Raw genomic sequence first — 113,092 nt, 5'->3', positions numbered from 1 at the left:
TGTCGATACGCTCAAACGCTTGGTCGAATGGCACATAGAACAAGGCTCTTCCGGCCTCGTTCCCGTCGGCACAACCGGCGAAAGCCCGACACTGAGCCATGCCGAGCATGAAAAAGTCATCGAGATCGTGGTGGAAACCGCCGCCGGTCGCGTGCCGGTCATTGCGGGTGCCGGGTCGAACAACACCGCCGAGGGCATTCGCCTGATCCAACATGCGGCCAAAGTGGGCGCAGACGCGGCGCTGGTCGTAACGCCCTATTATAACAAGCCGACGCAAAAAGGCCTCATCGCGCATTTCACCGCGATGCATGACGCCGCCGAATTGCCGATCGTGATCTACAACATTCCGGGCCGTTCGGTGATCGACATGACCACGGAAACGATGGCGCAGCTCTCGAAACTGCCGCGCATTGTCGGCGTGAAAGATGCCACCGGCGATCTGTCTCGCGTGCCGAAAACCCGCATGGCGTGCGGACCGGAGTTCTGCCAACTCTCCGGTGAGGATGCCACCGCTCTGGGCTTCAACGCCCATGGGGGTGTCGGCTGCATTTCCGTAACCGCCAACGTCGCACCGAAACTCTGCGCCGAGATGCAGGCCGCCTGCGCGCTTGGCGATTACGCGAAAGCCCTGAAAATCACCGACAAACTGATGCCGCTGCATCTGGCGATCTTCATGGAGCCGGGAGTGTGCGGTGCGAAATATGCGATGTCCTTGCTGGGGCTGTGCTCCGACGACGTGCGTCTGCCGCTGACGCCACTCTCTGACGACACCAAGGCCGCGATCAAATCGGCAATGGAGCATGCCGGGCTGCTCTAAAGTTCGCGCAGATCGACTTCGAGAAAGGGCTCCATTCGGAGCCCTTTTTTTATCGTGAATGCCGACTTTCCAACTGGTTGCGCCGCACATGGCGCAGCACTTCCATCAAAAGAGCGGTCATCATCCCGATGTTCAAAAGCCCGTTCGTGGCGGCAAACCCGCCCAGCAAACGCCAATTCTCCGGCAACAACAGATCGCCAAAACCCAGCGTCGTGAAGGCCACGAGGGAAAAATACAAAGCCTCTTCGAAGTGCGCGAACAGGCCCAAAAGACGAAACCCAATCGCCCAGATCCAGACCCCTGCCGTGATCATCCACAACACCGCAATCACCGCGCCAAACAAAACCACCGCCAGTTTCGGTCGATGCGGCTCACGGATCAGCCAGCCATGCGCGCGCTGAAGCGCCAGCTCCATAACCAGAAACCCCAAGGCCGCCACGAAAACGGACAGGAGGATCAGGACCGTGCCGACGAAAATCTGGATAAACATAGGCGCCTCGAAGAGATTTCCGGATGTTTTGCCAGAATTCCAGACACGGGGCCAGTGGACAGATCGTCCACAAACACCTATCTGAGCACTCATCATGGCCAAGAAAAAACAAACGCCCGAAGAAAAGAACTACAAGGTCATCGCCGAAAACCGGCGGGCCCGCTACGACTATGCCATCGAGGATGACATTGAATGCGGGATCGTGCTCACCGGCTCCGAGGTCAAATCCCTGCGCACCGGCCAATCGAACATCGCCGAAAGCTACGCTTCGGTCGACAATGGCGAGCTGTGGCTGACCAACTCCTATATCGCGCCCTACGAGCAGGCGATGTTCCCGCATGAGGAACGCCGCAAGCGCAAGCTTTTGGTGTCACGCCGCGAGCTGTCGAAACTGTGGCAGGCGACGGGGCGCGAGGGCATGACGCTTGTGCCTCTGGTGATGTATTTCAACCATAAGGGTCGGGTCAAAATCAAACTCGGCATCGCCAAAGGTAAGAAGACCGTCGACAAGCGCCAGACAGAAGCCAAGCGCGATTGGGGCCGTCAGAAACAGCGCCTGCTGCGCCACGGCGGCTGAATTCTCACGTCTCGGTTACTTTATTGCGCCGCAAGCCGCATGTGCGGCGGGCGATGCTTGCACGCGCGGTGAGAGAGCGCTAAGGCAGAACCCGAAAGCTCAGCAAAGGTCTGATCATGCCCAATAGCGATCCCAAAACGCTCGTCTCGACCGACTGGCTCGCCGAGCACCTGAAAGCGCCGGAGCTTCGCCTCATCGACGCCAGTTGGTACATGCCGGCGGAGGAGCGCGATTGTCTCGACGAGTATGAGCGCGAACATATTCCCGGCGCGCGGTTTGTCGACATCGACGAGGTCGCCGACCTGCGCTCCGATCTGCCGCATATGTTGCCGCCCGTTGAAAAGTTCATGTCCCGCATGCGCGCGCTTGGCATTGGCGACGGACATCAGGTGGTGGTCTATGACAGCTCCGGCATGTTCTCCGCGCCCCGTGTGTGGTGGATGTTCAAATATTTCGGTCAGGACAATGTCGCCGTTCTTGATGGCGGCCTGCCGAAATGGAAGGCCGAAGGCCACCCGGTCACGGATCAGCCGCCGACCATTCGCGACCGCCATATGATCACGGAAATTCGCCCCGAACTGGTGCGGGACGTGACGCAGGTCGCGGCCTCTGCAAAACTGGGCGACTATGTGATCATCGACGCGCGCTCGCGCGAGCGTTTTCGGGGTGACGCCCCCGAACCGCGTCCGGGGCTGGCCTCTGGTCACATCCCGAATTCCCACAACGTGCCCTTTGGCGAGGTCTTGAACCCCGATGGCACGATGAAATCCACCGACGAGCTGCGCGCCGTTTTCGAGGCCGCTGGCGTTGATTTGAGCAAACCGGCAATCACCAGCTGTGGGTCAGGGGTGAGTGCTGCAATCTTGGGCCTCGCGCTCACCCGTCTTGGCGTGCCTTTCGCGCTTTATGACGGATCCTGGGCGGAATGGGGCATGTATGGCGACCTGAAAGTCGCGACTGGAGACGCGTAATGCTGAGCAATCTGAAACCCCAACCGGCGGATAAAATCCTCGAACTCATGGCGCTGTATCAAAACGATCCGCGCGACACGAAGATCGACCTGGGCGTCGGCATCTATAAGAATGCGGACGGCGAGACCCCGGTGATGCGTGCAATCAAAGCGGCCGAAAAGCAGCTTTGGGAAGTCGAGACCACCAAAAAATACACCGCGCTTTCCGGCGATCCGGCCTTTGGTGCGGCGATGAAGACTCTGGTTCTGAGCTCTTCTGTGGATCACGCGCGCGTTGGCGCGATTGCGACGCCTGGCGGCACGGGCGCCGTGCGTCAGGCGCTTGAGCTGGCGAAACTGGTCGATCCCGAGACCACGATCTGGACCTCGAACCCGACCTGGCCGAACCACGTCTCGATCATCAAGTTCATGAAGCTGAACCACGCGGAATACGCCTATTTCGACGAGGCCTCCTGCACCGTCGATTTCGACGCGATGATGGACAGCCTCAAGGCGGTGAAAGCAGGCGATGTGGTTTTGCTGCATGGCTGCTGTCACAACCCGACCGGCGCAAACCTGACGCTGGAGCAATACGGTCTCGTGGCCGATCTGATCGCCGAGAAGGGCGCCACCGCTCTGGTGGACATCGCCTATCAGGGCTTTGGTGACGGGCTTGAAGAAGACGCGGCGGCGACCCGTCTTTTGGCTGCGAAACTGCCGGAACTTCTGATCGCCTCAAGCTGCTCGAAAAACTTCGGCATTTACCGTGAGCGCACCGGCTGCCTCATGGCGATCTCCGAGACAGCCGAGCAAACCCCGGTCACGCAAGGCACGCTCAACTTCCTCAACCGTCAGAACTACTCTTTCCCGCCGGATCATGGCGCACGTTTGGTGACGATGATCCTCACCGATGAGGCCCTCAAGGCCGACTGGATGGCGGAATTGGAAGAAGTGCGCCTCGGCATGCTGGGCCTGCGCCAACAGCTCTCCGACGAGCTGAAGCGCCTGACAAATTCGGATCGCTTTGACTTCATCGCCCGTCACCGCGGCATGTTCTCCCGCATCGGTGCGACGTCGGAAGAGGTGCTGAAAATCCGCGAAGACTTCGGCATCTACATGGTCGGCGACTCGCGCATGAACATTGCCGGCCTCAACGCAGAGACCGTGCCGCTTCTGGCCGAGGCCGTGGCAAAGACCTGCAAGTAAGCTCTTGCGAAAACAACGGATCAAAAGCGCGCTTCGGCGCGCTTTTTTCGTGTTAGCCTGCGGTCGCTACGGCGTGACACAAACGCGCGTCACGAAAAGATGAGTTTTAAATGCGGTCTGGTCACATATGTCTATGGCCAGACAAACCTCCGAAGGAACCGCTATGAAAACTGAGACTGTAGATGGGCTGAGCTTTGAAACATGGACTGTGGATGAAGTCGCCAAAGCCTTTGACGCTAATGAGATCGCTCTGATCGACGTGCGCACGCCGCAGGAATACGCCTTTGAGCATATCCCCGGCGCGCTCCTCTTGCCGATGTCCTTCTTCTCCGCCGAGAAACTGCCATCTCAGACAGGCAAACGCATCGTGTTCCATTGTGGCTCTGGCATGCGCTCCGCCAAAGTGGCCGCCGCCTGTGCCGCAGCCGGCATGAACCCTGTGGCCCATATGGAAGGCGGCTTTGGCGCCTGGAAAGCCGCGGGCAAGGCCTACACCGGCACCGACATGGCAACCGGCGCCCCCAAAGCCGTGCCCGCCTCCTAAGCGAAGGTGAAAGGGCGCCTCAGCGCGCCCTTTTCAACTCGGGAAAGCCTTGGCCATCTCCCGATCAAACTCGGCCCAGCTCACCGTCGCCTTGTTCCCGGCATAGCCATGATAATGCGACTTGCCCGACGAGGTTGGCAGACCGGCCCAGATTTTGGCGAGATTGTTCATGAATTGATGCCGGGTGATCTGCCCCGCGCGCAGTTCGTAAATCCCCGCATCCGCCAGCAAGATATTCGCCAGTTGGTCCTGCACCGCCGGAGTAAAGATCACCTCCGGCCCCAGATCCAACTCCATCACCAGACGCCCCAGCGTCGAGGGAATGAATTGGTAATAGCCGATGGCATGGGGCTGGCCCGGCGTATCCTTGATCCATTCGAAAATCTCGCCCAGCGACATCTGCGACGGCTTCTTGCCCGGCTTACGCTTTGCCCCATGCTGCACGGCATCATAGCCATCGCGCGGACTTTCGGCGCGCCCGATCATGGCGCGGATCAAGGCAATGTCAGCAGGCGCGCGCGACAGGGTTCGGATTTTGGCGCGGGCTTCTGGGCGTGGCGGCAGGGGTTCGAAGAAACTTCCTTCCGCGCGCCCGGCAAAGAGGCTTGGGCCAATGGCCGTGGCTCCCTTTAGCGAGGCGTTCACCAAAGGCTGCGGAGCCACTGCGATCAGTGGCTGACGTTCCAAATCCCAACCCTGCCCGCTGGGCCGCAATAGCGATAGTGGCTCCGCCGCCAAAGCAAAAGGCCAGAGCATAAAAATAAGAAAAAGACCGCAGTTCTTGCGCAACATCGAGACCTCGAGGGTTCTAAAACTCGACATCAGGCTTAGGGCGTCATGATTGAGAAATGGTTTCCACGATAGAAAAAGCCCGGGCGATTGCGCGCCCGGGCTCATGATTTTCAGACTGAGGAAGGGATCAGCCTTTGTAGAATTCCGGGTAGGCTTCCATGCCCAGCTCGGCTTTGTCGAGGCCCATCATCTCTTCTTCTTCGGAGACGCGGATACCCATGACGGCCTTCAGGATGAACCAAACGATACCGGAGGAGATGACGGTTGCGAGACCGATCACGACGATACCGTAGAGCTGAGCACCGATGGTGGCGTCGGAGTTGGTGAACACAACCGCGATGGTGCCCCAGATGCCGCAGACAAGGTGGACCGGGATCGCACCGACGACGTCATCGATTTTCAGCTTGTCGAGGAACGGCACAGCGAAGACCACGAGCACGCCACCGACCATACCGATCAGAGTTGCAGCGCCCAGACCCGGTGCGAGCGGCTCAGCGGTGATGGACACAAGACCTGCGAGGGAGCCGTTGAGCACCATGGTCAGGTCGACTTTGCCGTAAACCAGCTGGGTCACGATCAGAGCAGCGACGGCACCACCAGCAGCAGCAGCGTTGGTGTTGGAGAAGATGCGGGACACGTCAGCCACGTCACCCACGGAGCCCATAGCAAGCTGGGAACCGCCGTTGAAGCCGAACCAACCGAGCCACAGGATGAACGTACCCAGCGTAGCGAGCGTCAGGTTGGACCCCGGGAACGCGGTCACTTTGCCGTCTTTGTATTTGCCAAGACGCGGGCCGAGGATCAGCGCACCGGTCAGAGCAGCCCAGCCACCCACGGAGTGCACGATCGTGGAACCAGCGAAGTCGGAGAAGCCAGCTTCACCAACGAAGCCACCACCCCAGGTCCAGGAGGCCGTGATCGGGTAGATGATGGAGGTCAGGATGATCGTGAAGACCAGGAACGGCCACAGTTTGATACGCTCAGCCAGAGCACCGGACACGATGGACGCGGTGGCGGCACAGAACATCAGCTGGAAGAAGAAGTCGGAACCGGTGGAGGCGTAGGAATAGTCGTCAGCCGTTTCAGCGGTGATGCCAACAGCTTCAAGCACGCCCGGGCCGAACACGCCGGAGAGGACGCCGTCCATGGACCAGGTGCCGAGCGGGTACATCAGGTTGTAGCCGATCAGGTAGTAGAAGATGGACGCGAGGCCGAAGAGAGCCACGTTTTTGGTCAGCTGCATCGCCACGTTCTTGGAACGCACGAGGCCGGCTTCGAGCATGGCAAAACCAGCGGCCATGAAGAACACGAGGAAGCCGCCGATAAGGAAGAGCAGCGTGTTGAGGATGAAGACGGAATCGGTCGGCACGGCTGCCGCCACAACTTCTTCTGCATCCTGCGCAAAGGCCATAAGCGGCATCGCGGTCGCGAGCGCAGTGGCCGGAATGAGCTTGGTGAGTTTCATAGGTTTCAGTCCCTTTCGTCTCGGGTAAGCGCGATTAGATCGCGTCGTCGTTGGTCTCGCCGGTACGGACGCGCGTTGCGCCTTCCACGTCGAGGACAAAAATCTTGCCGTCGCCGATCTTGTCGGTTTTGGCGGTGGTTGCGATGGTTTCGACAACTTGCTCAGCCATGGCATCAGCCACGACGATCTCAAGTTTCACCTTCGGCACGAAGTTCACGGCGTATTCCGCACCGCGGTAGATCTCGGTGTGACCGGACTGAGAGCCAAAGCCCTTGATCTCCGTCACCATCATGCCCCGAACGCCGATCCCGGTCAGCGCTTCGCGGACTTCTTCAAGCTTGAACGGCTTGATTGCAGCAATAATGAGTTTCACGTTTTTCCCCTTCCGTTTGAGCGGGTGGTGCCACTGCTGGTGCGACCACGGCTCAGCAAAACGACGTTAGGCGTTTTTTCACAAGCGATGGGGTTGCTTGACGTGAGTCATTTTCGAGCACGTTCGCCTAAAAATTATACATTTTGTGCAGCGAGACTAAAAAATGTGCAGAAAATAAAGACGTGAACGCGACTCGTTTCCCCTCAACATTCACCCCCCAACTGATTAGAGTCCTGTGCAATCAAAACCTGGCAGATATCGAGCAAAAGCATGACAGGACCCAACGGCGGAAAGCGCAAACTCGTCGCAGAGCGCCGCTATCCCAACGGCGCGAAAGCGGCGAAGAAGCCGAAAAGAAAGGCAAAATCGCCCCTGACCCGCAAAAAAGCCGCCCCGCGCAAAGCGAAGCGGGCGTCGACTCGCAAACGCTCTTCGAATCCGATCGTGCGTTTGGTGAGCGGGGTGTTCCGTTGGATCGGGCGGCTAATTTGGCTAACGTTCTCTCGTGGCGCGCTGGCATTTGCTGTCGTTTTGGGCATTGCCGTTTTTTATATCTATTCCACCCTGCCGCCCTATTCCGAGCTTCTCGATGGGCGCGCGCGCGGCTCGGTCACGCTTTTGGATCGCAACAGCTCCGTGTTTGCCTGGCGCGGAGAACAGTTCGGCGGCCAGATCACGGCAGACACCGTGTCGCCACATCTCAAGAACGCCATCGTTGCGACAGAGGACAAACGGTTCTACCGCCACTTTGGCGTCTCGCCGCGCGGTGTCGCCTCTGCGGTGAGGATCAACCTCTCCGAGGGTCGCGGCCCGCTGTCGGGCCATGGCGGCTCTACACTGACGCAGCAGACCGCAAAGCTTTTGTGTCTTGGCGTGCCCTACGACCCGGCGAAGTGGAAGAGCCAGACGGAATACGAGGCCGATTGCCGCGAAGGCTCGATCGCGCGGAAAGCCAAAGAGGCTATCTACGCGATGGCCATGGAGGCGCGCTATTCCAAGGATGAGATTCTATCGATCTACATGAACCGCGCATACCTCGGCTCGGGTGCCAACGGGTTCGAAGCCGCCGCCCAGCGCTATTTCGGTAAATCCGCCGCCGAGGTGACCATCGCCGAATCCGCCATGCTCGCCGGTCTTTTGACCGCGCCGACCCGCTATGCGCCGACGAACAACCTGCAACGCTCGCAAGAGCGCGCGGGCATCGTTTTGCTCTTGATGAACCAACAGGGCTACATCACCGACGAGGAACGCGCTTACGCGAAATCGCACCCCGCCGAGCTGTCCGAAACCGCCGAGAAACGCGCAGGCGGCTATTTTGCCGATTGGGTGATGGGCGCTGGCCCGGATTTCCTGACCCGCGACACCACCGAAGATGTGGTGATCGAAACCACTTTTGATCAGCGCATCCAAAGTGCGGCCGAAGAGGCCCTGACCTGGATTTTCGAGAATAAGGTGCGTGAGGGCTCCGAGGCGCAGGCCGCCATCGTGGTGATGTCTGCCGACGGCGCCGTGCGCGCGATGGTCGGCGGACGCAAGCTCAAGGTCTCGGGCGCCTTCAACCGCGCGACACAGGCGAAACGCCAGCCTGGCTCTTCGTTCAAACCCTTCGTCTATGCGACCGCATTGGACATGGGCTGGTCCTATGACGATCCCATTATGGACGAGCCGATCACGCTCAACATTCCCGGCTCCGGCCCATGGTCGCCGCAGAACTATGACCGCAAATTCCATGGCCTCGTGACCGTCACCGACGCTTTGAAACACAGCTACAACATCCCGGCGGTCGAGCTGGCGATGGATGCCGGGCTTGAGAACGTGCGCACCGTGGCCTCGATGTTCGGCATCGAGAGCGATTTGGCACAAGGCCCTGCGCTGGCGCTTGGTGTGTCGGAAACCACGCTGTTGGAAATGACCGGCGCCTATGCCGGCATCCTCAATGGCGGCTCGTCGGTGACGCCCTACGGCTTGCGCTCCCTGCGTCTCAAAGGCGACAACACGCCGTTGATGGGGCAAGAAGGTGGACTTGGCGAACGTGTCATCACCCCCGACAGCGCGCAGCAGCTCATTTATATGATGTATAACGCCGTCCAAGGCGGCACTGGCGGTCGGGCGCAAATCCCCGGCGTCGAGGTGGCGGGCAAGACCGGCACAACGCAGGCAGCGCGTGACGCGTGGTTCATGGGCTTTACCGCCGATTACGTCGCAGGTGTCTGGATGGGCTATGACGACAACTCGCCCCTGAGCGGTGTGACGGGCGGCGGCCTTCCGGCCGAGATCTGGCAACGGACCATGGCGCAGGTGCAAGAGGGCATCGAGCCGAAACCTCTGCCGATGATCCGCCCCTCCAGCCCGCCGACCGTGCAGCGCGTGCAGCCCTCGGGCAACGGTCAGCGCGGCAACGACAAGGCCGACAATGTGTTGCTTGACCTCTTGGGCGCGATTTTCGGAAACGGAAATTAAGATAAGCCAATAAAAAACGCGCCTCTCTGGGCGCGTTTTTTTCGTCTACGGTCTGCGAATAGGATTAGCGCAGCGACGCCGTCAGCGCGTCGATGTTACCACCAGCCCGATCAAGCATCGCACCAATCTCGGCACGTTCGGATTTCAACAAAGAAATCCCCTCGATCTGCAAATCGATGAACTTGCCCGCACGATCATGCACGATGAAAGAGATCGCGAAAGGCGGTTCGCCGCGCAGGATCGCGGTGCAGCGCACGTCATAGACCGAGTTGATCTGCTGTGTGCTGTTCACCTGCACCTTGCCGCCGATGAATTCGCGGAAGCGCGAACCATATTTGCGGGCAACATAGGTCTGAAACGCTTTGGTAAAGGCGCTGAGCTGGGCGGAAGAGGCGGAACGCGCAGGCGGCCCAAGCACAGAGCGCGCGATGTTCGGCATATCGGCGTAGCGCACCAAAACACGTTCGAAATCGACATACATCGCCGCTTCGGATTTGCCCGAATTGATGATGGCGTTGATGTCATTCACCGCCTTTCCGATCAGCGCCTCAGCCTGAGACACAGAAAAGGCCATAGCGGCCTGCGGCGAGATCAGCGAAACGCCCAGAGCGGCGAGAACCGACCGGCGCGAGAAAGTAAAATCACTCATAGAAGTCCTCGTAAATGTCATAAGGGGCCGCACTCTGATCCGCGGCCTCGCCCCCGCCGGAAATGATCGGCGTTCCCAATGCAAACCGGCGGTTGTCGAGATAGGTCAAACGCATCTGAGCGTAGCCATCGGCACTGTCGTAAATCACAGATTCATAGAGATCTGAGTAACGATAGCGTGTGTCCGCCACATCGGCGACTTTCAACCCGGTCCTGTAGCTCTTCTCCGGATTCCCCAAGAGGTTGCCGACGGGATCGAGCGCGATATCGACCAACAGCCCGATGGAATCGCGTTCTGTAGAGGGGCCATAGATCGGCAGGACGACATAGGCCCCTTCGCCCACACCCCAGGTGTAAAGCGTTTCACCAAAATCAGAGTCGCGCTCTTCAAGGCCCATCTCGGTCGCCGGATCGAACAGCCCGCCAATCCCGACCGTGGCGTTTACCGCGAAGCGTGCCGTGTTGTGCAACGCATCGCCAAAGCGCAGTTGGAGCACGTCATTCACAACGGTGCCCGGAATGCCCAACGTGTCCGAGACATTGGAGAAGCCTTTGCGCAAGGGATCGGGCACCACCGTGCCGTAGGCCGTCGACACCGGCTTGATCACCGCCTTATCCAGCGCGACGTTGGAGTCATGCCAGCCGCGGTTCACCTCTTCGTAGGGATCGGCAATCCCGTCCGGTCCCGGCGTAGCGCAACCGGCCATAACAGCGAGCCCCAAAACAGCGGCGAGGGAGGGCAGAACGCCTCTTTTGAGAGAAGAAAACATGGCAGCAGACCTTCGGGCTAGGCAACAAGGCAAATCTGGCAGGAACAGGTGACAGTCGTCACCCCCGCGGGCTATACCGCCAGATAGTATTCCTGAAACGGAAGCCCAATATTAACATACACTCTGATATTTATCCTGTGACATTGTTTCAACAGATCGCCTCTGGTCAACATCAGGCGCGACAGGCGCACATGCCATATCAGACGGGACCGAGTTAAGACATCGCCATGACACAGGAAGACATCCGCCTCGGACAGAGAGAGCTTTCCAGCGCGCGACGTGACTCGCGCGGCCTGTTTTGGGCGTCGGGTGTCTTTTCCATTTGTATCAATATCTTGATGCTCACCGGACCGCTGTTCATGCTTCAGGTTTACGACCGCGTTCTGGGGTCTGGTTCCGAGGCGACATTGATCGCGCTCTTCTCCATCGTCGCGTTTCTCTACCTGATGATGGGCCTTTTGGACGGCACGCGCGCGCACATCCTGTCGCGCATCGCCGCACGGTTTCAAAGCCGCCTCGAAGACCGCGTATTTCACGCCACCATGGCGCAGGCGGCGCATAATCCACGCGAAAGCCGCAAAATTCGCGGCATGGACAACCTCACAGCGATTCGCCGCTTTTTCGGATCGCCGGCGTTGGCGGCGCTTTTCGACCTGCCGTTCACTCCGCTCTTTCTATTCGGCATCGGCCTGTTCCACCCCTACCTCGGGCTTTTGGCCACCGCCGGCGGCGTCCTCCTGGTCGGGATCGCGCTATTGCACCGCTCTGCCGCGAAGCCGATGCAGGAGGCCGTGATCCGCGCCGAAAGCGAGGCCGCCCTGACCGCGGGCCGCATGACCGCTGCAGCGGAGGCATTGGCCGCTTTGGGCATGAAGGAGGCCGCCTATCGCCGCTGGCTGAGATCGCGCGAGACCGCCTTGGAGAAATCCGTGGCGAGCGAGGACACCACCCATGGCTTCACCGCCGCCTCCCGCGCGCTTCGGTTGTTTTTGCAATCCGCGATGCTGGCGCTTGGCGCCTGGTTGGTGCTGGAGCGTCAGATCAGCCCAGGCGCCATGATCGCAAGCTCCATCCTGCTTGGACGCGCGCTTCAGCCCGTCGATCTTTTGATCGGCCAATGGAACCTGTTGCAGCATGCCCAACGTGGCTGGGGCGATCTGGCCGAATTGCTGGGCAAAAACCCCGCCGATGTCATCCGCACCGAATTGCCGCGCCCCACGGCCGCGTTGACGGCGCAACAGGTCTCTGTTGTGCCCCCGGGTCAGCAACAGGCCTCTTTGCGGATGATTAGTTTCGATCTGGCGCCGGGCGAAGCCCTGGGCGTGATTGGGCCGTCTGGCGCGGGCAAATCCACGCTGGCACGTACTCTGACCGGGGTTTGGGCGCCGTCCAGTGGCGCGATCCGGCTGGATGGTGCGAAACTGGAGCATTACGCCAGCGAAGCCCTTGGCAGCTACATCGGCTACCTGCCGCAACAGGTGCAGCTTTTCGACGGCACCATTGCCGAAAACATTGCCAAATTGGCGCTCAGCCCCGATGCGGAGGCGGTGATTACCGCCGCGAAAAAGGCCGATGCGCATGATCTGATCCTGTCGCTGCCCGACGGCTATGACACGCCTGTCGCCTCCGCGGGCGGGCTGTTGTCCGGTGGGCAATTGCAGCGGATCGGCTTGGCGCGGGCGTTTTACGGCAATCCGGTGATCGTCATTCTCGATGAACCAAACTCTAATTTGGACAACGCGGGTTCCATCGCCCTGAACGCCGCAATCCGGCGTCACAAGGCCGAAGGCGGCGCGGTGTTGATCATGGCGCATCGCCCCTCTGCGATTCAGGAATGCGAAAAGCTCATGGTGCTGGACGGCGGGCTGCGTCGCGCCTTTGGGCCCCGCGATCAGGTGTTGAGCGAGATGGTCAAGAACTCCAAAGACATCCTGCGCAAAGACGCGGGTCAGGGGGGCGTCCAATGACCACACAAACCCAGAAAAAGACCCAAGAGAACACATGGTCCGCCCGCCGCGCGATCTGGTTCGGGTTCGCCTGTATGGCAATTCTGATCGGCGGCTTTGGCGGCTGGGCTATTTTCGCAAGCATTGACGGCGCCGTTGTGGCCGCCGGCCAACTTCAGGTCGAACAGAACCGTCAGGCCGTCGCCCATCGCGACGGTGGCGAAGTGGCCGCTGTGCATGTCAGCGAGGGCGCGGTGGTTGAAAAAGGCGCCTTGTTGATCGAATTGTCGTCCGAGGACTACCTCAACGAAATCTCGCTTCAGGAAACCCAGCTTTTCGAACTTCTGGCCCGCGCCGCCCGACTTGAGGCCGAACGCGACGGAGCGGCGGCGATTAACTTCCCGCAAGAGTTGATCGAACGTATGGAGGAGGACCCTCAGGTCGCGCGCTCGGTGGCCGGCCAAAAAGACCTATTCCAAGCCCGTCAGGACACGGCCAAGGCCGAGATCGAACAACTCAACAAGCAACGCAGCCAGATCGAGGTCCAGATCGAGGGCCTCGCGGCGCAAAAATCCGCGCTCTCCGAGCAATTGTCGCTGATCGAAGAGGACCTTGCGGCGCAAACCGAATTGCTCGAACGCGGCCTGACCCAGCAAAGCCGCGTCATCGGCATCCGCCGCGACGCCGTGCAATATGCGGCCGAAATCGGACGGCTGGAGACGGCCGAGGCTCAAGCGCAGGTGCAGATCACAGAGATCGAGCTGAACATCCTCAAGGCCAGCAGCGATCGACGCGAATCCGCCATCACAGAACTGCGAGACATTCAGGCCAGCGTCAGTCGCCTGCGCGAACAGATTTCCGGACTTCGGGCGCGTCTGGCCCGGCTCGACATTCAAGCACCGGTCGCGGGTGTCGTCTATGGCCTCTCGGTGTTTGGCCCCGGTGCGGTGATCCCGCCCGCACAGCCCGCGCTTTACATCGTGCCCCAAGACCGCCCGCTCATCATCATGGCGCGGGTCAGCCCAACCCATGTCGATCAGGTCTACCCCGGCCAACCCGTGCGCCTGCGGTTCACGACCTTTGACCGGCGCACCACGCCCGAACTCGAAGGTCAGGTGATGCGTGTCTCCGCCGATGCCTTTGTCGACGAGGCGACCGGCGCGAGCTATTATCGCGCCGACATCCACCTCCCCGAAGCACAACGCGCGCGTCTGCCCGAGGGGACCGTTCTCATTCCCGGCATGCCGGTCGAAGCCTATATGTCCACAGGTGAACGCTCGCCCTTGGCCTATCTCACAAAACCCCTTACCGATTATTTCACCCGCGCCTTCCGCGAGAAATAACGCCCTACGACAAAGGACCCTCCTCATGGATCTCTCCGCAAAACTCTCTGACCTTGGCCTCACCCTGCCCGCAGCGCCCGCGCCCGCCGCCAACTACGTGCCCTATGTGATCAGTGGCAATCAGCTCTTTATCTCCGGGCAAATCTCCAACGGTCCGGACGGACTGATCTGTGGGAAACTGGGCGCTGACATGGCAACGGAAGACGGCGCGAAGGCGGCACAAAGCTGTGCGCTGGCGCTTTTGGCCCAAGCCAACGCCGCCGTGGGCGGCGATTTCTCCAAGGTGAAGCGTCTGGTGAAACTCGTGGGCTTCGTCAATTCGACGGCAGAGTTCACCGAGCAACCAAAAGTCGTCAACGGCGCCTCGGACCTGATGGTCGAAGTGATGGGCGACATGGGCCGTCATGCCCGCTCCGCTGTCTCTGCGGCCAGCCTGCCGCTGGGCGTTGCGGTCGAGATCGAAGCGATTTTCGAGCTCGTCTGATGCCCACTCTGCCAGAGGCCTTTTTGAAGGCCCCGATTGCGCATCGCGCCTTGCACGATGACAATATTGCCCGTGCAGAAAACAATATCGCCGCCATAGATGCGGCGATCTCGCGGGGCTTTGGTATCGAGATCGACCTGCAACTGTCCTCGGACGGGGTGGCGATGGTGTTTCACGACTATGCGCTGAACCGTCTGACTGAAGGCCACGGCGCCTTTGCGCTCCAAAGCTCCGAGGCGCTTTCCACCCTGCGGTTCAAAACCGGCGAGGTCGGCGTTCCGACACTGAAACAGGTGCTGGATCACGTTGCTGGCCGCGTGCCTCTCTTGATCGAAGTGAAGGATCAGGACGGAGCGATGGGGCCCAGTGTCGGCGCCCTGGAGGTGGCTGCCGCCAAAGCGCTTGGGGGCTACGATGGCCCTGTCGCGCTTATGTCCTTCAACCCGCATTCGGTCGCAGTTCTGGCGGAACTTTGCCCCGAGATCCCGCGCGGCATCACCACGGCGAACTGGGAAGATGAGGGGGCGAAACTCATCCCCGCCGACCGCCGCGAAACTTTGGGACTCATCGAAGATTATGAGCGCGTGGGGGCGTCTTTCATCAGCCATCAATGGTCGAACCTCAACGCGCCTCGGGTCAGTGAGTTGAAAGACGCAGGTGCTCATATTCTGTGCTGGACGATCCGAAACCCGGAAGACGAAGCAGAAGCACGCAAGATTGCGGAGAATATCACGTTTGAAGGCTACCTGCCGACTTGACGCGAAGGCCCTGCGTGCCAGTTTCTAGGCAGAGGACGCGCGCAGGACCTTTATGACCGACCAGATCGAGATCAGCCTGATGAACAGCCTCGGTGCGATTGCGCCGGAGGACTGGGATGCTTGTGCAGCTCCCGGAGTTGGACGGTCCGACGATCCCTTTGTCACGCATCGGTTCCTGATGGCTTTGGAAAACTCCGGCTCTGTCGGTTCCGGCACGGGCTGGCAGCCCAGCTATCTCGTGGCGCGCGCGGGTGATCAGGTGATCGCCGTCGCGCCGATGTATGCCAAGGGCCATAGCCAGGGCGAATATGTCTTCGACCACGGCTGGGCCGATGCCTATGAGCGCGCGGGCGGGCGGTATTACCCGAAACTCCAGATCGCGGTGCCGTTTACGCCCGTGACAGGCCGCAGGCTTTTGACACGTCCGGGGTTCGAAGACATCGGCAAGGCCGCATTGGTTCAAGGTGCGGTTGAGGTGGCGGATCAGAACACGCTGTCGTCGCTGCACCTGACATTTTGCACCGAAGACGAAGTGGCTGCTGGCGAGGCCATGGGGCTTTTGCACCGCACCGGGCAACAGTTTCACTGGGACAACGCAGGTTATGCCACGTTCGACGATTTCCTCGCCGTCCTGTCGTCACGCAAGCGCAAGAACATCCGTAAGGAACGCGCACAGGCGCAGAGCTTTGGCGGCGAGATCGTTCAGCTTACCGGCGATGACATTCGCCCTGAACACTGGGACGCCTTCTGGACCTTTTATCAGGACACCGGCAGTCGCAAATGGGGCTCGCCGTACCTGACGCGGGCGTTCTTCGATGAGCTGCAGGAGACCATGCGCGACGACGTCTTGCTGGTGCTGGCACAGATCGACGGGGTGCCGATTGCGGGCGCGTTGAATTTCATCGGGCGGGATCGATTGTTCGGGCGCTATTGGGGCTGCACCGAATATCACCCCAGCCTGCATTTCGAAATTTGCTATTATCAGGCCATCGACTACGCCATCGCCCACGGCCTCAAACGGGTTGAGGCGGGCGCGCAGGGCGAGCACAAGCTCGCACGCGGCTATATGCCCAACACGACGCATTCGCTGCATTGGATGCGCGATCCGGGCTTTGCCCGCGCCGTGGCCGAATATCTCGAAGCCGAGCGCGCCGCCGTAGCCGAAGAGGTCGAGGTACTCACCTCCTACGGCCCGTTCAAATCCACTCCTGAGGAGGACGATCATGACTGAGACCTTGCAAGGCGCCGCCCGCACCAACGCACTCGCCCCCTTGCTCTCACGCGGCTGGACCGAGACAGACGACGGCACGGCCATCGAGAAACGCTATGAGTTCCGGAACTTTAACGAGGCCTTCGGATTTATGACACGGGTTGCACTTTGGGCCGAGAAACGCGATCACCACCCGGATTGGCGCAATGTTTACCGCACGGTTGAAGTGACGCTTTCGACCCATGATGCCGGTGGACTGACCCAGAAAGACATAACCTTGGCAGAAAAAATGGACGAGGCAGCCGCACATGTTTGAAGACCTTCTGAATTACCAAATCTACAACGGCCAGACCGTCGGGGACTACCTGTCCCTCGAATTTCTGGCGGGCATCGCCGGATCGTTCCTTGGCGCGCTGGTGTTGTTAATCGTCGGGATGATGATTTCCGGCTGGATCGGTCGACGCATTCGCGCCATCGGAGCGAGATACGAACGCCTCGATGATACGCTGTTCAACTTCCTCGCCAATATCGCCCGCTACGCGATTCTGGCCTTTACGGTCCTGATCATCCTCAACACCTTCGGCATTCAGACCACCTCCATCGTGGCCGTCATCGGTGCCGCCGGTCTTGCCATCGGTCTGGCCTTGCAAGGCACGCTGTCCAATGTCGCGGCCGGTGTGATGATCATCCTCTTCCGCCCCTTCAAGAACGGCGATTTCGTCGAAGTCTCCGGCAAAATGGGCACTGTGAAAGACATTTCCCTGAACTTCACCGAGCTGGCCGACCTGTCCAACGTACAGGTCATCGTGCCGAACTCGCAGGTCTGGGGCAATATCATCACCAACTTCTCGACCAATCAGACGCGCCGCGCCGAATGGACCTTTGGCGTGGGCTATGGTGCGAACCTGAAAACCGCTGAAGAGGTGATCCGCAAAACGATCCTGTCGGACCCGCGCGCTCTCATGGAGCCGGAGCCCTTCATTCAGGTCAACAATCTCGGCGATTTCTCCGTCGATTTCCTCGTCCGGGTCTGGGTCAAATCCGGTGATTTCTTCCAGTTTCAGGCCGACATGAAACGTCAGGTCAAAGAGGCGCTCGATGAGGCCGGGGTGGATATTCCCTTCCCGACGCGGACCTTGGTCAACGCCGCCGAATAAAGCAAAACGCCCGGGATGCTCTCCCGGGCGTTCTTTTTAGATCTTCTCGACCAGAGATTCCCCTGCGGAAATCGTGCATTCGCCCGGGCTCTCCTCGACCTCCAGCACTTTGACCACCCCGTCTTCGGCATAAAGCGCAAAGCGTTTCGAACGGTTGATCAGCCCGGCAGGCGGCGCCGTAAAATCGAGACCCAATGCTTTGATGAACCCTGCATCCGCGTCACCCATCATGGTGATCCCGGCCTCATTGGCACCGGTGTCTTTCCCCCAGGCGCCCATCACGAACGGATCGTTGACGGAGACACAAATCACCTCATCGACCCCCTTCTCTTTGAATTGCGGCATGGTACGAATAAAGCTCGGCACATGCGCGGTGCTGCAAACCCCGGTATAGGCGCCCGGAAGGCCAAAGAGCACAACCTTCCGGCCCTTGAATTTCGCGGCAAGATCAACCGTCGCCGGTCCCTCTGCCGTCATTTCAAGCACCGTGCCGCCCGGCAGGTTGTCTCCTGTTGCAATCGTCATCTTTGTGATCCTCTGTGCGTTGTCATTTTATCTCGCGACGATATAGGGTCAGAGCGTTTCGCGACCAGAGGAAAGAGCATGAGCCACTTCATCGTCATCGGGGCCGGGCAGGCCGGGCAGAGCATCGTCACCACCCTGCGCGGGCAAGGATTCGAGGGCGAGATCACCTTGATCGGCGAAGAGCCTGTGCCGCCCTATCAGCGCCCGCCTCTGTCCAAGGCTTACCTTCTGGGCGAGATGGAGCTGGATCGGATGTTCCTGCGCCCCGAGAGCTATTACGCGGATGAAAACATCACCCTGCGCATGAGCACCAAGGTGACCGGCATCGACCCGGTGGAGAAGACCATCTCCATTAGTGACGAGGTTCTGTCCTATGACAAGCTGGCGCTCACCACGGGCTCTGCGCCGCGCCTCTTGCCGACGGCCATCGGCGGCGAACTTGGCGGGGTCTACACCATGCGCACGCTGGCCGACGCTGACGCGATCGAACCGGAGTTCCGTGAAGGCGCCTCTGTGCTGATCGTCGGCGGCGGGTACATCGGGCTTGAGGCCGCCGCGGTCGCCGCCAAGAAGGGGCTCAAGGTCACGCTCGTGGAAATGGCCGACCGGATTTTGCAACGCGTCGCCTCTGTCGAGACCTCCGACTATTTCCGCGCGCTGCACCGTGCCCATGGCGTCGATCTGCGCGAGGGCGTGGGGCTTGTGAAACTGACAGGCGACACGCGCGTTGAAGCCGCTGAGCTGACCGACGGCACCACACTCAATGTGGATTTCGTCATCGTCGGCGTCGGCATCACCCCCGGCACGGAGCTGGCCGAACTCGCGGGGCTGACGCTCGAGAACGGCATCAAGACCGACCTCTATGGCGCCACTTCGAACTCCGATATTTTCGCGGCGGGTGACTGTGCCTCCTTCCCGCATGACGGCACGCAGATGCGGCTCGAATCCGTCGGCAATGCGATTGATCAAGGCGCAGTCGTGGCGAAAAACATGCTCGGCCAAGCCGTCACCTATATGCCGAAGCCGTGGTTCTGGTCCGATCAATATGACGTCAAACTGCAAATCGCCGGGCTCTTCAATGGCCACGACCGGGTCGTGATCCGCGAGGGCGAAGGCACGCATTCCCATTGGTATTACAAGGACGACCAGTTGATCGCCATCGACGCCATGAACGATCCACGTGGCTACATGGTCGCCAAACGGCTCATTGAGAGCGGTAAAAGCGCCGATCCGGCCAAGGTGGCCGATCCCGCCACCGACCTCAAAGAACTGATGCGCGGCTGATGCGGATCATTGCTGGAGAATTTCGCGGGCTGGCGCTGGCCTCTGTCGGAAAAGGCGATGCAGGCGCGCATCTGCGCCCGACCACGGACCGCGTGCGCGAGAGCCTGTTTTCCGTTTTGACTGCTGGTAAATACGGCGATGCGGTCGAAGACGCGCGGGTGCTCGACCTCTTTGCTGGCACCGGCGCACTCGGCCTTGAGGCCCTTTCGCGCGGGGCGGAATGCGTCACCTTTGTCGATGACGGACGCAAGGCGCAAAGCCTGATCACCGAGAATATCGGGAAATGCCGCGCCGAAGCCCGCTGCGACCTAATGCGCATGGATGCGACACGATTGCCTGCAAATCCGTCCGAACCCTATGATCTGATCTTCCTCGACCCGCCCTATGCCAAGGGGTTGGGGGAGATTGCGATTGCCGCCGCGATTGCCGGGAACTGGCTCACAAAACGTGCGCTTGTGGTCTGGGAAGACAGCGCGGAGATCACGCCGCCTGACGCTCTCACGCTGTTGGACACGCGCAAATATGGCGACACCAAAATCAACTTTCTGGAGCCGAAATGACACCGAAAGCCGTAATTTTCGATTGTGACGGGGTGATCGTCGATAGCGAGCCGCCGCTGTTGGAGTTCCTGCAAAAGGACTTCGCGCGCTTTGGCCTCGACATTTCGCTGCATGAGTTGGAGACGAAATATGTCGGCGGCACCATGGCGCTTGTGGGCGAGCGTGCGCGGGCCGCAGGCGCCGCCCTGCCCGACGATTGGCAGATCGAGGTCTACCCCCGCGTTTTCGAGATGCTGCGTTCAGGCGTGCCACTGATCCCAGGCGTTGAGGCCGCCTTCGATGCGCTGGACGCGGCGGACATTCCCTACGCGGTTGGCTCCAACGGACCGATGGAGAAAATGGACGTGACACTCGGCGCACACCCCGCAGTCTTTGCCCGTCTCAAAGGCCGAATCCATTCCGCGCATACCTATGGCACGGCGAAACCTGAGCCGGGACTTTTCCTGATTGCCGCCGAACAGCTTGGCATCGCACCCGAAGACTGCGTGGTGATTGACGACAGCCCCTCTGGCTGCATCGCCGCGCGCCGGGCCGGAATGCGCTGCTTTGGTTTTGATCCGCATGGCGACGGCGCACGGCTGATCAAAGAGGGCGCCGAGCACCTCTCCGACATGCATGAGCTGCCCGCCCGCCTCGGGCTTTAAGTCTTAATCTAAATCAAATAATCAAACAAAAAGGCCGCCCAAAGGCGGCCTTTTCTCAAATGATCACAGAAATTATTCCGTGGTGATCGTATAAGCTGCGCCCTGCGCATCGACCCAAGGCGCCGCATCCTGCGCATGCTCCATCGCCGCTTTCACATCGGCTACAAGCTTTTCACCATCGAAGCCTTTCTCGTCCATCTCGGCGATCCAGTCGGCTACGACCTCGTCGCCCAAGGCGGTGATCTTTGTGGTCTCCTCCTCGCTCAACACGTTGACCGCATTGTCGCTCGCCGCAATGACTTTCACGCCATCGTCGTCGCCCATGTCATAGGCGATGCCGGACCAACGCGAGGCCATAAGACCGGAGTTGCGGTCGATCACCTCTTTCAGATCATCGGGCAGGCTGTCGTATTTCGCCTTGTTCATCGCCCAAAGGAAATAAAGGTTATAAAACGACCGATCCCCCGCCACGTCGGTTTCCGCGTCGGTCAACTCGTCGAGTTTCAACGACGGCGACATGGCGAAAGTGATGATGCCACCATCCAGAACGCCTTTGGACAGCGCCTCGGGGAAGGCAGGGACCGGCAAGCCAACGGGCGTCGCACCCATTTTCTCGAGCAAAAGCGTCGAGGTGCGGGTCGGCGCACGGAGTTTCAGACCTTCGAAGTCTTCGACCTGACGGATCGGTTCGCCTTTCTTGTGAACCAACCCCTCACCATGAGTGTGGGCCGCCAGAATGTGGATGTCGGCGAAATCGTCCATAAGGTGCTCTTGGGTAAATTCCCACGCCGCCATCGACGAGAGTTCCGCCGATTTCAGTGAGACAAACGGCAGCTCGATGGCTTCGGTTTCCGGAAAACGACCCGGCTGATAGCCCGGGATGATCCAGCCGCCGTCGATGGCGCCGTCACGGATCAGGTCATATTGATCCGGCGCTTTGCCGCCGAGCTGCATCAGCGGGTAAATCTCGACCTTGATGCGCCCACCGCTGTCTTTCTCGACTTTGCGGGCCCAAGGCTCCATGAAATAGGTGGCGGAGCCGGCTTTCGGGGATACGAAATGCTGGAACCGGAGAGTTACCTCCTGCGCAGCCGCGGACAGGGTTCCGGTCGCGGTGAGCAGAGCGGCGAGAGCGGCGGATTTCAAGAGGTGGTTCATCGGCAGGCCTCCTTCAGGCTGTGAGCGCGACCGCGTATTCAGGATCGCTCAAACTTGGCAATTTGCTAGTCCGCTTACGGGTATCTCGCAACAGCCTGAACCTATCTTTTCTCTGACCAATCAGTCAGTCCTTTGTTTCATAAAGAAAAAGCGGAGAACTTTTCAGTCTCCGCCTTAGCGTTTGTCTCAATATGTCGGGAAATAGATGTTCCCCGGAGAGAGGGTGAAGATCTCGCACCCGGTCGCAGTCACCCCGATCGAGTGTTCGAACTGGGCGGACAGCTTCTTGTCCTTGGTGATCGCGGTCCAGTCGTCGCCGAGCACTTTCGTCTCGGGGCGGCCCAGATTGATCATAGGCTCAATGGTAAAGAACATACCCTCTTCAAGCACCGGGGCGGTCTCGCCCGCGCGGCGATGCGGCACGTAGTGAAGGACATTTGGCGGCGCGTGGAACACCCGGCCCAGACCATGGCCACAGAAATCACGCACCACCGACATGCGGTTCTTATGCGCATGTTCTTGGATCGCGCGCGCGATGTCATCGAAGGTGTTGCCGGGCTTCACCTGTTCGATGCCATACATCAGGCAGTCATGGGTCACTTGCACGAGGCGTTCGGCGAATTTCTTCGGCTGACCGACGAAATACATCCGGCTGGTGTCGCCGAACCAACCGTCCTTGATCACCGTCACGTCGATGTTGATGATATCGCCTTCCAGCAACGTATCATCTTTATGCCCCGGAATTTTCGCGCCGGGGATGCCGTGACAGACCACATGGTTGGTCGAAATGCAGGAGGCGTGTTTGTAGCCTTTGTAACCGATGGTCGCCGAGGTGGTGCCCAGTTCCGTCACTCGGCGTTCGATGAAAGCATCGATTTCTGCGGTCGTCGCCCCCGGCACGACCAGAGGGCCGACCTCATCGAGGATTTGCGATGCGACCTGACCGGCGGCATGCATGCCGGCAAAATCGGCGTCCTCGTAAATCCGAATTCCGTCTTTGGTGATGCGGCCGCGATGCGTCTCGTCCAAGGGTCCACTCCGTTATCTTTCGACCCGATATAAGGGCTTTGCGCAGAAAGGGCCAGTGCCGGAGGATTACATCTGATGCAAAGCCCGGGGCACAAAAACGACCTGCTGCGGTGTGATTTCGACTGGGAAGACCATGATCTCGACCCCCGCCGCCCGCGCCGCCGCCTCTGCCGCCGCATAGGTCGGGTCGATGTCGGCGGCGGGATGAAAGCGGTCGCAATCATCGCGCGAGACGAGATAGAGCATCACGGCCCGGTCGCCCTTAGCCACTTGATCGGCCAGAACGGAGAGGTGTTTTGCGCCCCGCGCGGTTTTGGCGTCCGGGAATTCGGCCAATCCGGTTTCGCGTGAAAGCGTCACGGATTTCACCTCAACCCAGATGTTTTGGTCCCCCTGCCTCACCAGAAAATCCGCGCGCGAGTTTTCACCATATTTGACCTCGGCCCGCACATCGCCCGTCAGCCCCGACACTTGACCGACCTCAAGTGCCTCCTTCACCACACGATTGGCAACGCCAGTGTCGACCACCACCCGCGCGGCCTCCAGCTCGACAATCCGCAGCCCGAATTTGAGCTTTTTCTTCGGATCGTCATTGGGTTCGACCCAGACGCGCGTGCCCGGATCGGACAGCCCCATCATAGACCCGGGGTTCGGACAATGCGCCGTCACCTCGCGCCCGTCTTCGAGACGAATGTCTGCGAGAAAGCGTTTATAGCGGCGCAAAAGCGTGGCGGGGATCAGATCAGTTTGAAAGCGCATGGGGAGAGGCCTATACCCAATGTAACAGCCGCTCAAGGAGGGCGAGACATGACCGATCACAATCCCACCGCCGCCATTCTCATCATCGGGGACGAGATCCTCTCGGGTCGGACCCGCGATGCGAATATGTATCACCTCGCCGGTGAATTGACCCGCGTCGGCATTGATCTCAAAGAGGCGCGCGTGGTCTCCGATGACAGCGAAGCGATTGTCGAGGCAGTTCAAACTCTGTCTTCGAAATACACCCATGTCTTCACCTCCGGCGGCATTGGGCCGACCCATGACGACATCACCGCCGATTGCATTGCCGCCGCTTTTGGGCGCTCCATTGATGTGCGCGAGGATGCCCGCGCGCTTTTGGCCGCGCATTACGAGGGGCGCGGCGTCGAGTTCAACGAGGCCCGCATGCGCATGGCCCGCATTCCCGAAGGCGCCACCCTGATCGAAAATCCAGTCTCTATTGCTCCGGGGTTCTCTGTAGAGAATGTCCATGTCATGGCAGGCGTGCCGAGCGTCTTTATCGCCATGGTCGCGGGACTTTTGCCCACGCTCACCGGCGGCAAGCCTTTGTTGTCGCAGACCTATCGCATCGACCGGCCCGAAAGCGCCGTGGCCGAGCCTCTGGGCACATTGGCCGCGAAATACCCCGCCCTTTCCATGGGGTCCTACCCCTTCAGCCGCGATGGGGCCTTTGGCACCAATATTGTAATCCGCGGGCAGGACGGCGCGATGGTCGATGCCGCAATTTTGGAGCTGGCCACAATTTTCCCCGCCAATGAACAGGCCTGACCTGTTTCAAGCCTTCGAGGCGACTTGGCCGCCTTTGACGCGCGAAAGCCTTGGGCCGTTCACCTACCGTGATGGGGCGAACGGAGGCAGCCGCGTGTCGGCAGCAACGCTCGATGGTGACCTGACAGACAGCGCGCTGGACGAGATTGAGGCTCGTTTTGCCAAGGACGGGCGTAACGCCCTGTTCCAAATTCGCAGCGACGAAGAGTCCTTTGATGCGGCACTCGATGCGCGCGGCTACCGGATGTTTGATCCTGTGGCCTGCCTCGTGGCACCCTTGGACCGGTTTGCCCCCGCTCACGCCAAAGATGGGTATGTCTCTTGGCCACCAACCGCCATCCAGCGGGAGATTTGGGCCGAGGGTGGCATCGGACCTTCGCGGATCGCGATCATGCTGCGCGCGCCTGAGCCGAAATGCACGCTGCTTGGACGCCTCGAAGACACGCCCGCCGGCACCGGATTTGTCGCCATGCATAATGGCATCGCCGCGCTTCACGCCTTGGAAATTGCCCTGCCCGCGCGACGCCGAGGTCTTGCCCGCGCGATGATGGCGCTGGCTGCTGATTGGGCGCGCGCGAACGGGGCCCACAGCCTCGCACTTCAGGTCACGCGGGCGAATAGGGCAGCACTTGCGCTCTATTCTTCGCTTGGAATGGAAGAGGTGGGCCAGTACCACTACAGAACCAAAGTTTTGACCGGACACGCATGAGACTGACCCCGCGCCTCGCTTTTTGCCTGACCTCTGCCTTTTATGGGCTTGTATCGGCTTGTGCCGCCGCGGCGCTCGACCTGCCCGGGGCGGCCTCTGAAACCGCACGACAAAGCGAACTGACCTCCGCCGAGCCCTTTCCGACCGGCCCCTATCAGGGCGCTGACACGCCTAGGATCATGGCCGAAGGCGATGTCGAACGGGTCGCTTACCGTGTAACAGGTACGTCGCTGACGAGTCGCCAATTGATCACGCCGCTGCGCAGTCAGTTGGAGTCGGAAGGGTTTCAAACCCTCTTTTCTTGCGCCGACACAGTTTGTGGCGGCTTTGATTTCCGCTATCAGCTCGATGTCCTGCCAGAACCCGCGATGCATGTGGACCTGAGCGACTATGAATATCTGGTCGCCGAACATGCCGACGGGCGCGTCGTTGCTCTTTTGACCAGCCATGCGCCGGGCGCAGGCTTTGTTCAGATCAGCACGGTAACGCCCTCTGACGCGCCGCCCCTTGAACTGACGACGCCCAGCCAAACGAATTTGACCCAATCTCTTCGCCCCTCACCCGCGACCGGCGACTTGGTGACCCGTCTCGAGGCCCGCGGGCGCGTTGTCTTGGATGATCTGGCCTTTGATACAGGCTCTGCGACGCTCGGAACCGGGCCGTTCACCTCTCTGCAAAACCTTGCGGCCTACCTGACATCCCATCCCGACGTGCGGATCATTCTGGTCGGTCACACGGATAATACCGGCGCGCTTGAGAGCAACACCAACCTGTCGCGCCAGCGCGCGCAGGCTGTGCGACAGCGGCTGATCAACACCTATGGTGTGCCCTCTGGCCAGATCAGCGCCGACGGCATCGGCTATCTTGCACCGCGCGTCTCGAACGCCACGCCTGAGGGGCGCGAGCAAAACAGAAGGGTCGAAGCGGTGATCGCCTCGACCCAATAGTGTCGACAGAAATTTAGGTCGCGCTCACCAGTTGTCCGGGCCTTTTTCGGCAAAAGAATGGACAAGGAAATCGATGAAAGCGCGCACTTTCGGCTGGGTAAAACGACCCGGCGGATAGACGGCATAGATGCCTTGTGTCTCAGTCGGCAAATCCGGGATCGCCTCTTCAATCAGCCCTTGCTCCATCGCATCAGCGTAGAGGAACGACGGCAGATACGCGATACCGAGACCGGAGATACAAGCGTTCAACAAAGACTGGCCGTCGTTGACCGTCAACCACCCGGCGGTGCGCACCTGACGCTTTTCACCCGACGGCGCGGTGAGCTTCCACACGGCGCCGTTCGACTGGTTGGAATAGTGCAGCAGCTTGTGCTCATTCAGATCGTCGATCTTCTGCGGGCGACCGTATTTTTGGAAATACGACGGCGAGCCGACCATGCGTTTAGTGGTTTCCGTCAGCTTGCGCGCACGCAGCGTGCTGTCTTCCAACTCGCCGATGCGCACAGCCATGTCGAAGCCTTCGGAAATCAGTTCGACATAGCGGTTGTTCAGCACCATATTCACGGTGATGTCAGGGAATTCAGACAGGAATTCGCCGAGCACCGGCGACAGATGATTCACCCCAAAATCGGTCGCAACGGAAATGCGCAAGAGGCCCGAGGGCGCAGATTGCATCGAAGTGACAAGGGCATCCGCCTCGCCCGCATCATTCAAAACACGGCGCGCGCGGTCGTAATAGGCCAAGCCGATCTCCGTCGGAGACACGCGGCGGGTGGTGCGATTGAGAAGACGGGCGCCAAGACGGGCCTCAAGCGCAGAAACGTGTTTGGAAACGGCGGATTTAGAGATCCCCATCTTCTTGGCTGCATCCGTGAAACCGCCTTGATCCACCACCGTGGCAAAGGCTTCCATTTCAGTCAGTCGGTCCATTTAATTTTACCTACGTTCTTGGCCCCTGAGGAGAATTTATCGTGGCCAAATCAGGCAAGAATGGGGAAGGCGGGGGACAATAGCGTGGTCTTTCCGGGATCGTTGAATCACAGGAAACACGGACGAAATATGACGGTTTCATAAATCTCCTGCCGAATTTTGCCGCCGGCAGGAGTATTTTTTTGCAACAAAGGAAACAGCTTAGAGGATTGCGGCAAGTCGGGCGCCCTGATCGATGGCCCGTTTGGCGTCAAGCTCCGCTGCCACATCAGCGCCACCAATCACATGGCAGGACCTGCCTCGGGCCTCCAAGACTTCGGCAAGACTGCGTTCAGACAGCTGTCCGGTGCAAAGCACGATGGTGTCGGCCTCGATCAATTGCGGCGCACCGTCCTTCGTGATCCAGAGGCCTTCGGACGTGATCCGGTCATAGGTGACGCCGCCCATCATCTTGACCGCTTTCATCTGAAGCGCGGCGCGGTGGATCCATCCCGTGGTTTTGCCGAGACGCTTGCCCGGCTTCTCGGATTTGCGTTGCAGCAGTGTCACCTGACGCGCGGGCGGTTCCGGTTGCGGACCTTGCGGCGATAGGCCTCCCCGGTCCTGCACCGGGTCGGTGATGCCCCATTCCTCTTTCCATTCGGTCAGATTGAGTGTCGGGCTGATCGCAGTGGTCAAATACTCCGCAACGTCGAAGCCAATGCCACCTGCCCCGATCACAATGGCACGCGGCCCGGCGACACGGGTGCCCCGCAGCACATCTATATAGGTGACGACATTGCCGTGCTCATCTTGGCCCGGAATCTCGGGATCGCGCGGGACGACGCCGGTCGCGATAATGATCTCATCGAAAATGGCGAGCATGTCCGCCGTAACCTCTGTGTCGAGACGCACGGTGATGTCGGAACCGGCGACGCTGGTTTTGAACCAATCAACAAGGCCAAAGAATTCCTCTTTGCCTGGCACCTGTTTGGCCATATTGAGCTGGCCGCCAAGCTCCTCGCTTTTGTCAAACAAGGTCACCTTATGCCCGCGCTGATCGGCAACGAGCGCCGCCATGAGACCCGCGGGGCCTGCACCGACAACGGCGACCGATTTGGGCGTCTCGGTAGGTGTGTATTTCAGTTCGGTTTCATGACAGGCGCGCGGGTTCACCAGACAAGAGGTGAGCTTGCCGGAAAACGTGTGGTCGAGACAGGCCTGGTTACAGGCGATACAGGGCGCGATCTCCTCGGGTTTGCCGGCGCTGGCCTTGGCAACGAAATCGGGATCGGCCAAAAACGGCCGCGCCATGGAGACCATATCGGCACAGCCCTCAGAGAGCACATCCTCGGCGACCTGCGGGTGGTTGATGCGGTTCGAGGTAATGACCGGGATCGTCACCTCACCCATCATGCGTTTGGTCACATCGGTGAAAGCCGCACGCGGCACGGAGGTGGCAATCGTCGGCACGCGCGCCTCATGCCAGCCGATGCCGGTGTTGAGGATCGTCGCCCCGGCTTTTTCGACCTCTTTCGCCAGTTGAACGACCTCTTCCCAGGTCGAACCATTGGGAATGAGGTCGATCATAGAAATGCGGTAGATAATGATAAACTCGGGCCCGACAGCTTCGCGGCAGCGTTTCACCACCTCGATGGCGAAGCGCATGCGGTTTTCATAAGAGCCGCCCCAGTCGTCCTCGCGCCGGTTGGTGTGGGTGACGAGAAACTGGTTGATCAGGTAGCCTTCGGACCCCATGACTTCGACACCATCATAGCCCGCCTCTTTGGCGCGAGCGGCGGCGGTGGCGTAATCCGCAATCTGCTTTTCGATCCCCGCCTCATCCAATTCGGTCGGTTTGAACGGCGAAATCGGCGATTTGATCGCGGAGGGGGCGATGCAGTTGGGGCCATAGGCATAGCGGCCCGCATTCAGAATCTGCATCGCGATCTTGCCGCCCTCGGCATGGACGCGGTCGGTGACTTTGCGATGGTTGGCGATGTCTTGATCCGTGAACAGACCCGCAGCGCCGGGGAACACCCCGCCTTCAGCATTGGGGGCCATACCGCCGGTGACGATGAGGCCAGCCCCCCCTTTGGCCCGTGCGGCGTAAAAGGCCGAGACCGCCTCCCAATCCCCGCGCTCTTCGAGCCCAGTGTGCATCGACCCCATCAGAGTGCGGTTGCGCAGGGTGGTAAAGCCCAGATCGAGCGGGGCCAAAAGATGCGGATAGTGGGTCATGTCGCGTGCCTCCCTTTACGCCAACCTTGGGCGCCAAAATGCGCAGGCGCAGGCGGGATGTCACCCGAAACGCGACGTCAGATCAATGTGACATCGACATCAATTGGTGCCGGTCTCAAGACAATGCCGACGGAAAGCCCGTTTCAACAGGTCCAACTCTTGCCGCAAAAGATCCATCTCCGCACGAATGTCTTCGGACAGCCCCTCGCCCGCAATCATGGACAACGAATTGAGCACCTGACCCGTGGCGCGGTCCGTCATCACAAAGGTCTGCACCCCGTCGTTGATCAACTCCGCGGGCACTGCAAAGCGAAAGAACCAGACGCCGTCGCGTTCGGTGTCCTCAGAGAGCGTGTGACCCTGCACCGGCTGATCAAGATAAGTCACTTCGATCTCCGGCAAGGTGGCGACGACATCCGGCACATGCAATTCGCCCTCCCAAATTCCCGCCTGAAGCCGCGTTTTGACCAATGTCACCTCATCCATCGCTCATATCCCTCACAGTTCAGCGCGCGGACGGCGCGACAGGGTCAAATCCCGGATGAACACTTGATTCATCTCCGGGCCTTCGAAAATCAAATCGATCCATAGCTTTTCAACCCGCTTCTCGTTGAGCTTGGTGTAAGCAAGATCGAAATCCACATGGCCTTCGTCGGTGTGAAGCGGCAACTCGCGGACCACCTGTTCCAGATTGGGGCCGTGTTTCACATTGAGACGGGCGAAAATCTCCAACCCTTTCTCCATATCCACCGCATAATCCAGCCGCACGATATGACGACGGCTCAGACCGTCACACACGTCGTCCGGCACCTCAATGGACAGCGACAAAAAGGAGCCGTCGAACCGAAACACCTCAAGACGCAGACCAAAGGGCGCAAGGTCTTCCTCTAACGTGTTGCGCACCTGTCGATAGGTCAGTTCAGAGATTTTACAATCGTGATAGAGCGTCGCCTCGGAGCCGATCAATGCCTTGTTCGGCACAGTGGAGGCGCCTTGCGGTGTAATCGGTCCGCGCCACAATTCCGGACGATGCGACCAATCGGTGTACAGCGGCAACTGCATCGCGTTCGACCCGATGAGCGGCAGCGCGAGACGTCCGTCGGCCAAAAACAGAAACCGGTCGATTTCCCAGCGCAAAGACCGTGCCTGCCCCCGAAGACGGCGCAGGGCCCGCACACTCAGCTGGTCCGCAGTCTTTGCGCGTCGCGACCAGCGCCGGGTCGAGATGGTATTGAACCTTTTTTCAATCAGATTTCTGAGGCGGCGCCGCATTCCCAAACCCTTGCTAAACTCTTCAGAGCTTTACTATGTCCGACAAAGGTTTCTACTCAACAAAGACGAGAAGATTCCAGAGTTTGGTTCCTTTTCGGCAACAGTATTTTAAAGCGGCTCGGGATTGCGGCGCTGCAGATCAGAGACAAAGCGGTCCAACAACTTGCGCAGACCCGCCTCAGGCATGGGCGCTTCGTTAAAAGGCGTGGCCGTCACAGTGACCAAACGGCCTTTCAGCACGAACAGGGCCCGCCAGTATTCGTCGCTCTGCCCGGCCAACATGTTGGGCGCGCTGTCACGGGCATGAAGCCACAGCCGCCCGTTCTCGACCTCGCTCTCGATCAACGTCACCGTGCGCGCCGATCCGCTGCGCGACAGAGCCTTGCGCCCGGTCTCGGAGGCAAAGAAGGCCTCGACACTCGGCGCATCAAAGCTCTCGTCTTGTGCCAAAGGGGCGGAGGCGGAAAGGGTCAGAACCGCGGTTTTGCCCTTGAGACTGGGATTGTTGCCACCGCTCAGGCCGGTGCAGCTGCCCAACAGGACGAAACCACCGTTAGCCCCGTCCCGGATCGAGCCGGTATCGACGCAAAACCCGCTCGGCCCTGACACAGTCAGCCCGGTGGTCGGCAACGTCACCGCGCTCGGAGGGCGCGGCCCCGTTCCCGGCGTTTCAAGGGTGCAGGCCGACAAGACAAGGGCGAAAACCGGGGCGCACATCGCCCAAAACATCTTTTTCATCGACCCTATCCCCCTTTGGACACACAGCCTCCCAAGCCGGAAGCGATTCCGGCACGGCATACAGGGCCTCTTCCCGGCTTCCAAGCCACCCCACGTCACACAGATGTGTCAATCGGCGAAATCCCGCGCTTGGTCGATTGCTTCCCCTACACACATCCCCATGCTATCGCTCGAGAAACCGTTTTCCGAGAGCTTCATGTCCGATCGCACCTCCCCCCATCCCCCCGCTCATCATCCCTATGCGCCGATCATCGCCTCGGCGATGCGTCGGCCTGAACTGTGGCGCGCGGGGCTTTCGATTGTAGGGATCATTCTGATCGGCCTCATCCTAACACCGGTGCTTTTCGCGCTCATCAGCCATTTTGCCCCCAATCTCGCCCCGTTCCAGTTCGGGGCGCGTGGTCTGGCGGTTGGGGCAACCCCCGGCGGAATGTTCACCATACTCTCAGGCTTTTTGCTGGTCGCATTTGGCACGATTTGGATGGCAAGACGGCTACACGCCCGCAGCTTGCGTGACATCACGGGTCCCGGCGCTCTCATGCGTGCGCAGTTTGTCACGACACTTAAATGGATCGTGGGCTTTACCGCGCTGATCTTTTTCCTGCCGTGGGATGGAGACACAGAAGTTGTCGCAAACCTAGAGCCCCGGACGTGGTTGTTCTGGCTCCCCTTCGCACTTTTGGGACTGATGATTCAGGTCACCGCAGAAGAGCTGTTCTTTCGCGGCTATCTTCAAAGCCAAATCGCTGGCTCCACCGGATCTTATCCGCTGGGGCTTGCCGCCTCCGCCGTTCTGTTCGGACTGGCACATATGAATGGCTCTCTGGAAGGCGTGGCCGCGTTTTTTCCCGTGATTTGGGCCATGGGGTTTGGCCTTTTGGCGGGTGATCTGACCATGCGCTCCGGCACCATCGGTCCGGCCATCGCCCTTCATCTCGTCAACAATGTCAGCCCCATCCTCTTGGCGGCACAACAGGATATGATGTCTGGCTTCGCGCTTTTCGTGCAGACAGAGGAGCCATCCGTGCTTTTGGCCGACCCGAAAGTGATGGTGTTTCAAACGCTCCTGTTGATCACAAGCTGGCTCGTCGCGCGGCTCGCGATCAGGCGTTGATTGCAATTCATCCGCAAGAGGCTTATCTGGGGCCACAAGTAACGCCCCGTCACGTAACGTCCAAAGGCCCGCGCATGAACTGGATCTCGAACTACGTCCGCCCGAAGATCAATTCGCTGTTCTCGAAACATGAGACGCCGGACAATCTTTGGACGAAATGCCCGGAGTGCGGCACCATGCTGTTCCACCGCGAATTAGCGGAGAACCAGAACGTCTGCACCAATTGCGACCACCATATGCACATCACGCCGCGGGCGCGGTTCAAGGCGATGTTCGATGGCGGCATTTTTTCCGAGGTCAAAGTTCCCGAGCCGATTGAAGACCCTCTGAAATTCCGCGATCAAAAGAAATACCCGGACCGCATGCGCGCCGCCCAGAAATCCACGGGCGAGAAAGAAGCCATGCTCGTTGCCGAGGGTGAGATCGGTCGCACGCCTGTCGTGGCTGCGGCTCAGGATTTCTCATTCATGGGCGGCTCCATGGGCATGTATGTCGGCAACGCCTTCATCGCTGGCGCAGAGCGCGCGATTGAATTGAAACGCCCCTTCATCATGTTCTCCGCTGCCGGTGGCGCCCGGATGCAGGAGGGGATTCTCTCCCTGATGCAGATGCCGCGCACCACTGTGGCGATTGAAATGCTCAAAGAGGCGGGTCTGCCCTATATCGTCGTCCTCACCCACCCGACCACGGGCGGCGTGACGGCGTCTTACGCGATGTTGGGCGATGTGCAGATTGCCGAACCCAACGCGCTGATCTGTTTCGCGGGTCCCCGTGTGATCGAACAGACGATCCGCGAGAAACTGCCCGAAGGCTTCCAGCGCGCCGAATACCTTTTGGATCACGGCATGCTCGACCGCGTCACACATCGCACGAAAATGAAGGACGAGCTGGTCACCATTCTGCGGATGCTGGGCGGCCTGCCGCCAGCGGTTGCGGGCGAATTGCCTGCGCCGAAAGCGGAAGAGGCTCCGGCAGAACCGGCCAAATCTGAAACGCCCTCCGCCAAGAGCGGAAACAAGGACGCGCAAAAGTGACCGCCCAAAATTCCGACGTCATCCTCGACCGGCTGATGTCCCTGCATCCCAAGATCATTGATCTTGTCCTTGATCGTGTCTGGCGCCTTCTTGACGCTTTGGATCATCCGGAGCGCAAATTGCCGCCCGTGATCCATATCGCGGGCACCAATGGCAAAGGCTCCACTCAGGCGATGATCCGCGCTGGTCTTGAGGCGGCGGGCAAAAACGTCCACGCCTATACCTCGCCGCATCTGGCGCGGTTTCATGAACGCATCCGTCTGGCCGGAGAGCTGATTTCCGAGCCTGACCTGATGGACGTGCTCGAAGAATGCGAACGCGCCAATGGCGGTGAGCCGATCACCTATTTCGAGATCACCACCGTGGCCGGCATCCTCGCCATGTCGCGGGTGCCAGCCGATTACACCCTGTTGGAAGTGGGCCTTGGCGGGCGCCTCGACGCCACCAATGTGATCGAGGCGCCTGAGCTGTCGATCATCACACCGATTTCCATCGACCACACGCAATTCCTCGGCGAAACGCTCACCGCAATTGCGGGCGAGAAGGCCGGGATCATCAAACGCGGCGTGCCCTGTGTTGTCGGCCCGCAGCCGGACGAAGCTTTGGACGTGATCGAAGCCACCGCCGCCCGCCTCGGCGCACCTTTGCTGCGCTACGGTCAGGAATGGCATGTTTGGGAAGAGCGTGGCCGGTTGATTTTCCAAGACGAAACCGGCCTGCGAGATCTGCCCTTGCCGCGCCTTCTTGGGCATCACCAGATCATCAACGCAGGCGCCGCCATCGCTGCGCTGCGTCACATGGGCTATGGTGACGACGCGCTTGAGGCTGCCCTCACCGACGCCTATTGGCCTGCGCGCATGCAGCGCCTGAAAACCGGACCTCTGATCGACGCAGCCCCCAAGGCCGAGCTTTGGCTCGATGGCGGGCATAACCCGGCGGCAGGGATCGCCCTTGCCGAAGCGCTGGATCGCCTGCCCAAGCGCCCGACCTATATGATCTGCGGCATGCTCAGCACGAAAGACGTCAGCGGCTATCTGCGTCCACTCAAAAGTCACACGGAACAGCTGATCGCCGTATCGATCCCGGATTCTCAGGCCACGTTGTCGGCGCATGAAACCGCCGAGTTCGCCCGCGCCGAAGGGTTCGACACGTTCGAAGCCGACAGCGTGCTCTCCGCGATCCAAGGCATCGTCGCGGACCATCCAGAGGCGCGCATCCTGATTTGCGGATCGCTCTACCTCGCGGGGCATGTGCTGCAAACCAACGGCTAAGAGCGTTTCGAACAGCTTCTGTGCGCCCGCGCGTGTTTGCGTTTGGGCACACACACCGTATCTCTGTCTGCAAGTGTAAGGAGACAGGACATGGCTTTGGAATTCGGCGTAGACACATTTGGCGACGTCACATGGGACGAAAACGGCAATGATTTGCCGCAGGGTCAGGTCATTCGCAACGTCATCGCGGAAGGCGTATTGACCGATCAGGTCGGCCTCGATGTGTTCGGCCTTGGCGAACATCACCGCCCGGATTTCGCCGTCTCCGCCATCGAACCCGTGCTTTCCGCCATCGCCGCGCAGACCTCGAAGGTTAAACTGACCTCCGCCGTCACGGTCCTCTCCTCCGACGATCCGATCCGGGTGTTTCAGCGCTTCTCCACGCTGCAAGCGATCTCCAATGGTCGCGCCGAGATCACGCTGGGGCGAGGCTCGTTCACCGAAAGCTTTCCGCTCTTCGGCTTTGATCTCTCGGATTACGAAATGCTGTTCGAAGAGAAATTCGAACTGTTCAAACTTTTGACCACGCAAGACAAAGTCAGCTGGTCAGGACGTCACCGCACCGCGTTGAAACAGCAGGCGGTCTACCCGCGTCCCGAACGCCCGATCCCCGTCTGGCTCGGTGTTGGCGGCACCCCGCAATCGGTGGTGCGCGCGGCCACCAACGATGTCTCCATGACGCTTGCGATCATCGGCGGCAGCCCCGCGCGGTTCAAACCCTTTGCCGATCTTTACCGCGACGTGCGCAAGCAAATGGATGCGCCGATGTTGCCGCTAGGGGCGCATTCGCCGGGGCATATCGCCAAGACGGACGCCGAGGCCCGCGATCGCTATTTCGACGGCTACCGGATCATGCATCAACGCATCGGCCGCAGCCGCGGCTGGCCGCCTTTGACGCGCGAGGCCTTTGAACATGAGGTGGATCACGGCGCGCTCTTTGTCGGCTCGCCCGAAACAGTCGCACAGAAAATCGCGGCCACTGTCTCTGTGCTGGGGCTAGATCGTTTTGACCTTAAATATTCCGCCGGTCCTGTGAGCCATGACGCGATCATGGACACGATCCGTCTCTACGGCGAAGAGGTCGCACCGCGCGTGCGGGAGATTTTGGCAGGGAAGTAAGTCTTAGGACTTACTATCCTCCCCCCAATCTTTATCTTGCATCTCCCGCAACCGCGAGGCGGTACGTTCAAACTCGAACGCCCCTGCGCCTTCGATATAAAGCCGCTCCGGCTCATCGACGGCGGTGCAGACCGTGCGCACTTTGGCCTCGTAGAGCGCGTCGATCAAGGTCACGAACCGCTTCGCCTCGTTGAAATTGCCACGCGTCAGACGCGGGATGTCTTCGAGAATCAAAAGCTTCACCGCATCGGCGATCACAAGGTAGTCCCCCGGCCCGAACATCTGACCGCAAAGATCCCAAAATGTCGCCCGTGCGATGCCGTTGTGGAACTTTGGCAGGACCACATCACGGCCTTTGACCTTAAGCGTCAGGCTCTCTGTCGCGCCGCCGGTCAGGTCGTTCCAGATGTCGTTGATCGTCGCGCGCACATCACCCGTCACCGGATGGAAATACACGGGCGTCCCAGTCAGGCGCCCCTGCCGATAATCCACCGGCGAATGCAGGTGATGCACCTCGAGCTTCTGTTTCAAAATCTCGATGAAGGGCAGGAACAATTGCCGGTTCAGCCCGTCCTTATAAAGATCGTCCGGCACACGGTTGGAGGTGGTGACCACGGTCACACCCTTGGCAAACAGCCCCTCGAACAGCCGCCCCACGATCATCGCATCGGCGATGTCCGTGATCTGCATTTCATCAAAGCACAAGAGTTTGATCTCATGCGAAAGCTTATCGACGACGGGCGCAATGGCGTCCGAGGTTCCGGCCTTGCGCGCGGCCTCGATCCCGGCCTGGACCTCTTGCATGAAGGCGTGAAAATGCACGCGGCGCGCGGGCACGGGAGAGTGTTCATAGAACAGGTCCATCAGCATGGATTTGCCACGCCCCACACCGCCCCATAGATAAAGCCCCAGCACGGCTTCGGGCTTTTTGCGACCACCGATCAGGGACATCAAGCCCTTCTTCGTCGGCAGATTGGCAAGATCGGAGCGCACCCGCTCCAACAGCGGCAAGACCGCCTCTTGCGCCGGATCGGCGCGCAGCGTGCCTTCGGCCACACGGGCCGCGTAAATGTCCATCAACGTTGTCATGCCCCGTTCCTACTGCGCGCCAACGCATAAGGAAAGATGATGCACACCATCTTGATCATTCGATTGACCGCAAGCTCAATTTTGCCGAAACCTGTGGCAAAGGAGACCCCGATGTCCCAAACACGCACGCCCCTCATCACGCCCGTCCTCATCGCCGGCTGTGTCGTCATCGTCATCAGCTTTGCGATCCGCGCGTCTTTCGGCGTATTTCAGATCCCGATTGCCACAGAATTCAACTGGCCCCGCGCCGAGTTTTCTCTGGCGATTGCGATCCAAAACCTGTTTTGGGGCATCGGCCAGCCGATTTTCGGCGCCTTGGCCGAGCGCATCGGGGATCGCAAGGCGATCATTCTGGGCGCTGTGACCTATGCGGCGGGACTTGTGTTGTCCTCTATGGCGGTCTCACCGCTCGCGCATCAATTCTACGAAACTCTCGTGGGTTTTGGTATCGCGGGCACCGGTTTTGGCGTAATTTTGGCCGTCGTGGGCCGGGCCTCAAGTGATGAAAACCGCTCAATGTCCTTGGCCATCGCCACCGCGGCGGGTTCCGCCGGTCAGGTTTTTGGCGCACCTTTGGCCGAGTGGCTGTTGAGCTTCATGTCCTGGCAGAACGTATTCCTGCTGTTCGCCGCGTCCGTGCTGGCGTCTCTCGCCGTCCTGCCGATGATGCGCAGCCCGGATGTCGCCAGCAAAGCCGAGTTGGAAGAAAGCCTTGGCGCCATTCTCGGCAAGGCCTTTCGTGACCCGACCTACACGCTGATCTTCCTTGGCTTCTTCTCCTGCGGCTATCAGCTCGCCTTTATCACCGCGCATTTCCCGGCGCTTGTGACCGAGATGTGCGGCGCAATTGACCCCTCTGGCACTTTGGCCTCCCTAGGCGTTTCGACGACCTCCGCCTTAGGCGCTGTGTCGATCTCTCTCATTGGCCTTGCCAACATTGGTGGCACCTTGTTTGCCGGCTGGCTCGGCAATCGGTTCTCTAAGAAATACCTGCTTGCAGGCATTTACCTCGGCCGCACGCTCGCAGCCGCCGTCTTTATCGCCCTCCCGATCACACCCACATCAGTGCTGATATTCTCCGTCGTTATGGGCGCGCTATGGCTGGCCACCGTGCCGCTGACCTCGGGGCTCGTCGCACATATCTACGGGCTGCGCTACATGGGCACGCTCTACGGGATTGTGTTCTTTTCCCACCAATTGGGCGCATTTTTGGGTGTTTGGCTCGGCGGGCGTTTGTACGATCTCTATGGCGATTACACCCTTGTCTGGTGGGTCGGTGTCGGCATCGGTGCGTTCTCCGCGATCGTGCACCTGCCAGTCAAGGAAATCCCCTTGGGGCAACGCGCAGAGCGCGCGTTAAGCTAAGTCTTCCGCCGTCAAAAGCCCCTCTGAGATCAGCCGTGCGGCCCAGCCGTCCGGCCCCTCGAACACATGCGTCTGCCATCCGCGCGAGGCGGCGGTGGCAATATTGTCCTGCCGGTCATCGGTAAACAACAGGCGCTCCGGCACGATTTTACAATCGGCTTCGACCATCTCGAAAATGATGGAATGCGGTTTGACGCAGCCCATCCGCCCGGAGACATAGCGCCGGTCAAACTCCATCAGAAACGGGTATTGAGTTTCGGCATACTCAAAGCTTTCGACCCCAAAATTCGTCAGTGCAAAAACCGGCACGCCTTTGGCGCGCAGAGCCCGCAAAATCTTGACCGAGCCAGGAATCGCAGGCGTCGCCATTTTGATCCAATCGAAATACCACATCAGGATTTCGTCTTTGAACTCAGGATATTGAGCGGCACAGGCCTCGATTGTCTTGCGGAAATCATGACCCTGATCGACCAGATCATTCATCGCATGCAGATCGACCGCCTCGAACATCGCCTTGCGCCGGGCTTCGCCAATCACCGCATCGTAATGCCGCTCCGGCTGCCATTCGATCAACACGTTGCCGATGTCGAAAATAACCGCCTCAATCGTCATGTCGCATCCCTTTTGGCGCCCTGCACGGCGCGCTCCAAAGCATCCAGAAAACGCGAGCGATCCGTTTTTGAGAACGGTTTGCCGCCGCCCTGTCGAAACGGGTCCGCCGCGCGCAGGTCATACATCAGATCCCGCGTCGCCAAAGCATTGCCGATGTTGGACGGCGTGAACGCCTCACCATCGTGCTTGAGCGTGCGTGCCCCTGCCTCGACTGTTTTCGCGGCCAGAGGAATATCGCCCGTGACCACCACGTCTCCGCGCCCCGCGTGCTCCGCGATCCACATGTCGGCCACATCCGGCCCATCGGGCACAAAGACCATCTCGACATAGGGATTTTGCGAAGGCCGAAGCCCACCATTGCAGACGAGCAGGCACTGGATTTGATGCCGCGTGGCGACTTTTTCCACCTCGGCTTTCACGGGGCAGGCATCAGCATCGACATAAATCTTGGTCACGGGGTCCGTCTTTTCTGGCGTCTTTTTCGTGGCAATAATACTCAATCAGCCGCCGCCGATGAGCACGCCCGCAGCGAACACCAGAGCGCCCCCGAACACAACCTGAAATGCCGCGCGCATGAAGGGCGTGTTCATATATTTCTTTTGAATCCAAGCGATGGACCAGAGTTCAATGAACACCACCGCCATGGCAATGAAGGTCGCGGTCCAAAAATGCGGGATCAAATAGGGTAGTGCGTGCCCCAGGCCACCCACAGTCGTCATCACACCCGAAGCAATGCCGCGTTTCATCGGCGAGCCACGGCCCGAGAGTTCACCATCGTCAGAGGCGGCCTCGGTGAAGCCCATCGAAATCCCGGCACCGACGGAGGCCGCCAAGCCTACGAGGAAGGTCGTGTGCGTGTCCTGCGTCGCGAAAGCGGTGGCGAAGATCGGCGCGAGGGTCGAGACAGAGCCATCCATCAATCCCGCCAAACCCGGTTGCACCCAGGTCAGGACAAACTGGCGATGTGCGGTCTTTTCCTCTTCGCTGCGGGTCGCATCGTCGAGATGCTCCTCCTCCAGCTCACTCGCACGTCTGTCGTGACCGGCCTCCGCTGCCGCTAGCCGCCCAAGAAGCGCCCGTGTGTCGGCGTCCTGCGTGCGCTCCGCCGCTTTGCGGTAAAAGGCCTCGGCGCCCTGCTCCATCGCGTGCGCTTCTTCGCGGATACGCTCAAGGCCGAGGTTGCCGATCAGCCAAACAGGATTGCGTGTGTAATAGCCCGCAACGTGTTCGCGACGAATAAGCGGAATAACGTCTCCAAACCGACGCTTGTGCAAGGCGATCAACGCCTCTCTGTGCCCGTCCTCCTCTTCGGCCATACCATCGAAAATCTTGGCGCTATCCGGGAAATCGGCCCGCAGATGTTCCGCATATTGCCGATAAATCCGCGCGTCGTCTTCCTCCGAGGAAATCGCCAGAGCGATGATTTCCTGCTCGCTGAGGTCGGAAAAGCGTTTACGATTGGCAATGGCGGGGAACATGGGCATCTCCGATTTAGAATGGTTCTAAATTAGTAAGACCTTGCACAGTCTGCAACAGAAATTGCCACTCAGAAGGGAGAAATTCTGCACTTGCGAAATCTAAACTGATCTGTTTAGATTTTAAAAAGCCCCATGAGATTGGCATTACAACCTTAGATGACGGGGCAGGCCGCATGACAGAGTATTCTTCATTGCAGGTTTTTCACTGGCCATAATTGGGAACCTCGCACTAAGATCGAGCCATAGAAAGAGCAAAGCATGGCACATACGACCCTCGGCATCAAAAAAGGGCGCAAATTCGATCAAGTCATTGCAGGCGCACGCACTGTGTTTTTGCGAGACGGCTATGAGGGCGCCTCGGTCGATGACATCGCCCGCGAGGCTGGCGTGTCGAAAGCCACGCTCTATAGCTATTTCCCCGACAAACGCGTGCTATTTCTGGAAATAGCAGCCCTCGAAACCCGACGGCAAGCAGACGCGCAGGAGGATCGGCTGGACATCACAGACCCGCCAGAGGTCGTTCTGCCCGCGGCGGGCCGCAAAATCATTGATTTCATCCTGTCGGATTTCGGAATCGCCGTGTTTCGCATCGCCGTCGCCGAAAGCGCGCGTTTCCCGGAGATCGGTCAGAAATTTTACGACAGCGGGCCGGGACTGCTGAGGGAGAGGTTGTCGCAATATCTTGCCAGTTGCAGCGCTCAAGGTGTCCTAAACATTGACGATCCAGAGCTGGCCGCGGAACAATTCGCCGAACTGTGCAAGGTGCACCTGTTCCCCGCCCGCCTGTTCCTCGGTCGCACAGACGTGGATGAGGCAGAGCGAAACAGGATCATCGACAGCGCTGTCGCCCTGTTTTTGGCCCGATACGGAACCCGCTCATGATCAAAACACCTGCCCGTCTTCTCGTTCTCTCATTTTGCGCCCTCATGGCCTGCAAAGACGAGGCCCCCGCCTCAGAGGATCGCGACCCTGCCATTCCCTCCCCAGACGATCTTAGCTGCGCCACAGATCTGATCACGCCGTTGATCGGAGAGTTGCCCGCAGTGCTCGACACGCTCGACATTCCGGAACCTGTCCGGGTAATCCGCCCTGGTATGGCCATGACCGAAGACTACCGCCCCAACAGGACAAATATCGACATCGGACGCGACGGACGAATTGCCCGCGTCTGGTGCGGCTGACACCAGCACCATCAAATCTGCACATAAAGGAAAAGCCGAGACAGTGGAGCTGCCTCGGCCTGACAAGTTGGTTTAGAGCGAGATCCCCGGCGCCACGAACTGGGTGGGGGCTGTTAAACCGCGGCACCGGGGCAAAGCGTTCTCGCTCTGACATTCGTTATGTCGATTCATCCCGGCCAAATGAGGAACCCAACAAGAAAAAACGTGGGCCATTTTGCGCCCAGAATAAGGCGCCTCTCGCCTTATGGTGGAGTTCTCTTGATTTACTGCACGATTGGCCCCACTCTTACCTTATGACCATACAAACGCCGACGCCCTTTCCGGGCCAACCGCAAGCTCCACAAGCTCCTGACAAGGTCGTTTTCGACCGGCATGAGCTTGGCGCGATCATGGGACTTTATGGACGGATGGTTGCCGCTGGAGAGTGGCGCGACTACGGCATGTCCTTTCTCAAAGAAGTGGCTGTATTCGCAGTGTTTCGTCGCACTGCCGAGCACCCTCTCTATCGCATCGAAAAGCGTCCCAAACTGCGGGGCAAACAGGGGATGTATGCGGTGATCGGCATGGACGGGCAGATCCTCAAACGAGGTGCGGATCTGCGCACCGTGCTGCGGGTGTTCGACCGCAAACTCATTCGCGCGGTGGAGTGATCTAGAGTCTCCGGTGGGCGGTCACCGGCCCGTCACCCTGCGCCTCAATCCGGGTGATCGCCCGCGCGATCGGCTCATAGGCCACCGCCATGTGATGCGCATTGGCATGGATCAGCACCTCGTCATCGACACAGATGGCCACATGGCCCTTCCAAAACAATAAATCGCCGCGCTGATAGCCGCCTGTAGCTTCAGCTCCGAGGCTCTGCTGCATATCGCTATCCCCGGGACAGGAAATGCCACAGGCCAAAAGCCCCGCCTGAACCAGACCAGAGCAATCAATCCCAAAGGCGGAGTTCCCGCCCCAAAGATACGGCGTGCCGAAGAACAGCTGCGCGATGGTCACCGGGTCGGCGAAAGGGCGTTCGATGGGGCGAATATGGGGCTTGGGGACGAAAAGCGTCTCCGTTCCGTCGCCGCTCGCGACTTCCATGAACTTATGACGTTCATCGACGACGCGAAGACGCGCTCCAAAGGACAGGCTGGTGACCTCCTCAGCTTTGAAAGAATCGGTCGGGTAAAGATGCGTGGCGCGCACCGAAATCAGGTGCGTTGCAACTTGATCCGCGCCAAGCATGCTCTCATCGACATAACCGACATAGCCATCGCGCAGGGCTACGCCAAAGGCCCAGCCTTCGCGCCGCTCCAAGACATCAAAACCCTCACCCCAAAGCAATTGACGGTCGCGCTTGCCCTCGGGGCTGGCGCGCAAATCTGCCAACGGCACAGAGACAATCATGCGCTCAGGCGTCACGACGGCCTGCCCCTCTTGGGCAAACCCATCCAAGGCCACACGCGTGTTGGCGGGGGTCAGACGACGATCACTCACAGTTTCAACAGTTCCGGCAAAGCCGCAAGAATCGCCCGCGCCCCCTGCCCCACGCCGCCTTTCGGACGCGCCGGTTTGGCCGAAGGATTCCAGCCGTAAATGTCGAAATGCATGTAGCGCGGGGTCTCAGTCACGAAACGCCGCAAGAACAAAGCGGCTGTAATCGCCCCCGCCATGCCGCCCGAAGGCGCGTTGTCGAGATCGGCGATCCCCGGTTCAATCATCGGCTCGTAGGGCTCCCAATAGGGCAGTTGCCAAACCGGATCGGCAACAGTCATCGCGGCCTTAGAGAGCACACCTGCGTCGGCCGCATCTGTGGCAAAGAACGGCGGCACATCGGGACCAAGCGCCACCCGCGCAGCACCCGTCAGCGTCGCCATGGAGATCACCAGATCGCTCGGGCTTTCATCGGCCAGCGCGAGAGCATCGGCCAGAACCAGACGCCCTTCGGCGTCGGTGTTGTTGATCTCGACCGTCAGACCTTTGCGCGAGGTCAGGATGTCTTGCGGGCGGAAGGCAGAGCCATCAACCGCGTTTTCCACCGCTGGGATCAGCACGCGCAGTTGCAACGGCAAGTTCAGCGCCATGATCATTTTCGCCAGCCCCAAAACCGTGGCCGCTCCGCCCATGTCCTTTTTCATCAGCCCCATGGAAGCGCCCGGTTTAAGGTTCAGCCCGCCGGTGTCGAAACACACCCCTTTGCCAACGAGCGTCAGCGTTGGGCCAGCTTTGCCCCAGCGCATGTCGATCAACCGCGGCGCACGCGGCGAGGCACGGCCCACGGCGTGGATCATCGGGAAATTCTGATCCAAAAGATCGGCGCCGCTGATGACAGACATCTCCGCAGCATGATCTTTCGCCAGTGCGACTGCGGCAGCTTCCAGCTCCGCAGGCCCCATGTCATTGGCGGGTGTATTGATCAGATCGCGGGTGAGGGATTCGCCTGCTGCAATGGCCTCAAGCCGTGCGGCATCGGCACCTTCGGGAGCTATAAGTTCGGCCTCGGGTGCGGGCTTCTTCGCGTAGGTATCAAAGACATAGCCCGCAAATAGCCATCCCAAAAGCTGCTCGTCCAGCGCTGCCCCCGCAAGGGTCGTTTCCAGGTGATAAACACCTTTCGGGAGAGATTTCCGCACGGCCCCCAGCGCGAATCGTCCACGCAGCCGCTCCTTGTCAGGCCCGAGCCCCGCCACGGCGCCAGCAATGCCAGAGGCCCCCGGATAGGTGCAAACACTTCCTGAGGCTGCGGTAAATCCCTGCGCCCTGATCCAATCGGCTTGCGCCGGGTCGAGACCGGCCAGCGTGTCGTCGAGCTGGTCTGGCGTGATGAGATGAAGCGGAAGGGAAGCGCTGCCGGAGGCGGCAAAGGAAAGTGGCATCGAATAGGGCCTTTCTTGAGGATCGCCCCAAGAGTAGCCCATCCGATGCCACCTGCAAGCTGGTTCCAAGCACCTTTTGGCACCACATGAACCAATTCTTTTTGATCCCCCTTAAAGCGAGGCGCCCTGAAGGTCCCAAACCGCCAAAAGGGAATTTTCCCCGATCCGCATGAGACGCGCGACACAAGCTGCAAGCGCCGTGCTGTCTTCCGTCAGCGCCAGTGTTTTCACGTCTTCGGCCACCTGTGCAAAGGTGACCATGCCGATCTGCTCCGAAATGGCGATCATCGAACGTGCAGCGCGCTGCATCTCCTCGAACTCACCTCTTTTATAGCTGCTTTCGACCTTCGATAGCCGAACCGCCAACTCCTCCATCGCACGGGACACAACCCCGTCCGCGCCGGACGTCCCTAGCTGATCATAAAGCTGATCCAAACGGTCTCGATCAACATTCACCGACCCATCAGGTCGCAACCTTGCCACCACCATATCAATACCCCAATTTTTCCTGCGCCCCACGCGCTGTGTGTTGACCTTGCCCGATCAGCCTCAAGAAAAGGTTTAATCGAAACAGGTTTTTCACTCGAATTCCTCGAAAACTCTCATTACATTCGCCGAGATTGTCCCTGACCTCCACAAAGTGAGTTACGCAGCGATGAAATACGCAAAACCTCTCCCGAACTATATGGTGCAACGCTATCAAGGCTGGAAAGCCACCACATTTTCGGAAAACAAGTCCTGGTATCGCCGTCTGGCAGACGAAGGACAACGTCCCCGGGCGTTCATCATTTCCTGCTGCGACTCGCGTGTTCATGTGACATCCATTTTCGGCGCGGATCAGGGCGAATTCTTCATTCACCGCAATATCGCCAACCTCGTGCCGCCCTTCACGGACGACGGCGACCACCACGGGACCTCCGCGGCGGTGGAATATGCCGTCACCGCACTGAAGGTCGCTCATATCGTCGTGCTCGGGCACTCTAACTGCGGCGGTGTGCAGGGCTGTTACGACATGTGTTCAGGCAATGCGCCGGAGTTGGAGGAAAAATCCTCCTTTGTCGGTCGCTGGATGGACATCCTCCGCCCTGGCTACGAACGCGTCCTGCAAATTCCGGAAGATCAACGCAAACGCGCCCTCGAGAAAGAATCCATCCTTGTGTCGCTCGAGAACCTGATGAGCTTCCCCTTTGTCCGCGAGGCCGTCGAGAAGGGCGATCTCACCCTTCACGGGCTCTGGACGGATATTGGCGAGGGTGATTTGCATCAATACGATCCCGAAACGAAGTCGTTCCTGCCCGTTTAACCTATCGGCCTGAGAGCATCAAAACGACCTTTAAGCAACCAGGTGCAGGACGTTTTCAACGGCGTCCTCTGCCGACACCGCATGCTCTTCCGTCAGAACGAGCGGCGTATTGGCCACATTTTCCAAGCGCGGCGCGTCGATCATCGCGCCGGATGTGATAGACGCCGAGCGGACAAACATCGGCTTGCTCACCTGCGTGATGATGTGATGGCTGCTAGGCCGTGCGGTCATGGCGGCGTCTTCCATATCTTCGGGAAAGAACATCACGGCACCGCTTTGATGCAGGTTCAGCGCGATGATGCGGCCTTGGCGGGCTTTTTCGAAATAGTCGGTCATGGGTTCGTCCTTTCTGTAAATGTAATGATCCGGGTCAGGCGGCTTTGGCGTCGTGAGACGCGCGCGCGCCGAGATCTGGGCGGTAATCCGGTGCAGAGTGATGACCTCCGAGAAGAATGACGTTCGAACGTCGCGCTTCGCGGGTGAGATTATGGTTGGCCGGGCGGCCTGCGGCATCGGCGGCGGGCACGTCCCAGTTGAAAAGGAGCCCACCTTTGGCCTCGACAGGTTGACCTGCAGTTCTCATCAGCTTGATCATGTTTCCATCCTTTCGTCGCCAGTCGTTCCGATCCTTCGGAACCCTTGAGATCATGGGAACACGCGCGGTCGTTCGGCGGAAATGGAGCATGGAAACAATTTGAGATATTTGCGATTTTTCTCGCAGATGCACAGAAAATAACTATTAAAAGTCAAAGGGATACCGCCCCCCAAACGAGGCGGTATCCAAAAGTTAAAATTCTTAATATCTCTTAAAATGTGGTTAATTTGTCTTGAGACCCATGACCGCGATCGGACCCTCCTGCGGCAGCTTTATGACAGGCTTAACAAAGCCTTAAATTTCCCGAATCGCGGGCGCCCGAACACCGCGTTTAAGGCAGTGGGGCACCCGCAAAAATTGTAGGCTACGCTCGGCGCAGGACCGCGCTTACTGCAGCATCTTGCCCTCCGGCCAACGGAGGTTTTCGCTCAGGCTGATCTCCTGACTTTCGCCCGCATCAAGGTCGAAATGCCAGGCCAACACGCCACGTTTGTCCTCCACGCCCTCGACGTCCGGCGAAGGCGAGGCGGACCATTCCACTTTCAACTCGTCCTGTTCAGACACGGAGACCCGATCCAGAACCTCGATCGGCCAGCTGCGCGCGGTCAGGTTCGCGACCTCAATCCGCCATTCCGTTTCCGTCTCGTTGGATTTGGAGATCATGCCACGGTCGCCCTCGTTGCGGGTCAACAGCACGCGCTCCACCGAGATGCCATCCATAGGCCCAAAGGCCAGCTCAGCCTCCTCCCCATCGACCAACGTGTCGAGCGCCGCTTCGCCGAGGCTCACCCCGTCGCGGATCAGCTGCACCTGACCTGGCACCAGCATCTCTCCGGTCTCATTCGTGAAGGACGCCATGAGATAGCCCGTCTTCTCATGCAGCGGCACGGCGCGCACGAACACCTCCGGCGACAGATCGACGGTGGCCAGAGCAAACTCCACCGCATCGTCGCCCGAATAGAGCGTTGCCGGCGTCGGGTAGCTGTAGGTCTGGCTCAAACCGGAGAGGTTCGCCTGCATGGTTTTCACCATCACCGGCGATTCCACAACGGGGGCCGCGTAGCCATCCGACTCCATTTCGTCACTGGCCATACTGCGCATCAGCGGCTCAATCGGACGCGGCTCATAGACGCGGCGGATCAGCGGATAAACCTCGTGCGGGACACTGCGCCGTGTCGGGTCGTCCGTAGCGAGGGTCAGCGCGACATCGGTCCAAGGCTCGCCGGTGTCTTGCATGGCGACGACCGAGCGCGTGAGCGACAGGGTGCTGTCCTCCGTGTTCAGGCGCGCAGTGTACCGAGGCTGCCAATGGGCCTGATCAGCCATATAGGTGAAACGGACCTGCACCTCCCCGGACTGCTCCATCGTCACAGGCAGGGTGATGGAAATGCGGCTGTCGTCAGACGGTACCAACAGCTCAAGCGCCTTCATTGCCTCCGCCAGTTCTGTCTCCAGGTCTTCCAACGCCTCTTCGGCGGCCTCAGCCCGACGTTCCGCATCCTGTTGCGCAATTCTTGCCGCCAGCGATTCTTCACGGATCATCCGCGCGGTCGCAGCACTTTGCTCGGCGTCCTTCCCATCTTTCAGTCGCGCGAGGTAGGCAAGCGTGTCGTCCGCAGCCTCGGCCTCGAACCCGATTTGCGCGATTTCGGCCCGTCGATCGTCAATCTCATCCTCAAGCGCCTCGACACGGGCCCAAGCAGCTTTCTCCTCCTCCGAACGAATGAGCAGCGCCTCAGAGATTTCTTCGATTCCATAAGCCACTGGGCCAAGTTCGCCCCCCTCGACACGGATCTGCATGTTCCGTGCGATCTCTTCGTAGGAATAGCGGGTCGGAATGTCGGCAAAGACGATCTCATGCGCGCCTCCGGGCAGGGACACGGTCGCATCGCGTGTGATCATCGCGCCTGACGGATAGAGAGTGGCCTCGGTCACAAGGCTGCGCGCCTCGAAGCGCTCTGCATAGGCCGGCAGCGCAGCCAAGGCGCTCCCCGCGAGACAGGTGACGGTCAGAATGGAACGCGTGCTAAATTTCGGGAACATGATTTCCTCCTTAAAGATCGGAGGAAAGGTCCGATGCGGGGCCGTCCCGCGCAAGGGGAATTCGGCTTCCGGCAGCCCCTGATCACCCGCGCGGCGGAACCTCGCCGATCCCCCGGTTCATGAGTCAGGCGTCGGTATTGGTCTCGCGGAGGAACCCGTCCTGAAGCTTTTCATGAAAGGTCTCACACAGGTCTTCCTTGGTGAGCCGGGGCGCGGGCTTGGACAGTTCCTCCGCCCAGTCACCCAGACGGTCCGCTGCACATCGCGATGCCCCCGCATCCGTTGTTTTCTTGTCGTAATGACGCGTCGCGCCAAGATCGATTTTCACTCGAAACATCACCCTACCCCTTCGCTGCATGGCTCTGCTGACCGAAAATAAGCATAGCAACGCCGCCGTTGCGCCGCGTGGATGATTAAAGTTTAAGATAAATGGCGCACCCACCCGGAATGGTTTCGAAATTCATTTAAATTTCAGAACCTTGAACACTTAAAAATCGAAGTTTTTCTGAGAGGCCCAAAGCGGCTGCGATCTACCTTTTACGAACACTGTTACGGCAAAGAGGCGCTTTCGTCCTCAATCAGCCCGATCTGACCGAATCGAGCCAGCAAAAAAGGGCGCCCACGAGCGCCCTTTCGTTAAGAGTTTAGTAACCCTGCTAGAGCGTCTCAGCCCTTTTTGAGCACACGACGCCCCAGAAGCTCAGCGATCTGCACCGCGTTCAGCGCCGCGCCTTTGCGCAGGTTGTCGGAGACGCACCAGAGGTTCAGACCGTTCTCAATGGTGACGTCCTGACGGATGCGGGAAATGAACGTCGCGAAATCGCCCACGCATTCCACCGGGGTCACATAACCGCCGTTTTCACGCTTATCGACCACCAGAATGCCCGGCGCGGTGCGCAGGATTTCGCGAGCTTCGTCCTCGTCGAGGAACTCTTCAAACTCAATGTTGATCGACTCAGAGTGACCAACGAAGACCGGCACACGGACGCAGGTCGCGGTGACCTTGATCGACGAGTCGACGATTTTCTTCGTCTCTGCGATCATCTTCCACTCTTCTTTCGTGTCGCCAGAGTCCATGAAGACGTCGATATGCGGGATCACGTTGAAGGCGATCTGTTTGGTGAATTTCGATGCGGCCACTTCCTGACCCGGGACATACATGCCCTTGGTCTGGTCCCAAAGCTCGTCGATGCCCTCTTTGCCAGCGCCCGACACGGATTGGTAGGTGGACACGACAACGCGTTTGATCTTGGCACGGTCATGCAGCGGCTTCAGAGCCACAACCATCTGCGCGGTGGAGCAGTTCGGGTTCGCGATGATGTTCTTGTTGGAATACATCTCGATCGCGTCCGGGTTCACTTCCGGAACGATCAACGGGATTTCCGGATCGTAGCGGTAGAGGGACGAGTTGTCGATCACGACACAGCCCGCAGCCGCCGCTTTCGGGGCGTAGACTTTGGTGGCGTCGGAGCCGACCGCAAACAGAGCGATGTCCCAACCGGAGAAATCGAAGGTGTCGAGATCCTTGGTGGTCAGGGTCTTGTCGCCAAAGCTCACTTCGGTGCCGAGAGACTTGCGCGACGCGAGTGCGGCGATCTCATCAACAGGAAACTCGCGTTCAGCGAGGATGTTCAGCATTTCGCGGCCCACATTGCCCGTGGCGCCCACGACGACGACTTTATAGCCCATTTGGGTCTCCTCATCAGTCTTAGGGTGACTGGCGCGGACCCTTACTAGAAAGGGGCTTTGGAGAAAAGCGTTTAATGCGAGCGCGCCTTGCGAGCGGCCTGAATGCATGCCTTTGCGGCAGTTTCGTCGACCGTGACGCCGCCATCCTCCCCGTTCGACACTTTCGGGAAATGCACCTCATCAAGATAATTCATGAAAGCGGCGCGCAGAGCAGGATCAAAACCGAGCGATTCTGCGCCAGACAGGGCCTCTTGCAGCACTTCGATGCCATCGACTGCCCGCACGAGACCCGGAATAGCGAAAAAGGCCTCTCCGAGGGTGATCACAGGTTTGTCGTAGAAAAACGCCTGTAGCCCGACCGAGGAATTGATGGTCAGAACGGCGCGGCTGGCACGGACCTGATCGAAGGTGTCGGTGTCATTGTCAATGCGAATACGATGACCGGAAATCTCAATCGCCCGATGCAGCGCATCTGCGAGAGAAATCTTGGCCGAGGGGTGTTCCTTGATGCGAATGTGCCAGCCTTCGGGCAGGGATGGCGCGGCCAGCGCCAGCATGTCGATCATATTCTCGACCGAACGCACCCAACCGGAAAACAATGTGATCTGACTGTCATTGGGCACTTGCAGCGGCACAAAGATGAAATCCTCCTGCGCCAAATCCGCACCTGACTTTTGCCCCACATCCGACCGGCGCGAGACCCTAGCCGTGAGGGTGTCGCCCAAAGCCCGCCAAACCTCGCCCTGACGGTCTTCACGCCCTGCAGCCCAAGCGGCATAGAACCCCGGATCGCGCGGGACAGAGCCAAGTGCGTTGACGCCCGCATGATCCAACTGCATCCGCCCGGGAAAGGGGGCAAGTTCGGCGTAAAGTGTCGGCACGCCAGCATCGCGCGCGCCCTCCATGAACAAACGCCGCGATCCGGTGACGCCGTTCCAGCACATCGCGATGGTGTCGGAGTGGCGCATGAAATAGCGGCGCGAGCCGTTATATTGAAGCCGCAGCAACACCCGCTTGAGCGCCCGTCCCAGGGCCCTTTTCGGCTGTCTTTTGGCCACGGTGAGCGCCCGAATGACACGGTCGGGAGTCTCGGGAAAATCGCGCAAAGACAAAGGGATGGTCCAAAGCGTCCGCGCACCGCCATCGACGGCCGCCACGGAGGACATAAAGCTGTCCTTTTTCTTCGTGAATCCTTTGAGATAGGTGATCGTCACGGCCCGCCCCTTGTGTCGTGTGCCTCATGAGAATTCTTCCCCGCATCTTTCGATACGTGTCACACTTTCGATCTAAGCGAGCGACAGCGTTTCGACAAGCGACGACACAGCCCGCCCTCAAATCCACAAGGTGAAATCTGCTCTGAAGTCAGGCACTTCACTTCAATTCAATTAGAAGTTTCTCTATCTTTTCGGCGCTTTGCACCGAGACTGACATCGACTTCGACAGTGCACAACAACATGTGACGCCAATTCGCCACGCTTCGACGAAATCCCGCACCCAATCGCCCGAATACAACTTAAAGGGTTTTCTGCTCTGACCACATATGCGAGGCTCATTGTGAACTTGGCCGCAAAGGTCGATTGCATCTGTCGTAATGGAGATACTTACAAATGAAAAAAGTTGTCCTTGCTTCTGCGCTCGCTCTTGCGACCGCGTCTGCATCTTTCGCTGGCGGCTATGAAGAGCCGATGATGGATGCCCCCGTCGTCGTTCAAGAGGCTTCCAGCTCCTCCGCAGGTTCTATGGGTGGCAGTGCGCTCCTGCTCCTTCTCGGCGCAGCAGCGATTGCTCTGGCACTGAACTCCGATTCCTCCGACGGGACCAGCGGCGGCGACAGCAACCCGCAGCCTGACTAAGCGTGGGTCAAAGCCCGAAGGTTTGAAGCGGCGGCTTTCGAGCCGCCGTTTTCATGTGTCGCTCCCGCTCACCATCTCACGCGGCGGAGCACAAGTTGGCCATTCTCGGCACCGGCCCATTGCACAGACTGAACCATGCGGCCCTGCGCGTCGATCCAATAGGTGTTGGTGAAGTTGAACGCATCCCTGCGGCAGGTTTCCCGCACAACTCGCGTAGAGGTCGAAATAACCCCACTCTCCACCGCCTGGGTCTCGCCCGGAACAATGGAACAGCTCAGGATCAGACGGCTGGTGCGATCCTGCCCATCCAGGAAGCGGTAAGTCTTTTGAGCCTGCCCCGCCTGACGCGCGGTGATCAACCCAGCGGCACCACCATCCTCGACCGACATCAGATCATTGCCAAAGCCCCGCGTCGCGGTCAGCATCGGGCGATCCAAACTGAGGCTCACAATATCGCGCGTCACCCATGTGGTCACACGGTCATTCTGCCCGTAGATCGACGCCATACCATAGGCCCCGGTCTTCTCCCGCAGCACAAACATCAGGGACGCATCTTCGAATTCTCTCAAGGCATTGGCAATCATGACATTGGGATCACCCGGACCGGCGGCCCCCTTGTTCCGGCCAAAAGCGGATTTGATCAGGCTGCTCACCTCATCAAGCGTGGCCTTCGTGCGTTTGGTATTCGCATCATTGCCGCAGGCGGACAGAGCGAGCCCCGACACCACCAAGAGGCCCAAAACAGCTTTGCGCAGACGCGCGGCAGTCAGCATATCTCTCATCTCCAGAACCGGCCCCAACGATCCTCAACCTCGGCCTGGCCCGCACCTCGCACACGTTCGTAAAGGCGACCAGAGAGATCAAGACGCGCGCCGCCATCGCGCGACAGCGAATTGAGATCGAGATCGCGGGTCTCAGACGTCGGGGTGCCGATGAACCAATCGACCGGCATGGAAATCCGAATACCTTTGTCAAAAGAGCCCTCGCCAAAATCCTCAAACGGCACATCGGTCAGTGTGGCATAGGCGCCAACACGCCAGCCGTTGTTAAATTCGCGGTCGATCGAGAGCGTCGCGCCCCAGTCTTCGGCCAGATAACGCCCGACATCGAGTTGACCGTGGAAGCCATTGCCGAAATCCATGTAGCCAGAGACATGGCCCGTCACCACATCGTAATCCTGAAAGCCGAAAAGGTCCTCGTAATCGCGTTGCTGAACATAGGCGATCTCAGCCCCAAGGGCGAAAGCGTTCTCCGGCTTTTTCCAAAGCACCTCACCGGCCACGCCGCCGAACATACGCTCCAGATAGCCCACGGAAACCCGCGTGAAGAGATTCTCGGCCGGATGCGCATACCAATTGGCCGCCAGAGAATTCAGTTGGAACTGATTGGAATATTTCGACGCGTTCGAGCGCACCGGAGGCAGCGCCTCGTCGTCGCCACTCGCCGTCTCCAAGTCATCGACATTGCCCGTCAGTTTCAAAGACGCGGTGCTCGTCAGCGACAGCCCCGGAGCAAATTCATAGGATAGGTTTCCACGCAGCCCCAGATCAGCGCGGATCGGGCTGTCCGGATCAAAGAGCGTGGCGCTCAGATAGGGGGTCACACTCCAGTTAAAATCCGGATAGGCGCCCTCGGCCCGGACCATCGGATCGGAGGGCAAGGCCAGCGGGTCAACAAAGCGTGCGGCGGCGAGCATTTCGCCGGCGGGTTCGAATTCAAGCTGTTCAATGGCGCTGCGGCGGATCACGGTAGATTGCACCGGCATGCCATGAACAATTTCGGTGAATACAAAGGTCTCGACCGAGGGCGGAAAAGCCCGCGTCGCAAGCCGCGACAGACGCCCCAAGGCCTGAGCATGCGCAGGGTAGCGATTGTTGCGGAATTCGATCTCGGCCTTGGTGGCGGTGAGAGACATCGCCTCAAGCGTCAGCCCCTCTTTGAGCATGGCACCCGCAAGGGCTTTGCGAATGCCCGGCGCATCGCGCCCGTCCTCAATCCAGGCCCCGGACCAACCGAGCGCATCGGCAGACCGGCTCGGTCGATGTTTCACCGGCATAGGTGCGGTTTCGATCCCGCCCGCATAGGCCGGGTTATTGGGATTTAGGTGGCCACTGATACCAAACCCGAAAGTGTCGCCATACATATAGGCCATAGTCATCGAGATATTCGGGTGAATCGCATAGGACAGCCCGATGTTATAGGGCGACGTGTGGTCCACAATACCGCGATCGGTTTCCTCGACATAGGCGTCCGATGAATATTCAGCCAAAAGCGTCAGCTTGTCAGTGAGGTCGTAGCTCACCCCCCCAAAGGCCCCGACAGGGCCGCGGAACCATTGCCCGGAGTTCAATGTGCCGCCGGTCTCGATCACCGTCTCATCACGCTCGCCAATCGACAGACCTAGAGAATTCTCGGACGCAAGCCGCCCCCACCCGAGCCCGCCCGTCACCGTCAAACGCTCGCCAATGGATTTGGTGGCCACGATGTATTCGCTGCTCAAAAGCCCGGTTCCGATGATGTCACGCAAGCCGACGGCGATCGAGGGGCGCAGCACACCTTCATCGACAATCTGATAGGACAGATCAAAGGTTCGATCCCAATAGACATCGAAATCATCGGTCAGGTCGTCTGTGCCAGTGTAGCTAAAGCTGCCGCTCAGCTTTGGCGTGATCTGGAAGGTCAGCGTGGAGCGACGCATCGGGCCAAAGCGATTGTGTGACAGACTCAGTTGCCCATTCGGCGCCATCTCCGCCGTCGGCATATCAAGCAGGCCGGGATTGCCATAAAAACCGTAGTGTGTGTCCGCGGCGTCTTGGGCCGTAGCAGAAACAGCCAAAAGAACACCCAGAGACCCTGCCGAGACAACACGCGCAGATGCCCATTGCGTCGCGTCCCGCTGTGCCGCTCGTTTCGTCTTGACCATTGCTCGGCTCCCCACCGTCTTCTTGTTTCGACGCAGGTTAAAGCGTTTCGCGTCAAAACTGAATCACAGATTTCCCGCCAAAGCCGAACAAGGTCTGGACGTGAGGTTTATGCCTCGCGCTGCACCTGCGGCGCGGGGTAACCATCCAGACGTTCGGTCACAACCCTGCGCAGCATAAGCGCATTGCCGCTGTCGATCGCGCTGTGAATTTCACGAAGCATCCCAGCGATTTCGATCTGACTGAGCATTGCCTCTTCTGCACGCAGAATTTTGGCGTGTGGCGTTTTTCGCAGGTTGTCCAAAGTAACGAACAGTTCTTCGCAAAGCTTCTCACCAGGCCGCAACCCCGTGATCTTGATCTCGATGTCGCCCTCGCCTGTTTGCGGGTTGTAAACCCGGCGCCCTGAGAGATGGATCAATTTTTGCGCGAGATGAATGATTTTCTGCGGCTCACCCATGTTCAGAACAAAGACATCACCGCCCTCAGCATAAGCCCCGGACAAAAGCACCAAGCGAGAGGCTTCGGACACGGTCATAAAATAGCGGCGCACGTCGGGGTGGGTGACTGTAACCGGCCCGCCCGCTTCGATCTGAGACTGAAACAGCGGCAAAACGGAGCCGGAGGAGCCAAGCACATTGCCGAAACGGACCATAGCAAATTTCGTCCCTGAGGCGCGTGTCTGAATATCTTGGATCACCAGTTCCGCGATCCGTTTCGTCGCGCCCATGACGCTGCTGGGACGCACAGCCTTGTCAGTGGAGACCAAAATGAATCGTTCAACGTTCTCTTCTACGGCCACATCCGCGAGGGTCTTTGTCCCGATGATGTTGTTCCGGGCCCCCTCGATCTCGTTCTCCTCGACAAGAGGCACGTGTTTGTAGGCCGCTGCGTGGATGACGATCTCGACACCTTCGCTGCGCATAACGTGCCGCAAACGCTCGGCATTGGTGACGGAACCGAGGCAGGCCTTGATCGGAATGTTGTATTTTGACGAGCGAACGCGCAGATCGCGCTCGACCTCGTAGAGGTTAAATTCACTGCGCTCGAAGAGGATAATTTTCGCAGGACGACAGTTCATCAACTGCCGACAAAGTTCCGACCCGATAGACCCCCCGGCGCCCGTCACCATGACGACACGTCCGGCGTAACTCTTTGCGACCTCAGGCGTTTCAAGATCGACCTTACCGCGCCCAAGAACCTCATGCGGCTCCACCGTGCGCAGCTTGGCATTGCCGCGATCTGCCAGAAGATCGATGAAGGAAGGCAAGATCTGAACCTCAATCTCTGCTCGATCGCACATCTCGACGATGGCGTTGCGACGCTGCCGCGCCGTGTCCGGCAAGGCGATCATCATCTTCTTGATTGAGTTGCGAAACACCTCTCCGACGAGATCGCCAGGCGCAAGAACGGGGATGCCCCCGATCTCCATGCCATGCATCGTCGGATTGTCATCAAAAAAGGCCACGACGCGCATGTCCATGGATTGGCTAAGCGCCGAGGCCAGTTGCACCCCAGCAGCCCCTGCACCAAAGATAGCGACCGTCGTACGATTGCGCATGCGCTCGCGCAGATGCCCGAGAATCGACACAGCGATGGCCCGCGCACTCACCATGCCGGAAAAGGCGAAGGTGCTAAAGATCAACACGGTTTCAATGGGCCGCGCTCCATTCAGGACCAACAAAGCCACCAAAAGCGTCATCGCCAAGGCAAAGCTGGCGCGCGCGATGTTCAGAATGTCGGTGGAATTGAGCATCACAAGTTTGATGCGATGCAACCGCAACCCAAAGATCAGCGCAGCCCCGGTCAGCAATAAGACGGGATAGGTCCAAAGCGTCGCGCTCGGCCATTGCGACAGATGGGTTCCCAGCAAGAAGAGGTTGGTGAGGGACAATGCCAAGGCGATGATCGCGATGTCTGCAACCAAAAGGGTCGCCCTGACAACTTTGTGGGGCAAGGACGTCAGTCCTACGATCAGCATTTTTCTATACAAAGCCAACTCGCTCGAAAAGTGTGATCCCGCCCCTCATATTCCCAACCTAAGATATGGACCATCGTCAAGTCCAGCAATAGTGTTCGCTTTTTGCAAACTTTGACACAACTTCAGCGAGCACGTGCCGCTCACTTGAGTTTTCGCAAAGTCCCCAGCACTGTCTTAAGGATAATCTCCAAATCTAAACAAATGCTTGAGTTCAAAAAATAGATCAGATCCAAGCGTGCTTTTCGTGGCACACATCGCCGACTATAGACCCGATCCGTCTCTTCAGAACTCTGACAGGACGCCAAAATCTTTGCTTCATGCTCATGAAAAACCAGAGACGCGAGCCCCGTCACACCCGGCCGATTGCGCAAAACCAGCACATAAAGCTCGGGAAATTTTTCAACGTAGAGGCGAAGCGGCGGGCGCGGGCCAACAAAAGACATATCGCCTTTCAGGATGTTCCAAAGCTGTGGCAACTCATCCAGACGGGTGCGCCGCAACATGGCACCCGTCTGTGTGATCCGATGATCCTTATTGCCGCCAGACACCCCGTGATCGGCGGCATTCACTGTCATTGTACGAAATTTGATCAGCTGAAAGGCACGCTCGGGCGTCTGCATGCGCTCAGATCGAAACAGGATCGGGCGCCCATCCCGCAAAAGAACCAACGCGGCAATCACCATCATGACGGGCAAAAGCAAGAGCCCGAGGACCAACGCAAATATGATGTCGAAGAGACGCTTGCCGAATGTCATTCCCGCTCCAGACAGCCCTGCCAATCCGCTATGATGTCCTCTGCACCACCACTGAGGTCAACCCCGGCACATATCTCGGCCAAAGCGGAACACTCCAGAGTGATGTTCTGATGTCCCTGATCGGTCTTTGAGCGCGCCTCCCACGGCACCTGCGCCGCATCAAGCAATGCATTCATCTCAACAGGCGACGTTCCCGCCACATTGAGACACGGAGGCAAACGCCCCTCAAAGTCGGACAAGGCTTTGAGAACCTGCAGCAAAGTCTGCGGCCCGATATAGGAGCGCCGCGGACCGGCACCGTCCGGAAACACATCGAGCGTGAGCGGCGCCCCCCGGCGCGCCATAGCGTTGCCAAGCAACATATCCGCCCCCGCGACATTGCCAATACGAAGCGCGCAGAGTTCAATCCCCTCGTCCCGTGCGCGCCGCGCTGCCAAAGCCTCCATCTCTGCTTTCGAAGCACCGTAGGCATTGACCGGATCAAGAGGCTCGGCTTCCCGAAATGGTTGCCCCTTCCCTGCGCCATAGACCGCGGAAGAGGAGGCGACGAGGACACGTGGCACACCCGCCTGGGCCGCAGCAGAGATCGCCTGTTCGACAAGAGTTATATTCGCCCGCATCGCAACCGGATCGCTTTTATCCCCCGACTGGGTCACGCCGCTAAGCACAAGAAGCGTTGAGATCGGCGCCTTGCGATTCACAGCCATGAGCGGATCGGGATCAGAGAAATCGGACCACTGAAAGCCACGCGTGTCCGCCGGAACATGCCCCCGAAACTGCCAGAGCATCGAACGATCGACAGTCATGCGTTCGGCCACACGCAACAGCCGACCAATTCGGCCGGACGCCCCAAGGAAAGCGTGGCGGGTCTCAAACATATGACGCCCCCAAAGTGATAAGCCTCTTCATCATAACGCCTTTTCAACGAAGATGAATCGGCAATTTCAACCAGAAGGATGCGAGGTAGGGCTCAATTATTGAAGGTCATCGTCTGCTGGAATCGATATACAGGGTCCGTCAGGCCCTTGGGCGCTTGCGGGAACCTCGCGCCTCTGACCGCTGCAAGGGCCGCGCTATCAAGCGCAGAAATACCGGAGCTTTTCGTCACGCTCACCTGCTGCAGCGCACCGCTGTTGGCGATGGTCAGCACCAAAGTCACGCTGCCGGCCCCGGCGCCTCTGGGCGCCCGTTTACGCCGCTCGATGCGCGAACGGATCATCGACTGCCATTTGCTCAGCGCCGATTGCCGCGCTGCCTGCGATAGGCCCGCCGCTTGCGCGCTTTGGGCCTGCCCTGCCTGCGCGCCACCACCGCTGCCTGCGGCACGGGTCGCACTACTGGTGCGTTCGCTACCTGCACGGGCTTGCTGGGTGGCCTCTGCCGGTTGAGCCTTGGGCGCCTCCACTTTCTTCGGTGGCGCGGGCGGTTTTGGCGGCGGCGGAGTGATCGGAGCCTTAGGCTCGGCAAAGCTTTCCGTCGGCTGCGGTGGCTGAACGGGCAGCGGCAGAGCCTTTTGCGACGGGGCGAGATCAATCTCCGGCAGGTCCACCCGTGGCTGCACCGGCATCACGGGCTCCTCCGGGCGGGGCATCTCAAGCCGTTCGATCGGCTGCTCAACAGGGGTTTCCCATCTGTCGACCATCGCGACCAAAGCCACGTCAGAGGCCTGAAGCGTCAAATGCGCCTCGCCGCCTGCGCCAGCGGCTTCTGTTCCTGACGAATGATCCGCGAGACTGATCGCCGCCACAGCCAGATGCGCCCCGACAGCCAGCGCGAGAAACAAAAGCCCGGTCAAAAGCCGCTTCATGGCGCACCTCCGCCTTGGCTGGTGACCAGTTCAACCTGCGAAAAGCCGAGCGCCGAGAGTTTTGGTAAAAGCGCCGCAACATCCTTGGCCGGCACCTCGCGGTCCGCATGAAGCGCCACACTGGGGCCTACACTTCCGTCGCATCCTCCATCGGCGCAGAGTTTCAGACGCTCCAATTCCAAGGCATGAAGCGCCTCTTCCGCGCCCTGCGCCTCTTGAAACGCCAAGAGACCATCGCGCCCGAGGAACAGCGGCAACGCGGCCTCGACCTCGGCCTCGACACCCGCGTCGGGCAGTTCGACCTCGATGGGTGCAGGTGGCGCGATCTGGGCGGTCATCAGGAAAAAGATCAGCAAAAGAAACACCACGTTGATCATCGGAACAACGCTCTCGGCAGGCGCTTGGCGGGGCTTGTTGGAAAAATCCATACCGCTCACTCCACCAGCACGAGGTTGCTGTAGCCCTCGGCGCCGAGCCATTCCATCACCTCGATCACCCGTTGCATCGGCACCTCTTCGTCTGCGCGCAGGATAATCATGTCTTCTGGACCGTCCATGAGGCCGGGCAGTGCCGCGAGGATGTCGCCTTCGTTGCGGGCCGCGCCATTGAGCTGTAAGGCCTCATCGCCCACGCGGATCAAACGCGCGGGGCCGGTGTAGCCGCTCGACGCGCCGCCGCCCAAGCTCAATGAGACCTGCGCGGGCGTGCCGAATTGCGAGGCCAGCATGAAAAAGACCAGAAGCAGGAACACAACGTCGATCATCGGCGTGAGCGACATCCGGTGTTTGCGCCGGGGTGCGCCGAAATCCATGGCTCACTCCGCCGCTTGAGCGACGCTCAGGCGGGAGCCGTCGACCACACGGGAACGCAGGAAGACGCGGGTCGCCATGTCTTCCAATTCGTGACGCAGGCGGTCAGCGACGGCCTCGAAGCCGGTGAAGGCGATGGAGGCGGGAATGGCGACGGCCATACCGGCGGCGGTGGTCAAAAGTGCTTCCCAAATACCGCCCGCGAGCATCGCAGGATCGGCTTTGGCACCGGCTTCTTGCAGGGTTTGAAAGGCGGTGATCATGCCCAAAACGGTGCCCAAAAGACCCAAAAGCGGGGCAATCGTGGAGATGAGTTCCAGTGGGCGCAGGCCGGTGCGGGTGCGTTCGAGGTCTTTCTTGGCCAGACGGGTGGTCTCAGCTTCTGCCGCCGCATCGTCAAAACCTGTGTTTTCATGCGCCTCGAAGGCTTCACGCAGGAACCGCGAGCGCAGGCCCTTTCGCCCAGCCAATACCTCACGCGCAGATTGGCTATCTCCTTGCGCCCAAAGCGCTAAGGCACGTTCACTTACTGCCCGGCTACGCCACGCGCCCATATAGGCCAAATCCCAGACCTTCCAAAAGATCAACGCGAGGGTAATCACCGACAGCGCCGCAATCGCCCAGATCGACGGGCCGCCTTGGGCGAGGAAGGAGAACAGAGAAGAGAAAAGAGCCGAATCATCCATATCAGTCACCATACTATGCGTGTAGCTGGCTGATCCATTCAGCTGGCGTTTGGCCTCGGATAAATTATCCTAGTCTTTTAGTCAAGTTAAGAGGCCTCACTCGCGGCTGAGCGCCACCACCGGATCGAGCCGCGCCGCGTTGCGCGCCGGAAGGAAGCCGAAGGTGATGCCAATGAGAGTCGAGGACAGGAAGGCCACGACAATCGCGGTGGTCGAGAAACTGAGCCGGATACTGGAGACAAATTCCTCGATCAGATAGCCGCCCGTCAGAGCGCCCAGAATGCCCAAGACGCCCCCCACGAAACAGACCATCACCGCCTCGATTAGAAACTGGCTGACAATGTCGGAGCGCCGCGCCCCGATGGCGATGCGCACACCGATTTCCTTGGTCCTCTCTGTCACAGAGACCAGCATGATGTTCATCACGCCAATGCCCCCCACAACCAAAGAAATCACCGCGATCATCGCCACCAGATAAGTCAGCGTCTCCGTGGTCGAGGTGATGGTCTCGCGGATCGTATCGGTGTTCGACAGAAAGAAATCCTTGGTCCCGTGGCGCGAGATCAAGAGCGCCGAAATCTCCGCCTCGGCCAGCGTCATGTCGTAAGCATCCGCCACGCGCACACCGATGCTGTCGAGATTGTCCTGCCCGGAGACCCGCGCCATCGACGTGGTGTAGGGCACCCAGACGTTGAGCGACGAAGGCCCAAAGGTGGCGCCCGTCGATTGCACAATGCCGATGATGCGCACCGGGACATGGCCCAAAAGCAGCACTTCGCCCAAAGGATCGGAATTCGCGCCAAAGAAAGTCTCCTGCGTGTCGGCGTCGATCACAGCGACTTGGGCGTAGCTGTCGACATCCTCTTTGGTGAACACGGATCCAGAGACGGTTTCGTAGGAATGCACCTGAAAATAATCACCCGACACGCCATTGATCGCGGCAGAGGCCTCGGTGTTGCGATACCGCACGGTGGCCGAGGAGGACACAGCAGGCGACACGCTATCGGCCAAATCCATGAGCGCAAGAGCGGCCGCATCCGAAGGCACGAGGGTCTCTATCCGCCCCTGATCACGGGAGCCAAACCCCGACCCCGCCCGCACGGTGATCGTGTTGGTGCCCAAGGACGAGATGTTTTCCAGAACCTTTTCCTGTGATCCATTGCCCAGAGCCACGACCAGCACCACGGAAGCGATGCCGATGATAATGCCGAGCATGGTCAGAAAGGACCGCGTGCGATGGGCCAGCATGGCCTTGAGAGAGATGTTGAACGCCTCGCCCAACCGCCGCAGACCGGCGCCGAAACCGGCATGATCCGCGCTCGGGCGTGACCATTGGGCGGTTGGAACAGAGGTGTCCTCTTTGCGCGTGTCGGAAATGATCCGCCCGTCGCTGATCTCGACGATCCGATGCGCATGCGCCGCGACATTCGGGTCGTGGGTCACCATGACGATGGTGTGCCCCTTGGCGTTCAGCTCCAATAGCAGTTTGATCAGGTCTTCGCCGCTCTTTGTGTCGAGCGCGCCGGTGGGCTCATCGGCGAGGATCACCTCACCGCCATTCATCAAGGCGCGCGCAACAGAGACACGCTGTTGCTGACCGCCCGACAATTCGGACGGGCGGTGATCGAGGCGGGTGTCGAGGCCCAATTGCTCCAAGAGCGCTTTGGCGTGATCACGGCGCGCGGACCGACTGGCGCCAGCGTAGATCGCAGGCACTTCGACATTGCCGACCGCATCGAGATCGGAGAGCAATTGATAGCGTTGAAAGATAAACCCGAAATGCTCTCGTCTGAGCTGCGCCAGCTCATCAGGGCTCAGATCGCTCACATCCTTACCGTTGAATTCATACTGCCCGGCGCTCGCATGATCGAGGCAGCCGAGAATGTTCATCAGCGTCGATTTGCCGGAGCCGGAGGTGCCGATGATGGCGACCATTTCGCCGGGGTAGATGTCGATATCGACGTCACGCAAGACGGTGATGGTTTCATCACCAGCTTGGAAAGAGCGGCTGATGCCGCGGGCGGAAATAAGGGGCGCGGCCATCTTAGAACATCCCCGGAGGGCCCATGCGGGTGCTGCTGGACGCCGTTGCGGAGACGGCGCCGCCGGTAACCACCAGATCGCCTGCATTCAGGCCCGATATGATCTCTGCCGTGACCTTATTGTTCAGACCAACCTCGACCTGACGGGCTTCGCGCGTGTTGTCGCCCTCGTTGTAAATCTCGACCATATAATAGCCCTCAGGCGTGCTGCTGAGCGCCGAAGACGGCACGGTCAACACATCGGAAGCCTCGTCCAACACGATGGACACTTCGGTGGTCATCCCAATGCGCAACAGATGGTCTGGGTTATCAACCTCCAGCCGCCCGTTGTAGTAAATCGCCTCATCCGTGCTGATCGTGTCGCTGTCTTCGATCTCGGATGGGGCCGGCTCTACATCACGCACGGTGGCCTCGAACGCCTTGTCCGGCTCCCCCAAAATGGAAAACCGCACGCTTTGACCGGGCGCGACATGCACCACATCAGCCTCTGAGATCTCCGCCTTGACGATCATCTTGTCGAGATTGGCGAGTTTCACGATGGTCGGCGCATCGGTACTGGCGTTCACCGTCTGGCCCGCATCCACGACAACGGCCACGACCGTGCCTGCCATCGGCGCAGTGACTTTCGTGCGGTCCAGCGCGATTTGCGCCGTGGACACCGTCACCTCGGCACTGGATTTCTGCGCATTCAGCGCATCCAATTCCGCCTGATAGACCTCAAGCGTCGCCTCGGCCGCCTCGACATCCTCTTGCGAGGCATAGTTTTGCGTATGAAGGCTGGTGACCCGCGTCAGGCTTAACTCCGCCTGTTTGATATTGGCGCGTTTCGCGGCGATCTGCGCCTCGATATTGGCAAGGTCCGCCTGCGCCTGCAAAAGGTCGTTTTGCTGATCTTCGCTGTCGATCTGCGCGATCAAATCGCCCGCGGCCACCTGATCGCCCAAGCTAACGGCAAGCTCCTCGATCTGGCCGGAGGTGCGTGCGCCGACGCTGACCAACTGGCTCGCCTCAATCACGCCGGAGGCCAGCACGGTTTCCTGCACCGTCCCGCGTGTCGCGCGTGCGGTTTGCGGAATGACCGTATCATCCTCGCCGGAAAATTGCGTCCAGCCAACCAATCCGACCACGACAACAAGAGCGAAGCCTAAAAGACGAAACGGCGTTTTCATGGAAATCCTTTCACGGCCCGAACGGCCCGACAACATCAGCGATCAGACATGTGATACGGATGTAAACCGGCTTTCCGTCGCGACCAGATGTCAAAATGCCGCCAGGCGGATGACCCGACGGCATCTAGCAAAGCCTTTCTATGTCAGTCTGTAATCATTCCACGGCCAGCAATTGCGCCACTGGCTCAAAGGTTTCCTCGTAGTGATCAAGCTCGGCCTCATACCAAGCCGTGCCCCGTGTCGCACCACCCAAAGCCCGGAACAGTTCCGCCTCGGCAGTCGCGGGCAAGAGCGCGTTAAAGACGTCCCAACCGGAGGCCTCGGGGTGGGCCTCAAAGCCCAGAACCTGCCCCTTGAGCCCGGTGATCAGCGGCATCAGCCCGCCGGAATAGACGCTCGGCACATGGATCGCGATCTTGTCGATGGGTTGCAGCACGACGGGTTTGCAGCCCGCCAGCGCCTCGCGCACCGCCGCCTTGGCCGCCGTGCGGAAGGCATAGTCAGAACTGTCGACCGCGTGGTGTTTGCCATCTGTGAGCGTCACTTTGACATCCACGACCGGCAATCCGTTCGGCCCCTCGGCCAGCGCATCGCGCACCCCCGCCTCGACCGCCGACATGTAATTGCGCGGCACGGCGCCACCCTTGACGACCTCTTCAAAGACAAACCCTGCGCCACGGGCCAAAGGCGCCGCGTCGATCACCACATCGGCGAATTGCCCTGCGCCGCCCGATTGTTTGCGGTGACGATAATGGGTGCCCCCCGAGGTTTGAATGGTCTCACGCAGGGCGGGCGGAATCGGTTGGGTGGCGACAGTAACGCCAAAGACTTCGGTGAGCTTTTCGAGCACACGACGCTCATGAAGCTGGCCCTGGGTGGCGAGGATGGTTTTGCCGGAGAGCGGATCTTGCACGACCGCCAACCCCGGATCGATCTCCGCCAGCTTGCCCAGCGCCGTGGACAACCGCGCTTCGTCGCGCTCATTTTCGGGGCTCAGCAGCACACGGTTTTTCGGCTTATGCGGCACAGCCCAATCCGGCGTATCAATGGCACCGCTTGCGCCATAAATCGGCGCCCGGAGTGCCAAGTGATCGGTCTTCACAGTCAGAGCGATCTCACCCGGCGCCAGTTCCGCGACAGGGGTTTTCGTGTCAATGTCGACAAGCGACCCAATCGCCGCGCCCATCAGATCAGAGCCGGGCTTCAGTGTTTCGCCCACAGCACGGATCAAGACGGTTTTGCCAAGGTGTTTGATCTGATCCGCAAAGATACCGACGGCCACAGGTGTTTCGCCAAAGCGATCCGTGAGCGCCTCAACACCCGGCACCTCATGACGCAGGCTTTTCATCAGACGCGTCAGCCCGTTCGCCTTCGCCGCAGACCCAAGGAAAGCCGGGATGAGGTCGTGATGTTGCAGCACCTTGGTGGCGACTTCGTAAAGCTCATCGGACATGGGTTTCTGATCTTCGATCAATTCCTCCAAAAGGTGATCATCGAAATCGGCGAGATGTTCCAAAAGCTCGGCGCGGGCTTCCTCTTCGCGCGCGCGGGCGCTGTCAGGCATTTCGACCAGAGCAGAGCGTTCGCCCTCTTTAAAGGCCCAAGCGCGCTCAGAAATCAAATCAACCATGCCGGTGATCTCGCCGCCTTCCCGGATCGGCACTTCCCTAAGGACGATGCCGTGCGCGGAATAGGTTTGCAGAGCGGCGGCGATTTCGGCGGTGCGGTCGGTGGCGGCGTCGATCTTGTTGATAAAAATCATCGTCGGAAGGCCGGAGGCCTCCAAGAGCCGCAGGTAAGGCGCGGCCAGAACGGCGGCCTCGGCTTCGGCAGGCACACAAAGCACGGCAGCATCACTTACGGCCAGCGCAGAGCCTGCCTGCGCGAGGCCCTCGGCACCGCCCGGACAGTCGAGCATCGCCCAGTCTTGATCGAGATAATTGAACCGGGTCACTGCGGCCTCGCCGAACAGGCGCAGGCTTTGGGACTTGCCCGCATCCAGCCCGGCAAGCGCCGCCGCCAATGATGATTTGCCGGATTGTGACGGCCCGAGAATAGTGACGGTTTTCATGACATCTGTCTCCCGATCTGTTGCAAGCGCCCACATTTGCGGCCGCTGTCCGGGAGTCACTATAGGACCCGCGCGCATCTCGACCTTGGCTCAGGTCAAGTTGCGCCGGGTTTTCTCACGATTTCGCCCTCTCCCGGTAGTCTTGCACGGCGAAATCGATCAAAGCGCGGACTTTGCGCGGTAAGGTGCGGCCTTCGAGATAGACGATGCTGATCGGATGGGTGGCGCCTTTGAACTCCGGCAAAAGCTGCACAAGCCGCCCGGTTTCCAGATCGTCGCCCAAGATGAACGGCGGACAAAAGGCGATGCCCTCACCGCGCCGCGCCAGATCACGGGTCACACGGGCGCTGTTGACGGTAAAGCGCGAGGGCACCTGCACGGTCAGCTCACGCCCCTCATGGACAAACCCCCAACGCGACGGGTTCCGCCGGTTGCTGTCGATGATGCAGATGTGGCTCTGCAGGTCATCGGGATGTTTCGGCGCGTCATGATGCGCGAGATACTCGGGCGAGGCGACCACAAGAGATTGCAGCTCGCCGATTTTGCGGGACTTGAGCGCGGAGACGTCCGGCGTGCCGATGCGAAAGGCCAGATCAATGCCCTCAGAGGCGAGGTCAACAAAGGCGTCGCTTAGCCGCAAATCCAGCACCAGATCGGGATGCGGCGCGGCGAAACGGCTGAGCAAGTCCTTCACATAGACCTCCCCGAAGGTCACAGGTGCAGAGATGCGCAGCGTACCGGAATAGCCCCGCGTGTCTTCGGTGACGGCACTCAGCATGTCGTCCATCTCGTCGAGCAAAGCGGGCGCGCGGGCCAAAAGGTCCTCGCCGGAAGCGGTCAGCCCAACCCTGCGCGTGGTGCGCTGCAACAGGCGGACGCCAAGGCGCTCTTCCAGTTCGGCGACATATTTCGAGGTCAGGCGGTTGGACATGCCAAGCCGCTCAGCCGCCCCCGTGAAGGACCCGGTTTCCGCCGTCGCCACAAAGGCCCGCAAGCCGTCGATCAAATCCATATCTGCCGCCTTGCCTCCATTAAGAACAAAATGGGTAAAGTTATTCTACATCTTCGCCATTTTATTCCTGAGCCGCAAGAGGCATCTTTGGATCAACGCAAAACACAGCGCGTCAGCAAAGCGGCACAGGCCGGGACGCCACAACCGGCCTTCTTCACGGACCAGAAGAAGGCCAAGATAGATGGAGAGACCTATGATTGACCAAAAAACCGCTCCCTACGCCGCCCTGCTTCTGCGCCTAACCACGGGTGGACTGTTTCTTGCCCACGGGCTGACGAAGTTCTTCGTCTTCACCCCCGGCGGCACCGCTGGCTTTTTCGAAAGCCTTGACCTGCCCGGGTGGCTCGGCATTCTGACCATGATCGCTGAGATCGCAGGCGGTCTTGCCCTGATCCTCGGCGTCGCGACACGGCTCGTCTCTGCCGCCCTCATCTTCCCGCTTCTGGGTGCCGTGATCTTTGCCCACTGGGGCAACGGCTTTGGCTTTGCCAACACCGGCGGCGGCTGGGAATATCCGGCGATGTGGGCGATGGTTCAGGCCGCTTTGGTTCTGCTCGGCGATGGCGCCTATGCGCTCTACCCGCTCAAACGCAAATAAACACAAAGACTGTGTGAGAGCCGCGTCTTTCCCGGCGCGGCCTCGTAACCTACTCTAAGACATCAGCCTCTGAAAGGAGACGGCCATGAGCATTGCACAGCAACTTCAACGGCTCAAAGACAGCCTCAAATCTTCCGACCGGATGCCGGTGGTCTTTCTGGGTCACGGCAGCCCGATGAACGCCATCGAGGACAACGGCTATTCCCGCAGCTGGAAAAAACTGGGCGAGTCCCTGCCCCAGCCGCAGGCCATTCTCGTAGTCTCCGCACACTGGATGACTCGCGGATCGACCTTGGTGAACGTCTCGAAAATGCCGAAGACGATTCACGATTTCTATGGCTTCCCGGACGAGCTTTTCGCCCAACAGTACCCTGCCCCCGGCGCTCCTGAGGTGGCCCAAGAGGTGATCAGCCTTCTGGCCAGCCACCACGCCGAAGGCGATGACACATGGGGTCTGGATCACGGGGCATGGTCGGTGCTGAAGTTCCTCTACCCGGATGCGGATGTGCCGGTGTTCCAGCTGTCGATCGACATGACCAAGGACCTCGAACATCATCTCGAAATCGGGCAGGCGTTGGCCGATCTGCGCAACCGCGGCGTCTTGATCCTCGGCTCTGGCAACATCGTGCACAACCTGCGCGCCATGCGCTATGGCTCGACGCCCTACGACTGGGCGCTGGATTTCGACCAACTGTTCACCGACCGTCTTCAGGCGCGTGACCATAAAACGATCACGGATCGCGCCGGTCTCGGCCATCTTCTGAAAATGGCACACCCCTCGGTGGACCACTATCTTCCGGCGCTGACCATCGCGGGCGCGTCCGACGCGAAAGACGAATTGTTGTTCATGAACGACTCGATCGACATCGGCTCGGTCTCCATGCGCAGCTTTATCTACTACTAAGGAGTTTGACATGCTTGTTGACGGAACATGGTCCAAAAGCTGGGACCCGGTCCAAAAATCCGACGCCAAAGGCCGTTTCGTTCGGCAAGTGTCGAGCTTTCGCAACTGGATCACCCCGGACGGCTCTGCCGGGCCGACCGGGGAGGCCGGATACAAGGCGGAGGCCGGGCGTTACCGGCTTTACGTCGCTTTCATCTGCCCCTGGGCCTCGCGCACGCTGATCGCGCGAAAATTGAAAGGTCTCGAAGACTACATCTCCGTGACCGTAGTGAACCCGACGATGACCGATCAGGGGTGGCAATTTGGTGGCTATGATGCCGCGGACGAAGACCCGCTGTTTGGTGCCACCTATATCCACGAGCTTTACACCCGCGCCGATCCGCATGTCTCGGGCCGCGCCACGGTGCCGGTTCTTTGGGATACCAAGACGAACACCATCGTGAACAACGAGAGCGCCGACATCGTGCGTATGTTCGACACGGCGTTTGAGCACCTCGTACCCTCCGATTTGCGACTCTACCCCGACGATCTGGCAGCCGAGATCGATGCGCTCAATCCGGTGATCTACGACCAGCTGAACAACGGCGTCTACAAGGCCGGCTTTGCGACCTCGCAAGAGGCCTATGACGAAGCCGTCGCGGGCGTGTTCGAGATGCTGGACGATCTAGAGACCCGTTTGACCGGCGATTACCTCTTTGGCGACCGGATCACGGAAACCGACATTCGCACCTTCGTGACGCTGATCCGCTTTGATGCCGCCTATCACGGCGTGTTCAAATGTAACCTGAAACAGATCAAGGATTACCCGCGTCTGACGGCCTATATGGAGCGCATCTATCGCCTTCCGGGTGTGGCCGAAACGGTGAATATGGACCACATTACGCGGGGCTATTACTCGATCAAGGCCTTGAACCCCAACCGCATCCGCCCGACAGGTCCGGCGCATATCGAAGCATTGATCGCGTCCGTTTAAGCGGGCGCATCTTCGAGCGGGATGACGTCGACGGCCTGCTGGGTGCTGTGCCCACCGGCCGAGCGCACGGCGCCTTTGACCGGCGCCACATCGCCGTAATCCCGGCCATGCCCGATTGTAATATAATCCGTCCCGGCGAACTGATCGTTCGTCGGGTCGAATTCAATCCAGCCCACCTGTTTACCGACCCAGGCCCGCACCCAGGCGTGCATGGCATCGGCCCCTTCGAGCCGAGGTTGCCCGGGCGGCGGGAAGGTGCGCAGAAAACCTGAGACATAGCCTGCCGGAATGCCGATCCCCCTAAGGGCGGCGATCATAATATGGGCGAAATCCTGACAGACTCCATGCCGGTTCTCAAACGCCACCTCGGGCGGCGTGTCCACATCTGTAGCCTCTGGGTCGAAACTCATGTCACGATTGAGCGCGCGCCCGACGGCCTCGACGGCTTTGAGGGCGGTCACTCCGTCCCCCACATCCGTGATGCAGTCCCAACCATAATCCGTAATCTTTGGTGACAAAGCCACACGCGGCGAGGCCGCGAGAAAGTGATGCGGCGCATCAGGAGCCAGCGATTTCAACGCGAGAATTTCGGCACGCAACTCTTCCAAAGGCGGCGAGAGATCAAAAAGCGAAGCAGGTTCAAAGCGCTCGATTTGGGCCGTGAGCTGCATAGACATGGCATCGATCGGGTGATGCCAGGCCACCATGCTCATCTCGTTGCCGAAGAAATCCCAGCCATCTCGGCGCTCGTCGGGGCGTGGCAAGATGGTCAACAACCTCTGACGCACCTGCTGCACCCCCGCCACATTCGAGGGCAAAAGCCGCAGAATATTCCGCGCCCGGTCCGAGGCCGCATCATAGCTATAATCGATGGTCAGGCTGATCTCATACAGCATTGCTCACCTCAGATAGATCGTAGAGACCAGATCGGACACATGCGCCAGATCGGCCCGAACGCCCAAGAGATACTCCGTCGTCACCTCTTCTGGACGGGCACAGGTCAGCCGCGCCTCCAAAGGCAGGATCGCGCGCAGCAACTCCGACGGACGACCATGCAGTTCCGCCTGCGGCAAGGCCTCGGCATGTTTGCGCATCTCGCGGATCAGGAACAGGATCGCTCGCGGGTTGTCGGCATCGAGTGCCAAAAGATCGACCACGGCATTGCGGCTGGTCTCCACACGGTAGCGGCGTTGATGCGTGATGATGGAGTCGCCCACTTCGACCGCCAAATCGAGCGAACCTTCGGGCGCCGCACTGTCGGCAAATTCCGCCAGCAAAGCCGCCATCGCATCGGCGCGCTCCAACTCCCGCCCAAGGCTCAGGAATCGCCACCCTGCAGAGCGATACATGTTCTCATGCACAAGCCCGGTGATGCCCGCAATCTTGCGGATCAAGACAGAGGTCGCCCGCGCGCAATCGTCACCGGGCTGCGCCGTCGCCGTCATCCGCATCGCGGTTTGCAACAGATCATTGAGCGCCGACAGGCCATCGGCAGAAAACCGGTCTCGCACCTTTGTGGCACAGCCGCGCGCAGCGATGATCCGCCCGATGAGGGCCTCAGGCAACGTCTGTTTCAGGTCGATCCCAAAGCCCAAAAGGTAATCTCGCAGCGCCTTCAAGCGCGGATCATTGCGGTTGTCCGTCGCCGCCAGACGAAGGTGATAGGCCCGCACCAATCGCGCGGCATCCTCAAACCGCTCCACATAACGGCCGAGCCAATAGAGGTTGTCCGCCGCACGCGACGGCAAAAGTCCGGGGCTGGTGCGCAGATAGGAGACGCCGTCCTCTTGTCGCGGTCCGGTTCTCGCCAAAGGCCGGTCGGAAACGACCCACACATCGGCCACAGACCCGCCGCGCTGCATCGCAAGCGCAGTCGCATCCCCAGAGCGGCCAATCCGAGCATAGCCGCCCTTCATGAATTGCCAGCCGATGGGCGTGCGCGCGGCAAAGACCCGCACGGTCATCGGACGCGGCACCACGGTGCCACCCTCCTCGCTGTCTTCCCATGCTGGCGTCGTCGAGAGCGTGACAGCCTCTTGCCCGACCAGCTTTTCGCCCTCGCGGTCGAGCCAATCCGCGATCGAGCCCATCGCCCTGCCACGGAACTCCCCGCCCAGCGCCGTGGTCGCGCCAAGATCAAATGGCAGATCCACCGCATGGGCCGGGCTGATCAGCATGTTCTGAGCGTTGCCGTGGACATAAGCGCGCTCCGTCGCGCCGCCGCACCACCAAGTCGCAATGTTGGGCAGCTTGAGCCTCTCGCCCATCAGCACCTCGCTGATCCGAGGCAGAAACGCCATCATTGCACGCATTTCCAGAACGCCGGAACCAAGCGCATTGGCCATCGCCAGATGACCCGTCCGCACTGCTTCCATCAGCCCCGGAGTGCCGATCTGTGAACGTGCGTTGAATTCCAGCGGATCGGCAAAGCTCGCGTCGATCCTGCGCCACAGCATCCCCAGAGGCCGTAGGCCATCAATGGTGCGCACCATGGCCTCGCCGTTTTCGACGACGATGTCCTCACCTTCGAGCAGCATCATGCCAAGGTAGCGCGCGATGTAGGTGTGTTCGTAATAGGTGTCGTTCGACGGCCCCGGCGTCAGGATCCCGGCAACGTGCGGATGTTTGAAGGACGCGCTCGCAAGGTCTTCCATAGAATCCCGGAACGCGCTGAAGAACCCCGCGAGTTTGTGAATGTGCGCGCGCGGGAAGCGCTCAGGAAAAATCCGCCCCGTTGCCATGCGGTTCTCAAGCGCAAAGCCTGCCCCTGAGGGCGCCTGCGTCCGGTCACCCAGAACGAACCAAGAGCCATCGGGAGAGCGGCCAATCTCGAAGGCCAGAAAATGCAGGTAATGCCCGCCCTTCGGCTGAACCCCCACCATCGGGCGCAGCCATTGCGGCGAGCGTGCGATCAGTTCGGCCGGCAGATGCCCGTCACTGACCAGTTGCGCTGGCCCATAAAGATCGGCCATGACGCGCTCCAACAAGTCCGCGCGTTGGGACAGGCCCGCACAGATGTGCTCCCATTCCAGCTCATGCAGGATCACGGGAATATGGCTCAACGGCCAAGCGCGCTCGGTCAGCGGATCGTTGGAATATTGCCGAAAAAACACGCCCGCATCGCGCAGATATTGATCGCCTCGCTCAAAGCGCGCGCGAATTTCTTCGGGTGAAAGCCGCGAGAACCGATCGACAAAGCGCCGCCACACAGGCCGCATCTGGCCTGTGGCGTCAAAAAGCTCGTCGGCCACATCCGGGCTTTGCTGATAGTCTGCAAAGAGATCCGGATGAGCGGAACCTGAGATCAGGCGCTGCGACATTGTGGTTTCGTTTTCCTTGGTGCTGTTCAGACAAGCCCAATGGGCCGTCTGAGGTCAAGCGTCAAGGGAAACTCCGGGTGTGGCACTTCTGTTCCGGGTGTATAGCTTCCCGGGGTGTGACCATAGGGTTCAAACCGCGCCAAACGCCGGGCTTCGGCCTCGTTGCCGTTCACCGGGAAAGTGTCGTAATTCCGCCCGCCCGGATGCGCCACATGATAGGTGCAACCGGCGATGGGCCGGCCTGTCCAGTCGTCATAGATGTCGAAATGCAAAGGCGCATTAACCGGCAAAACCGGGTGCAGCGCCTCTGGCGGTTGCCAAGCCTTGAACCGGACACCGGCGACGGACACACCCGAGGTTTGGGTTTTCGCCAAGGGGATCGGCCTTTGGTTGCACATGATCCGGTAGCGATCCTGATGCAGTGTCGTCATCTTGACCTGTAGCCGCTCGACCGAACTGTCGGTGTAGCGCACCGTACCGCCAATCGCACCGGTTTCGCCCAGAACATGCCAGGGCTCCAGCGCTTGTCGCACCTCAAGATGCACACCTTCGGCCTCAATCTGACCGCAGAACGGGAATCGGAATTCAGCCTGCGCCTTGAACCATTCTGGGTCCATGTCGAAGCCATGATGTTTGAGATCCGCAAGGAGCGAAAGCAGGTCTTCCCACAGATAGTGCGGCAACATGAAACGGTCGTGCAGCACGGTGCCCCAGCGCACCGGCTTGCCCTCAACGGGCGCGTTCCAACAGCGCGCGATGATAGCCCTGAGCAAGAGCTGTTGCGCGAGAGACATGCGCGGGTCCGGCGGCATCTCGAAGCCGCGGAATTCGACCAACCCCAGACGCCCGGTCGGGCCATCAGGAGAGAACAGCTTGTCGATGCAAATCTCCGCCCGGTGGGTGTTACCCGTGACATCCGTGAGCATGTTTCTAAGCAGACGGTCGACCAACCACGCGGGCGGCACAGCGGCCTCCGAGGGAGGCTTGATCTGCGACAGGGCGATTTCCAGCTCATAAAGCGTGTCGTGCCGCGCTTCGTCGATGCGCGGGGCTTGCGAGGTCGGCCCGATGAAGAGGCCCGAGAACAGATAGGACAGCGACGGGTGGCGTTGCCAGATCAGGATCAGCGACTTCAAGAGATCGGGCCGCCGCAAAAAGGGCGAGTCCGACGGGGTCGCACCGCCGACCACAACGTGGTTGCCGCCGCCCGTGCCAGTATGCCGCCCGTCGATCATGAATTTGTCAGCGCCCAGACGCGACTGACGCGCCTCTTCGTAGATCGCTTCGGTCGTCGCAACACAATCGTCCCAGCTGTGCGCCGGGTGGATGTTCACCTCGATCACGCCGGGATCGGGGGCGACGCGGATCACGTTCAGACGCGGGTCATGGGGCGGGGAATAGCCCTCGATATGGATCGGCAGGCCAAGCTCCTCGGCCGTGGTCTCCGCAGTGGCGATCAAGTCGAGATAATCTTCAAGCGTTTCGCACGGCGGCATGAAGAGGCACAGACGCCCATCGCGTGGCTCGATGGTGATCGCGGTACGGACCTGACCGCCCGCCGGATCAACGCCTTGAGCCATGATCTTTTGCCGCTCGGTCTCATCGCCGGACACTTCGGATACAGGCTGACTATGCTCTTTTGATGTTTTTGGCAGAATATCTGCGCGTTCCTTGGCTTCTTTTGCCTCGCGCTCCGCTTCCTCTTTTTCCAACCGGTCGACTTCGGCGCGGAATTTCTTGCGCCGTTCGTCCATGGCTGCATGAAAATCCGGCAGCGGTGCGTGGTCCATCATCGGGTCCGCCGGGTAGGAATAGGGATAGGCCGAGGGCGCAATATAGGGCAGCGCATTGAGCGGCAGGCGGAAGCCCACAGGGCTATCACCGGGGATCAGGAACAAATGCCCGCGCCGGGTTTTCCAAACTTCCGAAAGCCAACTTGATCCGGCTTTCGACTGCCATCTCTGGATCGGGAGGACATAGCCCGAGGGCTCCGTCAAACCACGCGAAAAGACGCGGGCAAAGCGCGCGCGATCTTCGGGGTTTTTGAGTTTCGAATTCTCGGGTGTGACGTTTTCCGGCAGGAGAGACTCCTTCAAAATCCACTCGCCGGGGTCTTCAAAGGCGGGCTGCGCGCAGATCGGATCGACACCCAAATTCTCGGCGAATTTCGTCATGAAATCCCCGGCATCCTTCGGCGTGGCGGGCGAGGGGGTGTCCTCTTTCGCGATCAGATCGGGGTTCTTCCACACAGGTTTTCCGTCATGCCGCCAATAGAGCGAAAAGGTCCAGCGCGGCAGGCTTTCGCCCGGATACCATTTGCCCTGCCCGTAATGCAGAAAGCCTCCCGGCGCGAAACGGGTTTGCAGACGCCGGATCAACTGATCGGCAAGCGCCCGTTTTTGCGGTCCGACAGCGGCAGTGTTCCATTCATCGCTCTCGAAGTCGTCGATCGACACGAACGTCGGCTCGCCGCCCATGGTCAGACGCACATCGCCCTCTTTGAGCGCCTCGTCCACCTTATGACCCAGCGCGTTGAGCCGGTCCCAGCTTTCCTCGGAGAAAGGTTTCGTGATGCGGGGATGTTCGGCAACGCGTTTGACCTGCATGTCGAAATCAAACGACACCTCCGGCGTGCCGACCGAAGAGAACCCGCCCGCAATCGGTGCGGCGTTTTGGTAATGCGGGGTGGCAGCCAACGGGATGTGGCTTTCGCCGGTCAAAAGCCCGGAGGTTGGGTCCAGCCCGATCCAGCCCGCGCCGGGTAGGAAGACCTCGCACCAAGCATGTAGATCTGTGAAATCATGATCGGTCCCAGACGGCCCATCTAGCGCTTCGAGGTCAGGTTTGAGCTGGATGAGATAGCCGGAGACAAAGCGTGCGGCGAAGCCTAGGTGACGCAGCACCTGCACCAAGAGCCACGAGCTATCTCGACAGGAACCGGATTTTTTCGAGAGCGTTTCATCGGGCGTCTGCACCCCCGGCTCCATGCGGATCGTATAATCGACATAGTCCGAAATCCGAGCGTTGAGGCCGACGAGAAAATCGACCGTGCGGGTTTCCTTGAAATCAATCGAGCCCACAAATTGCGCCAAAAGCGGGCCTTCAGGTTCAGGTGTGCGATAAATCACCAGATCGTCTTTCAACTCCGGCGGATACTCGAACGGCCAATGTTCGGCACTTTCCTCTACGAAGAAATCGAACGGGTTGTAGACGGTCATATCGGCCACCAGATCGACCTCGATCTTGAATTCGCGCACCGGCTCCGGGAAGACGAAACGCGATTGCCAGTTGCCATAGGGGTCTTGTTGATGGTTCACGAAATGACCCGAGGGCGTGACCTTGAGTGAGTGCGAAATCACCCGCGTGCGCGAATGTGGCGCCGGTCGCAGGCGGATGATTTGTGGCCCAAGCTCGACATTGCGGTCGTATTTGTAATGGGTGACGTGGTGGATCGATGCGTAAATCGCCATGGCTCTGACTGCGCCCTTTTCCCTGATCTTCACCTACAGGTTATAAGGGCTGTTTCAGAGCTTCACGGGCAAAAAGGCCGCACGCTCATAAATGCGGCCTCACTTTGGGCAAATCGCCCGTTTTTTCATCGCCCGCACCAATTCCAGCCCCCGAAGGCCGCATTCAAGGGCATTGAGCGACCCCGTGTCGGATCAGCTCGCTGCCTTTGACACGCGCCGGGTTGCCGCTTCGATAGCGTCCGGTCTGCATGTACCAGCTCCGCAGGAAGCTTGGGTAATGATGAGCGATCACTTTTGACCATTGGTCAAATTCCAAAGGTGTGAGCTTCGAGAAAAACCGATATGGCCCATGAAACGCGAATGACGTCTCCGGCGTCACACAAACGGAGTTGGCCCCTAAAAACATCGTGCAACTGGACATGCAGACGCTGCCCCGTATTTCCACAGTTTGGCCAAGGCGGTTGATTTTCTGAATCTCCGCCTTCCGCTTGCGCACACTGCCGCCATAATCGTTTGAGATAACGATTGTGGCCCCCGGCTGCTGCGATCCCGGCTTGGCAGCTTCCACGCTTGAGGCACCGCCCATGGCTAGCGTCCACGCCAAACACACTAAAAGAACCGGACGACGTAGATTGCAGGCCTCCAGCGCACACGCCGAAAGCGTGCGCAGAAAATTTAAGACTGTCATGATTTCACCCCACGTGAAGAGGCTTTCTCGCCTCAGACCACCGACCCCAATCGGCTCACACAGAAGTAAAGCAGGCAAAGGCTAAGAAAGCGTTGAGCCCTCGCGTCATTTTGAGAGAAATGCTGAATATCTCACATTGACGACCGCACCTTGCCCGAAACTCGCCACCGCGCTACCACTTTGGCAAAGGAGACCTCCCATGCGCGCAGCCAACGAAGCCCTCATCGTCATCGACATCCAGAATGACTTCTGCCCCGGCGGCGCGCTGGCAGTGACGGGAGGCGATGAGATTGTGCCGGGGGTCAATGCGCTGATGGCGGACTTCGCCTCCGTGATCCTGACGCAGGATTGGCACCCGGCTGGGCACAGTTCCTTTGCCAGCACACATGATGCCGCACCCTTTTCGGCCACTGAAATGCCCTATGGCACGCAGGTGCTTTGGCCCGACCATTGCATACAAGGCTCCGATGGCGCCGCATTCCACAAGAACCTCGTGACCACGGGCGACCTGATCATCCGCAAAGGGTTCAACCCGCTGATCGACAGCTACTCGGCATTTTTCGAGAATGATCATGTCACCCCGACCGGGCTTGAGGGCTACCTGCGCACCCGCGGGATCGACACGCTCACTTTGGTGGGGCTGGCGACGGATTTCTGTGTGAATTTCTCCGCTGTGGATGCCGCCAAACTTGGTTTCAAGGTCACCGTGCGCACAGATCTGTGTCGCGCGATTGACATGGATGGCTCTCTGGCAGCGGCACTCAGTGGGATGACCGCGGCCGGGGTCGAGGTCCTTTAGGGCCATGACGCCCAAACTTTTCACCACGCTGAAAACCTACACGCGGGCCGAATTTGGCTCTGATCTCTTTGCGGGGATCACTGTTGCCCTCGTCGCCCTGCCACTTTCCATTGCGATTGCCATCGCTTCGGGTGCCGCGCCCGCCGTGGGGTTCGTCACGGCCATTGTTGCGGGATTTCTGATCTCCGCTTTGGGCGGCAGCCGGGTGCAAATTGGCGGGCCCACTGGTGCGTTCATCGTTGTTGTTGCAGGCGTCATCGCCACACATGGTTATACCGGTCTCGTCGCCGCCACCTTCCTCGCCGGGATTATCCTCATCATTGCCGGATTGCTCCGCGCCGGGCAGTTGGTGCGCCATGTGCCCGAAGCGGTGATCAATGGCTTTACCATCGGGATCGGCGTGATCATCGGGACAAGCCAACTGGCCGATCTCTTCGGTCTTACCGGCCCCTTCCCCGCCGATTTCCTCGAGAAAATTCCCGCGCTGATCGAGGCCTTGCCCGACCTCAGCCCCGCGTCTTTTGGAATTGGCCTCTCCACTATGGTTCTGATCGTTGCCTTACGCCGAGCTTTTCCGCGCCTGCCGGGGCTGATCGTCGCCGTGGCGCTGACGTCCGCCGCGGTGGCGCTTTTCGATCTACCGGTTGAGACCATTCGCTCGCGGTTTGGCGAGCTGCCACAAAGCCTACCCGCACCGCATCTGCCGGAATTGAGCTTTGCGACCCTGCGAGAACTGTTGCCCTCCGCGCTTGTCATTGCCTTTCTCGCCGGTGTCGAGTCCCTCCTCTCGGCCATGGTCGCGGACCGGATGATCGGTGGGCGTCACCGCTCCAACGCAGAACTGATGGCACAGGGCTGGGCCAATATCGGGTCTTCTCTGTTTGGCGGCCTGCCTGCCACCGGCGCGATTGCCCGCACCGCGACCAACGTGCGCGCAGGCGGCAAGACCCCGGTCGCCGGGATCGTGCATGCCGTGACGCTTTTGGCGATCATGATGCTGGCCGCGCCGCTGGCGGGCTATCTCGCGCTTCCTGCGCTCTCGGGCCTTTTGCTTTTGACGGCTTGGAATATGTCCGAACCGCATCGCTGGGGCGAATATCTGCGCGGGCGGCGGTCTGATCTTGTGCTCTTGCTGATCACCCTCGCCCTGACTGTGATCACAGACCTCACGGTCGCTATCGGCACGGGGATCGCGCTTGGCTTGGCTCTGCGTCTGTCGCGCCGTGGCACGGACAATCCTGATTGGAATCCGCGCGACAAATGACAAGGGGCGCCAGCCTGTGATCACAAACTCCTTTCTTACGCCTTTTCCTTGCCAAACCCTTGTCCCCCCTGCTTTAACAAGGCGGTCATAGGAAGAGGGACCGCCCAAATGGTCGATATCGCAACCCGCGTCTACAATCATAAATGGAAGATCGACCCGATCGTCCGCTCCCTGATCGACACGGATTTCTACAAGCTGCTGATGTGCCAATCGGTGTTCCGCAATCGTCCGGACACCACGGTCACCTTCTCTCTCATCAACCGCTCGAAAGACATCCGCCTGGCCGAGATGATCGATGAGGGCGAGTTGCGAGAACAGCTTGACCATGTGCGGTCCCTATCCCTGAAACGTGGCGAGAGCACTTGGATGCGCGGCAACACGTTTTACGGTAAACGCCAGATGTTCCGCCCGGATTTCATGGAGTGGTTCGAAAACCTGCGCCTTCCGGCCTATCAGCTCGAAAAGCGGGACGGGCAATATGAGCTGACCTTTGAGGGCAGCTGGCCCGAGGTGATGCTCTGGGAAATTCCCGCTTTGTCGATCCTGATGGAGCTACGGTCGCGCGCCGTGCTTGACCCAATGAAGAAATTCGAGCTTCAGGTGCTCTACGCCCGCGCGATGACCAAGCTTTGGGAAAAGGTGAAACAGTTGCAGCCGCTCGACGGGCTCAAGATCGCCGATTTCGGCACCCGTCGCCGGCACTCCTACCTCTGGCAGGATTGGTGCGTTCAGGCCATGGTCGAGGGGCTTGGCAGCAAATTCACCGGCACCTCAAATTGCCACATCGCCATGAAGCGCGATCTGGAAGCGGTGGGCACCAACGCGCATGAATTGCCCATGGTCTATTCCGCCTTGGCCAAAGACGATGCCGCACTCGCCGCCGCGCCCTATGATGTGCTGCGCGACTGGCACGAGGAGCACTCCGGCAATCTTCGGATCATCCTGCCGGACACGTATGGCACCAAAGGCTTTCTGGACCGCGCCCCCGATTGGCTCGCGGGCTGGACCGGCATCCGCATCGACTCCGGCGATCCCGCGACCGGTGCTGAGGTGGCGATTGACTGGTGGAAAGCGCGTGGCGAAGACCCGACCAAAAAGCTCGTCATCTTCTCGGACGGCTTGGACACGGACAAAATCATCGAGTTGCACAATCAGTTCAAAGGCCGGGTGAAGACCTCCTTCGGCTGGGGCACTCTGCTCACCAACGACTTCCGCGGCCTGACCCCGGACGACGCGCTGGCGCCGTTTTCACTGGTCTGCAAAGCAATCTCTGCGAATGGCAATCCGACGGTGAAGCTGTCTGATAATCCGAAGAAAGCGATGGGGCCGGCGGAAGAGGTCGAGCGCTATAAGCGGGTGTTTGGGGTTGGGGAGCAGGAGGAAATGGAGGTTGTGGTTTAATCACTTAAAAGCAAATTTGATGATTTGCTTTTAAGGAATAACTCCCACTTTATCTGCGTCAATTATGTATCCGAGTGCTTGAAGCCGTATATTCATTGCCTGCTTGGAAACCTGAAATTTTTTTGCGAGTTCAGAAATGGAATCGCCGACACCAACACACTCTATGATCTTACTTTTAGGCATCAACAACCGTGCAGCAAATTGATTTGCTTCGGTTTCTTCCGTTGCAGATATCATTTCATTATAAAATTCGCCAAAGGGTTCACTACGGTACGCAACGCTGTCATCCACACCCTCGCCGATTAAATGCGCATGCAAAAGATAATGGCCAAGCTCATGCGCCATAGTAAATCTCTGGCGGAAATAATGATCTGATTTATTTGCAGATATTTCAAACTTGTTCGCAGGCAAACGTTTTAACTGCCCAGATATCTGGTCATCAAGATCAGCCTTTTTATTCAAGGCAATACCCATTGAGCGAATAATCGCTTCAATGTTGACCGGTGGCCCAAGATGTTTAGCCGCTATGTCTCGAAAATTAGAGTTCATCATTTTTCATCGATTCAGCAATAGAGTCTGCGGTTTTTCCATCGATTCCATCTTTATTGTGCGATATGCGCTTTTCCACTTCATTTGCAAGTGTCAATACAATCCTATCATTTAAAATGGACTTTTCTACTAGCTCTGTCGTAATCAGTTGAGATTTCTTCTTATCAAGCCATTCAACGGCTTCATCAGCTGCGGCATCTTTCGCAGCGCCCCTGATGAGAAAAAAGCTACCTAGCGCAGCAGAAGCCAAAACAACTCCCAGCACAGTTAAGGAAAGACTGACGATATCTAATCTGCCCATTTGACCAGCAGTTGCCAGTGCATTTCCTGCCAATTCTCCCAACTCACATATCTGGAACACTTCAATAGATTGAGCAAACTGCGAACAATCATCTCTGTTTTTTTGGAAAGGACCGACCAAAATAACGAAAGAAAACAATATAAGCCACAGGACATGAATACCCAAAGAAACGTAAATAGCTCCAACTAAGAAACCTCGTTTAGAGCTTGCCGAATTATCCGTCACATTTCATTCCTTAAAAATACTTAATACATTTAAAGCACAAGCATAACACTTGATCTATACCTTCCCCCGCAACTTCTTAACCTCCCCCCGTTCCTTCTTCGCCTTGATCCGCCGTTCCACACTGCCCTTCGTCGGTTTCGTCTTGATCCGGCGTTTCGGCTTTTCCGTGGCTTTCCGCACCAGCTCCGCCAGTCGTTCCCGCGCGATCTCTCTGTTCCGCGCCTGCGAGCGGGTTTCTTCGACCTGAATGACGACGGCACCTTCCTTAGTCCAGCGGCGTCCAGCCAGACGGCGCAGGCGGTTCTTCACGGGTTCGGGCAAATTAGGCGAGCGGGCGGCTTCGAACCGGAGCTCGACCGCCGTCGAGACCTTGTTCACGTTCTGCCCGCCGGGACCGGACGAGCGGATGAATTGCTCGGTCAGTTCCCAATCGGCGATGGTGATTTGATCTGTGACGGTCAGGGGCATGGTGAACAGATACCGCAAAAGGAAAAGGGCTGCCAGATAGAGCAGCCCTCCGAGATCTCAGGAGATGGGGTCAGTTAGGACACCCAATCAGGAGTGTTTCACACTAGATTTTTCCTCTAGGTGGCGGCCCCCCCGACTGTCTTGACCTCGCTCTCCAACATCACTCTAGACACTGGACCACCTCCTTTCGATGAATTGCCGATAAGATGATGGTGCCACAGATTTGGTATATAGCAAGTAAATTTATACCATACGTGCCGTGAGGCGCCCAACAATTAGGCGGAAAGGCACGAGAGCGATCAATGCGAGAGCGAATTTTAGACCCCAATCGGCCACAGCGAGCGAAATCCAGAGCGGAACCGGTTGACCGACCAAGAGGAAGGGCACGGCGTCCCAGGCCCAGGACACTTCCATATCGGCATTCTCGCCAAAGACAGTGATGCTTTGCGAAAACGCGATGGTGAAGAAAATCGCGGTGTCGAGCGCAGAGCCGACGAGCGACGAAGTGAAAGGTGCTTTCCACCACGAGCCATCGCGCATCCGGTTGAAGACGAAGACGTCGACAAGCTGGGCGATCAGAAAGGCGGTGGCGGAGCCCACGGCGACACGCAGAGCGACGGCCTGATAGGTATAGCCATCGCCTTGCAGCGTGATTTGCGTGCCGATGAGGGAACAGACGATGCCGGCAACAAAGCCCGCGAAGATGACTTTGCGCGCGGACTGCACCCCGTACACGCGGTTCATCACATCGGTGACGAGGAAGGCGAAAGGATAGGTGAAGGCACCCCAGGTCAGCAGCCCGTCGAGGAGCAGGAATTGAACGAGGATGTTGGAGGCCACAACAATGGCGGCCATGGCAAGAATGCCAAGAAGAAGCTGTTTCATGATGTACCCGTTTTTTATCGAAGGTGACGGCAACTCGGCCCCATTATGGAGCGACGCGGCGGTCTAACCTTGGCCGGATCACAAAGCAAGCGTTATTCGATGACGCGGTAATCGACGAATTCGGTGCGCTGGAAGAAACGGAAATTGTCGTCCGAGACCATCGTGAGGCGAATGCCTTCGTCATCGGCCCAGACCGCAATGCCTTCGAGGTTGTCATGGGTCGCGGTCAAAGTGCGCAACAGCGCGACCTCATTCTCCGGCCCGTCAGGACCGAGATCAAAGCGCCGCACACGGGAGGCAAAACCCAACCCCATGAACCAGCGCTCCAAGAGATACAGCCGCCCGTCCGGTCCGATATCGAGGCCGACCGGCAGGAAATCCGTATCTGGATCGCGCGGGATCGACCATGTGTTGTCCCAAGTTCCATCCACGAAGCGGTAGAGCGGAAAGGGGCGCCCAACGGCCCCCGAGCGCTCCGGCAGAGTGTAGATCGTACCGACATCATCGACGGCCAGTCCCTCAAGCGAGGAGTTGTTTTGCATGCTTGCGAAATCGGGATGCTTCGGAAGATCCACCACACGCCCTGTCTCCAGATCAAGCTTTGCGACCCTGTGGTTGGACTCAAAGCTTACATAGACCTGTCCATCATCAGAGATCGCGATGCCTTCGGAGTCGTCGCTATATTGTGGCAAAGGCCCGCCATCCTCGGCCACGAGCGCCGCGCCCCTATCAAGAGACACGCCAGAAACCACGCCAGCGTCGTCACGCGTCAGCTGCCCGATGAAATAGTTGCCGCGGTCTGAGAGGGCCACGAATTGCAGCCCATCTTCGGACAGTTCAAGACCCGAGAGCCCCCCCACGAGGGCATTCTCGGACACCCATGAGTAGGACCCCAAATAGCGCGCCTCGGCGGCCATAGCGGTCTGGACAGACAGGCTCGCGATCAGCGCGAGGACAAGACGGCGGAGCATTGAGCAGGCAAACTCGCAAGCGTGATCGGAGGTTTGGGTTTCGCCGGTTTGGCATTCGGGTCCGGCGGCGGCGGGTTCAGGATATTGTTCACCCAATCCTGCGCATCGGCGCAGCCGTCTCCGGGGGGCGGCGCGGCCTGATCGACACAGGTTTTATCGCCGCGCGGACAGTTCAGCCGCACATGGAAATGATAGTGATGCCCCCACCACGGGCGCACCTTGCGCAGCCAGCTTTTGTCACCTTTTTCGTCGTTGCACATCTGCACCTTGGCGCCGGGGAAGACGAAAATCCGCGCGACGCGCGGGTCAGAGGCGGCGGCTTTGATGATCTCATGATGCGCGCGAGTCCAGCTTCCATTCGTATAGGCGCCGGAAGAGCGCTGCATCGAGATCGAAGACAGGCTTTCACGCTCCGCGCGGCTCAGATCGAGACGGGTCGCGGGCAGCATCCAGATGTCAGCATCCAGACCGATCTGATGGCTCGCATGGCCCGACGACATCGGACCACCACGGGGCTGGCTCATGTCGCCAATATAAAGCCCGTTCCAGCCGGGCTGAGCAGCGGCTTTGCGCGACAGGTCTTCGAGAAAATCGACCAAGACCGGCTGGCCCCAGTTACGATTGCGAGAGAGGCGCATGGCCTGCCATGTCGGGCCGTTTTCCGGCAAGGCCGCAGCGCCAGCCAAACAGCCTTTGGAATAGCTACCAAAGGATTCGGGCGTTTGCGAGGAAGGGAGCGCGACCGGCCCAAACAGGGCCTTGGCCGGGCGGTGATCCGACGAGGACACCGTCACTGTGGGGGGCGGACTGCTGTCTCCGCCGCCTATACAGGCGGCGAGAGTTGCAACCAAAGCCAAGCTCAACCATTTACGCATCATCAGAAACCTTTGTGCCCTCGGGATGCACCCACGCTAGCAGCACCAGCCCCAGAATGAAAAGGGCGATAAGCGGAGTGATGCCGAGGCGCTGAGAACTACTCAAATCAGAGACCAAAGCAATCAGCGCAGGCGCCAAAAATGTCGTCGCTTTTCCGGAGAGCGCGAAGAGGCCGAAGGCTTCGGTCATCCGCTCAGGATCGGCCTGACGCACCATCATCGTGCGCGAGGCGGATTGGATCACACCGGAGACCGCGCCCAGCACCGCACCACAGATATAAAAGGCGATGTCCGGCAGTTTGCTTCCGGCTTCGACCGCCGTGAACAGCACGCTTTCGCGGGTGATGGTCAGGATCACAAGACAGACGGAGACCAGCACGAGGATAGAGAATATGATCACTGGTTTCGGGCCGAACTTCTGATCCGCAATACCACCGAAGTAGGTAAAAACCGCTCCGGTGAAGGCCGCGAGTATGCCGAAGACGCCGATCTGCACAACGCTCCATTCCAACGCACCCAGCGCATAGATGCCGCCAAAGGTGAACACGCCATTGAGCGCATCGCGATAGAACATCGAGGCACCGAGATAGGCGAAAAGCGAGCGGCGCGACGGCAGGGTTTTCAATGTCTTGATCAGATCGCTTATACCCTTGCTAACCGCCCGCCCCATCGGCAGGCTTTTTCCCTTAGGTTCGCGCACCCAGAGGAAAAACGGCACCATGGAAATCACGAACCACAGCGCCACGAAGGGACCGACAAACCTCGTGCCTTCCCGCGCCTCGGGATCAAGCCCGAACAAAGGCGCGCGTCCCAAAAGCGTCACACCGGAGGCATTTTCCGCAAAGAGCAAAAGCATGATCACCAGCGCGATGATCCCGCCGACATAGCCCCAAGCCCAGCCATTGCCGGAGATTTTGCCGATTTCTTCACGCGTACCCAAATCCGGCAAAAGCGCATTGGTGAAAATTGTGGTGAATTCGACCCCAATCAGGCCCAATCCAAAAAAAACCAGCACCCACATGGTGGGAAAATCCGAAGGTGCGGCCAGCCAAAGCCCAGCCGATCCAATAACATAGAGCGATGAAAAGAGCCAAATCCACGGCATCCGGCGTTTGTTCTCATCGGCGATGGACCCCAGGATCGGCGCAAAGATTGCAATCGTCAGCCCCGCAACGGTCAAACCGTAGCCCCAAATCGACTGCGCTTCGGCCTTGGCATGTGCCGGATCCATGCCGCCAGCAGTGAGATAGGCGATCACCTGTTCGGCAAAATAAGGCCCGAAAATGAAGGTCAGGATCAACGTATGAAAGGGCTGCGTCGCCCAATCGTACATCATCCAGCCCCAGATGCGCTTGCGATGGCTTGGCTCTGCCATGGTCCCTGCCCTTTTCACCTCAGTTGCGGCGATAGAACAGAGAAAGCGCCACCGGCGCAACGCTTATCATGGCTTTAACGTGTGGGCGGCCACGGACGTGTGTCATCCGCCTCAATCCAGTTGCGCACCCAGGCCGGAAGATCGGGGCTTTCCACCCCCGGCTCAAGCCGCACCAAAAGCTCTTTCGGCGGCACCATCTTGCGTTTTTTGATCACCGCACCGCGCAGCAGGATATGATTGCAGCATTCGCCCTTCTGGTCCCACATCGATTGCTCGATATAGAGAAACTTGTCATCGAACCCAATCGGCGTGGTCACCATATCGACGGTCTGAAACGTCGTCACCCGGCGCCGATAGCGCACAGAGGCGCCCGCCACCGCCATGCCATAGCCACCCTCTTTCGCGGCCTTGGCCGTGCCATTACGGATCGACATCGGCACGCGACCAAGATCAAAGATTGTTAAGGTTCTGCCGTTATTAAGCTCAAGCCAAAGGTCAATGTCCCACGGCATACAGACATGCCGGGAATGATGCGGCTCGAAAAGGCCGAGTTTGGGCGCGTTGCGGACTTTCCACGCTTGATAGAACATGCGGACAAATGGATACATGCGCGTCAGTGTGTTGCTGCGGTTGCAAAGGTCAAGACCGGACGTTGCGGCACAAACCGCCTCGGGCTTGCGCGACGGGGATTGAGACCTTAGGTGAGACTACGATGATAACTTGGGAACCTGATACATGCTGTCTTTGATGCAAATCCTGCTGATGATCCTCGGCGTCGTGAAATTTGTCATGATCATTCAGATCATCATGAGCTGGCTGATCAATTTTCAGGTGCTCAATGTGCGCCAACCGCTCGTCTATCAAATCTGGAACGGTCTTTCGCGCCTTCTTGAGCCGATCTACCGCCCGATCCGCAAAATCCTGCCCCCGATGAGCGGCTTGGACCTTGCCCCTCTGGTAGCTTTTATCGCGATCTATGCGATAGAGCGGATCATCTACAACAACATGGGTATGTTCTACTAAGGCCTTGAGCCTCACGCCCCCGCGTGCGAATCTGTCGCCAATCATAAAGAGCAGACAGAATGAGCACGACACAGGCGCTTTTATCTTCCGTTTTCGGATTTGACGACTTCCGACCCGGTCAGGCGGAGATCGTCGAAGCCGTCGTGGCGGGCCGCGATGTGCTTGCCATCATGCCCACGGGCGGCGGCAAATCCCTGTGTTTCCAACTCCCTGCTCTGGTGCGCGAAGGGTTGACCGTGGTGATCTCGCCTTTGATTGCGCTCATGCGCGATCAGGTGCAGGGGCTGCAAGCCGCCGGTGTCGCCGCTGGCTCGCTGACCTCGGGCAACACCGAAGAGGAAAACGACGCCGTCTTCGCCGCGCTTTCCAATGGTGAGTTGAAACTCCTCTACATGGCGCCTGAGCGGCTGGCCTCCGGTGGCACCTTGCCGATGCTGCGGCGCGCAAATGTGTCTTTGATTGCCGTCGATGAGGCGCATTGTGTCTCGCAATGGGGCCATGATTTCCGGCCAGACTATCTCCGCATCGGCGATCTGAAACGCGCCTTGAATGTGCCACTCGCGGCCTTCACCGCCACCGCCGATGAGGAAACCCAAGCCGAGATCGTCACGCGCCTCTTCGACGGCACCCCGCCCGAAAGCTTTCTGCGCGGCTTCGACCGACCGAACATCCACCTTGCCTTTGCCGTGAAAGACAGCCCACGCCGCCAAATCCTCGATTTTGCAGCAGCCCGCAAAGGGCAGTCCGGCATCGTCTATTGCGGCACGCGGGCCAAAACCGAAAGCCTCGCCAAGGCGCTCTCGGACGCAGGACATCTGGCGCTCGCCTATCACGGCGGCATGGAGCCGGACCGCAGACGTGAGGTCGAGCGGCGGTTTCAGCAGGAAGACGAGTTGATCGTCGTCGCCACCATCGCCTTTGGCATGGGGATCGACAAACCGGACATCCGCTGGGTCGCCCATGCCGATCTGCCGAAAAGTGTCGAGGGCTACTATCAGGAAATCGGGCGCGCCGGTCGCGACGGCGCACCTGCGGAAACGCTGACACTCTTTGGCCCCGACGACATCCGGTTTCGCCGCACACAGATCGACGAAAGCCTCGCGCCGCCTGAACGCCGCGCTGCCGATCATGCGCGTTTGAATGCGCTCTTGGGGCTGGCCGAAGCGCAGGTCTGTCGGCGTCAGACTTTGCTCAAATTCTTCGGCGAAGAAGCCGCGCCCTGTGGCAATTGCGATCTCTGCGACAGCCCACCGGAGCTGTTCGACGGCACCACGGCGGTGCGCAAAGCGCTCTCCACCGTGCTGCGTTGTGATCAGGGCTTTGGCGCCGGGCATCTCATCGACGTTTTGACCGGCAAGATGACCGACAAGGTGCGGCAGTGGAACCATGATCAACTGTCTGTCTTTGGCATCGGCAAGAACTATGACAAACGCCAGTGGAACGCGATTTTCCGGCAGATGATGGGGGCGGATCTGCTGCGCCCCGACCCGGAACGGCATGGCGCATTGTTCATGACCGAACCGGCGATGCCGATCCTCAAGGGCGAAGCGGAGATGACGCTGCGCAAAGACACTTTGGCAAAGGCGCGCAAAGGGCCGGTCGCCAAGGCGCTGGTCTCCGAGGAAGACGCACCGCTTTTGTCCGCGCTCAAGGCGAAACGCCGCGCGCTGGCCGAAGAGGCGCGCGTGCCCGCCTATGTGGTTTTTGCCGACCGGACCTTGATCGAAATGGCCGAAAAGCGTCCGAAAACGCTCGATGAGATGGGGCGGATCGGCGGGGTCGGCGCGAAAAAACTCGAACGCTACGGCGATCTGTTTCTCTCGGTCATTCTCGGCGCTCCGGTGCCAGAGATGCATCCGGCGCGGCGCAAGTTGGCCAGCTCCGGCGGCGGCGATTTGTTTGATCTGTTGCAAGGCATTCACAACGATTTGGCGCGCGGGGATTGCGGCACGCTCAAACCCATGAGCTTGACCGCCTCACAGATCACCAAGATCGTGAAAATGCGCCCCTCGGACATGCACAGTTTCGCCCGCATCGTCGGCGACAGATCCGCCGAACGGTTTGGCCCCGCGATGATTGAGGCGATCCACGCGGCCTGAGCGGTTCACTCGCCCGCAAGAACCTGCGCCGGTTCTTCGGGGAGGATCGGACGGCAACCTTGGGGAAGCTCCTGAAGGATACGATCAATGATCGCCGCCTTGCGCAGCGGTTTCGTCATGTAGTGATCGAGCCCCGCCGCCAGTATTTCCTGTTCATCCCCCGCCATGGCATGGGCCGTCAGCGCGACAATCGTAAGATGCGTGCCGGTGTCGATTTCGAGCGCGCGGATTTGCCGGGTGGCCTCTTTGCCATCGACCTCAGGCATGGAAATATCCATGAAGATCAGGTCGGGTTGAAAGCCCTGATAGAGTTCCACCGCCTCGCGCCCGTTGTTGGCAAAACGCAATTCGATGTCGAGGGATTTGAGCATTTTACCGAACACAAGCTGGTTCGTCTTATTGTCCTCAGCGGCCAGAATGCGCATCCGACGGCCCTCGGTCTTCTGAACCTCGTCCGGCTCGACCGGGATCAGGGCCGACAAGGTGCGCCAAAGATCGGCACGCAGCAGGGGTTTTTGCAGGCTGGTGGCGTCCTCAATATCCAGCCGGTCGGCGGAGGTCGGGCCGGAAGTCATCAAGAGCACCGGCGCCGTGACGCCGCGCACGCGCAGGGTCGCGATGACCTTGGCAATGTCCGTATTGGGCAGTTTGTTGTCGATCAGATAGACCTGTGCATCGAGAGGCGAGGTCAATAGTTCTTCGGCAGAGGCAAAAGGCGACACTTCGAAACCAAGCGCCGTCAGTTGCTTTTCAAGGATCAGGGAGTTGGCGTTGATGTGATCGACCAAAGCCGCCTTATGCATCCAGGACGGCAGGGTCAGATGTTTCGCCTCTTCGACCACATCCATCGTGATGTGGAACCCGAAACAGGAGCCGACGCCCTCTTCGCTATCCACCCAAATCTCACCGCCCATGAGTTGAACGAGTTGACGCGTGATGGCGAGGCCGAGGCCGGTGCCTTCGAACTTACGATTGTGCGCCCCCTCGACCTGATTGAACTCACCGAAGATGTGCTCGATCATATCGGGCGCGATGCCGATGCCACTGTCTTCGACAGACACGTGCACGCGCTGACGCTTGCCCTCGTCGTCGGGCAGGCCAACGACCCGAACGATGACATGACCGGTATGGGTGAACTTGACCGCGTTGCCGACGAGATTGGTCAGAACCTGCCGCATGCGGCCCGGATCGCCGATGAAATTGGTCGGCATGAACATGTCGTAATCAATGATCAGATCGACGCCCTTTTGCGCCGCAGAGGGCTGCAACAGCACCATCACGTCCTGAATACAGCGTTCGAGATCAAAGACTTCCGGGTGCAGAGACAGTTTCGACGCCTCAATTTTCGAGTAGTCCAACACATCGTTGATCAGACTCAAAAGCGCCTCGCCCGAGGATTTGATCGTCTCGACATAAAGCGACTGTTCGTCGTTCAGATCCGTCTCCGCCAGAAGGTCGGCCATGCCCACCATGCCGTTCATCGGCGTGCGAATTTCGTGGCTCATATTGGCGAGGAAGGCGGATTTGGCGCGGTTCGCGGCCTCGGCTTTTGTTCGGGCTTTTTTCAAACGATCTTCGTAGCGGATCGTCGAGGTGATGTTGAGGCCGAGAGACACCATATCGCCATCCGAAGAACGGCGATCCACCAGTTTCACAAATTGGTTGTTCCAAAGCCGCACCGTCTGCGGTTCGCGCACCGGCGCATGCCAGCGGCCCACCGCCTGTTCGATAAAGGCCTCGCGGGTCAGGTCTCCGACATCGATGATCCCCTCTTCGACGGCAAGACGCACGATTTCCGGATAGGAAATGCCCGGCCGGACATCGTCCAGCCCATCAAAGATACGCAAATAGGCGGGATTGGCGGCGATCATGATGTCGGAGGGGTCAAAAACGGCGAACCCGTCCTGAATGGTCTCAATCGAATCCCACAGCCGCCGCTCGGCGATGTGCACTGCGACATTGGCTTTTTCCAAGTCCTCCTTGGTGCGGATGTTCTCATCGCGCAATACTTCGGTCTCTTCGCGTTTGATGATGATCTCATCAGACAGGGAGCGCGCATGTTTCGAGAGTTTGCGATTGGCCTCAAACAGTTCCGCCTGTTTGAGTTCCAACAAACGTTCCGCAGCGAGGCGCGCGCGACGTTCCTGAGACAGCGTATCCGACAATGACATGGGGACCTCTTCCTATCCGTCCCGGGCCTTCTGACCCGAGCTTTCGGCCAGAATGCCCTGAACAGGGTGAAAAGAATCTTAATCAACCCATGCAAATTGGCGGAAAATTGTCCGAAAGACCGTTCAGAGCCGCTCAATCGCCAAGGCAATGCCCTGTCCGCCGCCGATACACATGGTGATGAGGCCATATCGCCCGCCGATGCGCTCCAGCTCATACATGGTCTTCACCACCAGAATGGCGCCGGTCGCGCCGACAGGATGGCCAAGCGCGATGGCGCCACCATTCGGGTTCACTTTCGCCACGTCCAGCCCAAGCGCGCGGTTGACTGCGATGGCCTGCGCCGCGAAGGCTTCGTTGCTCTCGATCACATCGAAATCGCCAACCGTCAGACCGCTGCGGGCGCACAGGCTTTCGACCGCCGGGATCGGACCGATGCCCATAACTTCAGGGCGCACACCGGAATGGGCATAGCCGACGATGCGGAATTTGGGTGTCAAACCCGCCGCCTCTGCCGCCTCGCGCCGCGCAAGCACCAAGGCCGCGGCACCATCATTGAGACCAGAGGCATTGCCCGCCGTCACCGTGCCGTCTTTTTCAAACGCCGGGCGGAGTTTTCCGAGGCCCTCCAACGTGGTGAGTTTCGGGTGTTCGTCCGTTTCAAAAGCCACGAGATCGCGTTTCACTTTGACCTCAACCGGCACGATCTGATCGCGAAACACGCCGGCCTCGATGGCGCGGGCCGCACGCGTCTGGCTTTCCAAGGCAAAAGCGTCCTGATCCTCGCGCGACACACCATGTTCACGGGCGACGTTTTCCGCCGTCACCCCCATATGACCGGTGCCGAAGGGACAGGTCAGCGCGCCCAACATCATATCTTGCGCGCCCACATCACCCATCTTTTGCCCCCAGCGCGCGGCGGGAAGGATATAGGGCGAACGGCTCATGACCTCGGTCCCGCCCGCCACGGCGAAATCGGCGTCACCCAGCATCAGGGACTGCGTGGCGGAGACCACGGCCTGGGCGCCCGAGCCGCAGAGCCGGTTGACGTTCATCGCGGGCGTCGTCTCAGGGATACCCGCGCCCATGGCGGCGAGGCGGGAGACATACATGTCCTTGGGTTCGGTGTTGATGATGTGGCCAAAGACGGCATGGCCAATTTGCGCACCTTCGACACCGGCACGTTCAAGTGCGGCTTTGGTGACAAGCGCGCCGAGATCGGCGGGGCGCACCCCGGCCAAGGCTCCGCCAAAAGTCCCGATGGCGGTGCGAGCGCCGCCCAGAATGACGATGTCGGACATGTGTTCCTCCTCTGATCCTGCGCCCGAGTGTAACCAAGGCTGCGATCAGAGAAAGATGGAACGCTGCGTCTTACTGTGGATTGTTACTGAGGATTGGCGTGAGTGAGATGCGCGCGACCGGTTTCGGTGACGATCTCTTCGTGGCTGTTTTCGATCACCAACACGGAGAGAGGCCGCCCATAGCCCGCGCCCGAGTCGATATCGATCCGGTTGCCGAAATGCGTCGCCTCATCGAGCGCCGTGTGACCATGCACGACCGTAAAGGGTAGCGGGCCGCGATAATCGAGCCAGCCTTCTCTGATCCACAAAAGATCCTCTTCGGTCTGATGCTCGACCGCGACACGGGGACGAATGCCCGCGTGGACGAAAAGATAATCGCCCCAAGCGTAAGTCAGCGGCAGGTTTTCCACGAAATCGAGGTGCGCCTCAGGCACCGCCTTTTTCGCCCGCATATGCGCGATCTCAAACTCGCCATCGACCGCCTCGACGCCGTAAGAGGCCAAGGTCGTCGGACCGCCCAAAGCCGGGTGAAGCCAACTTTTGCCGGATTTGATGTGCTGGTTGTCATGGGCGATGCCGTGGCGCACGAAACGGGTGAACATCCGATCGTGATTGCCGCGAATGGCCCGCCACGGTTTGCCCGCAGCGATGCCGTCCATCAGATATTGAATGACCCCTGCGCTGTCCGGCCCCCGATCCACATAGTCGCCCAAGTGGATGATCCGGGCGTCGGTATCGCCGACCCTTGCCTTATCTGCCTCGATCCGCGCGTGGGCGGCTTTGAGCATGTCGAGTTGGCCGTGAATGTCGCCGATGGCGTAGATGCGCAAGGGTGCCTCCTGTTAGGATTTCATGCGGATCGCATGCCATTCGAGGTGGTCGCGCATGAAGGTGGAGATGAAGTAATAGCTATGGTCATAGCCCTCTTGCATCCGAAGTGTTAGGGGCTGGCCGGTTTTTTCACAAACCTGTGTCAAAAGCTCCGGCTTGAGCTGACCTTCGAGGAAATTATCCGCCGTGCCCTGATCGACAAGAATCTCCGGCACACGCGCGCCATCCTCGATCAACGCACAAGCGTCGTATTCCCGCCAGCTCGATTTGTCGGCACCGATATAGCCGGTCAGCGCCTTTTCCCCCCAAGGGCAATTCAGCGGACTGACGATCGGGGAGAAGGCCGAAACGGATTTGTATTTTTCAGGATTTCTGAGCGCGATGGTCAGCGCGCCATGGCCACCCATCGAATGCCCCATGATGGACACGCGCGACATATCCGCCGGGAATTCCGCGCCGATGAGCGCAGGCAGTTCCGTTTCGATATACTCACGCATCCGGTAGTTTTTCGCGAAAGGTTCTTCGGTGGCGTTCACGTAGAACCCGGCGCCCAGACCGAAATCATAGGCACCTTCCGCGTCGTCCGGCACGCCTTCGCCACGGGGCGATGTGTCAGGTGCGACAAGGATGAGACCAAGCTCCGCGCATGCTGCGCGGAACTCGCCTTTTTCAGTGACGTTGGCCTGTGTGCACGTCAGACCCGAGAGATAGAACACCACGGGAAGCACCTCGCCCTCGGCATGATCCGGCACGAAGACGGAAAACTCCATCTCGGTTCCGGTCGCCGTCGAGCTGTGGGTGTAGACACCCTGAGTGCCGCCATGGCTTCGGTTGGTGGATTTGACCTGCATCACAGTTCCCCTCAGAATTCCACGACAGCGCGGATGGATTTGCCCTCATGCATGAGATCGAACCCGTGGTTGATCTCTTCGAGGCTGAGTTTGTGGGTGATCATCGGGTCGATCTCGATCTTGCCGTCCATGTACCAATCGACGAATTTCGGCACATCGGTGCGACCTTTGGCGCCACCGAAAGCGGTGCCTTTCCAAACACGGCCGGTCACCAACTGGAACGGACGGGTGGAAATCTCGGCGCCAGCCGGAGCCACGCCGATCACAACGGACACGCCCCAACCACGGTGCGAACATTCCAGAGCGTCACGCATGACTTTGACGTTGCCAGTCGCATCGAATGAGTAATCCACGCCACCGATCTGATCCGCACCGCGTTTGGTGAGGTTCACGATCTCTTCAACCACGGTGCCTTCGATTTTCGACGGGTTGACGAAATGCGTCATGCCGAATTTCTTCGCCATTTCAGCTTTGTCGTCGTTCAGGTCCACACCGATGATCATGTCGGCACCTGCCATGCGCAGGCCCTGGATCACGTTGAGGCCGATGCCGCCCAGACCGAACACAGCGGCGGTGGACCCGATCTCAACGCCAGCCGTGTTGATCACAGCGCCGATGCCGGTGGTCACGCCACAACCGATGTAGCAGATTTTGTCGAAGGGGGCGTCTTCACGCACCTTAGCCAAAGCGATCTCCGGCATGACGGTGTGGTTCGCGAAGGTCGAGCAACCCATATAGTGGTAGATCGGCGTGCCATCGAGCATGGAAAAGCGCGTGGTGCCATCGGGCATCAGGCCCTGACCTTGGGTGTTGCGGATCGCGGTGCAGAGGTTCGTTTTGCCGGACAGGCAGGACGGACATTCACGGCATTCCGGCGTGTAAAGCGGGATCACGTGGTCGCCCGGTTTCAGCGTGGTGACGCCTTCGCCAACCTCCAAAACGACACCTGCGCCCTCGTGGCCGAGGATACAGGGGAAGAGTCCCTCCGGATCAGCGCCCGAACGGGTGAATTCGTCGGTGTGGCAAAGACCGGTGGCCTTCACCTCGATAAGAACCTCGCCCTTTTTCGGGCCTTCGAGGTTTACTTCCATGATTTCAAGGGGTTTCCCGGCCTCAAGGGCCACAGCGGCTTTCGTTCTCATGGGGTCTTTTCTCCCTAAAGGGGCCTCGGCCCCGTGTCTTTCTCTGGGTACAATAGCGTCTTGACGCTGCGGTAGGGCATAAAAAGACGAAGGGCCGCTGATTTGTCCAGCGGCCCTTCTGATAATTTTGTCAAAGACGCCTGTGCGATCAGACGCGCGCCCGAGGGCGCTTAGTCACCCGAATATCAGGCCTTGAAGTGCAGCGGATTGACCCGCTGGAACAGCCCGGAGTCCTTGAGCGCCTTGACGGTTTCCGGCTTGATCGGCGTATCAAGGAAGGTCATGGCAATCGCGTCTCCACCCGCTTCGGCACGGCCCAGGGTAAAGTTTGCGATGTTCTCGTCATGCTCAGCCAACAGGGTGCCGAGTTTGCCCAGAACGCCGGGGACGTCCTTGTTCGTAGTGTAAAGCATATGCTCACCCACTTCGGCGTCGATGGTGATGCCCTTGATCTGGATGAAACGCGGCTTGCCATCGGAGAACACCGTGCCCGCGATGGTGCGGTATTTCTCGACGGTCTGGATGTCGAGCTTGATGTAGCCGTCAAACACGCCGGACGCGTCCTGCGTGGTTTTCGAGATCTGGATGCCACGGTCTTTCGCGATCAGCGGCGCGGACACCATGTTCACGTCCGGGTTCACCGCCTGCATGATCCCTGCAAGAACGGCACATTCCAGCGCCTTGAGGTTCATCTCAGAGGCGACACCGTCAAAGGTGATCTTGATGTCTTCGATGGCTTCTTCGGTGACCTGACCGATGAAGGCGCCGAGGTTTTCGGCCAGTTGAACCCACGGGCCCATGACCTTGGCTTCTTCGGCGGTCATCGACGGCATGTTGAGCGCGTTTTCGACAGCACCGTCCAAGAGATAGTTGGACATTTGCTCGGCCACTTGCAGCGCCACGTTTTCCTGAGCTTCCGTGGTGGAGGCGCCCAGGTGCGGAGTGCAGACCACGTTCGGGAGGTTAAAGAGCACGTTCTCTTTGGCGGGCTCTTCGGCGAAAACGTCGAAAGCGGCGCCCGCAACATGACCGGATTTCAACAGCTCTGCGAGAGCTTCCTCATCGACGAGGCCACCACGGGCACAGTTGATGATCCGCACACCTTTCTTGGTCTTCTCGAGGTTTTCTTTCGAGAGGATGTTGCGGGTGCTGTCGGTCAGCGGCACGTGCAGGGTGATGAAGTCAGCGCGGCGCAGAAGCTCGTCAAGCTCGACTTTCTCCACACCGATCTCGGTGGCACGCTCCTCGGAGAGGAAGGGATCGTAGGCGACCACTTTCATCTTCAGGCCCAGCGCACGGTTACAGACGATGCCACCGATGTTGCCCGCACCGATCACGCCGAGGGTCTTGGCGGTCAGCTCGACCCCCATGAACTTGGATTTCTCCCATTTGCCCGCGTGGGTGGAGGCGGAGGCTTCGGGGATTTGACGGGCAACCGCGAACATCATCGCAATGGCGTGCTCGGCAGTGGTGATCATGTTGCCGAACGGCGTGTTCATGACGATCACACCTTTTTTCGACGCGGCTTCCTTGTCGACGTTGTCGGTGCCGATACCAGCGCGACCCACGACTTTCAGGTTGTCAGCATGCTCCAGAAGGGCTGCGGTGACTTTGGTCGCGGAACGGATTGCGAGACCGTCATATTTGCCGATCACCTCGGCGAGTTTGTCTTTGTCCTTGCCGAGATCGGGCAGGAAATCGACGTCGATGCCACGGTCGCGAAAGATTTGAACGGCAGTTTCCGAGAGTTTGTCGGAGACGAGAACTTTGGGTGCCATGATTTTCAGGCTCCTGTCATATGAGAATTCTGTGGGAAAACCGGGCGGCAGGCCGCCGCCCGTTGAAGTCCATAAGCGCCTAATGCGCGGTATTATTGCTCAGCGATGCACTCTTCGAAGGCCCACTTGAGCCAAAGCGTCAGCGCCTCGACATCAGCGGCTTCGATTGTCGCACCACACCAAACCCGCAGACCGGCAGGAGCATCGCGGTAGGCACCAACGTCATAAGCGACGTTGTAATCTTCGAGCTTCTTGGCCACGGCTTTCGCGAAGGCTGCACCGTCCTTGATGCGGTCATCGGTGAACTTCAGACACACAGAGGTGTTCGACCGCGTGGCCTCATCTTCGGCGAGGTTGGCGATCCAGTCATGACGATCACAGAAATCCCAAAGCACTTTCGCATTGGTGGTCGAACGTTCGATCAGTTTCGGCAGGCCGCCGATCTTTTGCGCCCACTCAAGCGCCACAAGATAATCCTCGACCGCAAGCATCGAGGGCGTGTTGATCGTTTCACCTTTGAAGATGCCTTCGATCAGCTTGCCGCCTTTGGTCATGCGGAAGATTTTCGGCAGCGGCCATGCGGGCGTGTAGCTTTCCAGACGCTCAACGGCGCGCGGGGAGAGCACGATGATGCCATGAGCCGCTTCGCCGCCCATCACCTTCTGCCAGGAGAAGGTGGTGACATCGAGCTTGTCCCAAGGCAGGTCCATCGCGAAGGCCGCAGAGGTCGCGTCACAGATGGTCAGACCTTCGCGGTCGGCCGGGATCGCATCGCCATTGGCCACGCGCACGCCGGAGGTGGTGCCGTTCCAAGTGAAGACCACATCGGTGTTGAAATCAATGTCAGCGAAATCGACGATCTGACCGTAGTCAGCGGTTTTCACATCAGCGTCGATCTTGAGCTGTTTGACAACGTCGGTGACCCAGCCAGCACCGAAGGATTCCCAGGCAACCATCGTGGCCTTACGAGCCCCCAGAAGGGACCACATGGCCATTTCAACGGCGCCGGTGTCGGAAGCGGGCACGATACCGATTTTGTAATCGGCAGGGATGCCAAGAATGTCGCGGGTCGTCTCGATCGCGGCGTTCAGCTTTTCCTTGCCAACTTTGGCACGGTGCGAACGGCCCAGAGGCGCGTCAGCCAGCAGATCAAGAGAGAATGTGGGGATTTTGGCGCAAGGGCCGGACGAAAAACGCGGATTCGCAGGGCGCGCCTGCGGGTGCTTGGTAGCCATAATGCTATCCTTCCAGATAAATGCCTCTCGTTGGGGAGAGGTGTCCCGCGGATCGAATTAGTGGCTTTCTGAGCGCTCAGCAATATGGATTCGCAAAAATCTGTCGCATTTTTATCCGACATACGTCGCATATGCGCTGGATCGTTTCCGATTGGAAACTTCGGCCTCGCCTCGGAAAACCATCACGACAGGGCCTCATAGCGCTGGAAACCCGGCATTTCATTGCGTAGACAGGCGACAAACGGAGGCCTCCCATGTTCACCTGTATCCTTCTCACCAACCCCGCCGCACCGGCACTCAATCTGACCACCGCCGACGCGCTTCGTTCGGCTTGGGGTGGTGGCGATCTCAAATGGCTGTCGCTTGGCGAGGCCGCGGAGTTCAGCGTGGCCTCTGTGCCGTCGAATCACTGGGATGTCTGGGAAGGTCTGCAAACGCAGGGCATCGATCTGATCGTCGTGCCGACCGAGGGGCGCCGCAAAAAGATGCTCTTGGCCGATATGGATTCGACCATGATCCAGCAAGAATGCATCGACGAGCTGGCGGATGTCGCAGGTGTCGGTGAGCGGGTCAAGGAGATCACCGCGAAGGCGATGAACGGCGAGCTGGATTTCGAAGGCGCACTGACCGAACGCGTCGGGCTTTTGAAAGGTCTGCCAGAAAGCGTCATTCAAAAGGTCATCGACGAACGCATCACCTTCATGCCCGGCGGCAAGGAGCTACTCGCCACCATGAAGCGTGACGGCGCCTATTGCGCGCTGGTGTCTGGCGGCTTTACGGCCTTCACCGGCTATGTCGCAGAGGCGCTTGGGTTCGACGAGAACCGCGCCAACACCTTGCTAGTCGAGAATGGTGAGCTGGTCGGCAAACCGGGCCTGCCGATCCTCGGACGTGAGGCCAAGGTCGCCGCGCTCGAAGAGATCACCGCGCGGCTCGGTTTGACGCACTCGGATGTGATGGCCGTAGGTGACGGCGCGAATGACCTTGGCATGCTGAAACTGGCGGGCGCGGGTGTGGCGCTTCATGCCAAACCTTCTGTCGCTGCCGAATGTGAGATTCGGATCAATCACGGCGATCTTTCTGCGCTCCTGTTCGTTCAGGGCTACGCGCGGTCCGATTTCGCCAGTGTTTGATTTTACTGTGTTTGAGGTCTCGCTCGATCTCCTGCTGATCCTCATGGCGGCCGGGTTCATCGCCGGTTTTGTTGACAGCATCGCAGGCGGCGGTGGCTTGATCACCGTGCCTGTCCTCATGCTCGCGGGCATTCCGCCGGTTCAGGCGCTGGCGACGAACAAAGTCCAAGGCCTCTTTGGCGCTGGCATGGCCGCGATCAATTACGCGCGCGCCGGGCACGTCGATCTGCGCAAACAGACCGGCCCCGCGGCGCTGTCCTTCGCGGGCGCAATGCTCGGCGCACTTTTGGCAAGCTCGCTCCCTACCGATGTGATCCGCCTCGGCCTGCCCGTCCTTTTGATTGCCATCGCGCTGTTCTTTGCCTTCAAACCCGGCCTCAACGATATGGACCGGACCCAGCGCATCACACCTCTTTTGTTTGCCTCTACCTTCGTGCCGTTCATCGGGTTTTATGATGGGCTTGTCGGGCCGGGTACGGGTGCGTTTTTCATGTTGGGTTTCGTCAGCCTTGCGGGCTACGGAATCCTCAAGGCCACGGCTCACACGAAACTTTTGAACTTCGCCTCGAACATCGGCGGGCTGGCGGGATTTGTACTTGTGGCCAAGCCTTTGTGGATGCTCGGCCTTGCCATGGGCGTGGCCCAGATCGCAGGCGCCTATGTGGGGTCCACACTCGCCACGAAAGTCGGGGCAAAGCTGATCAAACCCGTGTTGGTGATCGCCTCAACGGCCCTGGCGCTCAAACTCATTTCCGAGTGGTTCTGAGTATTTTCGGCAACAAAGAAAACCCGCACAATCGCATTGGTTTTGACGGCTTTTCACGTTTCAGCGAATTTCTGCCAAGGGTCTTTCCCAAATCGGCGGAATTGCGTTACTGTGCCCGCAGATGATGGAATTTGGCCTGACCCCTTCTCGAAACCGCGGCTATAGACAGCGGAAGATGTGGTCAAGACAGGCCTGAAATGGTCGCAATCGACCGAAAGTTGAGAGGCAGCGAGAGTTCAATGAGATTTTTCGTGAAACAGACCCTGTTCGCAACGACCCTGCTGGGTCTAGCAGGTCCGGCATTCGCGCAGGAAAGCACCAATCAGGTCGGCTCAAACACCGATTGGTATGTCTATGAAGAAAGCCAGCCGAACAAGACCTGCTGGGCGGTTTCGGTGCCGAAAGAGACGCTGAACACCGACAGTTCGGGTCGTCCGAAATCGGTGACGCGCTCTGAGATTTTGCTCTTCGTGACCTATGGTCCGGGCAATGGCGTCAACGGTCAGGTGTCTTTCCTGGGCGGCTATCCGTTCGAGCCGGGCTCCAACGTGACGATGGAAATCGGCGGTTCGGAATTCACACTGTTCACCAACTCGGACGACGAGACCGCTTGGGCCGTCACGCCCGAGGATGACGCCAAAATCATCGCAGCGATGAAGCGCGGCGCCACGGCGACGCTGACCGGCAACTCCTCGCGCGGCACGATCACTAAAGACACCTTCTCGCTTCTGGGCTTTACCGCCTCTGTCGAAGAGGCCGCAAACCGCTGCGGCAAGTAAACATTGCCGAAGATGTGAGGTCAGGCCCTGCTGTCGCGGGGCCTTTTCTTATGGCTTTCCAGCGGGGAATCCTGTAGGGGAGCCGCTTAATCACCGTTACTGATGAGACCCGCCATGGAACCCAGCGCACCGATCACGCAGGATGTTATGACCTTTCCGCGCAAGGAAACGCCCTCTGACAAGATCAATCTTGTCGGGCTGACGCGTGATGCGCTGCGGCAGGTGTTGATCGAAAACGGCACACCAGAGAAACAGGCAAAGATGCGCGCTGGCCAGATCTGGCAGTGGATCTACCAATGGGGCGAACGCGATTTCGCGGAGATGACCAACCTTGCCAAGGGCTATCGCGCCGAGCTGTCCGAAAAGTTCGAAGTGCGTGTGCCGGAGGTTGTTTCGAAACAGGTCTCAGAGGATGGCACCCGCAAATACCTCGTCCGCATCGATGGCGGACATGAGGTTGAGGTGGTCTACATCCCCGAAGAAGGCCGCGGCACGCTTTGTGTATCGTCGCAGGTGGGCTGCACCCTGACATGTTCCTTCTGTCACACCGGCACGCAGAAACTGGTGCGCAACCTCACCGCCGCCGAGATCGTCGGCCAGGTAATGATGGCGCGAGACGATCTGGACGAATGGCCGGAAAAGGGCGCACCCAAAGATGAGACGCGGCTGTTGTCCAACATCGTGCTGATGGGGATGGGCGAGCCTCTGTACAATTTCGAGAACGTCCGCGATGCAATGAAGATCGTGATGGATGGCGAAGGCATCGCTTTGGGGCGTCGGCGCATCACGCTGTCGACCTCTGGCGTCGTTCCGGAAATTCACCGCACGGCTCAAGAGATCGGTTGTCTGCTGGCCGTGTCCTTCCATGCGACCACCGACGAGACCCGCGACGTTCTGGTGCCGATCAACAAGAAGTGGAACATCGAGAAGCTCTTGGAGGCACTGCGCGAATATCCCAAGGCGACGAACTCCGAACGCATCACCTTTGAATATGTGATGCTCAAGGATGTGAACGACACGGATGAGGATGCGCACCGTCTTGTGAAACTTCTGGACGGCATTCCGGCCAAGGTGAACCTCATTCCATTTAACGAATGGCCCGGTGCACCCTATCAACGGTCGTCGAACAACCGCATTCGCGCCTTTGCGACGATCCTGATGCAGGCGGGTTACGCGTCTCCGATCCGAACGCCGCGGGGCGAGGACATCATGGCGGCCTGTGGCCAGCTCAAATCCGCGACCGAGCGCGCCCGCAAATCGCGCCGTCAGATTGAGGCAGAGGCGGGCATTCAGGCGCCGTAACCTCATCTTAACCATGCCCGAGTGATCATTCGGGCATGGACTGGATAACAATCAGATTCGAAGACGACCTTGGAACCCGCATCGAGCGGGCGGCGACCCTTGCAGGTCTGCCGATCGGGGCGTTCATTCGCGACAGGCTCGACGAGGCCGTGCGCCCACTTGAGGGGTCTTTTGGCTACAAAGGCCCCCGCAAACCCCATGCGTTGCAGGCCTATCTGGCTCATGACTTCGCCTACGCGACCAGCTGGACGGACCTACAAGAAACCCTGCGCGCCAAGGGTTATGAACTTGCAGAACGGGGCGGCGGTTTGATCCTTCAAACCGTTGAGGGCGATCGGTTGTGCAAGGCCTCCGAACTTGGCCATCCCTATTCCGCTCTGATGAAACGCTTTGGCACACCCTTTCCCGACCACGCGCATCATCATCTCGTCACGCGTTATCTGGCGCAAAAGCCCCTTCCCTTCTGATCCGAGGCAACCAATGGAAAAGCTCACACTGCTTCTGCCCAAAACCACTGTCGAAATGATACACCTTTTGGCCAGGACCGAAGGCCAGACCATCGGCGCCATCATCCAAGAAATGGCACTGGATCGTTACATGCAGCAGATGATGTCACCTCAACGCACCTTTAAACCGCCTACTCCCGCCTCAAAGGTGCAAGAAGCTTAAGATGAGCGCCCGTCAATCTCCTCACGTGGGCCCTGGTTTGGCCAGTCATCAATCGCTCGCACCGCCTCGTCAGCCGTCTCCACGAATTTGAACAGTTCGAGATCCGTCGGAGCGATCGTCCCCGCTTCGGCCAGAGCCTCCCAATTGATGATGTTTTGCCAAAACTCTTTGCCGAACAAAAGAAACGGCACGCGCCGCATCCGCCCCGTTTGAATCAACGTCAGGCTTTCGAACATCTCATCGAGCGTGCCAAAGCCGCCGGGGAACACCACGATGGCCTTCGCCCGCATCAGGAAATGCATCTTGCGGATGGCGAAATAATGAAAATTGAAACACAACTCCGGCGTGACATATTCATTCGGCGCCTGCTCATGCGGCAAAACGATGTTGAGGCCGATGGAAATCCCGCCGGCATCCTGCGCGCCTCGATTTCCCGCCTCCATCACACCGGGTCCACCGCCGGTGACGATGATGTTGTCTTTATGCCCGTTGTTACGCGCCGTCATGATCCGGGAAAATTCGCGCGCCTCATCGTAGTATTTCGACAGCTCGGCCAAAGTCTTGGTCTTCGCCTTTTCTTTTTTGTCCGGCGCTGGAATGCGGGCGCCGCCGAAGAGCACGATGGTGCTTTCGACCCCGAATTCCTCCATCAAAATCTCAGGCTTCAACAGCTCCAACTGCAAGCGCACCGGCCGCAATTCGTCCCGAAACATGAAATCGCCGTCGGTAAACGCAAGCTTATAGGATGGCGAGCGGGTTTGCGGCGTGTCCGGGATATGTTGCGCCGTATCGCGGTCGATGCGGCTGTCGCGCAACGGGTGGCGGCGGTCGGTTTGTTTCGTCTCGGTCATTGCTGTCCTGCCTTATGTCGTTTTGTCTCGTCGCCTGTGCTCTCTCGCGCGTTGCGCGGAGGTGTTTGAACGACTATAGCCTGCGGGACCATATATTCCACGATGACCTCGGAGACCAACATGTCGAATGCACAGCTCGAAGCCGCCATCGAAGCCGCGTGGGACGCGCGCGATACGATCACCCCTGCAACAGGCGGCGAAACCCGCGAAGCCATTGAAGCCACTCTCAATGCGCTCGACAGCGGCACGCTTCGGGTTGCCGAGAAACAGGACGACGGTAGCTGGCATGTGAACCAATGGGCCAAGAAAGCCGTGCTACTGGGCTTCCGCATCAAGGACATGGAACTGCATGACGGCGGCCCGCAAGGCTCCGGCTGGTGGGACAAGGTCGACAGCAAGTTCAAAGGTTGGGGCACCGCCGAGTTCAAAGAAGCCGGGTTCCGCGCCGTGCCGAACGCCGTGGTCCGCAAATCCGCCTACATCGCGCCGGGCGTCGTGTTGATGCCGTCCTTCGTGAACCTCGGCGCACACGTCGACACCGGCACCATGGTCGACACCTGGGCCACCGTTGGCTCCTGTGCGCAGATCGGCAAGAACGTCCACCTGTCCGGTGGCGTCGGCATCGGCGGCGTGCTTGAACCGATGCAGGCCGGCCCGACCATCATCGAAGACAATTGCTTCATCGGCGCGCGCTCCGAAGTGGTCGAAGGCGTGATCGTCCGCGAAGGCACCGTGCTCGGTATGGGCGTCTTCCTCGGTCAGTCCACCAAGATCGTTGATCGCGAAACCGGCGAAGTTTTCTACGGCGAAGTGCCGCCGTACTCCGTCGTCGTCGCGGGCACCATGCCGTCGAAGAACGGTGTGAACCTCTACTGCGCGGTGATCGTGAAGCGTGTGGACGCCAAGACCCGTTCCAAAACCGGGATCAACGAGCTACTGCGCGACTGATTTTCGGTGACATGATTTACGGGCGTCGAAGGGGGAACCTTTCGGCGCCCGTTTTCGTTGAAAGATGTACCGAAAAGGAGTGGACCATGGGACTTGGACTTATCGCATCGATCATCGTTGGCGGGCTTGCGGGCTGGATTGCCAGCAGCTTCATGAAGGCAGACACAGGGATTCTCGCGAATATTCTGTTGGGGATCGCGGGCGCCTTTGTGCTGAACCTGATCCTGTCGCTCGTCGGCATTTATGCCGCAAACAGCTGGGTGCCGCAGCTCATTGTCGGAATTTTCGGCGCGAGCCTGTTGATCGGGCTGGCCCGGCGCTTGCGGTAAGCAGCGCCGAAATTTCCTTTACATATGCGGAAAGGTCGCGCCCCAAACCCGGGGCGCGTCATATGTCAGGCGCTTGGCCTCAATCTGCGAGAGATGCGCCAAGGCACGGGTCTCGCACCCGCCGCTTTGCTGCAACGCCTTCGACCAGAGCCTGCGCACGGAGCGTGGCGACCAAGGCAAAGCAGCCTCGGCCAACCATATCCGCAACGTGCGCGGCAGGCGGTCAAACTCTCGCATCGGGTCGCTCGACCGCCTGCGTTTGCGCAGAGACGTTTTGAGATTACTCATGCCACCGCCCGACCCCATTTCGGGAAGGGATCTTTGAGGGTTTGGGCCAGATTGGGGTCGATTTGATCCTCGGGGCCGATCAAAGCGGAATCGAGTTTCGCGCGGATCAGAGCCTCATCCATTCCCGATCCGATAAAGACGATCTCTTGGCGGCGGTCGCCAAATCCATCGACCCAAACCTCGGCAATCTGCGCCCGGCCTTCCGGGTGGTTGGGCCAATATTTCTCCGGCACGGCGGCCCACCAATTGCCCAAAGGCTTAATCGTGCTGAGCGCGCCCGCCATGGAAAATTCCGCCGCCCAGTCAGGACGAGTGGCCATCCAGAAATGGCCTTTGGCACGGATCACCCCTGGCAAATCGCCGTTCAGAACGATCTCAATCGCGGTCGGATCAAAGGGACGGCGCGCACGATAGACGAAGGACGTCACATCGTACTCATCGGTTTCCGGAACGTGATTGGCGAAGCCGTAAAGCTCCTTGGCCCAAAGCGGATGCTCATGCGCGTGGTCGAAATCAAAGAGACCGGTGCCGAGAACCTCCTCGGTGGCGACCTCAGAGAAATCTGCTTCGATCACCTTGGCGTCGGGGTTCAACGCAGCGACGATCTTGCGCGCGGCGAGAACCTTGTCAGGACCGGCATCCGTGATCTTGTTCAGAATGATCACATCGGCAAATTCGATTTGATCGACCAGCAGATCGACGATGCGACGCTGATCGCCCTCGCCCGCCACCTCGCCGCGATCTTCGAGAAAATCGTGGCTGGAATAGTCGTTCAGCATGTTGACCGTATCGACCACCGTCACCATCGTGTCGAGGCGCGCGATGTCATCGAGGCTTTCGCCATGTTCATCCCGGAATTCAAAGGTCGCGGCGACAGGCAGCGGCTCCGCGATGCCGGTCGATTCGATCAGCAGGTAGTCGTATTTGTTCGCTTCGGCGAGCCGACGCACCTCGGTCAAAAGATCATCGCGCAGAGTGCAGCAAATGCAGCCATTGCTCATTTCGACAAGCGTTTCTTCGGTCCGCGACAGATCAGCTCCGCCCTGACGCACGAGATCGGCGTCGATGTTCACTTCGGACATATCGTTGACGATCACCGCCACACGCAGTCCGGCGCGATTGTTCAGGAGGCGATTGAGCAAAGTGGTTTTCCCGGAGCCGAGAAAGCCGGAAAGGACAGTGACGGGCAAGCGTTCGGACATAGGTAAGTTCCTTCGTGGAGAGACGGGGGTGAGTTTTAGATATGTAATAACATAACGTCAATCCCGTATGAAAAGCCCCCGCTTGACTTTTGCCCGCGCCCTCCGCAAAGGAGAGGCATGTCGAAAGCATCCAAACCCTCCCGCCAAAAAGTCTACACGCTCCTGGTCGAGATCGGCCGCAAGGAGGGCGATGGCCTGCCCAAAGGCGCCACGGGCGGAGCGTTGATGATCTATGCCTCAGGCGTGGACGAGGCCGAAGCCGTCCGGGAAACCGTCGCAATCCTGAAGCAGGCCGATGTCGCGCCGCTGGATGTCACGGGCTACGGCACGCTCGAAGAGCGGCTCGAAGAGGGCCACGAGATTTCCGATGAGGAAAAAGAGCTGATGCAGCGTGCGCTTGACGAGAACTCGGTGATCGTCGCCCAGATGACGCCGTTCTTCGAAGACGACACCGGCACACGGCACTAAGGCACCAAAGTATCTTTTGCGCTGGATCGGAGCCTATTTGGCTCCGAACCATTTTCGATAAATCGTGTTATACGTCCCGTTCTCGCGAAGCTTCAACAGGCTGTGGTTGATCTGATCGGCATAGGGAGAGCTGGTCGGCAAAGCGATGCCGTAGTTTTCCGGCAGGAAAATCGGCCCGACCATGCGCCCAACGCCACGCCCTTCATGGTTCACATAATAGGCCAGAATGGGCGCGTCGAAGACAACGGCGTCGATATCGCCACCTTCGAAAGCTTCAATCAACTCCCTCGGATTCGAATAGTCCGCGAAACTGAGATCCCGACGTAGGAGGAACTCGGCAGCCGTAGAATTTGCGACGGTGCCAATGGATTTTCCATAGAGATCACCAATGCCGGACACGTTCGACTGAATCGCCTCCACCGTCAGAACCGCCGTGATGCGCGCAACAAAAACGGAGACCAGAAACAGGGACGAAATCACCAGAAACACCCCGAATACGCGCCCGAGAGGCGAGCGCGGCTGACGCTCCTCAAAGCCGCCATTCACGACGAGGTTCAACGCCCACCAAAAAGCCGGGAACATCGCCTTGCGCGCGGGCATATTGAAATACTCTTGGTGATGTTTTTCGAAATACCACATCAACATGCCGCCGCCGAACAACAGGGCGAAGGCACCCGCAATGTACAAAAGCATGTCCTTCGACAGAATCGCGGACCAGATCGTCACCTCTCCACCATCGGCCCGCGTCATGATCTGGAGCCCGGCCTCGAAAATCGGTTGCGTGAAGTCCATCACCAACTCGCGGTTGGAGGTGATCGAGATATTCGCAATGGCGGCCTCGGCCTCACCTGTCTCGATCGCACCCAGCATCTCGGCGAAACTGTCAACGCGCGAGACGGTATAGGTCCACCCCAGATCCTCGGCCAAGGCCTCCCAAAGCTCCATGGAGAATCCGGTTTGTTCCCCATCGATTTCCATAGAAAACGGGACACGCGTCACGGTCATGACCCGGTGTTCCTGAGCTTGGGCCATCAGCGGACCAAATAGCACAAAGAGCGTCGCAAAAACGCGAAGGACGTGTTTCATGGAATTTCCTCATCTCTGTGCGCATATGGCATAGGCTTTGGGCAGCTTTCAATCATCGATCCTAAGAGCGCGTTGGTTCAACGGCGATTGTCACAACTACAACACAAGCTTCGCATTGCTCCTCGACGCGTGCCTCGGTAACTCTACAGGGCAACACTGCCCAAAGGACGCCTCATGCCCCTAGATCCCGTCGAGTTGACCTCCGCTCTCATCCGCTGCCCAAGCGTGACGCCAATCGAAGGCGGCGCTCTGGAATTGCTTGATAAAACACTCACAGAAGCCGGATTTGACTGCGTTCGGGTCGATCGCAACGGCACACCGAACCTCTTTGCGCGCTGGGGCGATAAGGCCGCACCTCGGACTCTTGGCTTTAATGGTCACACCGACGTGGTTCCGATTGGAGACGAAGCGGCCTGGACCTGTGATCCCTTCGGCGGCGAGATCAAAGACGGCAAACTTTGGGGCCGAGGCGCTACGGATATGAAGTCCGGCGTCGCCGCTTTCGTAGCCGCCGCCTGTGATTATGCGACCCAAAGCCAGCCGAAAGAGACCGCAATCATTATCACCATCACAGGTGACGAAGAAGGCGATGCGACCGACGGCACCACGGCGCTTTTGGATTACATGGACACGGCGGGTGAGGTGATGAGCGATTGTATTGTCGGCGAACCCACCTGCCCCAACACCATGGGTGAGATGATGAAGATCGGACGACGGGGGTCTATCACCGGCTATTTCACCGCCCGCGGCACACAGGGGCACGTCGCTTACCCGCAGCAGACCAACAATCCAGTGCCTGCTCTGGCAAGTCTCATGGCCGAACTTTCAGCGCATAGCCTCGATCAGGGCACCGAACATTTCGATCCCTCCAACCTAGAAGTCACCACTTTTGATGTCGGCAACGCCGCGACCAATGTCGTGCCCGCTCAGGCCCAAGCGACGGTCAACATCCGCTTTAACGATGCGCACAGTGGTGCCTCACTGAGTGATTGGATGCGCGCGAAAGCCAAAGTCACCGCTGAACGCACCGGCATCGACATCGACGTGCGTTTCCAGATTTCCGGTGAAAGTTTTTTGACCCCGCCGGGTCCATTCGTCGATCTGGTCGCGGGCGCCGTTGCCAAGGAAACGGGCGTCACCCCTATTCTTTCCACAACCGGTGGCACATCTGATGCGCGTTTCGTCAAAAACCACTGTCCGGTGGTCGAATTCGGACTGGTCGGCAAGACCATGCATAAAGTCGATGAGCATGTGGAAGTGGAACACATCCATGCGCTCAAAAACGTCTATTCCCGCCTGATTAGAGACTATTTCGCATGACAATCACCATCTCCAAGACTGACGATTTCCAAGCCTGCCTCGCCCTCAGAATGACCGTCTTCGTCGAAGAGCAAAAGGTCCCTGTGGAGGACGAACTCGATGATCTGGATCCTGTTTCCACGCATTTTCTCGCCTCTGATGCAAAAGGGACGCCCGTCGGCACCGCCCGCACCTATGAGCTTGGCGAGATCGGTAAAATCGGCCGGGTTTGTGTAGAAAAATCGCAACGCGGTACGGGCCTTGGCGCACGGTTGATCGAGGCCTGCCTCGAAGACCTTCGACAACGCCCTCATCTGACGCAGGCCAAACTCGGAGCACAGACCCATGCCATCGGGTTTTATGAACGGTTCGGGTTTCACGTCATCGGCGAGGAATATCTCGACGGCGGCATCCCGCATCGGGACATGGTCTTAGACTTTTGAAACCTTGCCTGATCGTCATGGTGAAAGAGCCGCGCGCAGGTCGGGTGAAAACCCGTCTTGCGCGGGATTTGGGTCTCATTCGTGCAACCTGGTGGTATCGACATCAGGCCTTAAAAACACTTCGCACCCTAAACGATCCGCGCTGGGATACTGTCCTCGCCGTCGCACCGGATCGGGAGGGGGTACAAAGTGCCTTCTGGCCGAGGCACCTTCCCCGCATTCCACAAGGGACCGGCGACCTTGGCCAGCGAATGTCTAGGGTCATGCGCCAGATCGGGCCACGTCCGACCTGCCTCATCGGCTCCGATATACCCGGCATCGAGAAAAGCCACATCGTTTCCGCCTTCGCGTCATTGGGCACGCATTCCGCCTGTATCGGTCCCGCGACGGATGGCGGATACTGGCTTATCGGTCTACGTCATCCCACGCGTCAGCCCGCAGGCTTTCTGGGCAAAGTGCGTTGGTCGACGCAATGGGCCAAAGCCGATACCATCGCCTCTGCGAAATCCTTGAATTGGGCCGAGTTAGAGACGCTTTCGGACATCGATACCGGCGCGGATTATGCGCGCTGGCAGGCAAGGATATGAAATCCTAGCGACAGCATGCTTTGTCAGTGGTGAGGCGCATCGGCTCATGGTAGAATCACCCTATGAGCAGGATCCCGACAAAGGACGAAATCCTCCAATGGATTTCCGACAACCCGACCCAAACCGCAAAACGCGATATTGCCAAGGCTTTCGGCATCAAAGGCGCAGCGCGGATCGATTTGAAACGCGTTCTCAAGGAACTTGAGGACGAGGGGCACCTTCGCAAACAGCGCAAGACGTATCGCGACCCCGATAAGTTGCCGCCCGTCTCCGTGCTCTCCGTCTTGGCGCCGGATCGCGATGGCGATTTGTTCGCGCGACCGCTGGAGTGGGCCGGTGACGGCCCGGAGCCCCGCGTCTTGATGTCTCTTCGAGAGAGTGATCCCGCACTTGGAGAGGGTGAACGCATCCTTGCCAAACTTCAGGAAGTCAAAGGCGAAGATCATCAATATGTCGCGCGCCTGATCCGCAAAATAGGCTCTAATCCACGTAAAATCCTTGGGATTTACCGCAAAGGTGCCGAAGGTGGCCGCGTTGTCCCCATCGATAAAGGCAGTGACAAAGACTTCCTTGTGCGCGCTGGCAACGATTACGGCGCCAAAGACGGAGAGTTGGTTGAGGCCGAACAGGCCGGTCCCAAAAACCGTATGGGCCTGCCGCAAGCGCGGATCATCACGCGTCTCGGCGACCCGTCTGAGCCCAAGGCCGTGTCGCTCATCGCGATCCATCAACATGGTATCCCGGATGATTTCCCGGACGATGTTATCGCAGAGGCAGACAAGGCAAAGCCTGCGGGCTTGAAGGGGCGCGAAGACCTTCGCGACCTGCCGCTTGTGACCATCGACCCGGCGGATGCCCGCGATCACGATGATGCGGTTTGGGCCGAGTTCGACCCTGACCCCAAGAATGAAGGCGGCTTTATCCTCTGGGTCGCCATTGCCGATGTGGCTCATTATGTGACGCCCGGATCGGCACTGGACCGCGAGGCCTGGAACCGGGGCAACTCGACCTATTTCCCGGACCGCGTCGTGCCGATGCTGCCGGATCGCCTATCTGGCGATCTCTGTTCGCTTCACGAGGGCGTGCCGCGCGCCTGTCTTGCCGTGCGTATGGTAATCGATGCGGATGGCAAAAAACTCTCGCATCGTTTTCTGCGCGGCTTGATGAAATCCGCGGCCTCTCTGAACTACGCCGAAGTTCAGGCCGCGCGCGACGGTCAGATCAACGAAGCCTGCGGTCCACTGATGGACGAGGTGATCACGCCACTGTTCGAGGCCTATGAGGCTCTCAAACGCGCACGAAAAGCGCGTCAGCCGCTGGATTTGGATCTTCCAGAACGCAAAATCGTGCTGGGCGAAGATGGTCGCGTGAGTTCTGTGGCTTTGGCCGAACGCTATGATGCGCATAAACTGATCGAAGAGTTCATGGTGCTGGCCAATGTGGCCGCCGCCGAGGAGCTGTTCCACCGCAACCGCCCGCTTTTGTACCGCGTGCACGAAGAGCCCTCAGACGAAAAAATGGATGCGCTGCGCGAGGTGGCCCAGGCCTCCGGGTTTACGCTGGCCAAGGGACAGGTGATCCACACCTCCCACCTCAACAAGCTTTTGGCACAGTCCGAAGGCACCGATCATGACGAGTTGATCAACATCTCGACCCTGCGCTCGATGACACAGGCCTATTACCATCCCGAGAACTACGGGCACTTTGGGCTGGCTTTGCGGTCCTACGCGCATTTCACGTCACCGATCCGGCGCTATGCGGACCTGATCGTGCACCGCGCGCTGATTTCGGCGCACGGTTGGGGTAAGGATGGACTGTCTCCCGAAGAGATCGAAAGGCTCGAATCCACCGCAAAACACATCTCGGAGACCGAACGCCGCTCGATGACGGCGGAACGCGACACGAATGATCGCTACCTCGCCGCCTATCTGAGCGAACGCGTTGGTAACGAGATGACCGGGCATATTTCCGGCATTCAGAAATTCGGCGCTTTCGTCAAACTGGATGAAACAGGCGCCGATGGATTGGTCCCTGTGC

At 59.2% G+C, this 113,092-nt stretch carries 115 protein-coding genes (2 of these 115 cut by a window edge); 51 read left to right on the top strand and 64 right to left on the bottom strand.

Going from position 1 to position 113,092, the window contains the following annotated elements; all coding sequences use genetic code 11:
- A protein-coding gene (gene dapA / locus J5Y17_RS02245; RefSeq protein ID WP_219783566.1) for a 4-hydroxy-tetrahydrodipicolinate synthase crosses the window boundary here: on the top strand, positions 1-817 show its 3' portion. 56 nt of this gene lie to the left of the window's left edge; 817 of the gene's 873 nt are visible here — the last part of the coding sequence; its start codon lies off the left edge, out of view; the stop codon is at positions 815-817.
- Positions 818-866: 49 nt separating this feature from the next.
- Here dapA and J5Y17_RS02240 read toward each other — a convergent pair whose 3' ends face one another.
- Complete coding sequence (locus J5Y17_RS02240) at positions 867-1,307, bottom strand: ion channel (RefSeq protein ID WP_219783565.1); 441 nt, start codon at positions 1,305-1,307, stop codon at positions 867-869.
- Between the two features lie 94 nt (positions 1,308-1,401).
- On the opposite strand from J5Y17_RS02240, the gene smpB reads away from it, so the two are divergent.
- The 4 genes from smpB to J5Y17_RS02220 all read left to right on the top strand — a co-directional run bounded on the left by smpB (position 1,402) and on the right by J5Y17_RS02220 (position 4,583).
- Positions 1,402-1,884, top strand: coding sequence for an SsrA-binding protein SmpB (gene smpB, locus J5Y17_RS02235; RefSeq protein ID WP_219783564.1), 483 nt, complete (start codon positions 1,402-1,404; stop codon positions 1,882-1,884).
- A 116-nt stretch (positions 1,885-2,000) separates the two neighbouring features.
- Positions 2,001-2,855, top strand: a complete 855-nt coding sequence (gene sseA / locus J5Y17_RS02230; RefSeq protein WP_219783563.1) for a 3-mercaptopyruvate sulfurtransferase — start codon at positions 2,001-2,003, stop codon at positions 2,853-2,855.
- On the top strand, positions 2,855-4,039 hold the full coding sequence (locus tag J5Y17_RS02225; protein WP_219783562.1) for an amino acid aminotransferase: 1,185 nt from the start codon (positions 2,855-2,857) through the stop codon (positions 4,037-4,039). Before sseA ends, J5Y17_RS02225 begins: the two co-directional genes overlap by 1 nt.
- A gap of 163 nt (positions 4,040-4,202) precedes the next feature.
- On the top strand, positions 4,203-4,583 hold the full coding sequence (locus J5Y17_RS02220) for a rhodanese-like domain-containing protein (protein WP_219783561.1): 381 nt from the start codon (positions 4,203-4,205) through the stop codon (positions 4,581-4,583).
- A 33-nt stretch (positions 4,584-4,616) separates the two neighbouring features.
- On the opposite strand, the gene J5Y17_RS02215 is transcribed toward J5Y17_RS02220, so the two are convergent.
- The 3 genes from J5Y17_RS02215 to J5Y17_RS02205 all read right to left on the bottom strand — a co-directional run bounded on the left by J5Y17_RS02215 (position 4,617) and on the right by J5Y17_RS02205 (position 7,213).
- Positions 4,617-5,270: a hypothetical protein gene (locus J5Y17_RS02215; RefSeq protein ID WP_255571799.1), complete on the bottom strand. Its 654-nt coding sequence runs from the start codon at positions 5,268-5,270 to the stop codon at positions 4,617-4,619.
- Between the two features lie 232 nt (positions 5,271-5,502).
- On the bottom strand, positions 5,503-6,840 hold the full coding sequence (locus J5Y17_RS02210) for an ammonium transporter (RefSeq protein ID WP_219783559.1): 1,338 nt from the start codon (positions 6,838-6,840) through the stop codon (positions 5,503-5,505).
- A gap of 34 nt (positions 6,841-6,874) precedes the next feature.
- Positions 6,875-7,213: a P-II family nitrogen regulator gene (locus J5Y17_RS02205; RefSeq protein WP_066604500.1), complete on the bottom strand. Its 339-nt coding sequence runs from the start codon at positions 7,211-7,213 to the stop codon at positions 6,875-6,877.
- A 270-nt stretch (positions 7,214-7,483) separates the two neighbouring features.
- On the opposite strand from J5Y17_RS02205, the gene J5Y17_RS02200 reads away from it, so the two are divergent.
- Positions 7,484-9,673: a transglycosylase domain-containing protein gene (locus tag J5Y17_RS02200; RefSeq protein ID WP_219783558.1), complete on the top strand. Its 2,190-nt coding sequence runs from the start codon at positions 7,484-7,486 to the stop codon at positions 9,671-9,673.
- A gap of 64 nt (positions 9,674-9,737) precedes the next feature.
- On the opposite strand, the gene J5Y17_RS02195 is transcribed toward J5Y17_RS02200, so the two are convergent.
- Together J5Y17_RS02195 and J5Y17_RS02190 are read right to left on the bottom strand one after the other, a co-directional pair.
- Complete coding sequence (locus tag J5Y17_RS02195; RefSeq protein ID WP_219783557.1) at positions 9,738-10,322, bottom strand: phospholipid-binding protein MlaC; 585 nt, start codon at positions 10,320-10,322, stop codon at positions 9,738-9,740.
- Positions 10,315-11,091 (bottom strand): VacJ family lipoprotein, encoded by a 777-nt coding sequence (locus J5Y17_RS02190; RefSeq protein WP_219783556.1) that lies wholly within the window; start codon positions 11,089-11,091, stop codon positions 10,315-10,317. The genes J5Y17_RS02195 and J5Y17_RS02190 overlap by 8 nt, the downstream gene beginning before the upstream one ends.
- A gap of 227 nt (positions 11,092-11,318) precedes the next feature.
- On the opposite strand from J5Y17_RS02190, the gene J5Y17_RS02185 reads away from it, so the two are divergent.
- From J5Y17_RS02185 to J5Y17_RS02155, 7 genes are read left to right on the top strand one after another with little or no spacing between them, the layout of a single operon-like run.
- A complete protein-coding gene (locus J5Y17_RS02185; RefSeq protein WP_219783555.1) occupies positions 11,319-13,058 on the top strand; it encodes a type I secretion system permease/ATPase in 1,740 nt (579 codons plus the stop codon).
- Positions 13,055-14,380, top strand: a complete 1,326-nt coding sequence (locus tag J5Y17_RS02180; RefSeq protein WP_219783554.1) for an HlyD family type I secretion periplasmic adaptor subunit — start codon at positions 13,055-13,057, stop codon at positions 14,378-14,380. The genes J5Y17_RS02185 and J5Y17_RS02180 overlap by 4 nt, the downstream gene beginning before the upstream one ends.
- 25 nt (positions 14,381-14,405) lie before the next feature.
- Complete coding sequence (locus tag J5Y17_RS02175; protein ID WP_219783553.1) at positions 14,406-14,864, top strand: RidA family protein; 459 nt, start codon at positions 14,406-14,408, stop codon at positions 14,862-14,864.
- On the top strand, positions 14,864-15,622 hold the full coding sequence (locus J5Y17_RS02170) for a glycerophosphodiester phosphodiesterase family protein (RefSeq protein ID WP_219783552.1): 759 nt from the start codon (positions 14,864-14,866) through the stop codon (positions 15,620-15,622). Before J5Y17_RS02175 ends, J5Y17_RS02170 begins: the two co-directional genes overlap by 1 nt.
- Before the next feature lie 52 nt (positions 15,623-15,674).
- Positions 15,675-16,853 (top strand): GNAT family N-acetyltransferase, encoded by a 1,179-nt coding sequence (locus tag J5Y17_RS02165; protein ID WP_219783551.1) that lies wholly within the window; start codon positions 15,675-15,677, stop codon positions 16,851-16,853.
- A complete protein-coding gene (locus J5Y17_RS02160; protein WP_219783550.1) occupies positions 16,846-17,148 on the top strand; it encodes a 4a-hydroxytetrahydrobiopterin dehydratase in 303 nt (100 codons plus the stop codon). Before J5Y17_RS02165 ends, J5Y17_RS02160 begins: the two co-directional genes overlap by 8 nt.
- On the top strand, positions 17,141-17,989 hold the full coding sequence (locus J5Y17_RS02155; protein WP_219783549.1) for a mechanosensitive ion channel family protein: 849 nt from the start codon (positions 17,141-17,143) through the stop codon (positions 17,987-17,989). Before J5Y17_RS02160 ends, J5Y17_RS02155 begins: the two co-directional genes overlap by 8 nt.
- Before the next feature lie 36 nt (positions 17,990-18,025).
- Here J5Y17_RS02155 and J5Y17_RS02150 read toward each other — a convergent pair whose 3' ends face one another.
- Positions 18,026-18,514, bottom strand: coding sequence for a peroxiredoxin (locus J5Y17_RS02150; protein WP_219783548.1), 489 nt, complete (start codon positions 18,512-18,514; stop codon positions 18,026-18,028).
- Positions 18,515-18,592: 78 nt separating this feature from the next.
- Between J5Y17_RS02150 and J5Y17_RS02145 the strand changes: the two genes are divergently transcribed.
- Genes J5Y17_RS02145 through J5Y17_RS02135 form a run of 3 tightly spaced genes read left to right on the top strand, consistent with a single transcriptional unit; the run spans position 18,593 to position 21,002 of the window.
- Positions 18,593-19,798: an NAD(P)/FAD-dependent oxidoreductase gene (locus J5Y17_RS02145; protein WP_219783547.1), complete on the top strand. Its 1,206-nt coding sequence runs from the start codon at positions 18,593-18,595 to the stop codon at positions 19,796-19,798.
- A complete protein-coding gene (gene rsmD / locus J5Y17_RS02140; RefSeq protein WP_219783546.1) occupies positions 19,798-20,358 on the top strand; it encodes a 16S rRNA (guanine(966)-N(2))-methyltransferase RsmD in 561 nt (186 codons plus the stop codon). Before J5Y17_RS02145 ends, rsmD begins: the two co-directional genes overlap by 1 nt.
- Positions 20,355-21,002: an HAD family phosphatase gene (locus tag J5Y17_RS02135; RefSeq protein ID WP_219783545.1), complete on the top strand. Its 648-nt coding sequence runs from the start codon at positions 20,355-20,357 to the stop codon at positions 21,000-21,002. The genes rsmD and J5Y17_RS02135 overlap by 4 nt, the downstream gene beginning before the upstream one ends.
- Before the next feature lie 72 nt (positions 21,003-21,074).
- Here the strand turns inward: J5Y17_RS02135 and J5Y17_RS02130 are convergent, their stop codons facing one another.
- The 3 genes from J5Y17_RS02130 to sfsA all read right to left on the bottom strand — a co-directional run bounded on the left by J5Y17_RS02130 (position 21,075) and on the right by sfsA (position 23,948).
- On the bottom strand, positions 21,075-22,160 hold the full coding sequence (locus J5Y17_RS02130) for a TRAP transporter substrate-binding protein (RefSeq protein WP_219783544.1): 1,086 nt from the start codon (positions 22,158-22,160) through the stop codon (positions 21,075-21,077).
- A 186-nt stretch (positions 22,161-22,346) separates the two neighbouring features.
- Positions 22,347-23,189: a type I methionyl aminopeptidase gene (gene map, locus J5Y17_RS02125; protein ID WP_219783543.1), complete on the bottom strand. Its 843-nt coding sequence runs from the start codon at positions 23,187-23,189 to the stop codon at positions 22,347-22,349.
- 66 nt (positions 23,190-23,255) lie between these two features.
- Entirely contained in the window at positions 23,256-23,948 is a 693-nt protein-coding gene (sfsA, locus tag J5Y17_RS02120; protein ID WP_219783542.1) for a DNA/RNA nuclease SfsA, read from the bottom strand.
- Between the two features lie 48 nt (positions 23,949-23,996).
- Here sfsA and J5Y17_RS02115 point away from each other — a divergent pair, with 48 nt between their 5' ends.
- Genes J5Y17_RS02115 through J5Y17_RS02105 form a run of 3 tightly spaced genes read left to right on the top strand, consistent with a single transcriptional unit; the run spans position 23,997 to position 26,393 of the window.
- Complete coding sequence (locus J5Y17_RS02115) at positions 23,997-24,737, top strand: molybdopterin-binding protein (RefSeq protein ID WP_219783541.1); 741 nt, start codon at positions 23,997-23,999, stop codon at positions 24,735-24,737.
- Entirely contained in the window at positions 24,724-25,446 is a 723-nt protein-coding gene (locus J5Y17_RS02110; RefSeq protein ID WP_219783540.1) for a GNAT family N-acetyltransferase, read from the top strand. Before J5Y17_RS02115 ends, J5Y17_RS02110 begins: the two co-directional genes overlap by 14 nt.
- Positions 25,443-26,393, top strand: a complete 951-nt coding sequence (locus tag J5Y17_RS02105; RefSeq protein WP_219783539.1) for an OmpA family protein — start codon at positions 25,443-25,445, stop codon at positions 26,391-26,393. The genes J5Y17_RS02110 and J5Y17_RS02105 overlap by 4 nt, the downstream gene beginning before the upstream one ends.
- A gap of 24 nt (positions 26,394-26,417) precedes the next feature.
- Here the strand turns inward: J5Y17_RS02105 and J5Y17_RS02100 are convergent, their stop codons facing one another.
- From J5Y17_RS02100 to J5Y17_RS02080, 5 genes are all read right to left on the bottom strand, one after another.
- On the bottom strand, positions 26,418-27,323 hold the full coding sequence (locus J5Y17_RS02100) for a LysR family transcriptional regulator (protein ID WP_219783538.1): 906 nt from the start codon (positions 27,321-27,323) through the stop codon (positions 26,418-26,420).
- 201 nt (positions 27,324-27,524) lie between these two features.
- The gene (locus J5Y17_RS02095) at positions 27,525-29,543 is read right to left on the bottom strand and encodes an FAD-dependent oxidoreductase (RefSeq protein WP_219783537.1); all 2,019 of its coding nucleotides are present in this window, start codon (positions 29,541-29,543) and stop codon (positions 27,525-27,527) included.
- A 99-nt stretch (positions 29,544-29,642) separates the two neighbouring features.
- A complete protein-coding gene (locus J5Y17_RS02090) occupies positions 29,643-30,029 on the bottom strand; it encodes a hypothetical protein (protein WP_219783536.1) in 387 nt (128 codons plus the stop codon).
- 12 nt (positions 30,030-30,041) lie between these two features.
- Positions 30,042-30,815, bottom strand: coding sequence for a DUF6478 family protein (locus J5Y17_RS02085; RefSeq protein WP_219783535.1), 774 nt, complete (start codon positions 30,813-30,815; stop codon positions 30,042-30,044).
- A 108-nt stretch (positions 30,816-30,923) separates the two neighbouring features.
- Positions 30,924-31,553, bottom strand: coding sequence for a hypothetical protein (locus tag J5Y17_RS02080; protein ID WP_219783534.1), 630 nt, complete (start codon positions 31,551-31,553; stop codon positions 30,924-30,926).
- Between the two features lie 196 nt (positions 31,554-31,749).
- Between J5Y17_RS02080 and J5Y17_RS02075 the strand changes: the two genes are divergently transcribed.
- The 4 genes from J5Y17_RS02075 to J5Y17_RS02060 all read left to right on the top strand — a co-directional run bounded on the left by J5Y17_RS02075 (position 31,750) and on the right by J5Y17_RS02060 (position 36,091).
- A complete protein-coding gene (locus tag J5Y17_RS02075) occupies positions 31,750-32,667 on the top strand; it encodes a CPBP family intramembrane glutamic endopeptidase (protein ID WP_219783533.1) in 918 nt (305 codons plus the stop codon).
- A gap of 74 nt (positions 32,668-32,741) precedes the next feature.
- On the top strand, positions 32,742-33,701 hold the full coding sequence (accD, locus tag J5Y17_RS02070; protein WP_219783532.1) for an acetyl-CoA carboxylase, carboxyltransferase subunit beta: 960 nt from the start codon (positions 32,742-32,744) through the stop codon (positions 33,699-33,701).
- Complete coding sequence (locus tag J5Y17_RS02065; RefSeq protein ID WP_370628821.1) at positions 33,698-34,972, top strand: folylpolyglutamate synthase/dihydrofolate synthase family protein; 1,275 nt, start codon at positions 33,698-33,700, stop codon at positions 34,970-34,972. Before accD ends, J5Y17_RS02065 begins: the two co-directional genes overlap by 4 nt.
- A gap of 90 nt (positions 34,973-35,062) precedes the next feature.
- On the top strand, positions 35,063-36,091 hold the full coding sequence (locus J5Y17_RS02060; protein ID WP_219783531.1) for an LLM class flavin-dependent oxidoreductase: 1,029 nt from the start codon (positions 35,063-35,065) through the stop codon (positions 36,089-36,091).
- Between the two features lie 3 nt (positions 36,092-36,094).
- Here the strand turns inward: J5Y17_RS02060 and zapE are convergent, their stop codons facing one another.
- Positions 36,095-37,180, bottom strand: coding sequence for a cell division protein ZapE (gene zapE, locus J5Y17_RS02055; protein ID WP_219783530.1), 1,086 nt, complete (start codon positions 37,178-37,180; stop codon positions 36,095-36,097).
- A 111-nt stretch (positions 37,181-37,291) separates the two neighbouring features.
- Between zapE and J5Y17_RS02050 the strand changes: the two genes are divergently transcribed.
- Complete coding sequence (locus J5Y17_RS02050; RefSeq protein WP_219783529.1) at positions 37,292-38,545, top strand: MFS transporter; 1,254 nt, start codon at positions 37,292-37,294, stop codon at positions 38,543-38,545.
- Here J5Y17_RS02050 and J5Y17_RS02045 read toward each other — a convergent pair.
- The 3 genes from J5Y17_RS02045 to mbfA are packed head-to-tail and all read right to left on the bottom strand — an operon-like array spanning position 38,537 to position 40,635.
- Positions 38,537-39,157: an HAD family phosphatase gene (locus J5Y17_RS02045; RefSeq protein ID WP_219783528.1), complete on the bottom strand. Its 621-nt coding sequence runs from the start codon at positions 39,155-39,157 to the stop codon at positions 38,537-38,539. The two genes, J5Y17_RS02050 and J5Y17_RS02045, sit on opposite strands and share 9 nt — an antisense overlap.
- Positions 39,154-39,612 carry a YaiI/YqxD family protein gene (locus J5Y17_RS02040; protein ID WP_219783527.1) on the bottom strand — a complete coding sequence of 153 codons (459 nt, stop codon included), beginning with the start codon at positions 39,610-39,612 and terminating at the stop codon, positions 39,154-39,156. Before J5Y17_RS02040 ends, J5Y17_RS02045 begins: the two co-directional genes overlap by 4 nt.
- Before the next feature lie 45 nt (positions 39,613-39,657).
- Positions 39,658-40,635: an iron exporter MbfA gene (gene mbfA, locus J5Y17_RS02035; RefSeq protein WP_219783526.1), complete on the bottom strand. Its 978-nt coding sequence runs from the start codon at positions 40,633-40,635 to the stop codon at positions 39,658-39,660.
- Between the two features lie 258 nt (positions 40,636-40,893).
- On the opposite strand from mbfA, the gene J5Y17_RS02030 reads away from it, so the two are divergent.
- The 3 genes from J5Y17_RS02030 (at position 40,894) to J5Y17_RS02020 (ending at position 42,466) form a co-directional block, all read left to right on the top strand.
- Positions 40,894-41,517, top strand: a complete 624-nt coding sequence (locus J5Y17_RS02030) for a TetR/AcrR family transcriptional regulator (RefSeq protein ID WP_219783525.1) — start codon at positions 40,894-40,896, stop codon at positions 41,515-41,517.
- Entirely contained in the window at positions 41,514-41,816 is a 303-nt protein-coding gene (locus tag J5Y17_RS02025) for an I78 family peptidase inhibitor (protein WP_219783524.1), read from the top strand. The genes J5Y17_RS02030 and J5Y17_RS02025 overlap by 4 nt, the downstream gene beginning before the upstream one ends.
- Before the next feature lie 293 nt (positions 41,817-42,109).
- Entirely contained in the window at positions 42,110-42,466 is a 357-nt protein-coding gene (locus J5Y17_RS02020; protein WP_219783523.1) for a DUF2794 domain-containing protein, read from the top strand.
- Between the two features lies 1 nt (position 42,467).
- Here J5Y17_RS02020 and J5Y17_RS02015 read toward each other — a convergent pair whose 3' ends face one another.
- From J5Y17_RS02015 to J5Y17_RS02005, 3 genes are all read right to left on the bottom strand, one after another.
- Positions 42,468-43,295 carry an NlpC/P60 family protein gene (locus J5Y17_RS02015; RefSeq protein ID WP_219783522.1) on the bottom strand — a complete coding sequence of 276 codons (828 nt, stop codon included), beginning with the start codon at positions 43,293-43,295 and terminating at the stop codon, positions 42,468-42,470.
- Positions 43,292-44,674 (bottom strand): M17 family metallopeptidase, encoded by a 1,383-nt coding sequence (locus tag J5Y17_RS02010; protein WP_219783521.1) that lies wholly within the window; start codon positions 44,672-44,674, stop codon positions 43,292-43,294. Before J5Y17_RS02010 ends, J5Y17_RS02015 begins: the two co-directional genes overlap by 4 nt.
- Positions 44,675-44,785: 111 nt before the next feature.
- On the bottom strand, positions 44,786-45,130 hold the full coding sequence (locus tag J5Y17_RS02005) for a hypothetical protein (RefSeq protein WP_370628820.1): 345 nt from the start codon (positions 45,128-45,130) through the stop codon (positions 44,786-44,788).
- A 199-nt stretch (positions 45,131-45,329) separates the two neighbouring features.
- Between J5Y17_RS02005 and J5Y17_RS02000 the strand changes: the two genes are divergently transcribed.
- A complete protein-coding gene (locus tag J5Y17_RS02000) occupies positions 45,330-45,977 on the top strand; it encodes a carbonic anhydrase (RefSeq protein WP_219783519.1) in 648 nt (215 codons plus the stop codon).
- 30 nt (positions 45,978-46,007) lie between these two features.
- Here J5Y17_RS02000 and J5Y17_RS01995 read toward each other — a convergent pair whose 3' ends face one another.
- The 6 genes from J5Y17_RS01995 to J5Y17_RS01970 all read right to left on the bottom strand — a co-directional run bounded on the left by J5Y17_RS01995 (position 46,008) and on the right by J5Y17_RS01970 (position 51,518).
- A complete protein-coding gene (locus J5Y17_RS01995) occupies positions 46,008-46,313 on the bottom strand; it encodes a hypothetical protein (RefSeq protein WP_219783518.1) in 306 nt (101 codons plus the stop codon).
- 34 nt (positions 46,314-46,347) lie between these two features.
- Positions 46,348-46,572 (bottom strand): hypothetical protein, encoded by a 225-nt coding sequence (locus J5Y17_RS01990; RefSeq protein ID WP_219783517.1) that lies wholly within the window; start codon positions 46,570-46,572, stop codon positions 46,348-46,350.
- 387 nt (positions 46,573-46,959) lie between these two features.
- The gene (locus J5Y17_RS01985; protein WP_219783516.1) at positions 46,960-48,615 is read right to left on the bottom strand and encodes a DUF4139 domain-containing protein; all 1,656 of its coding nucleotides are present in this window, start codon (positions 48,613-48,615) and stop codon (positions 46,960-46,962) included.
- A 124-nt stretch (positions 48,616-48,739) separates the two neighbouring features.
- Positions 48,740-48,952, bottom strand: coding sequence for a hypothetical protein (locus J5Y17_RS01980; protein WP_219783515.1), 213 nt, complete (start codon positions 48,950-48,952; stop codon positions 48,740-48,742).
- Between the two features lie 329 nt (positions 48,953-49,281).
- Positions 49,282-50,304 (bottom strand): aspartate-semialdehyde dehydrogenase, encoded by a 1,023-nt coding sequence (locus tag J5Y17_RS01975; RefSeq protein ID WP_219783514.1) that lies wholly within the window; start codon positions 50,302-50,304, stop codon positions 49,282-49,284.
- 71 nt (positions 50,305-50,375) lie between these two features.
- Positions 50,376-51,518 (bottom strand): capsular biosynthesis protein, encoded by a 1,143-nt coding sequence (locus tag J5Y17_RS01970; RefSeq protein WP_370628819.1) that lies wholly within the window; start codon positions 51,516-51,518, stop codon positions 50,376-50,378.
- Positions 51,519-51,911: 393 nt separating this feature from the next.
- Between J5Y17_RS01970 and J5Y17_RS01965 the strand changes: the two genes are divergently transcribed.
- On the top strand, positions 51,912-52,157 hold the full coding sequence (locus J5Y17_RS01965; protein ID WP_219783513.1) for a hypothetical protein: 246 nt from the start codon (positions 51,912-51,914) through the stop codon (positions 52,155-52,157).
- A 68-nt stretch (positions 52,158-52,225) separates the two neighbouring features.
- On the opposite strand, the gene J5Y17_RS01960 is transcribed toward J5Y17_RS01965, so the two are convergent.
- From J5Y17_RS01960 to J5Y17_RS01900, 13 genes are all read right to left on the bottom strand, one after another.
- Entirely contained in the window at positions 52,226-52,930 is a 705-nt protein-coding gene (locus tag J5Y17_RS01960) for a YjbF family lipoprotein (protein ID WP_219783512.1), read from the bottom strand.
- A 5-nt stretch (positions 52,931-52,935) separates the two neighbouring features.
- Entirely contained in the window at positions 52,936-55,080 is a 2,145-nt protein-coding gene (locus J5Y17_RS01955) for a YjbH domain-containing protein (RefSeq protein WP_219783511.1), read from the bottom strand.
- Positions 55,081-55,187: 107 nt separating this feature from the next.
- Complete coding sequence (locus tag J5Y17_RS01950; RefSeq protein ID WP_255571798.1) at positions 55,188-57,035, bottom strand: nucleoside-diphosphate sugar epimerase/dehydratase; 1,848 nt, start codon at positions 57,033-57,035, stop codon at positions 55,188-55,190.
- A 164-nt stretch (positions 57,036-57,199) separates the two neighbouring features.
- Complete coding sequence (locus J5Y17_RS01945) at positions 57,200-57,814, bottom strand: sugar transferase (RefSeq protein ID WP_219783510.1); 615 nt, start codon at positions 57,812-57,814, stop codon at positions 57,200-57,202.
- A complete protein-coding gene (locus J5Y17_RS01940) occupies positions 57,811-58,692 on the bottom strand; it encodes an NAD(P)-dependent oxidoreductase (protein WP_219783509.1) in 882 nt (293 codons plus the stop codon). The genes J5Y17_RS01945 and J5Y17_RS01940 overlap by 4 nt, the downstream gene beginning before the upstream one ends.
- A 92-nt stretch (positions 58,693-58,784) precedes the next feature.
- On the bottom strand, positions 58,785-59,621 hold the full coding sequence (locus tag J5Y17_RS01935; RefSeq protein WP_219783508.1) for an energy transducer TonB: 837 nt from the start codon (positions 59,619-59,621) through the stop codon (positions 58,785-58,787).
- Positions 59,618-60,049 carry a biopolymer transporter ExbD gene (locus J5Y17_RS01930; protein WP_219783507.1) on the bottom strand — a complete coding sequence of 144 codons (432 nt, stop codon included), beginning with the start codon at positions 60,047-60,049 and terminating at the stop codon, positions 59,618-59,620. The genes J5Y17_RS01935 and J5Y17_RS01930 overlap by 4 nt, the downstream gene beginning before the upstream one ends.
- Before the next feature lie 5 nt (positions 60,050-60,054).
- Positions 60,055-60,432 carry a biopolymer transporter ExbD gene (locus J5Y17_RS01925; RefSeq protein ID WP_219783506.1) on the bottom strand — a complete coding sequence of 126 codons (378 nt, stop codon included), beginning with the start codon at positions 60,430-60,432 and terminating at the stop codon, positions 60,055-60,057.
- Positions 60,433-60,435: 3 nt separating this feature from the next.
- On the bottom strand, positions 60,436-61,116 hold the full coding sequence (locus tag J5Y17_RS01920) for a MotA/TolQ/ExbB proton channel family protein (RefSeq protein ID WP_255571797.1): 681 nt from the start codon (positions 61,114-61,116) through the stop codon (positions 60,436-60,438).
- 96 nt (positions 61,117-61,212) lie between these two features.
- Entirely contained in the window at positions 61,213-63,159 is a 1,947-nt protein-coding gene (locus J5Y17_RS01915) for a MacB family efflux pump subunit (protein WP_219783504.1), read from the bottom strand.
- A gap of 1 nt (position 63,160) precedes the next feature.
- Complete coding sequence (locus tag J5Y17_RS01910) at positions 63,161-64,327, bottom strand: efflux RND transporter periplasmic adaptor subunit (RefSeq protein ID WP_219783503.1); 1,167 nt, start codon at positions 64,325-64,327, stop codon at positions 63,161-63,163.
- A gap of 154 nt (positions 64,328-64,481) precedes the next feature.
- Positions 64,482-66,398, bottom strand: a complete 1,917-nt coding sequence (locus J5Y17_RS01905) for an elongation factor G (RefSeq protein WP_219783502.1) — start codon at positions 66,396-66,398, stop codon at positions 64,482-64,484.
- A gap of 115 nt (positions 66,399-66,513) precedes the next feature.
- A complete protein-coding gene (locus tag J5Y17_RS01900; protein WP_219783501.1) occupies positions 66,514-67,410 on the bottom strand; it encodes a LysR family transcriptional regulator in 897 nt (298 codons plus the stop codon).
- A 30-nt stretch (positions 67,411-67,440) separates the two neighbouring features.
- Between J5Y17_RS01900 and J5Y17_RS01895 the strand changes: the two genes are divergently transcribed.
- The 4 genes from J5Y17_RS01895 (at position 67,441) to J5Y17_RS01880 (ending at position 69,885) form a co-directional block, all read left to right on the top strand.
- Positions 67,441-67,611, top strand: coding sequence for a hypothetical protein (locus tag J5Y17_RS01895; RefSeq protein ID WP_219783500.1), 171 nt, complete (start codon positions 67,441-67,443; stop codon positions 67,609-67,611).
- Positions 67,604-68,008: a DoxX family protein gene (locus J5Y17_RS01890; protein ID WP_219783499.1), complete on the top strand. Its 405-nt coding sequence runs from the start codon at positions 67,604-67,606 to the stop codon at positions 68,006-68,008. The genes J5Y17_RS01895 and J5Y17_RS01890 overlap by 8 nt, the downstream gene beginning before the upstream one ends.
- Positions 68,009-68,093: 85 nt before the next feature.
- Positions 68,094-68,912, top strand: a complete 819-nt coding sequence (gene ygiD, locus J5Y17_RS01885) for a 4,5-DOPA dioxygenase extradiol (protein WP_219783498.1) — start codon at positions 68,094-68,096, stop codon at positions 68,910-68,912.
- Positions 68,913-68,922: 10 nt separating this feature from the next.
- Positions 68,923-69,885, top strand: a complete 963-nt coding sequence (locus J5Y17_RS01880; RefSeq protein WP_219783497.1) for a glutathione S-transferase family protein — start codon at positions 68,923-68,925, stop codon at positions 69,883-69,885.
- On the opposite strand, the gene J5Y17_RS01875 is transcribed toward J5Y17_RS01880, so the two are convergent.
- From J5Y17_RS01875 to J5Y17_RS01860, 4 genes are all read right to left on the bottom strand, one after another.
- Entirely contained in the window at positions 69,882-70,781 is a 900-nt protein-coding gene (locus J5Y17_RS01875; protein ID WP_219783496.1) for a transglutaminase family protein, read from the bottom strand. The two genes, J5Y17_RS01880 and J5Y17_RS01875, sit on opposite strands and share 4 nt — an antisense overlap.
- Positions 70,782-70,784: 3 nt before the next feature.
- On the bottom strand, positions 70,785-73,205 hold the full coding sequence (locus tag J5Y17_RS01870; RefSeq protein ID WP_219783495.1) for a circularly permuted type 2 ATP-grasp protein: 2,421 nt from the start codon (positions 73,203-73,205) through the stop codon (positions 70,785-70,787).
- A gap of 26 nt (positions 73,206-73,231) precedes the next feature.
- Entirely contained in the window at positions 73,232-76,675 is a 3,444-nt protein-coding gene (locus tag J5Y17_RS01865) for a DUF2126 domain-containing protein (protein WP_219783494.1), read from the bottom strand.
- 163 nt (positions 76,676-76,838) lie between these two features.
- Positions 76,839-77,363, bottom strand: a complete 525-nt coding sequence (locus tag J5Y17_RS01860; protein ID WP_219783493.1) for a hypothetical protein — start codon at positions 77,361-77,363, stop codon at positions 76,839-76,841.
- A gap of 199 nt (positions 77,364-77,562) precedes the next feature.
- Between J5Y17_RS01860 and pncA the strand changes: the two genes are divergently transcribed.
- The 3 genes from pncA (at position 77,563) to pncB (ending at position 80,827) form a co-directional block, all read left to right on the top strand.
- Positions 77,563-78,162 carry a bifunctional nicotinamidase/pyrazinamidase gene (gene pncA, locus J5Y17_RS01855; RefSeq protein WP_219783492.1) on the top strand — a complete coding sequence of 200 codons (600 nt, stop codon included), beginning with the start codon at positions 77,563-77,565 and terminating at the stop codon, positions 78,160-78,162.
- Between the two features lie 4 nt (positions 78,163-78,166).
- Positions 78,167-79,426 carry a SulP family inorganic anion transporter gene (locus J5Y17_RS01850; protein WP_219783491.1) on the top strand — a complete coding sequence of 420 codons (1,260 nt, stop codon included), beginning with the start codon at positions 78,167-78,169 and terminating at the stop codon, positions 79,424-79,426.
- 108 nt (positions 79,427-79,534) lie between these two features.
- On the top strand, positions 79,535-80,827 hold the full coding sequence (gene pncB, locus J5Y17_RS01845) for a nicotinate phosphoribosyltransferase (protein WP_219783490.1): 1,293 nt from the start codon (positions 79,535-79,537) through the stop codon (positions 80,825-80,827).
- 30 nt (positions 80,828-80,857) lie between these two features.
- Here pncB and J5Y17_RS01840 read toward each other — a convergent pair whose 3' ends face one another.
- From J5Y17_RS01840 to J5Y17_RS01805, 8 genes are all read right to left on the bottom strand, one after another.
- Complete coding sequence (locus tag J5Y17_RS01840; protein WP_219783489.1) at positions 80,858-81,376, bottom strand: ImmA/IrrE family metallo-endopeptidase; 519 nt, start codon at positions 81,374-81,376, stop codon at positions 80,858-80,860.
- Positions 81,366-81,902, bottom strand: coding sequence for a hypothetical protein (locus tag J5Y17_RS01835; protein WP_219783488.1), 537 nt, complete (start codon positions 81,900-81,902; stop codon positions 81,366-81,368). Before J5Y17_RS01835 ends, J5Y17_RS01840 begins: the two co-directional genes overlap by 11 nt.
- Before the next feature lie 54 nt (positions 81,903-81,956).
- Positions 81,957-82,370, bottom strand: coding sequence for an alternative ribosome rescue aminoacyl-tRNA hydrolase ArfB (gene arfB / locus J5Y17_RS01830; RefSeq protein WP_219783487.1), 414 nt, complete (start codon positions 82,368-82,370; stop codon positions 81,957-81,959).
- A 243-nt stretch (positions 82,371-82,613) separates the two neighbouring features.
- Entirely contained in the window at positions 82,614-83,255 is a 642-nt protein-coding gene (locus J5Y17_RS01825) for a queuosine precursor transporter (protein WP_219783486.1), read from the bottom strand.
- Positions 83,256-83,347: 92 nt separating this feature from the next.
- A complete protein-coding gene (locus J5Y17_RS01820; protein ID WP_219783485.1) occupies positions 83,348-84,226 on the bottom strand; it encodes an esterase-like activity of phytase family protein in 879 nt (292 codons plus the stop codon).
- A complete protein-coding gene (mepA, locus tag J5Y17_RS01815) occupies positions 84,199-85,104 on the bottom strand; it encodes a penicillin-insensitive murein endopeptidase (RefSeq protein WP_219783484.1) in 906 nt (301 codons plus the stop codon). Before mepA ends, J5Y17_RS01820 begins: the two co-directional genes overlap by 28 nt.
- Positions 85,094-86,476 carry an MFS transporter gene (locus tag J5Y17_RS01810; protein ID WP_219783483.1) on the bottom strand — a complete coding sequence of 461 codons (1,383 nt, stop codon included), beginning with the start codon at positions 86,474-86,476 and terminating at the stop codon, positions 85,094-85,096. The genes mepA and J5Y17_RS01810 overlap by 11 nt, the downstream gene beginning before the upstream one ends.
- A 74-nt stretch (positions 86,477-86,550) precedes the next feature.
- The gene (locus J5Y17_RS01805) at positions 86,551-87,084 is read right to left on the bottom strand and encodes an acyl-CoA thioesterase (protein ID WP_219783482.1); all 534 of its coding nucleotides are present in this window, start codon (positions 87,082-87,084) and stop codon (positions 86,551-86,553) included.
- Positions 87,085-87,211: 127 nt separating this feature from the next.
- On the opposite strand from J5Y17_RS01805, the gene J5Y17_RS01800 reads away from it, so the two are divergent.
- Together J5Y17_RS01800 and recQ are read left to right on the top strand one after the other, a co-directional pair.
- The gene (locus tag J5Y17_RS01800) at positions 87,212-87,499 is read left to right on the top strand and encodes a YggT family protein (RefSeq protein WP_219783481.1); all 288 of its coding nucleotides are present in this window, start codon (positions 87,212-87,214) and stop codon (positions 87,497-87,499) included.
- A gap of 59 nt (positions 87,500-87,558) precedes the next feature.
- Positions 87,559-89,598, top strand: coding sequence for a DNA helicase RecQ (recQ, locus tag J5Y17_RS01795; protein WP_219783480.1), 2,040 nt, complete (start codon positions 87,559-87,561; stop codon positions 89,596-89,598).
- Between the two features lie 5 nt (positions 89,599-89,603).
- Here the strand turns inward: recQ and J5Y17_RS01790 are convergent, their stop codons facing one another.
- The 7 genes from J5Y17_RS01790 to J5Y17_RS01760 all read right to left on the bottom strand — a co-directional run bounded on the left by J5Y17_RS01790 (position 89,604) and on the right by J5Y17_RS01760 (position 98,905).
- Positions 89,604-91,769 carry an ATP-binding protein gene (locus tag J5Y17_RS01790; protein ID WP_219783479.1) on the bottom strand — a complete coding sequence of 722 codons (2,166 nt, stop codon included), beginning with the start codon at positions 91,767-91,769 and terminating at the stop codon, positions 89,604-89,606.
- Positions 91,770-91,892: 123 nt separating this feature from the next.
- Positions 91,893-93,068, bottom strand: a complete 1,176-nt coding sequence (locus tag J5Y17_RS01785; RefSeq protein WP_219783478.1) for an acetyl-CoA C-acyltransferase family protein — start codon at positions 93,066-93,068, stop codon at positions 91,893-91,895.
- Between the two features lie 83 nt (positions 93,069-93,151).
- Positions 93,152-93,898 (bottom strand): metallophosphoesterase, encoded by a 747-nt coding sequence (locus J5Y17_RS01780; RefSeq protein ID WP_219783477.1) that lies wholly within the window; start codon positions 93,896-93,898, stop codon positions 93,152-93,154.
- Positions 93,899-93,910: 12 nt separating this feature from the next.
- Positions 93,911-94,750 carry an S-formylglutathione hydrolase gene (gene fghA / locus J5Y17_RS01775; protein WP_219783476.1) on the bottom strand — a complete coding sequence of 280 codons (840 nt, stop codon included), beginning with the start codon at positions 94,748-94,750 and terminating at the stop codon, positions 93,911-93,913.
- Positions 94,751-94,761: 11 nt separating this feature from the next.
- Entirely contained in the window at positions 94,762-95,892 is a 1,131-nt protein-coding gene (locus tag J5Y17_RS01770) for an S-(hydroxymethyl)glutathione dehydrogenase/class III alcohol dehydrogenase (RefSeq protein WP_219783475.1), read from the bottom strand.
- Positions 95,893-96,077: 185 nt separating this feature from the next.
- On the bottom strand, positions 96,078-97,670 hold the full coding sequence (gene serA, locus J5Y17_RS01765; RefSeq protein WP_219783474.1) for a phosphoglycerate dehydrogenase: 1,593 nt from the start codon (positions 97,668-97,670) through the stop codon (positions 96,078-96,080).
- 92 nt (positions 97,671-97,762) lie between these two features.
- Positions 97,763-98,905, bottom strand: a complete 1,143-nt coding sequence (locus J5Y17_RS01760; RefSeq protein ID WP_219783473.1) for a phosphoserine transaminase — start codon at positions 98,903-98,905, stop codon at positions 97,763-97,765.
- Between the two features lie 254 nt (positions 98,906-99,159).
- On the opposite strand from J5Y17_RS01760, the gene serB reads away from it, so the two are divergent.
- The 6 genes from serB to J5Y17_RS01730 all read left to right on the top strand — a co-directional run bounded on the left by serB (position 99,160) and on the right by J5Y17_RS01730 (position 103,554).
- A complete protein-coding gene (gene serB / locus J5Y17_RS01755; RefSeq protein WP_219783472.1) occupies positions 99,160-100,038 on the top strand; it encodes a phosphoserine phosphatase SerB in 879 nt (292 codons plus the stop codon).
- 7 nt (positions 100,039-100,045) lie between these two features.
- Entirely contained in the window at positions 100,046-100,804 is a 759-nt protein-coding gene (locus J5Y17_RS01750) for a TSUP family transporter (protein WP_219783642.1), read from the top strand.
- Between the two features lie 239 nt (positions 100,805-101,043).
- Positions 101,044-101,583, top strand: a complete 540-nt coding sequence (locus J5Y17_RS01745; protein WP_219783471.1) for an invasion associated locus B family protein — start codon at positions 101,044-101,046, stop codon at positions 101,581-101,583.
- 114 nt (positions 101,584-101,697) lie between these two features.
- A complete protein-coding gene (rlmN, locus tag J5Y17_RS01740; protein ID WP_219783470.1) occupies positions 101,698-102,885 on the top strand; it encodes a 23S rRNA (adenine(2503)-C(2))-methyltransferase RlmN in 1,188 nt (395 codons plus the stop codon).
- A gap of 35 nt (positions 102,886-102,920) precedes the next feature.
- Positions 102,921-103,352 carry a hypothetical protein gene (locus J5Y17_RS01735; RefSeq protein ID WP_219783469.1) on the top strand — a complete coding sequence of 144 codons (432 nt, stop codon included), beginning with the start codon at positions 102,921-102,923 and terminating at the stop codon, positions 103,350-103,352.
- Between the two features lie 13 nt (positions 103,353-103,365).
- The gene (locus tag J5Y17_RS01730) at positions 103,366-103,554 is read left to right on the top strand and encodes a hypothetical protein (protein ID WP_219783468.1); all 189 of its coding nucleotides are present in this window, start codon (positions 103,366-103,368) and stop codon (positions 103,552-103,554) included.
- Here the strand turns inward: J5Y17_RS01730 and J5Y17_RS01725 are convergent.
- A complete protein-coding gene (locus J5Y17_RS01725; RefSeq protein WP_219783467.1) occupies positions 103,551-104,405 on the bottom strand; it encodes a TIGR00730 family Rossman fold protein in 855 nt (284 codons plus the stop codon). The genes J5Y17_RS01730 and J5Y17_RS01725 overlap by 4 nt on opposite strands.
- Before the next feature lie 120 nt (positions 104,406-104,525).
- On the opposite strand from J5Y17_RS01725, the gene dapD reads away from it, so the two are divergent.
- Positions 104,526-105,353 carry a 2,3,4,5-tetrahydropyridine-2,6-dicarboxylate N-succinyltransferase gene (gene dapD, locus J5Y17_RS01720; RefSeq protein ID WP_219783466.1) on the top strand — a complete coding sequence of 276 codons (828 nt, stop codon included), beginning with the start codon at positions 104,526-104,528 and terminating at the stop codon, positions 105,351-105,353.
- 86 nt (positions 105,354-105,439) lie between these two features.
- Positions 105,440-105,682: a GlsB/YeaQ/YmgE family stress response membrane protein gene (locus tag J5Y17_RS01715; RefSeq protein WP_219783465.1), complete on the top strand. Its 243-nt coding sequence runs from the start codon at positions 105,440-105,442 to the stop codon at positions 105,680-105,682.
- 18 nt (positions 105,683-105,700) lie between these two features.
- Here J5Y17_RS01715 and J5Y17_RS01710 read toward each other — a convergent pair whose 3' ends face one another.
- Together J5Y17_RS01710 and J5Y17_RS01705 are read right to left on the bottom strand one after the other, a co-directional pair.
- On the bottom strand, positions 105,701-105,970 hold the full coding sequence (locus J5Y17_RS01710) for a DUF6525 family protein (protein ID WP_219783464.1): 270 nt from the start codon (positions 105,968-105,970) through the stop codon (positions 105,701-105,703).
- Positions 105,967-107,172: a GTP-binding protein gene (locus J5Y17_RS01705; RefSeq protein ID WP_219783463.1), complete on the bottom strand. Its 1,206-nt coding sequence runs from the start codon at positions 107,170-107,172 to the stop codon at positions 105,967-105,969. Before J5Y17_RS01705 ends, J5Y17_RS01710 begins: the two co-directional genes overlap by 4 nt.
- Before the next feature lie 117 nt (positions 107,173-107,289).
- On the opposite strand from J5Y17_RS01705, the gene J5Y17_RS01700 reads away from it, so the two are divergent.
- Complete coding sequence (locus J5Y17_RS01700; protein WP_167601017.1) at positions 107,290-107,640, top strand: hypothetical protein; 351 nt, start codon at positions 107,290-107,292, stop codon at positions 107,638-107,640.
- Between the two features lie 33 nt (positions 107,641-107,673).
- Here the strand turns inward: J5Y17_RS01700 and J5Y17_RS01695 are convergent, their stop codons facing one another.
- Entirely contained in the window at positions 107,674-108,726 is a 1,053-nt protein-coding gene (locus tag J5Y17_RS01695) for a transporter substrate-binding domain-containing protein (RefSeq protein WP_219783462.1), read from the bottom strand.
- A 174-nt stretch (positions 108,727-108,900) separates the two neighbouring features.
- Between J5Y17_RS01695 and dapE the strand changes: the two genes are divergently transcribed.
- The 4 genes from dapE to rnr form a co-directional block, all read left to right on the top strand.
- Positions 108,901-110,046, top strand: coding sequence for a succinyl-diaminopimelate desuccinylase (gene dapE / locus J5Y17_RS01690; RefSeq protein ID WP_219783461.1), 1,146 nt, complete (start codon positions 108,901-108,903; stop codon positions 110,044-110,046).
- Complete coding sequence (locus J5Y17_RS01685; protein WP_219783460.1) at positions 110,043-110,468, top strand: GNAT family N-acetyltransferase; 426 nt, start codon at positions 110,043-110,045, stop codon at positions 110,466-110,468. The genes dapE and J5Y17_RS01685 overlap by 4 nt, the downstream gene beginning before the upstream one ends.
- A gap of 17 nt (positions 110,469-110,485) precedes the next feature.
- Complete coding sequence (locus tag J5Y17_RS01680; protein WP_219783641.1) at positions 110,486-111,055, top strand: TIGR04282 family arsenosugar biosynthesis glycosyltransferase; 570 nt, start codon at positions 110,486-110,488, stop codon at positions 111,053-111,055.
- A gap of 62 nt (positions 111,056-111,117) precedes the next feature.
- Positions 111,118-113,092, top strand: partial view of a ribonuclease R gene (gene rnr, locus J5Y17_RS01675; RefSeq protein WP_219783459.1) — the 5' portion only. It continues 281 nt past the right edge of the window; the window shows 1,975 of its 2,256 coding nt (coding positions 1-1,975); its start codon is at positions 111,118-111,120; its stop codon lies beyond the right edge, outside the window.

Origin of the sequence: Celeribacter sp. PS-C1 (assembly GCF_019429625.1) — a bacterium.
GTDB lineage: Bacteria > Pseudomonadota > Alphaproteobacteria > Rhodobacterales > Rhodobacteraceae > Celeribacter.
The sequence above is the reverse complement of the archived record's forward strand: the minus strand, read 5'-3'. Positions and strand labels throughout refer to the sequence as shown.

Coding starts and splice junctions, on each gene's coding strand:
- fghA (WP_219783476.1), bottom strand. CDS start 94,750: ATGCAGGTCAAATCCACCAACCGAAGCCATGGCGGCACTCAGGGTGTC.
- J5Y17_RS01915 (WP_219783504.1), bottom strand. CDS start 63,159: ATGGCCGCGCCCCTTATTTCCGCCCGCGGCATCAGCCGCTCTTTCCAA.
- J5Y17_RS01825 (WP_219783486.1), bottom strand. CDS start 83,255: ATGAAACAGCTTCTTCTTGGCATTCTTGCCATGGCCGCCATTGTTGTG.
- zapE (WP_219783530.1), bottom strand. CDS start 37,180: ATGACAACGTTGATGGACATTTACGCGGCCCGTGTGGCCGAAGGCACG.
- J5Y17_RS02100 (WP_219783538.1), bottom strand. CDS start 27,323: ATGGACCGACTGACTGAAATGGAAGCCTTTGCCACGGTGGTGGATCAA.
- J5Y17_RS01865 (WP_219783494.1), bottom strand. CDS start 76,675: ATGGCGATTTACGCATCGATCCACCACGTCACCCATTACAAATACGAC.
- J5Y17_RS01935 (WP_219783508.1), bottom strand. CDS start 59,621: ATGAAGCGGCTTTTGACCGGGCTTTTGTTTCTCGCGCTGGCTGTCGGG.
- J5Y17_RS01905 (WP_219783502.1), bottom strand. CDS start 66,398: ATGAAAACCGTCACTATTCTCGGGCCGTCACAATCCGGCAAATCATCA.
- J5Y17_RS01930 (WP_219783507.1), bottom strand. CDS start 60,049: ATGGATTTTTCCAACAAGCCCCGCCAAGCGCCTGCCGAGAGCGTTGTT.
- J5Y17_RS02160 (WP_219783550.1), top strand. CDS start 16,846: ATGACTGAGACCTTGCAAGGCGCCGCCCGCACCAACGCACTCGCCCCC.
- J5Y17_RS01715 (WP_219783465.1), top strand. CDS start 105,440: ATGGGACTTGGACTTATCGCATCGATCATCGTTGGCGGGCTTGCGGGC.
- J5Y17_RS02225 (WP_219783562.1), top strand. CDS start 2,855: ATGCTGAGCAATCTGAAACCCCAACCGGCGGATAAAATCCTCGAACTC.
- J5Y17_RS01810 (WP_219783483.1), bottom strand. CDS start 86,476: ATGGCAGAGCCAAGCCATCGCAAGCGCATCTGGGGCTGGATGATGTAC.
- accD (WP_219783532.1), top strand. CDS start 32,742: ATGAACTGGATCTCGAACTACGTCCGCCCGAAGATCAATTCGCTGTTC.
- J5Y17_RS01955 (WP_219783511.1), bottom strand. CDS start 55,080: ATGGTCAAGACGAAACGAGCGGCACAGCGGGACGCGACGCAATGGGCA.
- J5Y17_RS01800 (WP_219783481.1), top strand. CDS start 87,212: ATGCTGTCTTTGATGCAAATCCTGCTGATGATCCTCGGCGTCGTGAAA.
- J5Y17_RS01890 (WP_219783499.1), top strand. CDS start 67,604: ATGATTGACCAAAAAACCGCTCCCTACGCCGCCCTGCTTCTGCGCCTA.
- J5Y17_RS01770 (WP_219783475.1), bottom strand. CDS start 95,892: ATGAGAACGAAAGCCGCTGTGGCCCTTGAGGCCGGGAAACCCCTTGAA.
- J5Y17_RS01840 (WP_219783489.1), bottom strand. CDS start 81,376: ATGAACTCTAATTTTCGAGACATAGCGGCTAAACATCTTGGGCCACCG.
- J5Y17_RS02050 (WP_219783529.1), top strand. CDS start 37,292: ATGTCCCAAACACGCACGCCCCTCATCACGCCCGTCCTCATCGCCGGC.
- J5Y17_RS02085 (WP_219783535.1), bottom strand. CDS start 30,815: ATGCGGCGCCGCCTCAGAAATCTGATTGAAAAAAGGTTCAATACCATC.
- J5Y17_RS01965 (WP_219783513.1), top strand. CDS start 51,912: ATGAAAAAAGTTGTCCTTGCTTCTGCGCTCGCTCTTGCGACCGCGTCT.
- J5Y17_RS02025 (WP_219783524.1), top strand. CDS start 41,514: ATGATCAAAACACCTGCCCGTCTTCTCGTTCTCTCATTTTGCGCCCTC.
- J5Y17_RS01695 (WP_219783462.1), bottom strand. CDS start 108,726: ATGAAACACGTCCTTCGCGTTTTTGCGACGCTCTTTGTGCTATTTGGT.
- J5Y17_RS02200 (WP_219783558.1), top strand. CDS start 7,484: ATGACAGGACCCAACGGCGGAAAGCGCAAACTCGTCGCAGAGCGCCGC.
- J5Y17_RS02150 (WP_219783548.1), bottom strand. CDS start 18,514: ATGACGATTGCAACAGGAGACAACCTGCCGGGCGGCACGGTGCTTGAA.
- J5Y17_RS01870 (WP_219783495.1), bottom strand. CDS start 73,205: ATGTCGCAGCGCCTGATCTCAGGTTCCGCTCATCCGGATCTCTTTGCA.
- J5Y17_RS01785 (WP_219783478.1), bottom strand. CDS start 93,068: ATGTCCGACATCGTCATTCTGGGCGGCGCTCGCACCGCCATCGGGACT.
- arfB (WP_219783487.1), bottom strand. CDS start 82,370: ATGCCCCTGACCGTCACAGATCAAATCACCATCGCCGATTGGGAACTG.
- mbfA (WP_219783526.1), bottom strand. CDS start 40,635: ATGTTCCCCGCCATTGCCAATCGTAAACGCTTTTCCGACCTCAGCGAG.
- J5Y17_RS01900 (WP_219783501.1), bottom strand. CDS start 67,410: ATGGATTTGATCGACGGCTTGCGGGCCTTTGTGGCGACGGCGGAAACC.
- J5Y17_RS01860 (WP_219783493.1), bottom strand. CDS start 77,363: ATGACAGTCTTAAATTTTCTGCGCACGCTTTCGGCGTGTGCGCTGGAG.
- J5Y17_RS02130 (WP_219783544.1), bottom strand. CDS start 22,160: ATGAACCACCTCTTGAAATCCGCCGCTCTCGCCGCTCTGCTCACCGCG.
- J5Y17_RS01850 (WP_219783491.1), top strand. CDS start 78,167: ATGACGCCCAAACTTTTCACCACGCTGAAAACCTACACGCGGGCCGAA.
- serB (WP_219783472.1), top strand. CDS start 99,160: ATGTTCACCTGTATCCTTCTCACCAACCCCGCCGCACCGGCACTCAAT.
- J5Y17_RS02180 (WP_219783554.1), top strand. CDS start 13,055: ATGACCACACAAACCCAGAAAAAGACCCAAGAGAACACATGGTCCGCC.
- J5Y17_RS01730 (WP_219783468.1), top strand. CDS start 103,366: ATGGAAAAGCTCACACTGCTTCTGCCCAAAACCACTGTCGAAATGATA.
- J5Y17_RS02185 (WP_219783555.1), top strand. CDS start 11,319: ATGACACAGGAAGACATCCGCCTCGGACAGAGAGAGCTTTCCAGCGCG.
- J5Y17_RS02155 (WP_219783549.1), top strand. CDS start 17,141: ATGTTTGAAGACCTTCTGAATTACCAAATCTACAACGGCCAGACCGTC.
- serA (WP_219783474.1), bottom strand. CDS start 97,670: ATGGCACCCAAAGTTCTCGTCTCCGACAAACTCTCGGAAACTGCCGTT.
- J5Y17_RS02175 (WP_219783553.1), top strand. CDS start 14,406: ATGGATCTCTCCGCAAAACTCTCTGACCTTGGCCTCACCCTGCCCGCA.
- J5Y17_RS01960 (WP_219783512.1), bottom strand. CDS start 52,930: ATGCTGACTGCCGCGCGTCTGCGCAAAGCTGTTTTGGGCCTCTTGGTG.
- J5Y17_RS01790 (WP_219783479.1), bottom strand. CDS start 91,769: ATGTCATTGTCGGATACGCTGTCTCAGGAACGTCGCGCGCGCCTCGCT.
- dapE (WP_219783461.1), top strand. CDS start 108,901: ATGCCCCTAGATCCCGTCGAGTTGACCTCCGCTCTCATCCGCTGCCCA.
- J5Y17_RS02210 (WP_219783559.1), bottom strand. CDS start 6,840: ATGAAACTCACCAAGCTCATTCCGGCCACTGCGCTCGCGACCGCGATG.
- sfsA (WP_219783542.1), bottom strand. CDS start 23,948: ATGCGCTTTCAAACTGATCTGATCCCCGCCACGCTTTTGCGCCGCTAT.
- J5Y17_RS02220 (WP_219783561.1), top strand. CDS start 4,203: ATGAAAACTGAGACTGTAGATGGGCTGAGCTTTGAAACATGGACTGTG.
- J5Y17_RS01745 (WP_219783471.1), top strand. CDS start 101,044: ATGAGATTTTTCGTGAAACAGACCCTGTTCGCAACGACCCTGCTGGGT.
- J5Y17_RS02240 (WP_219783565.1), bottom strand. CDS start 1,307: ATGTTTATCCAGATTTTCGTCGGCACGGTCCTGATCCTCCTGTCCGTT.
- J5Y17_RS01880 (WP_219783497.1), top strand. CDS start 68,923: ATGCTTGTTGACGGAACATGGTCCAAAAGCTGGGACCCGGTCCAAAAA.
- J5Y17_RS01945 (WP_219783510.1), bottom strand. CDS start 57,814: ATGACATTCGGCAAGCGTCTCTTCGACATCATATTTGCGTTGGTCCTC.
- J5Y17_RS01980 (WP_219783515.1), bottom strand. CDS start 48,952: ATGTTTCGAGTGAAAATCGATCTTGGCGCGACGCGTCATTACGACAAG.
- J5Y17_RS01680 (WP_219783641.1), top strand. CDS start 110,486: ATGGTGAAAGAGCCGCGCGCAGGTCGGGTGAAAACCCGTCTTGCGCGG.
- J5Y17_RS02170 (WP_219783552.1), top strand. CDS start 14,864: ATGCCCACTCTGCCAGAGGCCTTTTTGAAGGCCCCGATTGCGCATCGC.
- smpB (WP_219783564.1), top strand. CDS start 1,402: ATGGCCAAGAAAAAACAAACGCCCGAAGAAAAGAACTACAAGGTCATC.
- J5Y17_RS01805 (WP_219783482.1), bottom strand. CDS start 87,084: ATGTATCCATTTGTCCGCATGTTCTATCAAGCGTGGAAAGTCCGCAAC.
- J5Y17_RS02020 (WP_219783523.1), top strand. CDS start 42,110: ATGACCATACAAACGCCGACGCCCTTTCCGGGCCAACCGCAAGCTCCA.
- J5Y17_RS02105 (WP_219783539.1), top strand. CDS start 25,443: ATGAGACTGACCCCGCGCCTCGCTTTTTGCCTGACCTCTGCCTTTTAT.
- J5Y17_RS01920 (WP_255571797.1), bottom strand. CDS start 61,116: ATGGATGATTCGGCTCTTTTCTCTTCTCTGTTCTCCTTCCTCGCCCAA.
- J5Y17_RS02195 (WP_219783557.1), bottom strand. CDS start 10,322: ATGAGTGATTTTACTTTCTCGCGCCGGTCGGTTCTCGCCGCTCTGGGC.
- dapD (WP_219783466.1), top strand. CDS start 104,526: ATGTCGAATGCACAGCTCGAAGCCGCCATCGAAGCCGCGTGGGACGCG.
- J5Y17_RS02165 (WP_219783551.1), top strand. CDS start 15,675: ATGACCGACCAGATCGAGATCAGCCTGATGAACAGCCTCGGTGCGATT.
- pncB (WP_219783490.1), top strand. CDS start 79,535: ATGGTCGATATCGCAACCCGCGTCTACAATCATAAATGGAAGATCGAC.
- sseA (WP_219783563.1), top strand. CDS start 2,001: ATGCCCAATAGCGATCCCAAAACGCTCGTCTCGACCGACTGGCTCGCC.
- J5Y17_RS02190 (WP_219783556.1), bottom strand. CDS start 11,091: ATGTTTTCTTCTCTCAAAAGAGGCGTTCTGCCCTCCCTCGCCGCTGTT.
- J5Y17_RS01995 (WP_219783518.1), bottom strand. CDS start 46,313: ATGACCGACTATTTCGAAAAAGCCCGCCAAGGCCGCATCATCGCGCTG.
- rlmN (WP_219783470.1), top strand. CDS start 101,698: ATGGAACCCAGCGCACCGATCACGCAGGATGTTATGACCTTTCCGCGC.
- rsmD (WP_219783546.1), top strand. CDS start 19,798: ATGCGGATCATTGCTGGAGAATTTCGCGGGCTGGCGCTGGCCTCTGTC.
- J5Y17_RS02110 (WP_219783540.1), top strand. CDS start 24,724: ATGAACAGGCCTGACCTGTTTCAAGCCTTCGAGGCGACTTGGCCGCCT.
- J5Y17_RS02010 (WP_219783521.1), bottom strand. CDS start 44,674: ATGCCACTTTCCTTTGCCGCCTCCGGCAGCGCTTCCCTTCCGCTTCAT.
- J5Y17_RS01925 (WP_219783506.1), bottom strand. CDS start 60,432: ATGGATTTCGGCGCACCCCGGCGCAAACACCGGATGTCGCTCACGCCG.
- recQ (WP_219783480.1), top strand. CDS start 87,559: ATGAGCACGACACAGGCGCTTTTATCTTCCGTTTTCGGATTTGACGAC.
- J5Y17_RS02095 (WP_219783537.1), bottom strand. CDS start 29,543: ATGACCCACTATCCGCATCTTTTGGCCCCGCTCGATCTGGGCTTTACC.
- J5Y17_RS01895 (WP_219783500.1), top strand. CDS start 67,441: ATGGGTAAAGTTATTCTACATCTTCGCCATTTTATTCCTGAGCCGCAA.
- J5Y17_RS01760 (WP_219783473.1), bottom strand. CDS start 98,905: ATGGCTACCAAGCACCCGCAGGCGCGCCCTGCGAATCCGCGTTTTTCG.
- J5Y17_RS01685 (WP_219783460.1), top strand. CDS start 110,043: ATGACAATCACCATCTCCAAGACTGACGATTTCCAAGCCTGCCTCGCC.
- ygiD (WP_219783498.1), top strand. CDS start 68,094: ATGAGCATTGCACAGCAACTTCAACGGCTCAAAGACAGCCTCAAATCT.
- J5Y17_RS01910 (WP_219783503.1), bottom strand. CDS start 64,327: ATGAAAACGCCGTTTCGTCTTTTAGGCTTCGCTCTTGTTGTCGTGGTC.
- J5Y17_RS01700 (WP_167601017.1), top strand. CDS start 107,290: ATGTCGAAAGCATCCAAACCCTCCCGCCAAAAAGTCTACACGCTCCTG.
- J5Y17_RS01735 (WP_219783469.1), top strand. CDS start 102,921: ATGGACTGGATAACAATCAGATTCGAAGACGACCTTGGAACCCGCATC.
- J5Y17_RS02045 (WP_219783528.1), bottom strand. CDS start 39,157: ATGACGATTGAGGCGGTTATTTTCGACATCGGCAACGTGTTGATCGAA.
- J5Y17_RS02115 (WP_219783541.1), top strand. CDS start 23,997: ATGACCGATCACAATCCCACCGCCGCCATTCTCATCATCGGGGACGAG.
- J5Y17_RS02090 (WP_219783536.1), bottom strand. CDS start 30,029: ATGGATGAGGTGACATTGGTCAAAACGCGGCTTCAGGCGGGAATTTGG.
- J5Y17_RS01975 (WP_219783514.1), bottom strand. CDS start 50,304: ATGGGCTATAAAGTCGTCGTCGTGGGCGCCACGGGCAATGTGGGCCGC.
- J5Y17_RS01940 (WP_219783509.1), bottom strand. CDS start 58,692: ATGTTTGAGACCCGCCACGCTTTCCTTGGGGCGTCCGGCCGAATTGGT.
- J5Y17_RS01985 (WP_219783516.1), bottom strand. CDS start 48,615: ATGTTCCCGAAATTTAGCACGCGTTCCATTCTGACCGTCACCTGTCTC.
- J5Y17_RS02060 (WP_219783531.1), top strand. CDS start 35,063: ATGGCTTTGGAATTCGGCGTAGACACATTTGGCGACGTCACATGGGAC.
- J5Y17_RS02080 (WP_219783534.1), bottom strand. CDS start 31,553: ATGAAAAAGATGTTTTGGGCGATGTGCGCCCCGGTTTTCGCCCTTGTC.
- pncA (WP_219783492.1), top strand. CDS start 77,563: ATGCGCGCAGCCAACGAAGCCCTCATCGTCATCGACATCCAGAATGAC.
- J5Y17_RS01990 (WP_219783517.1), bottom strand. CDS start 46,572: ATGATCAAGCTGATGAGAACTGCAGGTCAACCTGTCGAGGCCAAAGGT.
- J5Y17_RS02000 (WP_219783519.1), top strand. CDS start 45,330: ATGAAATACGCAAAACCTCTCCCGAACTATATGGTGCAACGCTATCAA.
- J5Y17_RS01710 (WP_219783464.1), bottom strand. CDS start 105,970: ATGAGTAATCTCAAAACGTCTCTGCGCAAACGCAGGCGGTCGAGCGAC.
- J5Y17_RS01820 (WP_219783485.1), bottom strand. CDS start 84,226: ATGCTCCGCCGTCTTGTCCTCGCGCTGATCGCGAGCCTGTCTGTCCAG.
- J5Y17_RS02145 (WP_219783547.1), top strand. CDS start 18,593: ATGAGCCACTTCATCGTCATCGGGGCCGGGCAGGCCGGGCAGAGCATC.
- mepA (WP_219783484.1), bottom strand. CDS start 85,104: ATGATGCGTAAATGGTTGAGCTTGGCTTTGGTTGCAACTCTCGCCGCC.
- J5Y17_RS02075 (WP_219783533.1), top strand. CDS start 31,750: ATGTCCGATCGCACCTCCCCCCATCCCCCCGCTCATCATCCCTATGCG.
- J5Y17_RS02030 (WP_219783525.1), top strand. CDS start 40,894: ATGGCACATACGACCCTCGGCATCAAAAAAGGGCGCAAATTCGATCAA.
- J5Y17_RS01875 (WP_219783496.1), bottom strand. CDS start 70,781: ATGCTGTATGAGATCAGCCTGACCATCGATTATAGCTATGATGCGGCC.
- J5Y17_RS01725 (WP_219783467.1), bottom strand. CDS start 104,405: ATGACCGAGACGAAACAAACCGACCGCCGCCACCCGTTGCGCGACAGC.
- J5Y17_RS01705 (WP_219783463.1), bottom strand. CDS start 107,172: ATGTCCGAACGCTTGCCCGTCACTGTCCTTTCCGGCTTTCTCGGCTCC.
- J5Y17_RS02135 (WP_219783545.1), top strand. CDS start 20,355: ATGACACCGAAAGCCGTAATTTTCGATTGTGACGGGGTGATCGTCGAT.